At 65.3% G+C, this 112,166-nt stretch carries 104 protein-coding genes, 4 pseudogenes and 1 riboswitch (2 of these 109 running past the window's edge); of the genes and pseudogenes, 35 read left to right on the top strand and 73 right to left on the bottom strand.

What is annotated here, in order from left to right:
- Together hutH and hutI are read right to left on the bottom strand one after the other, a co-directional pair.
- Positions 1-1,064 carry the 5' portion of a histidine ammonia-lyase gene (gene hutH / locus ACVWYP_RS20350; RefSeq protein ID WP_304499564.1) on the bottom strand. It extends 496 nt beyond the left edge of the window, so the window shows 1,064 of its 1,560 coding nt (coding positions 1-1,064); its start codon is at positions 1,062-1,064; its stop codon lies beyond the left edge, outside the window.
- On the bottom strand, positions 1,061-2,275 hold the full coding sequence (gene hutI / locus ACVWYP_RS20345; RefSeq protein WP_304499563.1) for an imidazolonepropionase: 1,215 nt from the start codon (positions 2,273-2,275) through the stop codon (positions 1,061-1,063). The genes hutH and hutI overlap by 4 nt, the downstream gene beginning before the upstream one ends.
- 85 nt (positions 2,276-2,360) lie before the next feature.
- On the opposite strand from hutI, the pseudogene ACVWYP_RS20340 reads away from it, so the two are divergent.
- From ACVWYP_RS20340 to ACVWYP_RS20320, 5 genes and pseudogenes are all read left to right on the top strand, one after another.
- Positions 2,361-3,720, top strand: a pseudogene (locus ACVWYP_RS20340) (formimidoylglutamate deiminase).
- Positions 3,717-4,454 carry a histidine utilization repressor gene (gene hutC, locus ACVWYP_RS20335; RefSeq protein ID WP_304499561.1) on the top strand — a complete coding sequence of 246 codons (738 nt, stop codon included), beginning with the start codon at positions 3,717-3,719 and terminating at the stop codon, positions 4,452-4,454. The pseudogene ACVWYP_RS20340 and the gene hutC overlap by 4 nt, the downstream one beginning before the upstream one ends.
- Before the next feature lie 134 nt (positions 4,455-4,588).
- Positions 4,589-5,533, top strand: a complete 945-nt coding sequence (locus tag ACVWYP_RS20330) for an ABC transporter substrate-binding protein (protein WP_304499560.1) — start codon at positions 4,589-4,591, stop codon at positions 5,531-5,533.
- 78 nt (positions 5,534-5,611) lie between these two features.
- Positions 5,612-6,385, top strand: a complete 774-nt coding sequence (locus ACVWYP_RS20325) for an ABC transporter permease (protein WP_212054984.1) — start codon at positions 5,612-5,614, stop codon at positions 6,383-6,385.
- Positions 6,382-7,167, top strand: a complete 786-nt coding sequence (locus ACVWYP_RS20320; RefSeq protein ID WP_304499559.1) for an ABC transporter ATP-binding protein — start codon at positions 6,382-6,384, stop codon at positions 7,165-7,167. Before ACVWYP_RS20325 ends, ACVWYP_RS20320 begins: the two co-directional genes overlap by 4 nt.
- Positions 7,168-7,285: 118 nt before the next feature.
- Here the strand turns inward: ACVWYP_RS20320 and ACVWYP_RS20315 are convergent, their stop codons facing one another.
- The 7 genes from ACVWYP_RS20315 to urtA all read right to left on the bottom strand — a co-directional run bounded on the left by ACVWYP_RS20315 (position 7,286) and on the right by urtA (position 13,977).
- Positions 7,286-7,636 carry an FmdB family zinc ribbon protein gene (locus tag ACVWYP_RS20315; RefSeq protein ID WP_166203954.1) on the bottom strand — a complete coding sequence of 117 codons (351 nt, stop codon included), beginning with the start codon at positions 7,634-7,636 and terminating at the stop codon, positions 7,286-7,288.
- 101 nt (positions 7,637-7,737) lie between these two features.
- Complete coding sequence (gene fmdA / locus ACVWYP_RS20310) at positions 7,738-8,967, bottom strand: formamidase (protein ID WP_050386953.1); 1,230 nt, start codon at positions 8,965-8,967, stop codon at positions 7,738-7,740.
- A 28-nt stretch (positions 8,968-8,995) separates the two neighbouring features.
- A complete protein-coding gene (gene urtE / locus ACVWYP_RS20305; RefSeq protein ID WP_304499558.1) occupies positions 8,996-9,685 on the bottom strand; it encodes an urea ABC transporter ATP-binding subunit UrtE in 690 nt (229 codons plus the stop codon).
- 12 nt (positions 9,686-9,697) lie between these two features.
- Positions 9,698-10,453, bottom strand: a complete 756-nt coding sequence (gene urtD / locus ACVWYP_RS20300) for an urea ABC transporter ATP-binding protein UrtD (protein ID WP_304499557.1) — start codon at positions 10,451-10,453, stop codon at positions 9,698-9,700.
- 12 nt (positions 10,454-10,465) lie between these two features.
- The gene (gene urtC / locus ACVWYP_RS20295; protein ID WP_304499556.1) at positions 10,466-11,602 is read right to left on the bottom strand and encodes an urea ABC transporter permease subunit UrtC; all 1,137 of its coding nucleotides are present in this window, start codon (positions 11,600-11,602) and stop codon (positions 10,466-10,468) included.
- Positions 11,603-11,619: 17 nt separating this feature from the next.
- Positions 11,620-12,546 (bottom strand): urea ABC transporter permease subunit UrtB, encoded by a 927-nt coding sequence (gene urtB / locus ACVWYP_RS20290; RefSeq protein WP_304499555.1) that lies wholly within the window; start codon positions 12,544-12,546, stop codon positions 11,620-11,622.
- A 168-nt stretch (positions 12,547-12,714) separates the two neighbouring features.
- On the bottom strand, positions 12,715-13,977 hold the full coding sequence (gene urtA / locus ACVWYP_RS20285; RefSeq protein WP_304499554.1) for an urea ABC transporter substrate-binding protein: 1,263 nt from the start codon (positions 13,975-13,977) through the stop codon (positions 12,715-12,717).
- Positions 13,978-14,145: 168 nt separating this feature from the next.
- On the opposite strand from urtA, the gene ACVWYP_RS20280 reads away from it, so the two are divergent.
- Complete coding sequence (locus tag ACVWYP_RS20280) at positions 14,146-17,514, top strand: hybrid sensor histidine kinase/response regulator (protein ID WP_304499553.1); 3,369 nt, start codon at positions 14,146-14,148, stop codon at positions 17,512-17,514.
- Positions 17,504-18,430: a response regulator transcription factor gene (locus tag ACVWYP_RS20275; protein ID WP_212054995.1), complete on the top strand. Its 927-nt coding sequence runs from the start codon at positions 17,504-17,506 to the stop codon at positions 18,428-18,430. The genes ACVWYP_RS20280 and ACVWYP_RS20275 overlap by 11 nt, the downstream gene beginning before the upstream one ends.
- Positions 18,431-18,483: 53 nt before the next feature.
- Here ACVWYP_RS20275 and ACVWYP_RS20270 read toward each other — a convergent pair whose 3' ends face one another.
- Entirely contained in the window at positions 18,484-19,479 is a 996-nt protein-coding gene (locus tag ACVWYP_RS20270) for an AraC family transcriptional regulator (RefSeq protein ID WP_304499552.1), read from the bottom strand.
- Positions 19,480-19,609: 130 nt separating this feature from the next.
- On the opposite strand from ACVWYP_RS20270, the gene ACVWYP_RS20265 reads away from it, so the two are divergent.
- A complete protein-coding gene (locus ACVWYP_RS20265; protein ID WP_304499551.1) occupies positions 19,610-20,146 on the top strand; it encodes a carboxymuconolactone decarboxylase family protein in 537 nt (178 codons plus the stop codon).
- A gap of 36 nt (positions 20,147-20,182) precedes the next feature.
- Positions 20,183-20,689 (top strand): YkgB family protein, encoded by a 507-nt coding sequence (locus ACVWYP_RS20260; RefSeq protein WP_304499550.1) that lies wholly within the window; start codon positions 20,183-20,185, stop codon positions 20,687-20,689.
- A gap of 102 nt (positions 20,690-20,791) precedes the next feature.
- On the opposite strand, the gene ACVWYP_RS20255 is transcribed toward ACVWYP_RS20260, so the two are convergent.
- Positions 20,792-20,965 (bottom strand): hypothetical protein, encoded by a 174-nt coding sequence (locus tag ACVWYP_RS20255; RefSeq protein ID WP_304499549.1) that lies wholly within the window; start codon positions 20,963-20,965, stop codon positions 20,792-20,794.
- A 64-nt stretch (positions 20,966-21,029) separates the two neighbouring features.
- On the opposite strand from ACVWYP_RS20255, the gene ACVWYP_RS20250 reads away from it, so the two are divergent.
- Positions 21,030-21,221: a hypothetical protein gene (locus ACVWYP_RS20250; RefSeq protein WP_038382082.1), complete on the top strand. Its 192-nt coding sequence runs from the start codon at positions 21,030-21,032 to the stop codon at positions 21,219-21,221.
- 36 nt (positions 21,222-21,257) lie between these two features.
- Here the strand turns inward: ACVWYP_RS20250 and cobF are convergent, their stop codons facing one another.
- The 6 genes and pseudogenes from cobF to cbiE all read right to left on the bottom strand — a co-directional run bounded on the left by cobF (position 21,258) and on the right by cbiE (position 26,388).
- A complete protein-coding gene (cobF, locus tag ACVWYP_RS20245; protein ID WP_304499548.1) occupies positions 21,258-22,007 on the bottom strand; it encodes a precorrin-6A synthase (deacetylating) in 750 nt (249 codons plus the stop codon).
- A gap of 7 nt (positions 22,008-22,014) precedes the next feature.
- Positions 22,015-22,744: pseudogene (cobA, locus tag ACVWYP_RS20240) on the bottom strand (uroporphyrinogen-III C-methyltransferase).
- Entirely contained in the window at positions 22,741-24,051 is a 1,311-nt protein-coding gene (locus tag ACVWYP_RS20235) for a cobyrinate a,c-diamide synthase (RefSeq protein WP_304499546.1), read from the bottom strand. Before ACVWYP_RS20235 ends, cobA begins: the two are co-directional and overlap by 4 nt.
- Positions 24,048-24,845 (bottom strand): precorrin-4 C(11)-methyltransferase, encoded by a 798-nt coding sequence (gene cobM, locus ACVWYP_RS20230; RefSeq protein ID WP_304499545.1) that lies wholly within the window; start codon positions 24,843-24,845, stop codon positions 24,048-24,050. Before cobM ends, ACVWYP_RS20235 begins: the two co-directional genes overlap by 4 nt.
- Positions 24,842-25,210, bottom strand: coding sequence for a cobalamin biosynthesis protein (locus ACVWYP_RS20225; protein WP_304499544.1), 369 nt, complete (start codon positions 25,208-25,210; stop codon positions 24,842-24,844). The genes cobM and ACVWYP_RS20225 overlap by 4 nt, the downstream gene beginning before the upstream one ends.
- A complete protein-coding gene (cbiE, locus tag ACVWYP_RS20220) occupies positions 25,207-26,388 on the bottom strand; it encodes a precorrin-6y C5,15-methyltransferase (decarboxylating) subunit CbiE (RefSeq protein WP_304499543.1) in 1,182 nt (393 codons plus the stop codon). The genes ACVWYP_RS20225 and cbiE overlap by 4 nt, the downstream gene beginning before the upstream one ends.
- On the opposite strand from cbiE, the gene ACVWYP_RS20215 reads away from it, so the two are divergent.
- Positions 26,387-27,136 carry a cobalt-precorrin-6A reductase gene (locus ACVWYP_RS20215; protein ID WP_304499542.1) on the top strand — a complete coding sequence of 250 codons (750 nt, stop codon included), beginning with the start codon at positions 26,387-26,389 and terminating at the stop codon, positions 27,134-27,136. The genes cbiE and ACVWYP_RS20215 overlap by 2 nt on opposite strands.
- On the opposite strand, the gene cobJ is transcribed toward ACVWYP_RS20215, so the two are convergent.
- The 7 genes from cobJ to ACVWYP_RS20180 are packed head-to-tail and all read right to left on the bottom strand — an operon-like array spanning position 27,112 to position 35,019.
- On the bottom strand, positions 27,112-27,846 hold the full coding sequence (gene cobJ / locus ACVWYP_RS20210; RefSeq protein ID WP_304499541.1) for a precorrin-3B C(17)-methyltransferase: 735 nt from the start codon (positions 27,844-27,846) through the stop codon (positions 27,112-27,114). The two genes, ACVWYP_RS20215 and cobJ, sit on opposite strands and share 25 nt — an antisense overlap.
- On the bottom strand, positions 27,843-28,574 hold the full coding sequence (locus ACVWYP_RS20205) for a precorrin-2 C(20)-methyltransferase (RefSeq protein WP_304499540.1): 732 nt from the start codon (positions 28,572-28,574) through the stop codon (positions 27,843-27,845). The genes cobJ and ACVWYP_RS20205 overlap by 4 nt, the downstream gene beginning before the upstream one ends.
- Before the next feature lie 2 nt (positions 28,575-28,576).
- Positions 28,577-29,206: a precorrin-8X methylmutase gene (locus tag ACVWYP_RS20200; protein ID WP_304499539.1), complete on the bottom strand. Its 630-nt coding sequence runs from the start codon at positions 29,204-29,206 to the stop codon at positions 28,577-28,579.
- Complete coding sequence (gene cobG / locus ACVWYP_RS20195) at positions 29,206-30,369, bottom strand: precorrin-3B synthase (protein WP_304499538.1); 1,164 nt, start codon at positions 30,367-30,369, stop codon at positions 29,206-29,208. The genes ACVWYP_RS20200 and cobG overlap by 1 nt, the downstream gene beginning before the upstream one ends.
- Positions 30,366-33,614, bottom strand: a complete 3,249-nt coding sequence (cobN, locus tag ACVWYP_RS20190) for a cobaltochelatase subunit CobN (RefSeq protein WP_304499537.1) — start codon at positions 33,612-33,614, stop codon at positions 30,366-30,368. Before cobN ends, cobG begins: the two co-directional genes overlap by 4 nt.
- Positions 33,614-34,648 (bottom strand): cobalamin biosynthesis protein CobW, encoded by a 1,035-nt coding sequence (gene cobW / locus ACVWYP_RS20185; RefSeq protein ID WP_304499536.1) that lies wholly within the window; start codon positions 34,646-34,648, stop codon positions 33,614-33,616. Before cobW ends, cobN begins: the two co-directional genes overlap by 1 nt.
- Complete coding sequence (locus ACVWYP_RS20180) at positions 34,645-35,019, bottom strand: DUF1636 family protein (protein ID WP_028331460.1); 375 nt, start codon at positions 35,017-35,019, stop codon at positions 34,645-34,647. The genes cobW and ACVWYP_RS20180 overlap by 4 nt, the downstream gene beginning before the upstream one ends.
- Before the next feature lie 94 nt (positions 35,020-35,113).
- Positions 35,114-35,328, bottom strand: a riboswitch (cobalamin riboswitch).
- 36 nt (positions 35,329-35,364) lie between these two features.
- On the opposite strand from ACVWYP_RS20180, the gene cobO reads away from it, so the two are divergent.
- Both cobO and ACVWYP_RS20170 read left to right on the top strand, forming a co-directional pair.
- On the top strand, positions 35,365-36,018 hold the full coding sequence (cobO, locus tag ACVWYP_RS20175) for a cob(I)yrinic acid a,c-diamide adenosyltransferase (protein ID WP_304499535.1): 654 nt from the start codon (positions 35,365-35,367) through the stop codon (positions 36,016-36,018).
- A gap of 11 nt (positions 36,019-36,029) precedes the next feature.
- A complete protein-coding gene (locus tag ACVWYP_RS20170; RefSeq protein ID WP_304499534.1) occupies positions 36,030-37,478 on the top strand; it encodes a cobyric acid synthase in 1,449 nt (482 codons plus the stop codon).
- Between the two features lie 181 nt (positions 37,479-37,659).
- On the opposite strand, the gene cobD is transcribed toward ACVWYP_RS20170, so the two are convergent.
- On the bottom strand, positions 37,660-38,625 hold the full coding sequence (gene cobD / locus ACVWYP_RS20165) for a threonine-phosphate decarboxylase CobD (RefSeq protein ID WP_304499533.1): 966 nt from the start codon (positions 38,623-38,625) through the stop codon (positions 37,660-37,662).
- 11 nt (positions 38,626-38,636) lie between these two features.
- Entirely contained in the window at positions 38,637-39,578 is a 942-nt protein-coding gene (cbiB, locus tag ACVWYP_RS20160; protein ID WP_028345176.1) for an adenosylcobinamide-phosphate synthase CbiB, read from the bottom strand.
- 149 nt (positions 39,579-39,727) lie between these two features.
- Here cbiB and cobU point away from each other — a divergent pair, with 149 nt between their 5' ends.
- The 5 genes from cobU (at position 39,728) to ACVWYP_RS20135 (ending at position 42,181) form a co-directional block, all read left to right on the top strand.
- On the top strand, positions 39,728-40,231 hold the full coding sequence (cobU, locus tag ACVWYP_RS20155) for a bifunctional adenosylcobinamide kinase/adenosylcobinamide-phosphate guanylyltransferase (RefSeq protein WP_028345177.1): 504 nt from the start codon (positions 39,728-39,730) through the stop codon (positions 40,229-40,231).
- Between the two features lie 32 nt (positions 40,232-40,263).
- Positions 40,264-40,896 (top strand): 5,6-dimethylbenzimidazole synthase, encoded by a 633-nt coding sequence (gene bluB / locus ACVWYP_RS20150; RefSeq protein ID WP_304500257.1) that lies wholly within the window; start codon positions 40,264-40,266, stop codon positions 40,894-40,896.
- Between the two features lie 76 nt (positions 40,897-40,972).
- Entirely contained in the window at positions 40,973-41,218 is a 246-nt protein-coding gene (locus ACVWYP_RS20145) for a hypothetical protein (protein WP_304499532.1), read from the top strand.
- Positions 41,215-41,424: a CbtB domain-containing protein gene (locus ACVWYP_RS20140; RefSeq protein ID WP_038376083.1), complete on the top strand. Its 210-nt coding sequence runs from the start codon at positions 41,215-41,217 to the stop codon at positions 41,422-41,424. Before ACVWYP_RS20145 ends, ACVWYP_RS20140 begins: the two co-directional genes overlap by 4 nt.
- Positions 41,425-41,434: 10 nt before the next feature.
- Entirely contained in the window at positions 41,435-42,181 is a 747-nt protein-coding gene (locus ACVWYP_RS20135; protein ID WP_304499531.1) for a CbtA family protein, read from the top strand.
- Here ACVWYP_RS20135 and ACVWYP_RS20130 read toward each other — a convergent pair.
- Positions 42,164-42,991, bottom strand: coding sequence for a dienelactone hydrolase family protein (locus ACVWYP_RS20130; RefSeq protein ID WP_304499530.1), 828 nt, complete (start codon positions 42,989-42,991; stop codon positions 42,164-42,166). The two genes, ACVWYP_RS20135 and ACVWYP_RS20130, sit on opposite strands and share 18 nt — an antisense overlap.
- A 104-nt stretch (positions 42,992-43,095) precedes the next feature.
- On the opposite strand from ACVWYP_RS20130, the gene ACVWYP_RS20125 reads away from it, so the two are divergent.
- The gene (locus ACVWYP_RS20125; RefSeq protein WP_304499529.1) at positions 43,096-44,019 is read left to right on the top strand and encodes a GlxA family transcriptional regulator; all 924 of its coding nucleotides are present in this window, start codon (positions 43,096-43,098) and stop codon (positions 44,017-44,019) included.
- A gap of 35 nt (positions 44,020-44,054) precedes the next feature.
- Here the strand turns inward: ACVWYP_RS20125 and ACVWYP_RS20120 are convergent, their stop codons facing one another.
- Entirely contained in the window at positions 44,055-44,750 is a 696-nt protein-coding gene (locus ACVWYP_RS20120) for a DUF4336 domain-containing protein (protein ID WP_028345183.1), read from the bottom strand.
- 211 nt (positions 44,751-44,961) lie between these two features.
- Here ACVWYP_RS20120 and ACVWYP_RS20115 point away from each other — a divergent pair, with 211 nt between their 5' ends.
- Entirely contained in the window at positions 44,962-46,329 is a 1,368-nt protein-coding gene (locus ACVWYP_RS20115; protein WP_304499528.1) for a glycosyltransferase family 87 protein, read from the top strand.
- A 295-nt stretch (positions 46,330-46,624) separates the two neighbouring features.
- Here the strand turns inward: ACVWYP_RS20115 and ACVWYP_RS20110 are convergent, their stop codons facing one another.
- From ACVWYP_RS20110 to chvE, 4 genes are all read right to left on the bottom strand, one after another.
- Entirely contained in the window at positions 46,625-47,458 is an 834-nt protein-coding gene (locus ACVWYP_RS20110; RefSeq protein WP_304499527.1) for an inositol monophosphatase family protein, read from the bottom strand.
- 57 nt (positions 47,459-47,515) lie between these two features.
- Positions 47,516-48,706 carry a multiple monosaccharide ABC transporter permease gene (gene mmsB / locus ACVWYP_RS20105; protein WP_304499526.1) on the bottom strand — a complete coding sequence of 397 codons (1,191 nt, stop codon included), beginning with the start codon at positions 48,704-48,706 and terminating at the stop codon, positions 47,516-47,518.
- Positions 48,703-50,283 (bottom strand): multiple monosaccharide ABC transporter ATP-binding protein, encoded by a 1,581-nt coding sequence (gene mmsA, locus ACVWYP_RS20100; protein ID WP_304499525.1) that lies wholly within the window; start codon positions 50,281-50,283, stop codon positions 48,703-48,705. The genes mmsB and mmsA overlap by 4 nt, the downstream gene beginning before the upstream one ends.
- 168 nt (positions 50,284-50,451) lie before the next feature.
- Entirely contained in the window at positions 50,452-51,525 is a 1,074-nt protein-coding gene (gene chvE, locus ACVWYP_RS20095; RefSeq protein WP_304499524.1) for a multiple monosaccharide ABC transporter substrate-binding protein, read from the bottom strand.
- 139 nt (positions 51,526-51,664) lie between these two features.
- Between chvE and ACVWYP_RS20090 the strand changes: the two genes are divergently transcribed.
- Positions 51,665-52,093 carry a hypothetical protein gene (locus ACVWYP_RS20090; protein WP_304499523.1) on the top strand — a complete coding sequence of 143 codons (429 nt, stop codon included), beginning with the start codon at positions 51,665-51,667 and terminating at the stop codon, positions 52,091-52,093.
- Between the two features lie 46 nt (positions 52,094-52,139).
- Here ACVWYP_RS20090 and ACVWYP_RS20085 read toward each other — a convergent pair whose 3' ends face one another.
- From ACVWYP_RS20085 to ACVWYP_RS20050, 8 genes are all read right to left on the bottom strand, one after another.
- On the bottom strand, positions 52,140-52,856 hold the full coding sequence (locus ACVWYP_RS20085) for an HAD-IA family hydrolase (RefSeq protein WP_304499522.1): 717 nt from the start codon (positions 52,854-52,856) through the stop codon (positions 52,140-52,142).
- The gene (gene cbbX, locus ACVWYP_RS20080) at positions 52,853-53,794 is read right to left on the bottom strand and encodes a CbbX protein (protein ID WP_051448217.1); all 942 of its coding nucleotides are present in this window, start codon (positions 53,792-53,794) and stop codon (positions 52,853-52,855) included. The genes ACVWYP_RS20085 and cbbX overlap by 4 nt, the downstream gene beginning before the upstream one ends.
- Before the next feature lie 109 nt (positions 53,795-53,903).
- Positions 53,904-54,329, bottom strand: coding sequence for a ribulose bisphosphate carboxylase small subunit (locus ACVWYP_RS20075; RefSeq protein ID WP_304499520.1), 426 nt, complete (start codon positions 54,327-54,329; stop codon positions 53,904-53,906).
- A gap of 12 nt (positions 54,330-54,341) precedes the next feature.
- Positions 54,342-55,799 carry a form I ribulose bisphosphate carboxylase large subunit gene (locus ACVWYP_RS20070; protein ID WP_035634399.1) on the bottom strand — a complete coding sequence of 486 codons (1,458 nt, stop codon included), beginning with the start codon at positions 55,797-55,799 and terminating at the stop codon, positions 54,342-54,344.
- Between the two features lie 36 nt (positions 55,800-55,835).
- Positions 55,836-56,918, bottom strand: a complete 1,083-nt coding sequence (gene fba / locus ACVWYP_RS20065) for a class II fructose-bisphosphate aldolase (RefSeq protein WP_016845644.1) — start codon at positions 56,916-56,918, stop codon at positions 55,836-55,838.
- 15 nt (positions 56,919-56,933) lie between these two features.
- On the bottom strand, positions 56,934-58,955 hold the full coding sequence (gene tkt, locus ACVWYP_RS20060) for a transketolase (protein WP_304499519.1): 2,022 nt from the start codon (positions 58,953-58,955) through the stop codon (positions 56,934-56,936).
- Complete coding sequence (locus ACVWYP_RS20055; protein ID WP_028331481.1) at positions 58,952-59,827, bottom strand: phosphoribulokinase; 876 nt, start codon at positions 59,825-59,827, stop codon at positions 58,952-58,954. The genes tkt and ACVWYP_RS20055 overlap by 4 nt, the downstream gene beginning before the upstream one ends.
- A 10-nt stretch (positions 59,828-59,837) precedes the next feature.
- On the bottom strand, positions 59,838-60,857 hold the full coding sequence (locus ACVWYP_RS20050; RefSeq protein WP_304500256.1) for a class 1 fructose-bisphosphatase: 1,020 nt from the start codon (positions 60,855-60,857) through the stop codon (positions 59,838-59,840).
- Positions 60,858-61,023: 166 nt separating this feature from the next.
- Here ACVWYP_RS20050 and ACVWYP_RS20045 point away from each other — a divergent pair, with 166 nt between their 5' ends.
- Positions 61,024-61,950, top strand: coding sequence for a LysR family transcriptional regulator (locus ACVWYP_RS20045; RefSeq protein WP_028345195.1), 927 nt, complete (start codon positions 61,024-61,026; stop codon positions 61,948-61,950).
- A 97-nt stretch (positions 61,951-62,047) separates the two neighbouring features.
- The gene (locus ACVWYP_RS20040; protein ID WP_456684310.1) at positions 62,048-63,805 is read left to right on the top strand and encodes an ATP-binding protein; all 1,758 of its coding nucleotides are present in this window, start codon (positions 62,048-62,050) and stop codon (positions 63,803-63,805) included.
- 9 nt (positions 63,806-63,814) lie between these two features.
- Here ACVWYP_RS20040 and ACVWYP_RS20035 read toward each other — a convergent pair whose 3' ends face one another.
- Positions 63,815-64,519 (bottom strand): TetR/AcrR family transcriptional regulator, encoded by a 705-nt coding sequence (locus tag ACVWYP_RS20035; protein WP_304499517.1) that lies wholly within the window; start codon positions 64,517-64,519, stop codon positions 63,815-63,817.
- A 154-nt stretch (positions 64,520-64,673) separates the two neighbouring features.
- Here ACVWYP_RS20035 and ACVWYP_RS20030 point away from each other — a divergent pair, with 154 nt between their 5' ends.
- Both ACVWYP_RS20030 and ACVWYP_RS20025 read left to right on the top strand, forming a co-directional pair.
- The gene (locus ACVWYP_RS20030; protein WP_304499516.1) at positions 64,674-65,858 is read left to right on the top strand and encodes an HlyD family secretion protein; all 1,185 of its coding nucleotides are present in this window, start codon (positions 64,674-64,676) and stop codon (positions 65,856-65,858) included.
- 8 nt (positions 65,859-65,866) lie between these two features.
- Positions 65,867-67,480 (top strand): DHA2 family efflux MFS transporter permease subunit, encoded by a 1,614-nt coding sequence (locus tag ACVWYP_RS20025; RefSeq protein WP_439711171.1) that lies wholly within the window; start codon positions 65,867-65,869, stop codon positions 67,478-67,480.
- 44 nt (positions 67,481-67,524) lie between these two features.
- Here the strand turns inward: ACVWYP_RS20025 and ACVWYP_RS20020 are convergent, their stop codons facing one another.
- From ACVWYP_RS20020 to ACVWYP_RS20010, 3 genes and pseudogenes are all read right to left on the bottom strand, one after another.
- Entirely contained in the window at positions 67,525-69,168 is a 1,644-nt protein-coding gene (locus ACVWYP_RS20020; RefSeq protein WP_304499515.1) for an AMP-binding protein, read from the bottom strand.
- A 169-nt stretch (positions 69,169-69,337) separates the two neighbouring features.
- Positions 69,338-70,153, bottom strand: a complete 816-nt coding sequence (locus tag ACVWYP_RS20015) for an alpha/beta hydrolase (RefSeq protein ID WP_304499514.1) — start codon at positions 70,151-70,153, stop codon at positions 69,338-69,340.
- A 3-nt stretch (positions 70,154-70,156) separates the two neighbouring features.
- Positions 70,157-70,652: pseudogene (locus tag ACVWYP_RS20010) on the bottom strand (MarR family winged helix-turn-helix transcriptional regulator).
- Between the two features lie 290 nt (positions 70,653-70,942).
- Here ACVWYP_RS20010 and ACVWYP_RS20005 point away from each other — a divergent pair.
- Together ACVWYP_RS20005 and ACVWYP_RS20000 are read left to right on the top strand one after the other, a co-directional pair.
- The gene (locus ACVWYP_RS20005; protein ID WP_028345202.1) at positions 70,943-72,109 is read left to right on the top strand and encodes an ABC transporter substrate-binding protein; all 1,167 of its coding nucleotides are present in this window, start codon (positions 70,943-70,945) and stop codon (positions 72,107-72,109) included.
- A gap of 78 nt (positions 72,110-72,187) precedes the next feature.
- The gene (locus tag ACVWYP_RS20000; protein WP_304499512.1) at positions 72,188-72,646 is read left to right on the top strand and encodes a cupin domain-containing protein; all 459 of its coding nucleotides are present in this window, start codon (positions 72,188-72,190) and stop codon (positions 72,644-72,646) included.
- 195 nt (positions 72,647-72,841) lie between these two features.
- Here the strand turns inward: ACVWYP_RS20000 and ACVWYP_RS19995 are convergent, their stop codons facing one another.
- From ACVWYP_RS19995 to ACVWYP_RS19950, 10 genes are all read right to left on the bottom strand, one after another.
- Complete coding sequence (locus ACVWYP_RS19995) at positions 72,842-74,083, bottom strand: flavin-dependent oxidoreductase (RefSeq protein ID WP_304499511.1); 1,242 nt, start codon at positions 74,081-74,083, stop codon at positions 72,842-72,844.
- Between the two features lie 284 nt (positions 74,084-74,367).
- Positions 74,368-74,763, bottom strand: coding sequence for a RidA family protein (locus tag ACVWYP_RS19990; protein WP_304499510.1), 396 nt, complete (start codon positions 74,761-74,763; stop codon positions 74,368-74,370).
- 1 nt (position 74,764) lies between these two features.
- Positions 74,765-75,604, bottom strand: coding sequence for an enoyl-CoA hydratase family protein (locus ACVWYP_RS19985; protein ID WP_193375388.1), 840 nt, complete (start codon positions 75,602-75,604; stop codon positions 74,765-74,767).
- Positions 75,605-75,615: 11 nt separating this feature from the next.
- The gene (locus tag ACVWYP_RS19980; protein WP_304499509.1) at positions 75,616-76,395 is read right to left on the bottom strand and encodes an SDR family NAD(P)-dependent oxidoreductase; all 780 of its coding nucleotides are present in this window, start codon (positions 76,393-76,395) and stop codon (positions 75,616-75,618) included.
- Complete coding sequence (locus ACVWYP_RS19975; RefSeq protein ID WP_304499508.1) at positions 76,392-78,707, bottom strand: bifunctional salicylyl-CoA 5-hydroxylase/oxidoreductase; 2,316 nt, start codon at positions 78,705-78,707, stop codon at positions 76,392-76,394. Before ACVWYP_RS19975 ends, ACVWYP_RS19980 begins: the two co-directional genes overlap by 4 nt.
- Before the next feature lie 348 nt (positions 78,708-79,055).
- Entirely contained in the window at positions 79,056-80,591 is a 1,536-nt protein-coding gene (locus ACVWYP_RS19970) for a sugar ABC transporter ATP-binding protein (RefSeq protein WP_304500254.1), read from the bottom strand.
- Between the two features lie 11 nt (positions 80,592-80,602).
- Positions 80,603-81,724, bottom strand: coding sequence for an SMP-30/gluconolactonase/LRE family protein (locus tag ACVWYP_RS19965; RefSeq protein ID WP_304499507.1), 1,122 nt, complete (start codon positions 81,722-81,724; stop codon positions 80,603-80,605).
- Positions 81,724-83,862, bottom strand: coding sequence for an ABC transporter permease (locus ACVWYP_RS19960; RefSeq protein WP_304499506.1), 2,139 nt, complete (start codon positions 83,860-83,862; stop codon positions 81,724-81,726). Before ACVWYP_RS19960 ends, ACVWYP_RS19965 begins: the two co-directional genes overlap by 1 nt.
- Positions 83,863-84,204: 342 nt before the next feature.
- The gene (locus ACVWYP_RS19955; RefSeq protein WP_028331499.1) at positions 84,205-85,230 is read right to left on the bottom strand and encodes a sugar ABC transporter substrate-binding protein; all 1,026 of its coding nucleotides are present in this window, start codon (positions 85,228-85,230) and stop codon (positions 84,205-84,207) included.
- A gap of 70 nt (positions 85,231-85,300) precedes the next feature.
- Positions 85,301-86,326, bottom strand: a complete 1,026-nt coding sequence (locus ACVWYP_RS19950; protein ID WP_304499505.1) for an ABC transporter permease — start codon at positions 86,324-86,326, stop codon at positions 85,301-85,303.
- A 91-nt stretch (positions 86,327-86,417) separates the two neighbouring features.
- On the opposite strand from ACVWYP_RS19950, the gene ACVWYP_RS19945 reads away from it, so the two are divergent.
- Positions 86,418-87,413, top strand: a complete 996-nt coding sequence (locus ACVWYP_RS19945) for a LysR family transcriptional regulator (RefSeq protein ID WP_304499504.1) — start codon at positions 86,418-86,420, stop codon at positions 87,411-87,413.
- A 178-nt stretch (positions 87,414-87,591) separates the two neighbouring features.
- On the opposite strand, the gene ACVWYP_RS19940 is transcribed toward ACVWYP_RS19945, so the two are convergent.
- The 5 genes and pseudogenes from ACVWYP_RS19940 to ACVWYP_RS19920 all read right to left on the bottom strand — a co-directional run bounded on the left by ACVWYP_RS19940 (position 87,592) and on the right by ACVWYP_RS19920 (position 91,240).
- On the bottom strand, positions 87,592-88,605 hold the full coding sequence (locus tag ACVWYP_RS19940) for an IS5 family transposase (RefSeq protein ID WP_259244704.1): 1,014 nt from the start codon (positions 88,603-88,605) through the stop codon (positions 87,592-87,594).
- Between the two features lie 483 nt (positions 88,606-89,088).
- Positions 89,089-89,259: pseudogene (locus ACVWYP_RS19935) on the bottom strand (SDR family oxidoreductase); the annotation flags it as partial.
- An 11-nt stretch (positions 89,260-89,270) separates the two neighbouring features.
- Positions 89,271-89,798, bottom strand: a complete 528-nt coding sequence (locus tag ACVWYP_RS19930; RefSeq protein WP_028345213.1) for a VOC family protein — start codon at positions 89,796-89,798, stop codon at positions 89,271-89,273.
- A 16-nt stretch (positions 89,799-89,814) separates the two neighbouring features.
- On the bottom strand, positions 89,815-90,678 hold the full coding sequence (locus ACVWYP_RS19925) for an SDR family NAD(P)-dependent oxidoreductase (RefSeq protein ID WP_304499503.1): 864 nt from the start codon (positions 90,676-90,678) through the stop codon (positions 89,815-89,817).
- Positions 90,679-90,682: 4 nt separating this feature from the next.
- Positions 90,683-91,240: a carboxymuconolactone decarboxylase family protein gene (locus ACVWYP_RS19920; RefSeq protein ID WP_304499502.1), complete on the bottom strand. Its 558-nt coding sequence runs from the start codon at positions 91,238-91,240 to the stop codon at positions 90,683-90,685.
- A gap of 228 nt (positions 91,241-91,468) precedes the next feature.
- Here ACVWYP_RS19920 and ilvD point away from each other — a divergent pair, with 228 nt between their 5' ends.
- Positions 91,469-93,313, top strand: a complete 1,845-nt coding sequence (gene ilvD, locus ACVWYP_RS19915; protein ID WP_304499501.1) for a dihydroxy-acid dehydratase — start codon at positions 91,469-91,471, stop codon at positions 93,311-93,313.
- Between the two features lie 240 nt (positions 93,314-93,553).
- Here the strand turns inward: ilvD and ACVWYP_RS19910 are convergent, their stop codons facing one another.
- From ACVWYP_RS19910 to ACVWYP_RS19895, 4 genes are all read right to left on the bottom strand, one after another.
- Complete coding sequence (locus ACVWYP_RS19910) at positions 93,554-93,766, bottom strand: hypothetical protein (RefSeq protein ID WP_304499500.1); 213 nt, start codon at positions 93,764-93,766, stop codon at positions 93,554-93,556.
- 659 nt (positions 93,767-94,425) lie between these two features.
- Positions 94,426-95,475 carry a hydroxyacid dehydrogenase gene (locus ACVWYP_RS19905; RefSeq protein WP_157345985.1) on the bottom strand — a complete coding sequence of 350 codons (1,050 nt, stop codon included), beginning with the start codon at positions 95,473-95,475 and terminating at the stop codon, positions 94,426-94,428.
- A gap of 15 nt (positions 95,476-95,490) precedes the next feature.
- Positions 95,491-96,387 carry an amidohydrolase family protein gene (locus ACVWYP_RS19900; protein WP_051448219.1) on the bottom strand — a complete coding sequence of 299 codons (897 nt, stop codon included), beginning with the start codon at positions 96,385-96,387 and terminating at the stop codon, positions 95,491-95,493.
- A 3-nt stretch (positions 96,388-96,390) separates the two neighbouring features.
- Positions 96,391-97,356, bottom strand: a complete 966-nt coding sequence (locus ACVWYP_RS19895; protein WP_304499499.1) for a Bug family tripartite tricarboxylate transporter substrate binding protein — start codon at positions 97,354-97,356, stop codon at positions 96,391-96,393.
- Positions 97,357-97,543: 187 nt separating this feature from the next.
- Here ACVWYP_RS19895 and ACVWYP_RS19890 point away from each other — a divergent pair, with 187 nt between their 5' ends.
- Together ACVWYP_RS19890 and ACVWYP_RS19885 are read left to right on the top strand one after the other, a co-directional pair.
- The gene (locus tag ACVWYP_RS19890; protein ID WP_026192548.1) at positions 97,544-98,119 is read left to right on the top strand and encodes a thiamine pyrophosphate-binding protein; all 576 of its coding nucleotides are present in this window, start codon (positions 97,544-97,546) and stop codon (positions 98,117-98,119) included.
- Positions 98,120-98,127: 8 nt separating this feature from the next.
- A complete protein-coding gene (locus ACVWYP_RS19885) occupies positions 98,128-98,730 on the top strand; it encodes a thiamine pyrophosphate-dependent enzyme (protein WP_304499498.1) in 603 nt (200 codons plus the stop codon).
- Positions 98,731-98,854: 124 nt separating this feature from the next.
- On the opposite strand, the gene ACVWYP_RS19880 is transcribed toward ACVWYP_RS19885, so the two are convergent.
- The 4 genes from ACVWYP_RS19880 to ACVWYP_RS19865 all read right to left on the bottom strand — a co-directional run bounded on the left by ACVWYP_RS19880 (position 98,855) and on the right by ACVWYP_RS19865 (position 102,078).
- Complete coding sequence (locus tag ACVWYP_RS19880) at positions 98,855-99,916, bottom strand: ketopantoate reductase family protein (RefSeq protein WP_304499497.1); 1,062 nt, start codon at positions 99,914-99,916, stop codon at positions 98,855-98,857.
- Between the two features lie 217 nt (positions 99,917-100,133).
- Complete coding sequence (locus tag ACVWYP_RS19875; RefSeq protein ID WP_028345223.1) at positions 100,134-100,523, bottom strand: DUF1236 domain-containing protein; 390 nt, start codon at positions 100,521-100,523, stop codon at positions 100,134-100,136.
- 215 nt (positions 100,524-100,738) lie between these two features.
- Positions 100,739-101,518 carry an NYN domain-containing protein gene (locus tag ACVWYP_RS19870; protein WP_304499496.1) on the bottom strand — a complete coding sequence of 260 codons (780 nt, stop codon included), beginning with the start codon at positions 101,516-101,518 and terminating at the stop codon, positions 100,739-100,741.
- 152 nt (positions 101,519-101,670) lie between these two features.
- Positions 101,671-102,078, bottom strand: a complete 408-nt coding sequence (locus tag ACVWYP_RS19865) for a hypothetical protein (protein ID WP_016842371.1) — start codon at positions 102,076-102,078, stop codon at positions 101,671-101,673.
- Between the two features lie 360 nt (positions 102,079-102,438).
- Here ACVWYP_RS19865 and ACVWYP_RS19860 point away from each other — a divergent pair, with 360 nt between their 5' ends.
- Both ACVWYP_RS19860 and ACVWYP_RS19855 read left to right on the top strand, forming a co-directional pair.
- Positions 102,439-103,848, top strand: a complete 1,410-nt coding sequence (locus ACVWYP_RS19860; protein ID WP_304499495.1) for an MFS transporter — start codon at positions 102,439-102,441, stop codon at positions 103,846-103,848.
- Between the two features lie 105 nt (positions 103,849-103,953).
- Entirely contained in the window at positions 103,954-104,712 is a 759-nt protein-coding gene (locus ACVWYP_RS19855) for a GntR family transcriptional regulator (protein WP_304499494.1), read from the top strand.
- Positions 104,713-104,718: 6 nt separating this feature from the next.
- On the opposite strand, the gene ACVWYP_RS19850 is transcribed toward ACVWYP_RS19855, so the two are convergent.
- The 6 genes from ACVWYP_RS19850 to ACVWYP_RS19825 all read right to left on the bottom strand — a co-directional run bounded on the left by ACVWYP_RS19850 (position 104,719) and on the right by ACVWYP_RS19825 (position 109,991).
- Positions 104,719-105,828 (bottom strand): Zn-dependent alcohol dehydrogenase, encoded by a 1,110-nt coding sequence (locus ACVWYP_RS19850; protein WP_453946072.1) that lies wholly within the window; start codon positions 105,826-105,828, stop codon positions 104,719-104,721.
- Positions 105,829-105,864: 36 nt separating this feature from the next.
- Positions 105,865-106,173, bottom strand: a complete 309-nt coding sequence (locus ACVWYP_RS19845; RefSeq protein ID WP_304499493.1) for a DUF6166 domain-containing protein — start codon at positions 106,171-106,173, stop codon at positions 105,865-105,867.
- 40 nt (positions 106,174-106,213) lie between these two features.
- Positions 106,214-106,411, bottom strand: a complete 198-nt coding sequence (locus tag ACVWYP_RS19840; RefSeq protein ID WP_024579640.1) for a hypothetical protein — start codon at positions 106,409-106,411, stop codon at positions 106,214-106,216.
- A 12-nt stretch (positions 106,412-106,423) separates the two neighbouring features.
- Positions 106,424-106,801 carry a hypothetical protein gene (locus ACVWYP_RS19835; RefSeq protein ID WP_304499492.1) on the bottom strand — a complete coding sequence of 126 codons (378 nt, stop codon included), beginning with the start codon at positions 106,799-106,801 and terminating at the stop codon, positions 106,424-106,426.
- Complete coding sequence (locus tag ACVWYP_RS19830; protein WP_283071841.1) at positions 106,788-107,585, bottom strand: sterol desaturase family protein; 798 nt, start codon at positions 107,583-107,585, stop codon at positions 106,788-106,790. Before ACVWYP_RS19830 ends, ACVWYP_RS19835 begins: the two co-directional genes overlap by 14 nt.
- A 276-nt stretch (positions 107,586-107,861) precedes the next feature.
- Positions 107,862-109,991: an acetate--CoA ligase family protein gene (locus ACVWYP_RS19825; protein WP_028345231.1), complete on the bottom strand. Its 2,130-nt coding sequence runs from the start codon at positions 109,989-109,991 to the stop codon at positions 107,862-107,864.
- 217 nt (positions 109,992-110,208) lie between these two features.
- Here ACVWYP_RS19825 and ACVWYP_RS19820 point away from each other — a divergent pair, with 217 nt between their 5' ends.
- Together ACVWYP_RS19820 and oxc are read left to right on the top strand one after the other, a co-directional pair.
- Positions 110,209-110,904 (top strand): GntR family transcriptional regulator, encoded by a 696-nt coding sequence (locus ACVWYP_RS19820; protein ID WP_050387017.1) that lies wholly within the window; start codon positions 110,209-110,211, stop codon positions 110,902-110,904.
- Between the two features lie 89 nt (positions 110,905-110,993).
- Positions 110,994-112,166: the 5' portion of an oxalyl-CoA decarboxylase gene (oxc, locus tag ACVWYP_RS19815; RefSeq protein ID WP_304499491.1), read on the top strand. The gene runs 561 nt beyond the window's last position; the window shows 1,173 of its 1,734 coding nt (coding positions 1-1,173); the start codon lies at positions 110,994-110,996; its stop codon lies off the right edge, out of view.

The raw sequence follows: 112,166 nt of genomic DNA, 5'->3' as shown, positions 1-112,166 counted from the left end.
GTCGCGCCGATCTCCGCGAGCGCCAGCGCGATCTGGTCGGCGGCGAACGCCACCGGCTCAGCGTGGAAATTGCCGCCTGACACGATCTCGCCGGTCTCCACCAGCACCAGCGGGTTGTCCGTCACGGCATTGGCCTCAATCGTCAGCCCGCGCGCAGCCTGCGCGAGCAGGTCGAGCACAGCGCCCGCGACCTGCGGCTGGCAGCGCAGGCAATACGGATCCTGCACGCGCTCGTCGCCTTCGAGATGCGATTGCCTGATGTCGCTGCCGTCGAGCAGTGCGGTCAAGGCAGCGGCCGCGGCGATCTGCCCATCATGGCCGCGCAAGGATTGAATCTCTGGGCGAAACGGCACCGTCGACGCCATCGCCGCATCGACCGACAACGCACCGGTCACCAGCGCGGCACACGCCAGGCGATGCGCACGCAGCAGGCCGGAGATGGCATAGGCGGTGGAAAACTGCGTGCCGTTGATCAGCGCCAGTCCCTCCTTGGGACCGAGCGTCAGCGGCGCGAGGCCGGCAGCCGCAAGCGCTTCGCGGCCCGGCACGATCTTGCCATCAAGGAATGCCTGCCCCTCCCCGATCATGACCGCGGTCATATGAGCGAGCGGCGCGAGATCGCCGGAGGCACCGACCGAGCCCTGCTGCGGCACCAGCGGAGTGACGCCGTGCGCCAGCATGCCCTGCAACTGCTCGATCACCTCGCGGCGCACGCCGGACGCGCCGCGACCGAGCGAAATCACTTTCAACGCCATCATCAGGCGCACGATCGGCTCGGTCGTAGCAGGACCAACTCCGCAGCAATGCGACAGGATGAGGTTGCGCTGAAGCAGCGCGGTTTGATCAGGCGCGATGCGCGTCGATGCCAACTTCCCGAAGCCGGTATTGATGCCGTACACGGGAATGTCGATGCGCGCGGCCTTCGCCACGATCTCCGCGGCCGCCTCGACGCGCGGCCAGCACGATGGATCGAGCACGATGGGCGCGCCGTCGAGCACGCGCGCCAGGACGTCGAGGCCGACGGTTCCGGGCGTCACGACGACAGGCGCATCCCGATCGTTCATTGCCCCCTCCACACCCGGCTGTGCAGCGGGTTGAAGCCGATGCGGTAGACCAGTTCGGCCGGACGCTCGATGTCCCAGATCGCCAGATCGCACCACTTGCCGGCCTCTAACGTGCCGGTCTCGGCGAGCATGCCGAGCGCACGCGCGCCTTCCCGCGTCACCCCTGTGAGGCATTCGGCGACCGTCATCCGGAACAGCGTTGCACCCATGTTCATCGCCAGCAGCAGCGAGGTGAGCGGCGAGCTGCCCGGATTGCAATCGGTCGCCAGCGCCATGTTCACTCCGTGGCTACGAAACAGCTCGACCGGCGGCTTGTGCGTCTCACGAATGAAATAGAACGCGCCGGGCAGCAGGACCGCGACGGTGCCGGCCTTCGCCATCGCCACGGCGCCAGCTTCGTCGGTGTGCTCGAGATGATCGGCTGAGAGTGCCGAAAATTTTGCGGCCAGCGCCGCGCCGCCGAGATTGGACAGCTGATCCGCATGCAGCTTGACGGGCAGTCCCAAAGCGCGCGCCGCCTCGAACACCCGTGCCGTCTGCTCTCCGGAAAACGCGATCCCCTCCATAAAGCCGTCGACGGCATCGGCAAGGCCGGCCTTGGCCACGGCCGGCAGCATCTCGTTGCAGACCAGATCGATGTAACCGTCCTTGTCGCCATTGGACTCCAGCGGCAGCGCATGCGCTCCGAGGAACGACGTGCGGATCGCAACCTGCCGCAGGCGGGCGAGGCTGCGTGCCGCCGCAAGCTGCCGCATCTCGGTCTCGGCATTGAGGCCATAGCCGGACTTGATCTCGACCGTTGTTGCGCCCTCGCCGATCAGCGCGTCGAGCCGCGGCAGCGCGCCGGCGACGAGCTCCGCCTCGGTCGCGCTGCGCGTCGCCGCGACGGTCGAGACGATGCCGCCGCCTGCGCGCGCGATCTCCTCATAGCTTGCGCCCTTCAGGCGCAGCTCGAACTCGTGCGCGCGGTTGCCGCCGAAGACGAGATGGGTGTGGCAATCGACAAGTCCGGGCGTGATCCAGCGGCCGGCGCAATCGATCCGTTCAACGGCGTCCGCATCCACGGGAAAATCCGACTGCACGCCGGCATAGACGATGCGGCCGTCGCGCGCCGCGATCAGCCCCCGCTCGATCTCGCCGAGATCGGTGCGGTCGCTGCGCATCGTGGCGAGCCGGGCGTTGTGCCAGATACGGTCGAAGCGCTCTGCCATGCGATCGTCCCCTCGATGTGGGATGCTTGACTTATATGTCTAGACATATAATCGTGTCCGGGTTCTGTCCAGCCGGCGTGGAAAAATGACACGACTGCATTTCGCATTCGCGCTGCTGCCTTCGGGCTGGGCCAATGACGTGCAGGTCGTCGTTGCCGATGGCGCGATCGCCACGGTGACGGCGGGCGTCGCGCCTGCCGCCGGCGACGAACGTCACCAACTGGCGGTTCCGGGATTGGCGAGCCTGCACAGCCACGCCTTTCAACGCGGCATGGCCGGCCTCGCCGAACTGCGCGGCGACACGACCGATACGTTCTGGACCTGGCGCGAGACGATGTATCGCTTCGCGCTGACCATGACACCGGACGACGTCGCCGCCGTTGCCACCCTGCTTTATGTCGAGATGCTCGAACGCGGCTTTACCCGCGTCGGCGAGTTCCACTATCTGCACCATGATCGCGACGGCGCGCCCTACGCCAATCCCGCCGAGATGGCCGTGCGCATCGCAGAGGCCGCCGGCGCCTCCGGCATCGGGCTCACGCTGCTGCCGAGCTTCTATGCCCACAGCACATTCGGCGGCGCCGCACCGCATGCCGGGCAGCGCCGCTTCATTTGCTCGGTCGATCAGTTCGCCGCGCTGATCACTGCCTCGCACGAGGCAATCCGAGATCTACCTGGCGCCAACATCGGCATCGCTCCGCATAGCCTGCGGGCAACAGCGCCCGACGAGCTCGAAGCGATCATTCCGCTTGCCAAGGCGGACCCGATCCACATCCATGCCGCCGAACAGGTGCGCGAGGTGGAAGATTGCCTCGCCTGGTCGGGACAGCGGCCGGTGCAATGGCTGCTCGAACATGCCCCCGTCGATCAGCGGTGGTGCCTGATTCACGCGACCCACATGACGGAGCAGGAAGTCACGGCGCTCGCGCGCAGCGGCGCGGTTGCCGGCCTCTGCCCCATCACCGAAGCAAGTCTCGGCGACGGCATCTTTTCCCGCGCGCGAATTCCTCGCGGCGGGCGGCCGGTTCGGCATCGGAACCGATTCCAACGTGCTGGTCGGGGTCGCCGACGAACTGCGTCAGCTCGAATACGGCCAGCGGCTGAAGCACCGCGAGCGCAACGTGCTCTCGGGGCGTCCCGGCGCATCCACCGGCCGCGCCCTGTTCGATCAGGCGCTCGCGGGCGGCGCGCAGGCTCTGGCACAGACCAAGGCTAGGCTCGCGCCCGGCGCGCGCGCCGACATCGTCAGCCTCGACACCGCGCATCCGTCGCTGGCGGGACGGTCGGGCGATGCGGTTCTCGATGGCTGGCTGTTTGCAACTGGCAGCGACGCGATCGACTGCGTCTGGGCCGGCGGTGACAAGGTGGTCGCGGGCGGACGGCACCGGCTGCGCGACAAGGCGCGCGAGCGGTTCAATGCAAGCGTGCGGAGGCTCGTCGCATGAGTCTCGAGCAGGCCAAGCCGAATGCAGCCGGCAAGCCGACGCTCTACAAGCGGATCCGGCTCGACATCGAGACCCGGATCCTGACCGGCGAATGGCCGCCCGGGCATCGCATCCCGTTCGAGCACCAATTGATGGCACGCTATCGCTGCTCGCGCATGACGGTGAACAAGGCGTTGTCGGAACTGGCGCAGGCCGATTTGATCGAGCGGCGGCGCCGTGCCGGCAGCTTCGTGCGCCGTCCACAGCATCTGTCCGCGGTGCTCAAGATCGCCGACATCCGCGCCGAGATCACCGCGCTCGGCCGCAGCTATGGCTATCAGCTGATCGATTGCCGGCGCCGTACCGCGACATCAGCCGATCGCGCCCGGCTCGGCATGGACAAGGCCGGCAAGGTGGTCGCGATCGCCTGCCGGCACAGCGCCGACAATGTGCCGTTCGCCGTCGAGGACAGGCTGATCGATCTCTGCACGGTTCCGGAGGCTGCCACCGCGGACTTCGCCCGCGAGCCGCCGGGGTCGTGGCTGCTGCATCACGTGCCGTGGACCGAAGCCGAGCATACGATCAGCGCCGTCGTCGCCGACGATCGCACGGCCGCGGCGCTCGACATCGCGGTCGGCGCGCCCTGTCTCGTGATCGACCGCTACACCTGGCGCAGCGCGCGCACGGTGACGGCGGTGCGGCTGCATTATCCGGGCGAGACGCATCGCCTGGTGGCCCGCTTCAAGGGAGGCTGAGGGCAGCTTGCGCGGCATATTTCATGCAATGCATCATGGGCCATCGTCCGCCGACATGCTTCATGCGGCAATCCGCCGCGACTGACGTGAAGAGATCAACTGGGTTCAATCCATCGTTCAAGGGGTCGATAATCATGCGTTCCTTCAAGCTATTGCCCGCAATCGCAGTGTTGCTCGCGTCCACCGCCGCGTCAGCGGATGACGTCAAGGTCGGCGTCGGCATCTCCGGATGGACCGGCTTCGCGCCGCTGACGCTCGCCAAGGAGGCCGGCATCTTCAAGAAGAACGGCCTCGACGTGACCTTGAAGAAGATCCCGCAGAAGGACCGCCATCTCGCGATCGCCTCGGGCGACATCCAGTGCGCGGCGACGACGGTCGAGACCTGGATCTCCTGGAACGCCAACGGCGTCGCGACCAAGCAGATCTTCCAGCTCGACAAGAGCTATGGCGCCGACGGCATGGCCGTGCGCAACGACGTCGCCGCGATCAAGGACCTCAAGGGCAAGACCGTCGCCGCATCGGCGCCGGGCACCTCGCCCTATTTCGCGCTGGCCTGGATGCTGAAGAAGAACGGCCTCACGGTGAAAGACGTCACCGTGGTGAATCTGGAGCCTGCCGCCGCGGCGCAGGCTTTCGTCTCCGGCCAGAACGATGCCGCGATGACCTACGAGCCCTATCTGTCGACGGTGCGCGCCGCTCCCGACAAGGGCAAGATCATCGCGACCACGCTCGACTATCCGATCGTGATGGACACCTTCGGCTGCACGCCGAAATTCCTCAGCGACAATCCGAAGGCGGCGCAGGCGCTGGCCGACAGCTATTTCGAGGCGCTCGACATGATCGCCAAGGACCAGGCCAAGTCCTACGAGATCATGGGCGCTGACGTGAAGCAGAGCGGCGAGCAGTTCGGCAACTCGGCAAGGTACCTGCGCTGGCAGGACAAGGCCGCCAACCAGAAATTCTTCGCCGGCGACTTCCTCACCTTCAACAAGGACGCTGCTGAGTTGCTGCTCGAGGTCGGCATCATCAAGGCCGCGCCGAAGGTCGAGGACATCTACGACGCAAGCTTCATCAAGTAACGCAGCAACCATTTCGGCCGGTCCGGTCTCGCGACACAGCGGGCGGGACCGGCGCATAAGATACGCCCGGATCAATTGATGCGTCCTCTCGAGCCCACGACATCGAAGCAGCGCGTGGCCTATGGCCTCGCCTTCTTCGTGCTGTTCGTCGCCCTCTGGTCCTGGGCCACGTTCGGCGGCCATGTGTCGAAGACTTTCCTCGCCAACCCGCTGACGATGGTGCAGGAAGGCTATGAGCTGCTCGCCAAGCAAGGCTTTCTGTTCGACATCGGGATGACGATCTGGCGCGTGATCGGCGGGTTTGTGCTTGCTGCCATCATCGCGGTGCCGCTCGGCGTGCTGATGGGAGCCTACAAGCCAATCGAGGCCTTTCTCGAGCCGTTTGTGTCCTTTGCGCGCTATCTGCCGGCATCCGCCTTCATCCCGCTGCTGATCCTGTGGGCGGGCATCGGCGAGTTGCAGAAGCTGCTTGTGATCTTCATCGGCGCGGTGTTTCAGATCATCCTGATGGTGGCGGTCACCGTCGGTGCCACCAGGCGCGACCTGGTGGAGGCCGCCTATACGCTGGGCGCCCGCGACCGCGGCATCATCCGCCGCGTATTGCTGCCGTCTGCCGCGCCCGAGATCGCTGAAATCCTCAGGCTGGTGCTGGGCTGGGCCTGGACCTACGTCATCGTGGCCGAATTGATCGGCTCGTCGTCGGGCATCGGGCACATGATCACCGACAGCCAGGCGCTGCTCAATACCGGCCAGATCATCTTCGGCATCATCGTGATCGGGCTGATCGGCCTGATTTCCGATTTCCTGTTCAAGGCGTTCAACGCCTGGCTGTTCCCGTGGAAGCTCGCATGACCGCGCTCAGGATCGATCAGGTCTCGCGAACCTTCCCCGCCCGTGCCGGTAACGCGCCGACGAGAGCGCTCGAGCCGACCACGCTCGATGTCGGCGACAACGACTTCGTCACCATTCTCGGCCCCTCCGGCTGCGGGAAGTCCACCCTGCTCCGGATCATCGCCGGGCTCGATCGGCCGACCAGCGGGCGCGTCACGCTCGACGGGCGCGAGGTCACCGGCCCCGGCGCCGACCGCGGTATGGTGTTTCAGTCCTACACCCTGTTTCCTTGGCTGACGGTGCGCGAGAACATCGCCTTCGGCCTGCGCGAGCGCGGCGTGTCGCAAGCGGAGCGCCATAAGATCGCCGATGCGTTCATCCGCCGGGTCGGGCTATCGGGCTTCGAAAATCACTCGCCCAAGCAGCTGTCGGGCGGCATGCAGCAGCGCACCGCGATCGCCCGCGCGCTAGCCAACGATCCAAAGATCCTGCTGCTCGACGAGCCGTTCGGCGCGCTCGACAACCAGACCCGCGCGCTGATGCAGGAGATGCTGCTCGGGATCTGGGAGCGCGACCAGAAGACGGTGCTGTTCGTCACCCACGACATCGAGGAAGCGATCTTCCTCGGCAGCCGCGTCATCGTCATGAGCGCGCGGCCCGGCCGCATCAAGGCCGAGATCGCGGTCGACCTGCCGCATCCGCGCTCCTACAAGATCAAGACCACGCCTGAATTCGTCGCCCTGAAGGAGCGGCTGGTCGAGGAGATCCGCACCGAGGCCCTGAAGGTCGCTGAGCAAGCTTGACGACCAGCCACACTTTCTAGAGCCTTTCCCGTTCCGATTGAATCGGGATCGGGCTCCAGACTTTTGTTTGACGCGTTTTCTTAACGCGAACCGGTATCCACTTCGCTCGAAAACGCTTCTAGTGGCTGATCATCCAGGGCCGCGCGGTCGGAAAGCCCTTGGCGCCGCTCTTGGTCTTGGTCATCAGCCGCGCCGGCTTCTTCTTTCCCGTTGTCGAGCAGCAGCCGCAGCCCGGGCCATGCGCGGCCTTGTACTGGTCGAGCGTCTTCGGCGCGTGCCGGCTCTGCTCGTTGGTGGCATGCGCCTTGCGCTTGTCCGAGGGCATGCAGAAGAACGCCGGTGCGGTCAGGATCACGCGCGGCGACGTCGTCTCGCATTGCGGGCAGTCCTGCGGCAGGTCGCATTCCGCCATCGGCCGCATGTCGGTGAAAGGACCACAATCGTTGCAGAGATATTCGTAGATCGGCATTTCCTTAATCCTTGCGCAGTCGTATGTGACGTCTGGCGGCGGGTGCGGGGCGGCCAATACGCAGCCGTCCCGCACCCTTCGCGCAGGGATCGCCTAAAGGATCACTTGTCGGGCGAGATCGGCATCTGCACGTCGCCCTTGATGTGCTTGATCGGTCCCGCCGACGACGGCATCACGTCGAAGTCGAAGATCTCCGTCGGCAGCCACAGCGTGGCGCAGGCATTGGGCACGTCGACCACGCCGGAGATGTGGCCCTGGCACGGCGCGGTGCCGAGGATCGAATAGGCCTGGGCGCCGGAATAGCCGAACTTCTTCAGATACTCGATCGCGTTCAGGCAGGCCTGGCGATAGGCGATGTGGACGTCGAGATAATGCTGCTTGCCGGCCTCGTCGACCGAGATACCCTCGAAGATCAGATAGTCCTTGTAGTTCGGCGTGATCGGGGACGGCTTGAACACGGGGTTCTTGATACCGTATTTCGAGACGCCGTCCTTGATGACATCGACCTTGATGTGCAGCCAGCCGGCCATTTCGATGGCGCCGCAGAAGGTGATCTCGCCGTCGCCCTGGCTGAAATGCAGATCGCCCATCGAGAGCCCGCCGCCCGGCACATAGACCGGGAAATAGATCTTCGAGCCGCGCGACAGATCCTTGATGTCGCAATTGCCGCCATGCTCGCGCGGCGGCACGGTGCGCGCGCCCTCGAGGCCGATCTTCGCCTTGACGTCGCCCTTGGCCTGGCCGGCATGGGCGGTCGGCGCGAACGGCGGATTGGCGAGGCCCGGCACCCGGGTCGGGTTGGTCGCGATCAGCTCGGCCTCGCGCTTGTTCCAGGCCGCCAGCATCTTGGCATCGGGCAGACAGCCGATCAGGCCGGGATGGATCAGGCCGGCGAAGTTGACGCCGGGGACGTGGCGCGACGAGGTGTAGAGGCCCTTGATGTCCCAGATCGACTTCTGCGCCAGCGGGAAATGGTCGGTAAGGAAGCCGCCGCCATTCTGCTTGGAGAAGAAGCCGTTGAAGCCCCACAGGCTCTCCTTCAACGGACCAACGTCAAGCAGGTCGACGACGAGGAGGTCGCCGGGCTCAGCGCCCTTGACGCCGATCGGCCCGGACAGGAAGTGCACGATCGACAGATCGATGTCGCGCACGTCGTCGGCGGAATCGTTGTTCTTGATGAAGCCGCCGGTCCAGTCGACGGTCTCGATGATGAAATCGTCGCCGGGGCTGACCCACTCGACGATCGGAACCTCCGGATGCCAGCGGTTATGGATCTTGTCGTTTTCATAGGCCGACTTGCTGAGATCGACCTTGATCAGTGTATCTGGCATCGCATTGCTCCCCTTCGGTTACTGGTGGTTACACAGACAGATATTTCGAGATCTGCGCGGCATCGACGCTGGCGCGCGGATCGTCGCGGACGATCTCGCCGTTCTCGATGACGAGCACGCGGTCGGCGATGTCGAGCGCGAAGCTCAAGACCTGCTCGGAGACGACGATCGACAATCCCCGCTGATCGCGGATCCGCTTCAGGGTGCGCGCCATGTCCTTGATGATCGACGGCTGGATGCCTTCGGTCGGCTCGTCGAGCAGCAGCACCTTGGGCTTGGTCGCCAGCGCGCGGGCGATCGCGAGCTGCTGCTGTTGTCCGCCCGAGAGATTGCCGCCGCGGCGGCCCTTCATCTCGAGCAGCACCGGAAACAGTTCGTAGATATCGCCGGGCACCTCGGAGCCACCTGACACCACGAGGCCGGTCTCGATGTTCTCCTTGACAGTCATGGTGGAGAAGATCATGCGGCCCTGTGGGACGTAGGCGAGGCCCTTCGCCACCCGCTCGTAGCTCTTCATCGCGCCGAGCTCGGTGCCGTCCATGGTCACCTTGCCGCTCTTGGCCGGCAGGATGCCCATCAGCGACTTCATCAGCGTGGTCTTGCCCATGCCGTTGCGGCCCATGATCGCGACGATCTCGTTGGGCGCGACCGAGACGTTGAGGCCGTGCAGCACCTCGCTCTGGCCATAGGCAACGTGAAGATCATTGATTGCCAGCATCGTCCCAGTTCCTCAGTGGCCCAAATACACTTCGATGACTTTCGGATCGTTCTTGACGTGCTCCATCGTCCCCTCGGACAGGATCTGTCCCTGGTGCAGCACGATGACCTTGTGCGCGATGTCCTCGACGAACTTCATGTCGTGCTCGATCACCAGCACCGAACGGTCCTTGATGATGCGGTTGAGCAGCTCGGCGGTCTTGGCGCGCTCGGACACGCTCATGCCGGCGACCGGCTCGTCGAGCATCAAGAGGTCCGGATCCTGGATCAGCAGCATGCCGATCTCGAGCCACTGCTTCTGGCCGTGGCTGAGCTGGTCGGCAAAGGTATTGAGCTTGTCCTTCAGGAAGATCATCTCGGCGACCTCCTCGACCCGCTGCTTGACGGTGTCGTCGCGCTGGAAGGTCAGCGAGCCAAACACGGTGCGGCCGCGCGGAAAGGAAATCTCGAGGTTCTCGAACACGGTGAGATCCTCGAACACCGACGGCGTCTGGAACTTGCGCCCTACCCCAGCCTGCACGATCTCGTTCTCGCGCAACCTGGTCAGCTCCTGGCCGCGGAACTGGATCGAGCCTGACGTCGCCCTTGTCTTGCCGCAGATCAGGTCGAGCACCGTGGTCTTGCCGGCGCCGTTCGGGCCGATGATGACGCGGATCTCGTTCTCCTCGACATAGAAGGAGAGATCGTTCACGGCCTTGAAGCCGTCAAAGGAGACGGTGAGACCGGAGACCGCGAGCAGGAAGTCCTTGGGCTGATGGCCGACGAGCATGATGATCCCTCCTCACTCGGCCGGTGCGCCGTCGGCGATCAGGCCGGCCGCCGATTTCGATTTGCGTGATGCCAACAGGCGATCGATGCGCGGCTGGACGTGGTCAACCCAGATGCCGGAGAGCCCGTTCGGGAAAGCGAGCACGACCGCGATGAACAGCGCGCCGAGACCGAACAGCCAGAGCTGGGGAAAGGACTCCGAGAGGCTGGTCTTGGCGAAATTGACCAGCAGCGCACCCCAGACTGCGCCGAAGATCGACATCCGGCCGCCGACCGCGGTGTAGATCACCATTTCGATCGACGGCACGATGCCGACGAAGGACGGCGACATGAAGCCGACCTCGAGCGTGAACATGGCGCCGCCGATCGCAGCGAACACCGCCGCGGCGCAGAACGCGAAGATCTTGAAGTTGGCGACGCTGTAACCGGAGAAACGCACGCGATCCTCCTGCTCTCTCATCGCCACCAGGATGCGCCCGAGTTTTGTCAGGCGGATGAACTGCGCGGCGCAGATGCAGCCGAACAACAATACCACCTCCACGAAATAGAGGATGTACTTGGCGTGATCGGTCCGGATATCCCAGCCGTGCAGCGTTCGCAGATCGGTGATCCCGTTGATGCCGCCTGTGTAGCCCTGCTGGCCCACGATCAGGATGGTCATGATCGCGGCGATCGCCTGCGTGATGATCGCGAAGTAGACGCCACCGACCCGACGCTTGAACATCGCAGCGCCGATGATGAAGGAGAAGATCGCCGGCACCAGAATGATCGCGATCAGCGCCACCGGGAAACTGTGAAATGGCTTCCAGAAGAAGGGCAGCGAGGTGAGCTGGTTCCAGTCCATGAAATCGGGGATACCCGGCGTCGACTGGATCTTGGTGTTCGCAACTGAAGACGCCTCGAGCTTGAGGTACATCGCCATGCAGTAGCCGCCGAGGCCGAAGAACACGCCCTGCCCGAGGCTCAGGATGCCGCCATAGCCCCAGCACAGCACGAGGCCGATCCCGACGAAGGCATAGGTCAAATATTTGGCGACCAGGTTGAGGCGGAAGATATCGAGCGATAGCGGCAGGATGAGAAACAGCAGTACCGCGAGCGCAAGGAAGCCGAGCAGTTCGGAGCGATTGAAAAAGCGCGAGTTGATGATCATGACCAGCCTGCTTGTTCTTATTTGCGGACCTTGAGCGCGAAGAGCCCCTGCGGACGCACCATCAGGATCGCGACGATCGTCAGCAGCGTGATCACCTTGGCCATCGATCCCGACAGGAAGAATTCCAGCGTCGATTGGGTCTGCGAGATCGAGAAGGCGGAGGCGATGGTGCCGAACAGCGAAGCGGCGCCGCCGAACACGACGACCAGGAAGGTGTCGACGATGTAGAGCTGGCCGGCAGTCGGTCCGGTCGAGCCGATCATGGTGAAGGCAGAGCCGGCGATCCCGGCGATGCCGCAACCCAGGCCAAAAGTGTAACGATCGACCTTCTCGGTATTGATGCCGACGGCGCCCGCCATCACGCGGTTCTGCACCACGGCGCGTACCTGCTTGCCCCAGCTCGACCAGAACAGCACGTAGGCGACCGCGATCGTGATCAGGATGGTCAGCGCCATCACGAACATGCCGTTGATCGGGATCTGAATGGAGTCGGTCGCCTGCCAGGAGCCCATCATCCATTCCGGCAGTTCGACGCCGACCTCGCGCGCGCCGAAGATCGAGCGATAGGCCTGTTGCAAGATCAGGCTGAGGCCCCAGGTCGCCAGCAGCGTGTCGAGCGGACGCTTGTAGAGATGGCGTATCAGCGCCCATTCGACCAGCATGCCGAGCGCGCCGGAGGCGATGAAAGCCAGGATCATCGCGATGAAGAAGTAACCGGGGAACAGCCAGGGCGCGGCATGCTGCACGGCGTTCGACGTCATCCAGGTGACGTAGGCGCCGAGGATCATGAACTCGCCATGGGCCATGTTGATGACGCCCATCTGGCCGAAGATGATGGCAAGCCCCAGCGCCATCAGAACATAGACGGAGAACAGGATGAGCCCGGCAAATCCCTGCATCGCAAGGATGGCGCCGAGATCGCTGATCGAATAGTCGCCGAACATGATGTCCTCCAGTCCAAGGGGCACGCGCCGCCGGTCAAGCGACGCTCGTTCCGCGGCGCGGACGACGACGTCCACGCCGCGATGCGTTGTGGAGCTTCGTAGCCCGGGTGAGCGGTAGCGATACCTGGGACGGTCCCGCACATCGCTCCGCTCATGCGGGCTACTGGCTCACTGGTAACCCTTGGGGAACGGATTCGGCTCGACGAGATCGGCGGTCTCGTAGATCAGCTCATACTGTCCATCGGCCTTGGCGCGCCCGACCCGGGTCTTCGACCACAGGTGATGGTTCTCGTGGATCCGGACGTAACCTTCCGGCGCGCCCTTGAACTCGACGCCGGGCGACGCCGCCGCGATCTTGTCGATGTCGAAGGAGCCGGCCTTCTCCACCGTCAACTTCCACAGCCACGGACCGAGATAGGCAGCCTGGGTGACGTCTCCGATCACGGTCTTCTCGCCCCACATCTTCTTGAAGGCGGGCACGAAGGCCTTGTTGTTCGGATTGTCGAGCGACTGGAAGTACTTCATGCAGGCATAGGCGCCGGCGATGTTCTCGCCGCCGATACCGTCGATCTCGTCCTCGGTGACCGAGATCGTGAGCAGCGTCTGCTTGGACAGGTCGATGCCGGCCGCCTTGAGCTGCTTGTAGAATGCGACGTTGGAGCCGCCGACGATGATCGCGTAGATCACGTCCGGCTTGGTCAGCTTGATCTTGTTGATGACCGAATTGAACTGGGTCGAGCCGAGCGGGAAGTATTCCTCGCCGACCACCTTGCAGCCTTGCAGATGGTTCTCGATGTGCTTGCGCGCGATCTTGTTCGAGGTGCGCGGCCAGATGTAGTCCGAGCCGAGCAGGTAGAAGCTCTTGGCGCCCTTGGTCTTGTTGACCCAGTCGAGACCGGCAATGATCTGCTGGGTCGCCTCCTGGCCGGTGTAGATGACATTCTTGGACTGCTCGAGGCCTTCATAGAAGGTCGGGTAATACAGCATGCCGTTGTACTGCTCGAACACCGGCAGCACCGCCTTGCGCGAGGCCGAGGTCCAGCAGCCCATCACCGCCGCGCATTTGTCGTTGACCAGCAGCTTCTTGGCCTTTTCCGCGAAGGTCGGCCAGTCGCTGGCGCCGTCTTCCTGGATGAACTTGATCTTGCGGCCGAGCACGCCGCCGGCGGCGTTGATCTGCTCGATCGCGAGCTTCTCGGCCTCGACCGACCCGGTCTCGGAGATCGCCATGGTACCGGTCACCGAATGCAGGATGCCGACCGTGACCTCGCTATCGGTGACTGCAAGACCCGTGGTGTTGACCGCAGAGGTTGCGGGAACGTCGGCAAATGCGGGACGGCCCAGCATCGACATGGCCGGCAAAGCGGCCATTCCCATCAAGAGCTTGCGGCGGAGCGGAGACGGCAGTCCTGGTTTTGTATCGTCTGACATGAGCACCCCATTGGTTCGAGAACGCTTATTGATGAGGCTAGGATTGCTCACTTTTGTGCAGCGCACTGATACGTGAGATCGCGTATACTGCACCGCAAAATAGCGACGTAGGTTTTTGGTACGGGATTTGCCCGCGATCAGCGCATCGTGGACCAGGAGTTGAAACGAGTGGCAGGGCGGCAGCGGATAGACCGCGTCAGGCGCCAATACAATCAATGGGTCGCCAACCAGACGCTGGAAGACTACGCGCTGCGCTTCACCGCCAAGAGCGCGCGGCGCTGGTCCGCCGCCCGGGTCGCCAACACCGCGCTCGGCGCAATCTCGTTCCTTGCGCTGGAGGCGATCGGCGGCACCATCACGCTGAACTACGGCGCAATGAACGCCTCCGCTGCGATCCTGGTGGTCAGCGTCATCATCTTCCTTTGCGGACTTCCGATCGCCTACCATGCCGCGAAAAGCGGCATCGACATCGACCTGCTGACCCGCGGCGCCGGTTTCGGCTATATCGGCTCGACCATCACCTCGCTGATCTACGCCTCCTTCACCTTCATCTTCTTCGCGATCGAGGCGGTGATCCTGGCCAGCGCGCTCGACATGTGCTTCGGCATCCCGCGGCCGATCGGCTATCTGATCAGCGCGGTCGTGATCATTCCGCTGGTGATCTACGGCATCACGCTGATCAGCCGCTTCCAGCTCTGGACCCAGCCGCTGTGGGTCATCCTCCACATCATGCCGTTCGCGGCGATCGCCTGGGCCAATCCGCATTCGTTCACCGAGTGGCGCAAATTCGCCGGCGATCACGGCGATCCCGCAGGAAATCTCGATCTGCTGCTGTTCGGCACCGCGGCCTCCGTGGTATTCGCGCTGGTGGCGCAGATCGGCGAGCAGGTCGACTTCCTGCGCTTTCTGCCGCGCGACCGCCGCACCTCGCGCAAGGCCTGGTGGATCGCGCTGCTCAGCGCCGGTCCCGGCTGGATCGTGCTCGGCGCGCTCAAGCTGCTGGCCGGCTCGTTCCTCGCCTTCTTTGCGCTCAGCCACGGCGTCTCGGCCGAGCACGCGGCCGAGCCCGCCAACATGTACCTCGAGGCGTTCCGCTACGTGCTGTCCCAGCCGGATCTGGCGATGGCGCTGACCGGCACGTTCGTGATCCTGTCGCAGGTCAAGATCAACGTCACCAACGCCTATGCCGGCTCGATCGCCTGGTCGAACTTCTTCTCCCGCCTCACCCACTCGCATCCCGGCCGCGTGGTGTGGCTGGTCTTCAACGTCGTCGTCGCGCTGCTGCTGATGGAGATCGGCGTCTATAAGGCGCTGGAGCAGACGCTCGCGCTCTACTCCAACGTCGCGATCGCCTGGGTCGGCGCGCTGGTGGCCGATCTCGTCATCAACAAGCCGCTCGGCTTGCGGCCGCAGCACATCGAGTTCAAGCGCGCCCATCTCTGCGATATCAACCCGGTCGGCGTCGGCGCGATGACGATCGCCACCGTGGTCTCGATCAGCGCGTTCTACGGCCTGTTCGGCCCGACCGCGAAGGCGCTGTCGGCCTTCGTTGCGCTTGCGGTCGCCTTCGTCACGGCTCCCCTCATTGCCTGGGCCACCGACGGCAAGTACTACATCGCCCGCAAGCCGAAGCGGAGCTGGCAGAACATCGAATCGATCCAGTGCTGTATCTGCGAGCATGCGTTCGAGCCCGAGGACATGGCTTCCTGCCCCGCTTATGCCGGCCCGATCTGCTCACTGTGCTGCTCGCTCGACGCACGCTGCCATGACCTCTGCAAGCCGCATGGCCGGATCGGCGCGCAGGTGTCGGATGCGCTGGGCAAGGTGATGCCGCAACCGATCTATGCCCGCATCAATTCGCAGCTCGGGCATTATCTCGGCGTGTTCGCCGTCTCGGCCGGGCTCGTGGCGATCGTGCTCGGCCTGATCTACCTGCAGACCACGGCGGCGGTGCATGCCAACGAATTGCTGGCCGACGTGCTCTGGAAGGTGTTCTTCGCGCTGACCCTGATCATTGGCGTCGTCGCCTGGCTGTTCGTGCTGGCGCAACAAAGCCGGCGCGCCGCGGAAGCGGAAACACGCCGGCAGACCACGCTGCTGATCCAGGAGATCGACGCCCACAAGCGCACCGACGCCGAACTGCAGCGCGCCAAGGAGGTCGCGGAGTCCGCCAATCTCGCCAAGAGCCGGTACGTCGTGGGCCTCAGCCACGAGCTTCGCTCGCCGCTGAATGCGATCTCCGGCTACGCGCAATTGCTGGAACAGGACGACAGCCTGCAGGTGCGGCCGCGTGAGCAGGTGCGCGTGGTCCGCCGCAGCGCCGATCATCTGTCGGGGCTGATCGACGGCATCCTCGATATCTCCAAGATCGAGGCCGGCCGACTCTACCTGTCGCGCGATGAAGTGCGGTTGAATGACTTCCTCGAGCAGCTGGTCGGCATGTTCCGCCTGCAAGCCGCAGCAAAAGGCATCGACTTCGTGTTCAAACGGCCGGCCGTGCTGCCGGTCGTGGTCTATGCCGACGAGAAGCGGCTGCGGCAGATCCTGATCAACCTGCTGTCGAATGCGATCAAGTTCACGCAATCCGGCCAGGTGCTATTCGTGGTGCATTACCGCAGCCCGGTCGCAGAGTTCGAGGTGATCGATACCGGACCCGGCATCCAGCCCGACGATCTCGAGCGGATCTTCGCCCCGTTCGAGCGCGGCGCGCTTGGCGTCACCCAGCCGCAGACCGGCACCGGGCTCGGGCTCACCATCAGCCGCCTGCTCGCGGGTGTGATGGGCGGCGACATCAAGGTCCTGAGTACGGTCGGCAGCGGCAGCACGTTCCGCGTCAAGCTGCTGCTGTCGGAGGTCACCAATCCGCGGCGCGATGCGCCGGTCGATGCTCCCGTGTACGGCTATCACGGTCCGCGCAAGACCATCCTGATCACCGACGACGACCCGACCCACCGCGACCTGTTGCGCGAGATCCTGACGCCGCTCGGCTTCATCCTGCTCAGCGCGCCGGACGGGCCAGGCTGTCTTGCCCTCGCGCAGCATTGCCGGCCGGACCTGTTCCTGCTCGATATCTCGATGGCGGGCATGGACGGCTGGACGGTCGCCGAAACCTTGCGCGCCGAAGGACATCACCAGGCACGCATCCTGATGATTTCGGCCAGCGCGCTGGAGGCCCATGGCGCGCCGCTGGCGCAGCCATTCCATGACGGATACCTGATGAAGCCGATCGACATTCCGCGGCTGCTCGAGACCATCCGCCAGTTGCTCAAGATCGAGTGGCAGTATGAGGCCGAGCCGGCCTCGCCTCCGCAATGGAAGCCCGAGAGCGGTTCGCGGCCGCCGGTGAAATATGTCGAAGAGCTGATCAGCCTCGGCCAGCTCGGCTATGTCAGGGCGATCCAGCTCAAGCTCGACGAGATCGGCAATGAGTGTCCCGAACATGCCGATTTCGTCGGCCAGATGCGCACGCTGATCGACCGGTTTGATCTCGATCAATATATGGCGACGTTGAAGACATTGCACAGCTATGACCATTGAACAGAAGAAGCGCGACGTCGCGCTCGTCGTCGACGACTCGCCCGAGACGTTGCGCCTGCTGACCGACGCACTCGACGGCGCCGGCATGACCGTGATGGTCGCGCTCGACGGCGCCTCGGCGATGCGCATCGTCGACCAGATCACGCCCGATATCGTGTTGCTCGATGCCGTGATGCCCGGCATGGACGGTTTCGAGACCTGCCGGCGGCTGAAGCGCGACGCTGGGCTCGACGGCGTGCCGATCATCTTCATGACGGGCCTCGCCGAAACCGAGCACATCGTGCGCGGGCTGGAGGCCGGCGGCGTCGACTATGTGACGAAGCCGATCGTGGTCGAGGAGATGCTGGCGCGCATCCGGGTCCATCTCGCCAATGCGCGGATGACGCAAAGCGCCCGCGCGGCGCTCGACGTCTCCGGCCGCTATCTGCTCGCCGTGAACAGCGCCGGCGCGCTGCTGTGGGCGACGCCGCAGGCACAGCGACTGCTGTCGGATACGCTCGCCGACGCCGCCGACAATTTCGCGCTGCCAGACCCGATGCCGCAATGGCTCGAGCAGGCGCAGAAGGGCGGCACAGGAAAGAAGACAGCGACCGTGGCGTCATTCCCCGGCAACGAGCAGCTGCGGCTGCAATATATGGGCAAGCTCGGGCCCAACGAATTCCTGCTGCGGCTCGCCAAGGACACCAGCGGCGACATGCCGGCCGAGTTCTCCAGCGAGCTCGGCCTGACCACCCGCGAGGGCGAGGTGCTGTCCTGGCTCTCCAAGGGCAAGACCAACCGCGACATCGCGCAGATCCTCGGCCTCAGCCCGCGCACCGTCGACAAGCACCTCGAGCAGATCTACGCCAAGCTCGGCGTCGAGAACCGCACCGCCGCCGCCGCGATCGCGGTCAACGCAAGGCATCGCAAGTCTTGATCGAGCGCACTCTGCGCCTCCCGCACCGAAACGTAAGCGAGGCACGGGGGACGCTACGCATCCATAGTCGGCGAACTGCCTTTCCGATCAGCCGGTGCAGCAGGTCCCAGCGACACCTCCTGTTCCGGCGGCTGCGATTTGCGCCACTGCGCCGGCGTCACGCCCATGTGGCTCTTGAAGGCGCGCTGAAAGGCGGCCTCCGATTGATACCCGACCATCTCTGCGACAGCGCCGGTCGAAAGCGATGATCCCTTCAACTCGTTCGCGGCAAGCGTCATCCTGATATCGGTGAGCAGATCGCTGGCCGATCGCCCGAGCTTGTCCTCGAACTGGCGCGCCAGCGTGGCGCGCGACATGTTGCAAAGCCGCGCGAGCTCCGGCAGCGACCACGCACGCGCGGGCTCCTTGAACATGGCGGCCACGGCCGGCGCGAGCCTGGGATCACCGACCAGGGCGAGAAGTCCCCGTGACGTTGCATCGGTCTCGCTCGCAAGCCGCAGCACAAGCGCGAACATTGCCGTGGACAGCGCATTCAGCATGGCGTGGCCGCCGAGATGATCGTCGGCCGTTTCGCTGCGCATCAGCGACACGAGCCCGGCGAGCTGCGCAGCCGTTCCCTTTCCCGCACGCGTGCCGGCATGCACGACAAGACGCGGCGGAAGATAATCGCGCAACAGGCGGTCGTGCGGGGCTGCAATCGCGAAGTGCCCGCACAACAGGTCAAGCCGTTCGTCCGATCCGAGGTTTTCGCTGATCGTGAAATTCTCCGCCGCCCGGTTGCGCGGCGGCAGCGGTGTCGCGCCGCTTCCGTCGTGCATCACGTGGCGCGGGTTACCGGGAAGCAGGAGGATGTCGCCGGGCTTCAGCAGCAACGGCCGTCCGCCCGCGGCGTCGTCCAGAATCGCCGAGCCGGCCAGCACCGCATGATAGGGGATCTCGTTGGTCAGGCCCGGTCCCTGCTCGATACGCCAGGGCACGCTGTAGCTGCAGCGCAAGTCGAGCCGCCCGCGCACCGGCATCATCTCGAACAGCCGGCTGAGCCAATCCATGGCCAATCCCCCTGAAGCAGATCGTGAGACGATTGAGCATATAAACGAGCAATATGAACATTCAATGTCTCAAATCCCAATCCTATTGTCACTCCGCAATCGTTCACCACCCCGAACAAGGAGTGCCACCATGTCTCGTCTCTCAGTTCCGAACCTCGAAACCGATACTGGCCCGTCGGGCCAGATCTACGCCCAGATCAAGAAGGCGATCGGCGGCGTCCCGAACACCTACGCGGCGATTGCGGCCCACGGTCCGGCCGCGCTCAAGTCGATCCTTGCGGCCGATGCCGTGCTGACTGGCGGCAGCCTGCCCCGGCGCGACCTGGAGGTCGTCAAGCTCGTCATTAGCGCCGCCGGCGGCTGCGATTATTGTGTCGCCGCGCACTCGCATCTCGCCAGGCTCGCCGGCGTAAATGCGGATGTGCTCAAGCAGATCCGCGAGGGCGAGCCGACCGGTGACGCCAGGCGGGATGCGCTCGTCAATTTCGTCCGCAAGCTCGCGCAGTCCAGCGGCACCGTCAGCGATGAGGATTTCGCCGCGATCAAGTCCGCCGGCTACAGCGACGCGCAGCTGGTCGAGATCAGCCTGGCGTTTGCGACCACGGTCTTCACCAACGTGTTCAACCGCATCAACGACACCGACATCGACTTCCCGGCAGTCGCGTGAAGCGACCGAGCGATGTCACGCGAAAGGATCACGACCATGACCACGCTTGCCAACACCACACACAATCCGCTTCTCCGCGCGCTCGACAGGTCCGGCCTGCTGGCGGAGGATCTCGACTATCACGTCGTCCGGGCCGCGATGGTGATCATGTTCCTGTTCTTCGGTTACCAGAAGTGGTTTCCGTATGAATTCGAACGGCTGGTCCCGTTCATCAGCAACGGGCCGCTGATCTGGTGGCTCTATCCAGCGTTCGGCCATGCCGGCGCCAGCTATTTCCTTGGCGCCTCAGAGTGGACCTTCGGTTCGCTGCTGCTCGCGGGCTTCTGGGACAAGCGGCTCGGCGTGCTCGGCGCCCTCGGCTCGACCGGAACCTTCATCGCGACGGTCACCATCATTCCGTTCATGCCTGATGGCTGGGACGTTGCCGCCGGTGGCTTCCCCGCGATGACCGGCAACGTGCCCTTCCTGATGAAGGACGTCGTGCTGTTCGCCGTCTCGCTCTACCTGCTCCGACAGGATTTGGTTCGTCTGATCAGGCAATAGCTGATCGCGATTGTTCGCCGGTGGGCCTCGGGCGTGCCGGCGATCGCGCATGGGACTGAGCAGACGCAGCATCTCTCGAACACAGCGACATGGCAGTCATTATTATTGCGGGTCCGGCAGCCATTGCTCTTTAAAGCCGAGCCATAACCCCTTGCCGAACTTGCACAATGCGTTGAAAATCGACCGCCCGCTCCGCGCAATCGGCTGCGCTGCCACCCGCTCGACGACGACGCACCGCCGCTTCCATGCACGAATGATCCCTAGCTCTCCGGCCATGAACATAGTTCCGCCGCGCGGTCTGCGCTAAAAAGCAGCGCCGGTGTTGTTCTGGGGTGAGTTGATGAAGAAGGACGACGTCACATGCCCGCGCTGCGGGGCCGGATTCCGACGCCTTGAGCTGGCGTCCGGATCTGGAAGCAAGGGCGAGTATCGCTGCCCGGTCTGCGAGACGACCCTCGAGCAGTTCGATGGCGACAGGCTCGTCGCCTACCGCCTGACCATCCAACCTTCGATTCGCGGATTGAAGACCTAGCAGCCGTCTGCATGGAATGCCGGAGCAAAATCTGGATCACGATTTCCGCTTCAGGACATAGCTGTCCATGATCCAGCCGTGCCGCTCACGTGCCTCTCGTCGCGCGGCGACGATGCGAGGGCCGACCTCTGCCAGTTCCCCCGCCATGATGATCTGATCGGGCATGCCGAGATAGGCGCCCCACCAGATTTGCAGCCCGGCAGGATCCAGCGTCTGGAAGGCGGCGCCGCCGTCGAGCATCACGACCACGGTGTCGACGCCGGGCGGCCAGCCACCCTCGCGCAGCCGTCGGCCGGTCGTCACGAGGAACGACTCGCCGATCTCATTGAGCGGCAGCGCATGCGCCGCGCACAGCGCCTGGATCGACGTGATGCCGGGGATCACCTCGATCGATGGCAACGGATCGAGCCGGCGCGCAATCCGCAGGCTCGAATCGTAGAGCGAGGGATCGCCCCAGATCAGCAGGGCGACGCGTCCCTCCCCGCCAAGATGGCGCGCGATTTCCTGCGACCACGTCGCAGCGATCGCATCATGCCAATCGTCCACACCCTTGCGATAATCCTCTTCGCCGGCGTCACGCACCGGCAGGTCGAACTCGGCAATGCGTGCGCGGTCATTGCTCAACGCGTCCGCGCAGATCGTTCGACGCAACTCGGCGAGATCCGACTTCGCCGTCCCCTTGCGCGGGATCAGGATCAGGTCGGCGGCATTGATCGCGGCGGTCGCAGCGAAAGTGAGCTGCCGGGGATCACCACAACCGATGCCGATTAGGGACAGCGTCAACATGGCCGCGTCAACCTCGTTCCGGCGCCAGCGCACCGAACAGGATAACGGCAGCCGCCGTGGCCGCGCCGGCATGCGTGAGCTGTTCGGCCAGCGCTGCGATCGTGGTGCGAAGCAGCCGCTCGTCGGCGTGGCCGAGCGATTCCGCCAGCAGCGCGGGCGTGTCGGGCGCGAGGCCGTGCGCGATCAGCCTTGCGGCCAATGCCGGGAAGGTCCGCCGCCCCATATAGACGACGGTGGTCGCTTCCGGATCGGCCAGCGCCGCCCCAGTTCAGGTCCGCGGGCAATTCGCCCGTCACATCGGCGCCGGTCACGAACTGGACCCGGCGCGAGGTCAGCCGTCGCGTCAGCGGAATGCCGGCCTGCGCGGCGGCAACCGAGGCCGAGGTCACGCCGGGAATGATCTCGTAGCCGATGCCCGCCGCGCGCAGCGCTTCGATCTCCTCCTCGAGCCGACCAAAAATGCCGGCGTCGCCCGATTTCAGCCGCACCACCCGCACGCCGGCGGCGGCATAATCGACCAGCAGCCGGCTGACGTGGTGCTGCTTCGCCGACAGGCGGCCGGCACGCTTGCCGACCGCGACGAGATTGGCGCCAGAGCGCGCGAGATCGAGGATCGCGCCCGAGGCAAGATCGTCATAAAGCACCACATCGGCCTCGCGCAGCCGCGCGGCGCCTTTCACTGTCAGGAGCTCGGGATCGCCGGGACCTGCCGAGACGAAGGAAACGAATCCGCTCACCGGTCCTCCGCAATCAGATGGAAGAATGTACCCGTCGCACAGCCGCGCCGCGATCCGGTCTCCGCAACGATCGTACCGGTCGCATCGCGCACCACCGCGAGCGGCGTGTCGGGCTGCGCGATGATTGTCGAATAATGAAACTCGTGGCCGCGCAAGCGTGCGCCCGGGCCGTGGCCGGGCATCGGTGCGGCAAGCTCGGCGAGCCGGTAGCCCAGATGCATGCGGCGCTTGGCATAGCTCGTCTCAAGGCCGAGCAATCCCGCCATCTCATGGCGCACGCCGTCGGCATCGGTCAACGCGGCGCCCAGCACCATGTAGCCCCCGCATTCACCGTGCACCGGCCGCATCTCGGCGAAGGTGCGGAGCCGCCCGAGAAATTGCCCGTTGGCTGCAAGCCGGCCGGCATGCAGTTCGGGATAGCCGCCGGGCAGCCAGCACACATCGGCGTCCGGATCGGGGCCTTCGTCGGCAAGCGGCGAGAACGTCACGATCTCTGCGCCGGCCGCGCGCCAGGCTTCCAGCATGTGAGGATAGACAAAGGAGAACGCCGCGTCGCGTGCGAGCGCGATGCGCTGACCGGGCGGTGTGATATCCAGCCCACGCACGGCTGGTTGTGGCGGCGAGGCGCGCGCCGATCGCAGCACGGCGTCGAGATCGACATGTTCGGCGACGAAGCGTGCGGCTTCGTCAATCAGACCGTCGATTTGAGCCTGCTCTTCGGCCTGTACCAGGCCGAGGTGACGCTTCGGCAAGGCGATCTCGGCGTGGCGCGGCAGCGATCCCAATACCGGAATGCCCGCGCCGGCCATGGCATTGCGCACCAGGGCTTCATGCCGCGCGCTCGCGACGCGATTGAGGACGACGCCGGCAAGCCGTACGCCGGCGCGAAAATCACGCAATCCCGCCGCGACCGCCGCCGCGGTCTGCGCCTGACCGGAGGGATCGATTACCAGCAGCACCGGCCACCCCATCATTTCGGCGATGTCGGCGGTGGCGCCGGTCCCCGAGACGCCACGCGCGGCGACGCCGTCGAACAGTCCCATCGAGCCTTCCGCCAGCACGAGATCGGCATCCGCGCCGCGGCCTGCCAGATGCACGATCGCTTCGCGCGCCATCGCCCAGCTATCGATGTTGACCGACGCGCGTCCCGTGGCGACCGCGTGAAAGGCGGGATCGATGTAATCAGGCCCGCTCTTGAGGCATTGCACCTTGAGACCACGATTGCGATAGGCGCGCGCCAACGCCAGGGTCAGCGTCGTCTTGCCGACACCGGATGCCGGCGCAGAGATGACGAGCCCCGCGGTCATTGCGATGATTCCGGCGACGATTCCGGAAAGCGCGGCGCCGCCCCGACCGGACGGTAGCGGCGGTCGTAGTCGGCTGCATAGAGACGGCTCTCGGCGAATTCGTCCGCGCCGAGCGTCTTGCCGACCAGAATGAGCGCAGTGCGTTCGAGCTCGGGGCCCACGGCACTATCGAGCGTCGCGAGCGTGGCGCGCATGATGCGCTGGTCCGGCCAGCTCGCGCGCCAGACGATCGCAACCGGGCAATCCGCGCCATAGTGCGGCGTGAGCTCGGCCATGACCTTGTCGAGCAGATGGATCGAAAGATGGATCGCCAGCACCGCGCCGGTCGCAGCAAACGCTGCGAGTGTCTCACCATCAGGCATCGCGCTCGCCCGGCCCGGCGTGCGTGTCAGCACCACCGATTGCGCAAGGCCCGGCAGCGTGAGCTCGGCCTCCAGCGCCGCCGCGGCCGCCGAGAAGGCCGGCACCCCGGGCGTGACCGAATAGGGAATCTGCAACGCGCGCAGCCGGCGCAGCTGCTCGCCCATCGCCGACCAGATCGAGAGATCGCCGGAATGCAGCCGCGCGACATCCTTGCCCTCCGCATGCGCGGCAGCGATCTCGGCGATGATTTCGTCGAGCGAGAGCGGCGCGGTGTTGACGATGCGCGCATCCGGCGGGCAATGCGCCAGAACACCTGACGGCACCAGCGATCCGGCATAGAGACAAACCGGGCACGAGGCGATGAGATCGCGCCCGCGCAGGGTCAGCAAATCGGCAGCGCCGGGTCCTGCGCCGATGAAATGCACCGTCATTCGCCGTCTCCTTCCGCGATCGCCGCAACGGCCATCCGATCCTGTGACGCAGCCCTGACCGAGATCAGGCGCGCACCGCGCCCTGCCGCAGCGATCGCCGCAGCCTGGGCGACCGAACCTGTTCCGAATCTCGCCTTGATGATTTCGGACTGTGTCGCGGTTTGTATCTCGGCCAATATCCCGGCAGAAATGCCGCGGACTGGCAGTCCCAGTTCCTGGGCCAGCGCCTTCAATGCCGCCGCATCGGCCTTGTCACTCACCGTTGCAATTGCCGCAAGGCCGTCGGACCCGCCGGCCGCGTCGAGTGCGTCGCGCAAGGACGCGACGCTTGCATCGCGTCTGAATCCGAGACCAGCGACCTTCATCGGAGCGCGCTCCATTGCACGATCGGCCGCGCGGCTTTCCAGGCGCGATAGCGGCCCAATGGCTCGGCCTGCGCGATCTCGAGGCGCATCAACTCCCCGCCATGACGCTGGTGCAGATCGGAGAGCAGCGCCTCGGTCTCCAGGGTCACCGCATGCGCGACCAGTCGCGTTCCCGGCGCGATCCGTGACCAGATCGCATCGAACATCGTGGCGTCGAGGCCGCCACCGATGAACACGGCATCAGGCCTCGCGAGGTCCGATAAAGCGCCGGGCGCCTCGCCTTCGATGATGGTGATCCGATGCGCCAGGCCGAAGCTCGCCGCATTGCTGCGGATGTTGGCGGCGCGTTCGCTGCGGGCTTCGACGGCGATCGCCGTCCCTCCACACAGCGCCCATTCGATCGAGATCGAGCCCGAGCCCGCGCCGACATCCCACAGCCGCTCACCGGGCCGCGGCGCAAGCGCCGACAGCGCAAGCGCGCGGACCGGCCGCTTTGTCAGTTGCCCGTCATGCACAAAGAGCGCATCGGCAAGACCCGAGCTGCGTGCGATTCCTTGTCCTCCCTTCGCCTCCAGCGCAACCGTGACGAGGCTGTCGCCCGAATCCTCCACATAATTGTCGGCGCGATGCTGCGTGATGGATTCACGCAGTCCGCCAAGCGCCGCAAGCGTCCATATTGCCGACGCCCCCCAACCACGCTCCGTCAGCCAACGCGCGAGATCGGACCCCGCCTTGCCGTCGCGCAGCAGGCAGATGATCCGTGCGTCGCACGCCAGATGCGGCAACAGCCGTTCGAACGGTGCGGCATGAAGACCGAGACAGACAGCGTTCTCGATACGCCAGCCCAAACGAGCCGCCGCCAGTGAGAACGTCGACGGCGCGGAGTGCGCGACCCATTCGCCGGGCTGCAGCTTCTCGACAAGGCTTCCGCCGGCGCCATGCCAGAACGGATCGCCCGACGCGAGCACCACCGTCGGACGACCGCGACAGCTCAGCACGATGTTCGCATCGAACGGCACCGGCCAGGCACGGCCGCGGTCGGCGATGCCGGCGAGCGCGAGGTGCCGTTCGCCACCGAAAACCGTTTCGGCTTCGGAAAGCGCGTTTCGGCTTGCGTCGGAGAGGCCGGCAAGGCCATCTTCGCCGATGCCGATGATGGTCAACCACGGATTACCCATGATGCGCGCCCTGATCCTGGGCGGAACGGCCGACGCCAATTCGCTTGCCGTTGCGATCGCTCGCGCGGGCATCGACGCGGTCTATTCCTATGGCGGACGTACCCGTGCACCAGCCGACCAGCCATTGCCGGTCCGCAGCGGCGGCTTCGGCGGCGTCAGCGGTCTTGCCGATTACCTGCGTCGCGAAGCCATCACGCATGTGATCGATGCGACGCATCCTTTCGCGGCCGAGATGAGCCGCAACGCGATCGCCGCCTGCGCGCAAACCACAACGCCCCTGATCGCGCTTGAGCGCGCGCCCTGGGACAAAACCTCCGGCGATCGCTGGATCGAGGTCGCGGACGTCGTCTCCGCGGCCGCGGCCTTGCCGGACAGCCGCGCCAGCGTGTTCCTCGCGATCGGCCGCCAGCATATCGCGCCGTTCGGCAACCGGCCGCAACATGCCTATACGTTGCGTTTCGTCGACCCGCCCGAGCAAGCGCTGCCATTGCCCGATGCCGACGTCATCGTGTCGCGCGGCCCCTTCACGCTCGAGGGCGAGCTCGAGATGATGCGCGCGCGTCGCATCGAATGGATCGTCGCCCGCAACTCCGGCGGAACCGGCGCGCGCGCCAAGATCGACGCCGCCCGCTTGCTCGGCCTTCCCGTCATCATGATCACGCGGCCGTCTCTGCCCGACAGACCGCGGGTGGGGAGCGTGCGCGAAGTGATGCAATGGCTCGGTCATCGGACCTGCCTCGGCGCATAGACCCAGCGGCCGACCCGCCGGGTCGCCGAATTGCCGACGATCACGAGCGTCCGCATGTCGGCCATCTCTGGCCTTGCGTCGCGCAGCTCGACCGTCTCGATCCGCTGCTCGGGCGTGCTGACGGCGCGCGCGAACACCACGATCCGCTCGTCACAGCCCGCCTCGCGCAAGATCTCGAGCGTCCGTGCAAAGCCTTCCGGCCGGCTGGCCGAGCGCGGATTGTACATCGCGATCGCGAAATCCGCTTCGGCCGCAAGCCGCAGGCGCTTCTCGATCAGCGGCCATGGCTTGAGATTGTCGGAGAGGTTGATCGCGCAGAAATCATGACCGAGCGGCGCGCCGGCGCTTGCCGCCGCCGCCAGCATCGCCGTCACGCCGGGCAGAACCCGGATCGGCAAGTCGTGCCATTGCGGCGCATCCTCCAGCGCTTCGAACACGGCGGATGCCATCGCGAACACACCGGGATCGCCAGAGGACACCACGACGACGTGGCCGCCTTCCGATGCAAGCCGCAGCGCGTCAGCGGCACGCTGCAACTCCACGCGATTGTCCGAGGGATGCAGCGTGAGCCCAGCGCGCGGCGGCACGCGCGTCACATAGGGCGCATAGCCGACGATGTCGGTCGCAGCCGCGAGCGCAGCAGAGACCTCCGGCGTGATCAGCGCCTCATCGCCCGGTCCGAGCCCCGCGATGGTCAGCGTGCCGGTCATTGCGCCGCCTCCCGCCGCCGCCCCTGCCCGTGCACCAGCACGATCGCAAAATACGGACACTCGGCCTCGCCGATGTCAGCGAGCCGGGCGACGCGCTGGTCCGGCATGGTGCCGCGTTCGACGAGCCACGCATCATCGAGGCGCCCCGCGGACGCGAGCGCGCGGCGAATCTTCGGAAGATTGCGGCCGGTCTTCATCACGACCAGCGCGTCGGAGCCGCGCATCCGCTCGGCGAGCTCCGGCTCCGGCAGCGTCCCCATCAGAACGGTCGTCACATCGTCGGCTAGCGCAATCGGCTGCCCCACCGAATTCCAGCAACCGACCATGCCGGGAATGCCGGCGATCACCTCGATCTCGACACGCCCCTGCAGCCGCGCATGCAGATGCATGAACGAGCCATAGAAATAGGGATCACCCTCGCACAGCACGACGATGTCGATCGCGCGCGCAAATCGCGCCAGGCGCTCGGCCCATTCGTCATAGAAGTCGGCCAGCAGCCGCGCGTAGTCCGGACTGTCGAACGCGATTTCGGTTGTGACCGGATACTCCATCGGATATTCGCTGACGTCAGCGGCGAGCAAGCCTTCGACAATGCGGCGCGCCTGCCCCGGCTGGCCCTTCTTGCGGAAATAGGCGACATGCTTCGCGGCACGCACCATGCGGTCGGCGCGCACGCTCATCAGGTCCGGATCGCCTGGGCCGAGGCCGCAGCAGATGATGCGTCCCATCGCTATTCGCTCCGGCTCGCCAGCGCATTGACGGCGGCAACCGTGATCGCCGAACCACCGAGCCGTCCCTCGACCGTCAGCGCTGGCACCGGGGGCTCAGCCATCAATGCCGCCTTGGATTCCGCCGCGCCGACAAAGCCGACCGGACAGCCGATGATCGCCGCCGGCCGTGGGCAATCGGGATCTTCCAGCATGTTGAGCAGATGGAACAGCGCCGTCGGCGCGTTGCCGATCGCAACGATGGCGCCGCCCAGATGCGGCCGCCACAGCTCGAGCGCCGCCGCGGAGCGCGTGTTGCGCATCGATTGCGCAAGCGCGGGAACCTTGACATCGCCCAGCGTGCAGATGACCGCATTGCCGGCCGGCAGCCGCGCGCGCGTAATTCCTTCCGACACCATGCGCGCGTCGCAGAGGATCGGCGCGCCCTCCTGCAAGGCGGCTCGCGCGCACGCAGCCATGCCTGATGTGAAGCGCACATGCGCTTCCAGACCCACCATGCCGGCGGCATGGATCATGCGCACGACCACCGGCTCTTCGTCTGGTGTGAAGCGGGCAAGGTCGGCCTCGGAGCGGATGGTGGCAAAGGACTGGCGATAGATCGTCGCGCCGTCGGTTTCGTAGACGTGCGGCATCAATGGCCTCCCGTCAGCACGGAGGGATTTGCGACGAGGTACGAACTGGTCAGCCCCCGGATGACCGGCGCATCCCGCGTCGTGCCGCGGCGGATCAGGTCAAAGCCGTCGTTTGTCGCAACAAGGGTGACATCCGCAGAACCGGAATGGGCACAGCCCTTGGCGCAGCCGGAGACGTGAAGCCGCGCATCGGGTGGGATATGCCGCGCGAGCGCCGACGCCAGCACGCGCGTATCGGCATGCGCCTCGCCGCAGCGCGGTGCGCCACTGCAGGCGACCACGCGCAGCCTGGGATCACCGGCATCAGTCACGAGGTCCGCCCCACGGGGCATCTCGCGCATCCCCTCCACCAGCACCATCCGCCACGGCGTCATGCGAAGTGCTGGTGCACTCCCGGCAAGATCGCTGAGCGTCTGGTGCGGCATCTGCCCGAAGGCGACGCCAACCATCGCGCCCACCGGAAAGAGACCAGGCGCAGGGGCCGCCGATCGGGCCACGGGCTCGGCATCGCCGCGAAGTGTCTCGGGAACGCTCGCACCGCCGGCCAGATGAGCCGCCATCCGCCGTTTCTCACCCCTGGTTCCGCCGGAGGCGACGAACCATTCGGCCAGCGCCAGCGCCACCTGCACAGCCTCGCTCTGCGCGACCGAAAGCCCGCGCTGTGCGCCGTCGGCACGTACCAGCAGTCCACCGTTGCGATCGCGCTCGATCCTGATATCCGCGGACGCACCGGCCAGCACCCGCGCGTTGCCATCATCGATTGCGAAGCCGAACTTGGTCGGAAGATCGAGCGGGGCACTGGCAAGCACCTGCTCAAGCTCGGTCGCAAGCGAGCGCGTCTCGTCGGCGGCGGTCCAGAACGGCGTCACCAGAATGTTGCGCTGCGCCTCGGTATTCGAGTCGGTGTCCAGCAACCCGAGCTCAGCGAACCCATCGACCAGGGACGGATAATCTTCATCGCCGACGCCGCGAATCTGGAGATTGGCGCGACTGGTCAGGTCGATCAGACCGTTGCCGTATCGCGCCGCCAGCTCGGCGATTCCCGCTGCCTGCGCCGCGTCCAGCCGTCCGCCGCGCGGGCGAATGCGCACCACGAGGCCATCGCCCGATAGCATCGGCCGCAGCGCGCCGGGACACCAACCCTTGACCGCAACCGCGCTCATGAGGCCTCCTGCAGCGCAGCCGCAATCGAATTGCGCCGCGTTTGCCACAGCGACGCCTCATGCAATCGCGTGAAGCAGGTTTCGATCGCCGCCAGCGCCGCCGGATTCTCGCGCGCCATGAAGCCGCGAACCTGGTCATTGCCGAGCGTTGCATCGTAGTAGAGATCGAACAGATGCGCCGGCACCGCGCCGGCGAGATGGGCGAACGCAGCCATGTGCTCCAGCGTCGCTGATATCTCGGCGGCACCACGGAAGCCATGGCGCATCATGCCCGCGATCCAGGCAGGGTTGGCCGCGCGCGCCCGCACCACCCGCGAGATTTCCTCGGTCAACGCGCGGGCATGCGGCCGATCCGGCCGCGTTGCATCGAGGTGATAGAGCGACGGAACTTTTGTGCCAAGGCGCCGGGCCGCCGCCGCGATGCCCGCCTCGTGCGCGGCATAGTCCGCCGCCAGCAGCAGATCGGTCTCCGGCAGATCCTGGGTGTGAACAAAACTGTCCGCAGCCGCGAGCCGCGCCTCGATGCCGGCGCGATCGGGCCGCATCTCGCCGTCGGATGCGAGAGCCCACGACGATGCCGACAGCCAGGCTTCGCCGGCCGCCTCGCGTGCCTCCTCGGTGAAGACATCCGGCATCGACGCAATGCCAACGCCATAATATCCGGGGCGAGGACCGAACACGCGCGAGATGCGCTGCCGGTAAGGATTCTCGTCCGCCTCATCGCCGCGTTCGGACAACGCCTCCGCCGCGGCTTCGAACAACTGGGCCAGCCCCGAGAAGACGTCGCGGAACAACCCCGACACGCGCAACGTGACGTCGATGCGCGGCCGGCCGAGCTCCGCCGGCGCGATGATGTCGTAGCCCGACACCCGCCCCGATCCATGATCCCAGCGCGGCGCGATGCCCGCGAGGTGCAGGGCCATCGCAAAATCCTCGCCGGCGGTGCGCATCGTCGAGGAGCCCCAGAGGTCGACCACGAGTCCTTTCGGCCAGTCGCCGTGATCCTGCAAATGACGGCGCAGCAGCTCTTCGGCGAGCTTCACGCCCTGCGCATGCGCCGACGGCGTTGGCACCGCGCGTGGATCGACCGCAAACAGATTGCGTCCGGTCGGCAGCACGTCGCGGCGTCCGCGATAGGGCGAGCCCGACGGCCCCGGCGCCACGCGCCGTCCCGCGAGCGCAGCGCGCAGCGCCGCCCTCTCCGCTTCACCGCACGCGCCCTGCCCGAATATATGCAGGCCGTCGCCAAACTGGCTTTCCTTGAGGTCGCAGACGAAACGATCGATCTGCGGAATGGCCTCGGCCGCGGAGACCGACGCGGCGAGACCGAGATCGTCTTCCAGCCCGGCGATGCGCGCTTCGTCGCGGATCGCGGCGATCAGGCGCTGCCGCCGCGCCGGATCGAGACCATCGGCGGTCGAATACTCATCGAGCAAGCGCTCGAGACTGCGCAGGCCTTCCGGCACCTCGGCCTTCGCGAGCGGCGGCGGCAGATGGCCGATCGTCACGGCACCGATCCGGCGCTTCGCCTGCGCGGCCTCGCCGGGATCGTTGACGATGAAGGGATAGACAACAGGCAGATCGCCGATCAGCGCCTCCGGCCAGCACACGGACGACAGCGCAACGGATTTGCCCGGCAGCCATTCCAGCGTTCCATGCGCGCCGATGTGGACGACGGCATCGATGGCCTGCTGCCTGAGCCACAGATAGAACGCGACATAGGCATGGCGCGGCGTGCGCGCCAGATCGTGATAGTCGGCGTCGCGCTTACCCACCTCACCGCGCTCCGGCTGAAGGGCGACGATCGACTTGCCGCACTCGATGGCCGCGAAATGAAATGCGCCGTCGCGGCAATCGGGATCATCCTCCGGCGCGCCCCATGCGCGGATGAGATCGTCCTCCAGTTGCTGCGGAAGTCCGGAAAGCGCCGCGCGATAGTCGGCGACGTTCCACGTCAAATTCCTGCGCAAAAGAATGTCGACCAGCGACTCCACCGGCTCAAGGTCAAATCCCGCGGCCGCGAGATCAGCCAGCAACGCCTCGACCGAGGCCAGCGCATCGAGGCCGACGGCATGCGCGATCTGATGCGGACGGCCCGGATAGTTCGAGAGCACCAGCGCAAGCCGCTTCTCTTGTGCCGGCTTGCCGGCAAGCCGATGCCAGGCGGCCACGCGCGCGGCAATTGCAGCGACGCGCTCGGCATCCGGCCGATGCGCAAGATGCGCGAATTGCAGCTCGGGATCGCGCTCACCAGGCGATTTGAAGCTCACGACGCCTGTGAACAGGCGGCCGTCGACCTCCGGCAGCACCACATGCATCGCGAGATCGCCAGGCGACAGACCGCGCAGCGATCCGGCCCAATCCTCGCGCCGCGCGGTCGACAAAGCGACCTGGAACACCGGGCACGATGCAGCGTCGAACGGCGTCGTGCCGTCGTCGCCGGCCGCGGAGAACGCGGTCGCATTGACGATGGCCGCTGGAGCGCATTGCGCAAACTGAACGCGCAGCCAATCGGACACGCCCGCCGCTTTCAGCGAAGTGACGAACACGCCATGAGCATCAAAGCCCCTCTCACGCAATGCATCGATCAGTGCATCGACCGGCGCCGTGTCACCGGCCGCGAGATAAGAACGATAAAACGTCACCAGCACGCGCGCCCGGCCGTCCGGTGCCGGCAACGCCGCGATGGCACCGCGCCGGGGATCGTAGACGCCGATCTCGGGAAGATCGATCTCGCCGACCACAGGCCCGGCATAGAGTCCGGACGCCAGCGCCAGTTGCGCGATCACGGCCTGCGCGGCAACCGGGCCGCCCTTGTCGCACAGCACCTTGAGACGGCGCAGCGTCGAGACCGGCAAGGTCGAGAATTCATCCAGCCGCAGATCGTCGCGGCCATCGGCCGGCAGCACCACCAGGGCGATGCCGCGCTCCTTCGCCAGCCGATGCACCGCGGCCAGCCCGTACGACCAATAGGGCTCGCCGCCGATCAGCCGCACCAGAATGCCGCGGGCGTGCGAGAGCGTCCGCTCGATATAGGTATCCACCGACAGCGGATGGCGCAGCTCCGCGAGATTGCCGAGCCGCAGCGACGGCAACGCAGCGCGGCCGCGCCGCCAGCCGGCCGCGAAGGCAGCAAGATCGCTGTCGGAAAACGACAACACCACGAGATCGGCCGGATCCTGGCCGAGGTCCCTTGGCGTCGCGGTCTCCTCAAGGCCGCGGCTCTCGCGGAAGACGACGTGCATCAGACACCAAGCCGTGCCCTGATCGCGGCTTCGTCGATGTCGGCATGTTCGCCGATCACGACGAGCTTCGACTGCCGCACCCGTGCGCCCCAGGGCATGTCGAACTGATGCCGCACCCGCTCGCCGACCGATTGCACCAGCAGCCGCATCGGCTTGCCTTCGACCGCGATGTAGCCCTTGGCGCGCAGCACGTTCTGCTCGCGCGCCAGTCCCTTGATCGAGGCGATCAGCGCGTCGACATCCGAAACCTCCGGAAGATCGATCACGACGGAATTGAAATCGTCGTGCTCGTGTTCCTCCTCGCCATCGTGATGCGACGGCCGCGACGCGAGATCGTTTTCCGCCGCCGCCTCGAGCCCGAGGATCACGCGCACGTCGATCGTGCCGTCGACGACGGGCAGCATCGGCACCTCGCGCGGCATCTCGGCCGCGATCACCTCTTTTGCTGCCTTGATCCCCTCCGCCCCGGCGAGATCCGCCTTGGTCAGCAGCACGAGATCGGCACAGGCGATCTGGTCCTCGAACACTTCCGACAGCGGCGTCTCGTGGTCGAGATTCTCATCGGCCGCGCGCTGCGCATCCACCGCGGCCGGATCAGGCGCGAAACGGCCGGCGGCGACAGCCTCGGCGTCGGCGAGCGCGATCACGCCGTCGACCGTGATCCGCGAGCGAATCTCCGGCCAGTCGAACGCTTTCAGCAGCGGCTTCGGCAGCGCGAGCCCGGAGGTTTCGATCACGATGTGATCGGGCTTCACGTTCCGCGCCAGCAACTGCTCCATCGCCGGGATGAAATCGTCGGCGACCGTGCAGCAGATGCAGCCATTGGCGAGCTCGACGATGTTCTCGGCCGGACAATTGGCGTCGGCGCACGACTTCAGGATGTCGCCGTCGACGCCTTCGCTGCCGAATTCGTTGACCAGCACCGCGAGCTTCTTGCCGTTGGCATTGCGGATCAGATGCTGGATCAGCGTCGTCTTGCCGGAGCCGAGAAAGCCGGTCACGACGGTGACCGGAATTTTGGCGAGCGTGGTCATTCTGCGGCCTCCGGCACGACGGGAAGAGGTGGAATGCGGGCGAGCGATTGCTTGCGGAAGATTTCCGGACGGCTGCGCCACGGCACGATGCCGTCAGGCGCCGCCGCATAGGCCGACGCACCGGCGATCACATCCGCGGCATTGTCAGCGGACAGTCGGCCGTAGACATAGGACCATCGCCCCGGCGCGCTGAGCGCGACCGAGCAACCCTGGCTGCAGGCCGACAGGCATGCAACGGGAACCAGATTGACGTCATCGGGCACGCCGGCCTCGACGAGCGCGGCATGCAGGCGCGCACCGGGCGCGAGCTCACCTTCCGCCGGCGTCTGGCCGGCGCGGCAAGTGATGCAGACATGAAGTGTAACGCTCATCGCCCTTCCTGGATTGACAGCGGGAAGCGATGAGGCACACGAACCGATTTTGGACAGGTTCGTTCCCCGTCGCGGAACACCCCGTCCGCCGGTTTCACAACATGCTGCGTTGGCAGGTCTCCCGGCTTGCGGAGCAGGTTTTACCCTTCGATGCCCACCTTCCCGACTCCGTATGGAATCAGTGGCTTGGGCATCTCTCCGGTCACGGTCGCGGGGGCGGCTGCGCTTCGGGCGAACCTTGCGGTCATCGCCCTATCGCATTCCCTCTTCGCCTGTCGTAGGACAGGAACCAACGCGGGCCCACCATTCGTCCAAGCCTCGCACTTGTCAAGCCGAAGGAACGTGATGACTTCAGATGGAAACGACGCTGCGGACGGCGCCGTCGGCACCGATTCTTCGCTAGATGCGCGCCATGCGGACAAGATGGCGAAAAAGAAGGCCGCCCGCGACCGCATCATGGCGACCAAGAGCGGCAAAAAGGGCCTGATCATCGTTCATACCGGCGCCGGCAAAGGAAAATCGTCCTCCGCGTTCGGCATGATCGTGCGCTGTGTGGCGCACGGCTTTCCCTGCGCCGTGGTGCAGTTCATCAAGGGCGCCTGGGATACCGGCGAGCGCCGCCTGCTCACCGGGCATTTCGGCGATCTCTGTCAATTCCACGCCATGGGCGAAGGCTTTACCTGGGAGACGCAGGATCGCGCCCGCGACATCGCGGCAGCGCAAGCCGGCTGGGAAAAGGCCAAGCAGCTGATCGCAGACCCGAGCCTGCGCATGGTCGTGCTCGACGAGATCAACATCGCGCTACGCTACGATTACCTCGCGATCGCCGACGTCGTCGACTTCCTGACCACGTCGAAGCCGCCGATGACCCATGTCGTGCTCACCGGGCGCAATGCCAAGGAGGAATTGATCGAGATTGCCGACCTCGTCACCGAGATGACGCTGGTGAAGCATCCGTTCCGCTCCGGCATCAAGGCCCAGCCGGGCGTCGAGTTCTGACAGACAGCACCATGGCGCGCGCATTGATGATCCAGGGAGCCGGCTCGGACGTGGGCAAATCGCTCATCGTCGCTGGCCTCGCACGCGCGGCCAGACGGCGCGGCCTGCGCGTGCTGCCGTTCAAGCCGCAGAACATGTCGAACAACGCCGCCGTGACCGTCGACGGCGGCGAGATCGGACGTGCGCAGGCGTTGCAGGCGCTCGCCGCCGGCGTCGAGCCGCACACCGACATGAACCCCGTGCTGCTCAAGCCCGAGACCGATGTCGGCGCCCAGATCATCGTGCACGGCAAACGGATCGCCACCGCACGCGCGCGCGAATATGCCGGCATGAAGCCGTCGCTGATGGGCGCGGTGCTGGAGAGTTTTGCACGCCTGAAGGCGCGCGCCGATCTGGTGCTGGTCGAGGGCGCCGGCAGCCCCGCCGAGGTCAACTTACGCAAGGCCGACATCGCCAATATGGGCTTTGCGCGCCGGGCTGACATACCGGTGGTGCTGGTCGGCGACATCGACCGCGGCGGCGTGATCGCGCAGCTTGTCGGCATCAAGACGGTGATCGACCCTGACGATGCCGCGATGATCCGGGGCTTTGTCATCAACAAATTCCGCGGCGATCCGACATTGTTCGACGACGGCTACCGGCTGATCGAAGAGCGCACGGCGTGGCGCGGCTTTGGCGTGCTGCCCTGGTTCGTCCGCGCCGGCGAGCTTCCGGCGGAAGATGCGCTCGGGCTCGGCGAGGCGCGCAAGCCCGGTCAGTGCAAGATCGCGTTCCTTGCGTTGTCGCGGATCGCCAATTTCGACGACCTCGATCCCCTGAAGCTCGAGCCCGGCGTCGATCTCGTGATGGTACGTCCGGGCGAAGCCATCCCGGGTGATGCAAAGCTCGTCATCCTGCCCGGCTCGAAATCGACCCGCGGCGACCTCGCCTTCCTGCGCGCGCAGGGCTGGGACATCGATCTCCTGGCGCATCATCGCCGCGGCGGCCATGTCCTCGGCCTGTGCGGCGGCTACCAGATGCTCGGACACACCGTCGCCGATCCCGACGGGATCGAGGGGCCTGCCGGTGAAACGCGCGGGCTCGGGCTGCTCGATGTCACGACCACGATGACCGAACAGAAGACGCTGACGCGCGTCAGCGCAGTGCATGCGGCGACCCATCAACCGATCACCGCCTACGAAATCCACATAGGACGAACCGACGGCCCGGATCGCAGCCGGCCCTTCGCATCGCTCGACGGCGCCGCCGAAGGTGCCGTTTCCAGCGATGGGCGCGTTCACGGCAGCTATCTGCACGGCCTGTTCGCCTCGGACGAATTTCGCAGGGCTTTCCTCGCCCAACTCGACATCGCGGCGGCGGATCAGCCCTACGGCGCCAGGGTCGAGAGCGCGCTCGATGCGCTTGCCGAGCACATCGAGACCCATCTCGATGTCGAAGGCCTGCTCGCGCTGGCGCGTTAGCGCGTGATGATTCCTTTTCACCTCGCCCCGCGTGCGGGGAGAGGTCGGAACGCATCGCTAGATGCGTTCCGGGTGAGGGGGAGTCTCCGCAACCGCAGCTGTCGCCGAATATGCGGATGCGGCCCCTCACCCCAGCCCTCTCCCCGTAAGAACGGGGAGAGGGAGCGCAGCGCCGTCGCAATCAGCGCGACAACACAGCGGAAAGGCGCGACCATTCGGCCTCGCTGCCCGGCAAGCCGAGCCGCAACCATCCCGGCTTTTGCCGGAAGACCCGCGACCAGATCTGTGCACGCGCAAGCTTCTCCTGCGCGGCCAGCGCATCGCCGACCTCATAAAGCCGGAACAGCGGCGTACCACCGCGCAGCGTCCAGCTCTGCGATCGCGCCGCCGCGTCGAGCCTGACGCAGTCGTCCGCGAGCCGCGCGGCTGTCGCCTCTGCCCAGTCGCGATCGAGCAACGCGCGCCGTCCGATCGCAATCGCGGCGCCCGAAACCGGCCATGGGCCCGCCATCGCGGCAAGCGCGGCGATATCAGCCTCGCTGCCGACAGCGAAGCCGAGCCGCAAGCCGGCAAGTCCGTAAAACTTTCCGAAGGAGCGCAGGATCAGGAGCCCGGCGCGTCCTGCTTCCGGTGCAAGGGACAGGTCAGGAACGGCGTCCGCAAAACTCTCGTCGATGACGAGCCGGCCAACGCGCGGCAGCAGTGCCAGCAATTCCTGCCGATCATGGCGCCGTCCATCGGGATTGTTCGGATTGACGACGATCGCAATGTCCGCTCCCGCGAGCGCGGTGAGATCGGACACCTCGGCGACGTCCCAGCCGGCGGCCGACAACACCGCGGCATACTCATTGTAGGTCGGCGCCAGGATCCGCGCCCGCCCCTTGAGCGCCAGATGCGGCAGCAACTGAATGGCGGCCTGCGCACCACCCATCGCCACCATCGGCGCGTCGGTGGCATAGGCTTGCCGCGCGGCGTCGTGGAGCGATTCAAGATCGGATCGCGACGGCAACGCGCTCCAGTGCCGCGGCTCGACATCGACCAGGGGATACGGCGCCCGATTGATCCCGGTCGACAGGTCGATCCAGTCGTCCGCGGCGCCGCCGAAGCGCTGCTGGGCGACATCAAGATTCCCGCCGTGCTCACGCATGCGCCGCTCCTTCACGCCAGCGCCAGGGCGACGAACGCCGCAGCCAACAGCACCATGGCGTAGCGATAGAGCTTCAGCCCGGTGAGGACGTCAGCGGCAGCCGGATCGCGCGCGCCCTCGTTCAGCCACGGCTCATCGGCGATGTGACCGTGATAGATGCGGGGACCGCTGAGCCGGACGCCGAGCGCGCCGGCCATCGCGGCTTCCGGCCAGCCGGCATTCGGCGAGCGATGGCGATGCGCATCGCGCAACATGCATGACCACGCCTGCGAACGGTTCGGCGCGAGCAGCACGAACAGAAGCCCGGTCAGCCGTGCAGGAACGAGATTGGCGAGATCGTCGATCCGGGCGGCTGCCCAGCCAAAGGCTTCGTGCCGCTCGGTGCGGTGGCCGATCATCGAGTCCAGCGTGTTGATCGCCTTATAGCCAAGGATCCCCGGCAGGCCGAACAGCGCGCCCCACAACACTGGCGCCACGATGCCGTCGGATGCATTCTCGGCAAGGCTCTCGATGGTGGCGCGCGCGATGCCGGAATCGTCGAGCGTAGCCGGATCACGCCCGACAATCTGCGCGACCGCCAAACGTGCGGCCGTGATGTCGCCGGATGCCAAAGGATTTGCCACCGCGGCGACATGGTCATGCAGCGAGCGCACGGCAACCAGCGGCCATGCCAGGACACCAACAAGGACAACGCGAACCCATCCGGATGCGAGCACGAACTGAACGGCCCAACCGAGCGCCACCACCAGCGCGATCACCGAGATCGCGGCCGCGACGCCAGCCAAACGCCGAAACGCCGGCGGATCGGAGGCGCGGTTCCAGGCGCTATCGACAAGATGGATCAGCCGGCCGAGCCATGTCACGGGATGGCCGATGCGGGCAAACAGCCACTCCGGCCAGCCGATCAGGGCATCCACCGCCATCGCCACCGCCATCGCTCCCGCAAAACCCACGATAACCCTCTCCTCGCCGCGGTCCCCCTGATGCGCAAGACATCGGCCGAGCGCAAGCCCTCCGTGACGGATTTCGGCTTTGTCTTTCTCCGCGATTGGTGGTTAGAGCGTTTGTGAACGACGTGCGTACCGGTCGCACAGGAGATGATATGGCCGTTATTCTGATCACGGGGGGAGCCCGGTCCGGCAAAAGCCGGCGCGCCGAACTTCGTGCGCGCAACTTTGCGGGGCAACCGGTCTATATCGCGACCGCCGAAGCGCTCGACGCGGAAATGGATGAGCGGATCGCCAAGCATCGCGCGCGGCGCGGCAACGACTGGATCGAGCGCGAGGTGCCGCTCGATCTCGTTGAAGTGCTGTCCGAGACCGATGGTGGCGGCGCGAGGCTGGTCGATTGCCTGACGCTCTGGTTATCCAATCTGCTGCATGCCGGGCGCGACTGGTCGCAGGAAGTGACGCGTCTGGCGGATGCGCTGTCGCGCCAGCACGGCCCGGTCATCCTGGTCACCAACGAGGTCGGTCTCGGCATCGTGCCGGACAACGCATTGGCGCGGACTTTCCGCGACGCCGCAGGAATCATGAACCAGACTATCGCCGGCATCGCGGACGAGGTCGAGTTCGTCGTTGCGGGCCTACCGATGAAGCTTAAATGAAGTCCGTGATCGATCCTGCCAAAGGCCCCACGATGGTCTCATTCGACGATACGTTTCGCCGCCAACTGCACGAGCTGTTCGTGTGGCGGCGGGACGTGCGGCGGTTCCGGGCCGATCCGCTGCCGGATAACACGATCGAGCGGCTGATCGAGATCGCCTGCCTGTCGCCTTCGGTCGGCCTGAGCCAGCCCTGGCGGTTCGTCATTGTCGACGACGAGGCACGACGCCGCGCTGTCATCGACGACTTCAAGGCCTGCAACGCCGATGCGTTGCGGTCCTATTCGGGCGAGCGCGCCGCAAAATATGCAGCGTTGAAATTATCAGGCCTGGAGGAAGCGCCGGGCCATCTCGCCGTGTTCGCCGAGAAGGCCGACCGGATCGGCGCCGGTCTCGGCCGCGCGACGATGCCGGAGACGTCGGAATATTCCGTGGTGGCCGCGATCTGCTCGATGTGGCTTGCCGCGCGCGCCGAAGGCATCGGCATCGGCTGGGTGTCGATCCTCAATCCGGAACGCATTCATGGCGTTCTGGAAATCCCGGACTCCTGGAAATTTATCGGCTATCTCTGCATCGGTTACCCCCAGACCGAATGCGACCGTCCGGAGCTCGAACAGGCCAAGTGGGAATCGCGGCGAGGTCCGGATGAATTCACCATCCGACGCTGACCGAGCCCCTGCCGGCGATGGCACCTCGAGCTATGACGCGCACTGGCGCGCCGACATCGCCTCGCTGGTCTTTCCCGTGCCGGAGCACAACGCGATCTGCGCGGTGCATCGGGGCGCCTTTCGCACGCTGCTCGGCGCCGATCCGACGGCGGACGCATGTCTCGCCCTTTTCAGGCGGTTTGAACAAGCCTTCAAGGCAGCCGCGCGCGCCAAGATCGAGCGCAAGCGCATCCCCCTTGGAACAAATTTGCATCTTACCAGTCGCGACATCACCCGAAAGCTGCTAGAAGCCGATCAAATCGAATGTGGAGAACGACCATGAGCCAGTCCCAGACCGCGCAAACCCAGGTTACTCAAGCTCAGGTCACGCTGCCGATCGCTACCCGACAGGTCGGACGGCTTGCGCAATCGTTGATGGCCATGACGCTCGGCCTGTTCATCGTCGGCGTCGTCGGCTTCTCGCACATCGACGTGATCCACAACGCCGCGCATGACGTGCGCCATTCCAACGCCTTCCCCTGCCACTGACCGCCTTTGCATGAGCACGTTTCGCTCGATCGTCTTCTCGTCGGTCATTGCCGGATTCATCGTCGGCCTGATCGTCACCGCGGTCCAGCAGTTCGGCACCGTTCCCCTGATCCTCAGGGCCGAGGTCTATGAGAAGGCGGCCGCGCACAAGCACGAGGCCTCGGCGCCACCGCAGGCGATCCTCGTCCATGATCATGCGGATCATGATCATGGCGCGGAGGCCTGGGAGCCGCGCGACGGTTTGGAACGCAACGTCTATACGGCGGGGGCAAACATCCTGACCGCGATCGGCTTTGCGCTTCTGCTCTGCGGCTTTCTCGCGGTTCGCAGCGGCGCAACCGGCGAGCAGATCTCGTGGCATGAAGGCTTGATGTGGGGCCTTGCCGGTTTCGCCGTCTTCACCATTGCTCCGGGCCTCGGACTGCCGCCTGAATTGCCGGGGGTCCCCGCCGCTCCATTGCTGTCGCGCCAGATCTGGTGGGTGACGGCGGTGCTGGCGACCGCAGCCGGCCTCGGGCTGATCGTGTTCCGGCGCTCGATGCCGGCCGCCATCGCCGGTGTGGTCCTGATCATGCTGCCGCATCTGATCGGCGCGCCCGAACTGGAGCATGTCGAGACCAACGTGCCTTCGTCCCTGTCGCATCAGTTCGTGGTCGCCGTCACGCTGACCAGTCTGGTGTTCTGGTCCCTGCTCGGCAGCCTGACGAGCGCCGCATTCGCCTATTTCGATCGGCCGGGCTCATCCGCTCACGGGTGACAGCCGCTGCCTGAAAAACGCCAGGATCTCATCGCGGGCCGCGATGGTCGGCTGGCCGGCCTCATCGATCAGATGCACAGTCACGACGCTATGCGGTGTCGTGACGAAATTCCGGAAGAACGGCGGCACATCGCGGTTCGCCGCGCTGTCGGGAAGCACTCGCCCGATGAATCGGTCGCCGAGCGCCTCGCGATAGGCCGCAAAGCGCTGCGCCATGCAGAACTTGTCACCCTCAAAGCGATAGGCCAGCACGGTCAGGTCTTCGCGCTCCAGCCGCTCGCGCACCGCCTTGACTTGCTCCGGTGCGATCTCGATGCCCGCCGGATCATTCAATGGCAATGACGGCTGCGAAAGCACCGGCGCCAGCATCGACGGCTCCAGCATCATGGTGAGCGCGAAATTGCCGGTAAAGCACATCCCGATGGCCCCGACACCGGGACCACCGCATTCGCCATGGGCAAACCGCGCCAGCGCGCGCAGCCATTGCGTCACGGGACTGGACTGGTTTGCGGCCATCGCGCGAAACTCCGCGCTGACGCAGGCGCGCTGAAACACCGCGGCGCCCTCCTCCGCGCTCGCGACGGCGCCGTCGCTGCCGAACAGCGACGGCATATAGACGGTGAATCCGGCATCGCGAACCCAGCGGGCGAAGCGCGCCACATGCGGACTGATGCCCGGCATCTCCGCCATCACGATCACCGCAGGACCTTCGCCGCCAACATGGACGGTCTTGCCGGCCCCATCGAGGGTAATCTGGCGGCGCTCGAAATCCTCGAGCGGGTCGTCCTGGGTCATCGGCCGGTTCGGCATCGGCGGTCCTCCTGATCGAGATCGGCAGCGTCTTGGCGTCAGAGTTGCGATTCTCCGGCCGGGCGGCTAGTGTCAAAAATGACATTGATCGCGGATTTTATGACATGACAAAGATCGCGGTTGTCGAGATCGACGGCTGCCTCGCGTCGGCGGCCGCCATCACCCACGACGTGCTGGCCATTGCCAACCGGATCAGCACGACGAAGCGCGCGCGCTTCGAGGTGACGACGCTGCGTTATGGGCCGAGGCGGAACGCCGGCCGATTGCGCGGCGCTGACCTCGTCATCGTTCCCGGGCTCGGCTCGGCATCGGCCGGCGAACTGGAGCGGAAGCTGGCGACACCGGCATGTCGGCACGCCCGCGACATGCTGGTCACGGCGTTCGCGAACGGCGCGATGCTCGCCGCGTCCTGCGCCAGCAGTTTCCTGCTGGCGGAGACCGGCCTGCTCGACGGCAAGCGCGCGACGACGACATGGTGGTTCGCGCCGCTGTTTCGGCAACGCTATCCGAATGTCGAGCTGATGACCGAGCGGATGGTGGTCGCCGACTGGCCGATCGCAACCGCCGGCGCGGCGATGGCGCAGATGGACCTGATGCTTGCGGTGGTCACGCGTTTCGGCAGCCCGGCGCTCGCCAAGGCCTGCGCCAATTACCTGCTGCTTGGCGAGCGGCATTCGCAGGCGCCCTTCATGGCGATCAATTATCTTGCCAGCCAGGACCCCAAGATCGCCAGGGCCGAGAAATGGGTGCGCAGCAACATCGCGCGCGACTTCACGATCGGGGACGTCGCCGCCGCGGTGGCGCTGGCGCCGCGGACATTTGCCAGACGGCTCGAGTCGATCTGCGGCGTGTCGCCCATTCAATTCGTGCAACGCATCAGGATCGAGACGGCGCGGTCGCTGCTCGAGACCACGCGTCTGTCGGTCGAAGAGATCGCGGGCAAGGTTGGATATTCCGAGCCATCGACCCTCCGCCGGCTGATCCGGCGCGAAACGCAGCATTCGCCGCGGCATTTCCGCTCAGGCTGACGATCCGCAACGACGCCGCATCCGCGATGAAATCATCACGCCGAGAGCCACGCGAAGGCGCGGCGCAGAAATGCCGGCGCATCCTTTTCGACTGGCGTGCCATGGGCCATCAGCACCTTTTCGGCGGGCCACGCCAGAATCCTTTGCAAACCCGCACGCGCGGCGCGGCGGCCCGTGAAGGCAACGCGGAACTTGCGCGGCACCGACGGCTCCGGCCCGACCATCAGGTCGAGTTTCGCGATCGTCGCCCGCCAGCCGGAGACCAGTTCGGGAGGGATCTGCTGCAGCAAGTCGGTGAACAGCACGGTGCCGCTTTCAACATGGAAGAACACCACCTCCGAGGTGATCAGGTTGCCGCGCATCACCACCTGATCGATCTGGCCGGCCCAGTCGAGGCTCGGCGCGTCCGCGAGATCGGCATCGAAGCCGAGGTCACGGCGCCGCTTGCGCAGACCCGGCGGGGCGTGGAGCACAGCGGCCGGACAGGCCTGCTTCCACTCGGCGAGGAACAGATGGTGCAGCGAGTTGGGGGCCACGATGTGCCTGACCTGACCGAGCGCCGCCACGCCGGCCTGCAATTCCTCCGTCCACCGGACCGGCGACCAGATGAAAAGGCCGCCGTCCGATAATCTGACGACGGCCATCCGGGTCGGATAGTGAAACCCGGCGACCGCAAGGTTCGGTCCCCCGGCAATCCAGATGTCGTGGCCGAACTGCTGCAATACCGCCATTCGCGATGAACCTTGACCGTCAAGCGCCGCACGCTCCGCCGGCGTTGCGGGTTCATTTACCATGCCCGGCGTGACAGGCCGCGGACAAGGGGCAATGTCGATCATCGGTTCCGATTGCGCCGCGGCCAATTGCAGCGATCGGGTTTACGCAACCTTAGACGATTTGATCCAAATGTTGCGCGTGCACGACGCGATTGGGATGAAGCGGCCGATGTCGCAGAAGTCGGACCTCGAGGGACACAGGCTGGCCTTCGCTGATGACGCCGCGCGCCACCTCGCGGCGAATGACGCGGATCGTGGCACTGTGATGCCGCGCGCAACCGCAGACCGAACCTCGAGTGCGCCCGTAGGCCAGCCGCAGGCGACAATTGCGCATTCACCGCGGTTCGGCGCCGGCGCGCTGGTCTCCGCGCTGCGTGAGGCCGACTGGCTCACGGCTGACCGTGTCACCGCCTTCACCCGCGTATTTCTCGTCTTGTTCATCGGCTGCATCGCGATCATCCCATGGGCTGCACCGACGATGGATGTCGGCCATGACTTCGCGGCGTTCTGGACGGCGGCAAAGCTCGCGCTCGAAGGCCGCGCCGGCGACGCCTATGGCGACGCGGGCCGCGCCGCTGTAGCGGCCGTGCTCGGTCAGAACACCTACGCACCGTTCTTCTACCCGCCGACGTCGCTGCTGTTCTGGCTGCCCTTCGCACTGGTTCCCTTTGCAACGGCGGCCGTCATCTGGATCGTCGCGACCGGCGCCGCCTATGCGGCCGCGGTGAGAGCTATGCTCGAGCGTGGCTCCGTCGTTCCCGCGCTCGCCTTTCCCGCCGTGTGGGTGTGCGCGCTGTTCGGACAGAATTCGCTGTTCTCGGCGGCCCTGCTCGGCGGATCGGCCGTCACGCTGGACCGCTACCCGGTGATCGCCGGCGCGCTGCTCGGCTGCTTCAGCTACAAGCCGCAGATCGCCCTGCTTGCGCCGCTGGTGCTGATCCTGACGCGGCGCTGGCGCGCGCTCGCCGCGGCGGCCGCAACGACGCTCGTGCTTGTGCTGGCGGCCACCGCCATCTTCGGGATCAACCCGTGGATCAAATTTGTTGCCGTTTTGCCGGAGGCAAGCGCCTGGAGCCTCGGCGGCGGACCCGGTTTCGAGAAGTTCGCCAGTCCCTATGCCGCGGTCAGGCTGGCCGGCGGATCCAGCAGCACGGCCTGGCTCGTCCAGGTGACCGCGGCCGCGATCGCGATCGCCGTCCTGATCCTGGTGCTGCGAAGACGGCCCGGCGGCGCCGCCGAGATCGCGCTGATGGTGGCGATGACCGGCCTGTGCGTACCGTCGCTCGGCAACTATGAGGTCGTGATCCTGGCGATCCCGGGCGCGTGGCTGATCGCGCAGGCGCTTGCGCAGGGCTGGCTGTCCTATGAACGCATCGCCCTCGCTGCGCTTTATTTGACGCCCTTCGCCATGGTGCCTGCGGGCGCCAACGGCCTGCAACTGGCACCGATCGCCGCTGCGGCAATTGCCATCCTTGTCGTGCGCCGCATCAGGCATCTGGCACTCGTGAACTCTCCGGCCGAAAGCGCCAATCACTGATTTGCCCGACGGCGCAAGCTCCTTTGCGAAGACGCGAGGCGGACGGCGAAATCGTGCAGGCCTGAAGCCCTGAGCGAAGGTATGACCCACAAGCGACGACCCATATTGGGTGTCGTCCCGGCGAAAGCCGGGACCCATAACCACAAATGCTGATTGTTGAACGATGTTGGGACGACGAGTCCCGTTCACAACACCTGCCGCGGGGTATGGGTCCCTGCTTTCGCAGGGACGACACCGAACAAGCTGTTTGACAGTTGAATCCGAAAGCGAAGCAACGAACCGCACGTCCTGCTTCTTATCCCGCTGGCACCATGATCGCCTGCCGCGCCGCGTGCCAGCTCGCCTCGTCGGGCGCGTAGAGCAAGCCGCCGGTCAGATTGACCGGCCGGTAGGGTGATCCGTCGAAATGCGCGCTGTAGCCGCCGGCCTCGCGATGCAACAGCCAGCCCGCGGCATGATCCCACGGCATCAGCTTGTTGTAGAACAGCACGTGGCAATGTCCGGACGCCGCCATGCGATACTCGTGCGCGGCGCATCTGAGCCAGGCGCTGCCGCCGAGCCTGGAAAGATTGCCGGCGACAATCGTGCGCAGCGGCTCGGGCAGGAAGTTGACGCCGACGATCGCATCCATCTGCTTGACCGGCACGGCGGGAGCCACTTTCAGATCATGCCGCCGGCCATCCGGCATCGCGAGCCACGCGCCCTCGCCGCGCAGCGCGAATGCCGTGTCGTTGCTGACCGGATCATGGATCGCGCCGAACACGATCTCGCCGCGCATGGTGGCGGCCACCATGGTGCCGAACAGCGGCAGGCTCGAGGTGAAGTTCCGGGTGCCGTCGATCGGATCGATGATGAAGGCGAGCTCCGCGGTTCCGATTTGACCGACCGCGGCCGGATCCCACGCCGTGGCCTCCTCGCCGATGATCACGGCATTCGGAAACGCCCGGAGCAGCGCCGCCGAGATCGCCTGCTCGGCAAGCTCATCGGCTTCGGTGACGACGTCGAATGCCGATGTCTTGGTGCGGACCGCGATCTCCCGCACGCGGCGGAACCGCGGCATGATCTCGCTGCGGCCGACTTCGGCAAGGATGGCTCCGATATCAAGCGCGTCGGCATGGGAGAGTTTCACGCGGCATTCTCCTGCGTTGCACCGGCATCCTACCGTGGGATTGTGACTGCGTGGCGGTCAGCGGCGCTGGTTGTAGACATCGATGCAGACGGCGCCAAGCAGGACGAGGCCCTTGATCACTTGCTGATAATCGATGCCGATGCCGAGGATCGACATGCCGTTGTTCATCACGCCCATGATCATGGCACCGACCACCGCGCCGCCGACCCGGCCGACCCCGCCATAGGCCGACGCACCGCCGATGAAGCAGGCGGCGATCACATCGAGCTCGAAGCCGAGACCGGCCTTCGGCGTCGCGGTGTTGAGCCGGGCTGCGAACACCAGCCCGGCGAGCGCGGCCAGCACGCCCATGTTGACGAAGGTGAAGAAGGTGAGCCGTTCGGTCTTGACGCCCGACAGTTTCGCCGCCTTGGCATTGCCGCCCACCGCGTAGATCTGCCGACCGATCACCGTCCGCCGCGTGACGAAGCCATAGAGCGCGATCAGGACGGTCATAATCACGAGCACGTTGGGCAGGCCGCGATGCGAGGCGATCAGGTAGGTGAAGTAGAGCACCGCGCCCGCCAGCGCGATGCTCTTGACGATGAAAAACGCATAGGGCTCGACGGCGATGCCGTGCGCCTGCTCGCGCGCCCGGCTCCTGGCGGTCGCCAGGACCAGGACAAACGCCAGGACGATGCCGATCGCGAGCGACGTCGGATAGAGCGTGCCGGCGCTCGGGAACAGCTCGGGGATGAAGCCCGACGACAGCTTCTGGAAGGTCGGCGGGAACGGCCCGACCGACTGGCCCTGCAGCACCGCAAGCGCGAGGCCCTTGAACACCAGCATGCCCGCCAGCGTCACGATGAAGGACGGAATGCCGAAATAGGCCACCCAATAGCCCTGGGCCGCGCCGATCGCGGCGCCGACCAGAAGGCAGGCGACGAAGGCGATCGGGTAGCTGACATGGTAGCGCACCATCAGCACCGCCGCGATGGCGCCGACGAAGCCCGCGACCGAGCCGACCGAAAGATCGATATGCCCGGTGACGATCACCAGCAGCATGCCGAGCGCCATGATGACGATGTAGCTGTTCTGCAGCACGAGATTGGTGAGGTTGAGCGGCTGCAACAGCGTGCCGTCGGTCACGATCTCGAAGAACAGCATGATCGCGAGCAGCGACAGCAGCATGCCGTAGTTGCGCAGATTGTTCTTGATGAAGCCGGAATGCCTCGGGGTCTCGGGAAGTGATACCGTCTTGTCGGTCATGGTGCCCCTCCTCCGGCGCGTGCCGCCCTTTCGTCGGCGCCGCGTCCGGACATTCTGACATTGCGCATGATGGCGCGCATGATCTTCTCCTGCGTCGCGTCGTGACTTGCGAACTCACCGACGAAGGCGCCGTCATTCATCACGCAGATCCGGTCGCAGATGCCAAGCAGCTCGGGCATCTCCGAGGAGATCACTACAACGCCCCTGCCGGCCTCGGCCAGCTCGTTGATGATGGAGTAGATCTCGTATTTCGCGCCGACGTCGATCCCGCGCGTCGGCTCGTCCAGCAACAGCACCCTCGGATCGGTCATCAGCCATTTCGACAGCACGACCTTCTGCTGGTTGCCGCCCGAGAGGTCGCCGGTCGCCTGGTAGACGTCGGAACAGCGGATCCGCATCCGGGTGCGGTAGTCGCTCGCGGCTTTCAGCTCGGCGACATCGTCGATCACGCCGCGCTCCGACACCTGGCGCAGGCTCGCCACCGTCACGTTCTTGCGGACGTCGGCGGCAAGGATCAGCCCAAGCTGCTTGCGGTCTTCCGTGACATAGGCGATGCCGGCATCGATCGCGGCCGGCACGCTGGACAGATCGGCCTCATGTCCATCGAGGCGGACCCTGCCGGAGACGTTGGTGCCCCAGGCGCGGCCGAACAGGCTCATCGCGAACTCGGTGCGGCCGGCGCCCATCAGGCCGGCGATGCCGACCACCTCGCCGCGCCGCAGCGTGAAGTCGACGTTCTTGATCACCTGCCGCTCGGGATGCAGCGGGTGATACACCGACCAGTTCTCCACCGTCATCACGGGTTCGCCGATCTCCGCCTTCCGCTCGGGGAAACGATGCGCGAGGTCGCGGTCGACCATGCTGCGGATGATGCGGTCCTCCTCGATGCGCTCGGTCCGGCAGTCGATGCTGTCGACGGTGCGGCCGTCGCGCAGCACCGTGATGCGGTCGGCGACGCGCGCAACCTCGTTGAGCTTGTGCGAGATCAGGATCGAGGCGATGCCCTGCTCGCGGAAGGCCAGGAGACGCTCGAGCAAGGCGGCGCTGTCGGCTTCGTTGAGACTTGCGGTCGGCTCGTCGAGGATCAGGAGGCGCACGCGCTTGGACAGTGCCTTGGCGATCTCGACGAGCTGCTGCTTGCCGACGCCGAGGTCGGTGATCAGCGTGTCCGGCGGCTCCCGCAGGCCGACCTGCGCCAACAGTTCGGCGGTCCGCCGATGCACCGCGTTGCGGTCGATGACGCCGAACCGCGATGGCGGATGCGACAGAAAGATGTTCTCGGCAATCGACATCAGCGGGATCAGCGCCAGCTCCTGATGGATGATGATGATCCCGAGCGCCTCGCTGTCGTTGATGTCGCGGAAGCGCCGCTCCTCGCCGTCGAACACGATCGACCCATCGTAGCTGCCGGCCGGATAGACTCCGCTCAAGACCTTCATCAAGGTCGACTTGCCGGCGCCGTTTTCGCCGACCAGCGCATGGATCTGTCCGGCCTCGACCGTGAAGCTGACGTCTCGCAACGCCTGCACGCCGGCAAAGCTCTTGCTGACGCCGCGCATCTCAAGCATTGCCGTCATCGGATCAGGTCCCGCAGCGTCGATCGTCCCCGGCGCGGCTCGCCGCCGCTTGCCCGGCGATCCGCCCTAGAGCCTATTCCGTTCCGATTAAATCGGAACGGGGCTCTGGATTCTAGTTTTGACGCGTTTTCCTCACGCGAACCGGTAGCCACTTCGCTCGAAAACGCTCTAGTCGAATTGCGAGCGCTTGTAATAGCCGCTGTCAATCAGGACTTTCTCCCAATTGGTCTTATCCACCACGACCGGCTTGAGGAGATAGGCCGGAACCACCTTGACCCCGTTGTTGTAGGTCTTGTTATCGTTGACGCTGACCTCCTTCTTGCTCAGCACGGCGTCGACCATGTCGGCCGTCACCTTGGCGAGGTCGCGGGTGTCCTTGAAGATGGTCGAATATTGCTCGCCGCGCAGCATCGCCTTGATCGAAGGGACCTCGGCATCCTGCCCGCTGATGTACGGCATCGGCTGGTCCTTGCTGCCGTAGCCGACGCTTTTCAGCGAGGAGATGATGCCGATCGAAAGGCCGTCATAGGGCGACAGCACCGCGTCGACGCGCTTCTTGCCGTAGAACGCACTGAGCAGGTTGTCCATCCGCGCCTGCGCGGTCGCACCGTCCCAGCGCAGCGTCGCAACCTTGTTCATGCCCGTCTGGCCGCTGCCGACCACGAGCTTGCCGCTGTCGATATAGGGCTTCAACACCGACATCGCGCCGTCGTAGAAGAAATACGCATTGTTGTCGTCGGGCGAGCCGCCGAACAGCTCGATGTTGAAGGGGCCCTTGCCCTCCTTGAGCCCGAGCGCGTTCTCGATCGACTGGGCCTGCAGCACACCGACCTGGAAATTGTCGAAGGTCGCGTAATAGTCGACATTGGGGGTGCCGCGGATCAGGCGGTCATAGGCGATCACCGTGATGCCCTGGGCCTTGGCCTGCTTCAGGACATCGGACAAGGTGGTGCCGTCGATGGCGGCAATGACCAGCACCTTGGCACCCTTGGTCACCATGTTCTCGACCTGGGAGAGCTGGTTCGGAATGTCGTCTTCGGCGTATTGCAGGTCGGTGCCGTAGCCGCGCTCCTTCAGCACCTTGACCATGTTGTTGCCGTCGTCGATCCAGCGTGCCGAGGATTTTGTCGGCATCGCGATGCCGATGGTCGGCTTGCTCTGGGCCATGGCGTCGCGATCCGACACCGCCGCGGCAAGGCCGGCCAGCACGAGCGCAAACAAGCTGGTCTTCAATTTGGACATGCTTCACTCCCTCGTTTTTTTTGAGTTGGGATACCCTTGCCGTGCACAGCGTCCATCGACGGCTATCGTTCGTGGGCGGACCGCAGATCTACGACGGTGTCGGATCGGCGCCGGGACCGTCACGAACCGAAGTTGCGGAATGTCGATCGAACCCGTCAACAGCGCCAATGCTCGCTCCGCACGATCGGCCATGTCGATCCTGCAAGGCCGGGTTCAGTCGCGAGTCATGTCGTGGGACGAACGCGGCGCAGGAATGACGTGGAGGATCATGGGGCGCCAGTCTCCCGGAATTGTTGGCGAGCGCCAGCATGCGCCAGAACTTCTGGCGGTGTGGCACGGCTTTCTGCGCCCTTTGATTGATGTTGCTCCCACCGTACGGATGCAAGCACCGACTGGCCATTTATTTAATTATCCGAATAAATTGATCGGAGGCGGGGAGGATTGTGAGGCGCTATCCGGAAATGTTGACAAGTCCCATTGCCCTCCAGGTGGCGCGGCATCACTTTTGGCAACCTTCGGTGGGATTGTGCCCCATACCCGGCTATGGACGCAAGCGCCATTTATTTAACAGGCAGAATAAAATTGCCGGAACTGCCGGCCAGCGGCCTCAATCTTCAGGCGTCGATGTCAGAGAGATCGTCGACGACCAGCAGCGCCTCGGCAAAATCGTCGTCGCTGAAATAGGTGCTGCGGGTGATGACGACGGGAATGCCGGCGCCTGCCGCGGCGGCAAGGCCGTTGCCGGAATCCTCAACGGCGACGCAATCTCCCGGCCCGAGCCCGAGCCGCGCCAGAACCTCGACATAGACGTCCGGCGCCGGCTTCTTCCGCGGCACGTCGTCACCGGCAACGATCGCCTCGAACTGATCGGCCCAGTCCAGCCCGAGCGAAACCGAAAGCAGCGCATCGATATTGCCGTGCGAGGTGGTCGTTGCGATCGCCAGGCGCTGGCCGCGGCTGCGCGCGCCGGCGAGCCAGGCCCTGACGCCCGGCCGCAACGGACAACCGCCCGCGGCAATCAGCGCGGCGTAGCGCGCGGTCTTGATCCTGTGCAGGTCGGCGATCTCGGCGAATGTCAGCATTGGGACCGCGTTGCGCTGGTCGAAGGCGCGGATGCGCTCCTTGCCGCCGGCCACCCGAAGCAGCCGCGCGTAAGTGACATGGTCCCAGAACCAATCGAGGCCGGCTTCGGCAAAGGCTTCATTGAAGGCGCGGCGGTGCACCTCCTCGGTTTCGGCGAGCGTGCCGTCGACATCGAAGATCAAGGCGCGGGCGCTCGCGATGATGTCGCGCATCCCGGCGGACCGGATCACGGCGAGCGCCTCGTTCATCGTGCCTCGCCCGGCGCACCGGCGCCTTTGACGAACACCCGGCTGGCGAGCACGTCGCCGGCCTCGATCGACATCACGTCGTCGGCGGTGAGCGTGCGGTCGAGCTTCGCCACGATCCGGTTGGCCTGGCGCAACCGGATGCGATCGAGCGCATTGCGGATCGAGCGTGCATTGGAGAACAGCGGTTGTTCCTTGCGAATGCCGATGTATCGGGTGAAGGCATCGCGTGCTTCCGGGGAGAAACGATAATTCTGCTGTTGCAACATCAGCTCGGCGATCCAGAGCAACTCGCCGTCCGAATAGTCCGGGAAGTCGATGTGATGCGCGATGCGGGAGCGGAATCCCGGATTGCTCTGGAAGAATTTCTCCATGCGGTCGCCATAGCCGGCCAGGATCACGACCAGATCCTCGCGCTGCTGTTCCATGATCTGCAACAGGATCTCGATCGCCTCCTGTCCGTAGTCGCGCTCGTTCTCGGGGCGGTACAGGTAATAAGCCTCGTCGATGAACAGCACGCCGCCCATCGCCTTCTTCAAGATCTCCTTGGTCTTCGGCGCGGTGTGGCCGATATATTGCCCGACAAGGTCATCACGCGTGACGCTGATGACGTGGCCGCGGCGGACGAAGCCGAGCTTGTGCAGGATGCCGGCCATCCGCAGCGCGACCGTGGTCTTGCCGGTGCCGGGATTGCCGGTGAACGACATGTGCAGGGTCGGGAACGTCGTCGCCAGCGCCATCTTCTGCCTGATGCGTTCGACCAGCAGCAGCGAGGCGATCTCGCGGATGCGGGTCTTCACCGGCTTCAGGCCGATCAATTCGGAATCGAGCTGGTCGAGCACGTCGCCGATGCCGAGGTCGGCGAATTCATGGCGAAGGTCGATGGTCTCGAGCGGGGTCTCGCGGATTTGTTCGCTGATCTGTTCTTGCGCCTGGGTCATGATCCTCTCGCCTGGAAAAGCTCCGTCGCCGCGGCGGCGACGACGGAGAAGTGCATCCGGACCAGGACGGTCGAGGGAGCAACCCGCCTGGTTTGCAAGCCGGACGCGGTCAATGATCGGTGTAGCGTTCGCCTTCGGGGCGGCTCGCTGCATAAGAATGGGTCGCGTAACGCAAATTGCGTCCGGCGGCCTCCTGGCGGTCGAGCCGGAAGCCTGGCTCCTCCTGCGGTCGGTTGACGATGAAGGAGATGCGAACCGACTCCCAGCCCGGGCTGGAATCAAAGCCGGAGACCCGGATGTAGCGGTCGCCATAGACCCGCCGGCAGTCGGCGAGCTCCTTCATGATGCCGGCCGCATCGCGCAGGTCGAACATCGGCAGGCCCCACATATCCCAATAGGTGTTGCGGGGATGCGGGTCGTCGGTGAACTCGATGTTCACCGCCCAGCCCTTGTCGAGACAATATTGCACCTGTGCGGCGATCTGCTCGTCGGTCAGATCGGGCAGGAACGAGAAGCAGCCTTGGGTAACGCGCATGAGAACCTCCTCTCAGACCGCCATGCTCGGCGTGGGAACGAAATCGGGGGCGTCCGTCGACTCGTAGTTGAAGGTGACGTCCTTCCAGACGTCGAGCGCCTCGCGCAGCGGCGTGCAGGTCTGCGCCGCCTTGGCCAGGATCTCCGGCCCTTCGTGGACGTAGTCGCGTCCCTCGTTGCGGGCGAGGATCATGGCCTCCAGCGCGACGCGGTTGGCGGTGGCGCCGGCCTGGATGCCGCGGGGATGGCCGATGGTGCCGCCGCCGAACTGCAGCACGACGTCCTCGCCGAGCAAGTCGAGCAGCTGGTGCATCTGGCCGGCATGAATGCCGCCGGAGGCCACCGGCATCAGCTTGTTGAGGCTCGCCCAGTTCTGGTCGAAGAACACGCCGTGCTCCAGGTGCAGCGGATTGAAGTCCTCGCGGCAGATGTCGTAGTAGCCGCGGGTGGTGTTCGGATCGCCCTCGAGCTTGCCGACCACCGTGCCGGCATGGATGTGATCGACGCCGGCGAGCCGCATCCATTTCGCGATCACGCGGAACGAGACGCCGTGGCTGCGCTGCCGCGTGTAGGTCGAGTGGCCGGCGCGATGCAGATGCAGGATCATGTTGTTCTTGCGCGCCCACTTCGCCATCGACTGGATCGCGGTGTAGCCGATCACAAGGTCGATCATGACGATGTTGGAGCCGAGCTCATGGGCGAACTCGGCGCGCTCGTACATGTCCTCCATGGTCGCCGCGGTGACGTTGAGATAAGTCCCCTTGATCTCGCCGGTCGCGGCCTGCGCGCGGTTGACCGCCTCCATGCAGTAGAGGAAGCGCTCACGCCAGTGCATGAAGGGCTGCGAGTTGATGTTCTCGTCGTCCTTGGTGAAGTCGAGCCCCCCTTTCAGGGCTTCATAAACAACGCGGCCATAGTTGCGGCCGGACAGGCCGAGCTTCGGCTTCACAGTCGCGCCGAGCAACGGACGGCCGAACTTGTCGAGCCGCTCGCGCTCCACCACGATGCCGGTCGCCGGGCCCTGGAATGTCTTCACATAGGCGGTCGGCAGCCGCATGTCCTCGAGCCGCAACGCCTTCAGCGGCTTGAAGCCGAACACATTGCCGATGATCGAGGCCGTCAGGTTCGAGATCGAGCCCGGCTCGAACAGGTCGAGGTCGTAGGCGATATAGGCGAAGTAGCTGCCCGGCGAATTCGGCACCGGATCGACGCGATAGCATTTCGCCCGGTATTTCTCCGCGGCCGTCAGCCGGTCGGTCCACACCACGGTCCAGGTCGCGGTCGAGGATTCGCCCGCCACCGCCGCGCAGGCTTCGGTCGGATCGACGCCGTCCTGCGGCGTGACGCGGAACAGGGCGATGACGTCGGTGTCCTTGGGCTCGTAGTTCGGCTCCCAATAGCCCATCCGCTTGTATTCCATCACGCCGGACTTGTAGCGATCCTTGCCGCGCACCGTCATCGACTGCTGCATGTTCATCGAAATCTCCTATGGTTCGTCGCCATTTGCTCAGGCGGCCTGGGTCATCTTTCCAATTTGCGGATCGAGCGCGCCGGCGCGATAGCGACGGGCCATCTCCGGCAGTGCAACCACCTTGATCCTGGCGGCATTGCCGGCCGTGCCGAACTGCTCGAAGCGGTCACGGCAGAGTTCGCGCAGCGCATCCATCGCCGGCTTCAGGAATTTGCGCGGATCGAACTCACTCTTCGACTGGACGGCGACCTTGCGGAAGGCCGCCGCCATCGCCAGGCGGCAATCGGTGTCGATATTGACCTTGCGCACCCCGTGCTTGATGCCGCGGACGATCTCCTCGACCGGGACGCCCCAGGTCTGCGGCATCTCGCCGCCGAACTGGTTGAACATGTCCTGCAGCGGCTGCGGCACCGAGGACGAGCCGTGCATCACCAGATGCGTGTTCGGCAGGCGACTGTGGATCTCCTCGACCACACGCATCGCCAGGATCTCGCCGTCGGGCCGCCGCGTGAACTTGTAGGCGCCATGCGAGGTACCCATCGCGATCGCGAGCGCATCGACCTTGGTGGCGCGAACGAAATCGACCGCCTGGTCCGGATCGGTGAGCAGTTGGTCGTGGCTCAGCTTGCCTTCGACGCCGTGACCGTCCTCCTGCTCGCCGCCGCCATGCTCGAGCGAGCCGAGCACGCCGAGTTCGCCTTCGACCGACGCGCCGACCCAGTGCGCCATGTCGACGACCCGGCGGGTGATATCGACGTTGTAGTCGTAGTCGGCTGCCGTCTTGGCGTCGGCCTTGAGCGAGCCGTCCATCATGACGGAGGTGAAGCCGTAGCGGATCGCGGTGGCGCAGGTCGCCTCCTCGTTGCCGTGGTCGAGATGCAGGCAGAGCGGAATCTGCGGATGCATCTCCTCGAGCGCGTCGATCATCTTCGCCAGCATGATGTCGTTGGCATAGGACCGCGCGCCGCGCGAGGCCTGGATGATGACAGGCGCATCGCAGGCCGCGGCCGCCTCCATGATGGCGAGGCCCTGCTCCATATTGTTGATGTTGAAGGCCGGCACGCCGTAGCCGCGTTCGGCGGCGTGATCCAGCAACTGTCTCAGGGTTATCCGCGCCATGGTGGCGTCCTCCTTTCAATTCGCTCGTTGAATGAGCTGTTTTGCTGCAGCAGCGATTGCTGCGGGCGTGATGCCGAATTCGCGGTAGAGCACGTCGGCAGGCGCGGAAGCGCCGAAGCCGGTCATGCCGACGAAGGCACCGTCCTCGCCGACCCAGCGCGCCCAGTCGCCCTCGACCGCAGCCTCCACGCCGACGCGCGGGGCGCTGCCCAGCACCTGGGCGCGATAGTCGCTCGGCTGCTGGCGGAACAGGTCGAAGCACGGGGCCGAGACGACCGCCGCCTGTACCCCGTCTTCCGCCAGCAGCTTTGCGGCTTCGAGCGCGATCGCCACCTCCGAACCCGTTGCAATCAGGGTGACGTCACGCGCGAAGGCCGGCTCGACGAGAACGTAGGCGCCGAGCGCGACCTGGTTGTCCTTGCTGCCGTCGCGAACCGTCGGCAGCGCCTGCCGCGACAGGCAGAGGATCGACGGCGAGGTCTCCGCCTTCAGCGCGCAGTCCCACGCTTCCGCGGTTTCGACGGCATCGGCCGGGCGGAACACCAGGACGTTCGGGATCGCGCGCAGCGCCGCCAGATGCTCGACCGGCTGATGCGTCGGCCCGTCCTCGCCGAGCCCAATGGAATCGTGGGTCATCACATGGATGACGCGGATCGCCATCAGCGCCGCGAGGCGGATCGCCGGCCGGCTGTAATCGGCGAAGCTGAGGAAGGTGCCGCCATAGGGAATGAACCCGCCGTGCAGGGCGATACCGTTCATCGCCGCGGCCATGCCATGCTCGCGGATGCCGTAATGGATATAGCTGCCGTCGAGCGTTTCCGGCCGCACCGAAACCTGCGACTTCGCCAGCGTCAGATTGGAATGCGTGAGGTCGGCCGAGCCGCCCAGCAGGTTGGGCAACGCCTCCGCGATCACGTCGATGACCTGCTGCGAGGCCTGCCGCGTGGCGAGCTTCGGCCGCTCGGTCGCGAACCGCTCCACCAACTTCGCCATCGCCTCGGCATAGGCGCAGGGCAATTTCCGGTTCAGCGCGTCATGGAACGGAGACCGCTCGGCCTTGTCGCCCTTGCAGGCGCCGCGCGAACGCTCGATCCAGGCCCGCCGCGCGTCGCGGCCGCGGCCGCCGAGCTCGCGCCACTCCGCCAGCACCGCATCGGGAATTTCGAATGCCGGATACGGCCAGCGCAGCGCGGCACGGGTCTTCGCCACCTCATCGGCACCGAGCGGCGCGCCATGCACCTTCTCGCTGCCCTGCCGGTTCGGCGCACCGAACCCGATCACCGTCCGGCAGGCGATCAACGACGGACGATCGCTCGATCGCGCCTGCCTGATCGCCGCGGTGATCGCCTGCGGATCGTGGCCGTCGATGCGGTTGACGTTCCAGCCGCTGGCCTTGAACCGCGCCGTCTGGTCGTCCGAGCAGGACAGCGAGGTGGCGCCGTCGATCGAGATATGATTGTCGTCGAACAGCACGATCAATCGGTTCAGCCGCAAATGGCCGGCGAGCGAGATCGCCTCATGGCTGAGGCCTTCCATCAGGCAGCCATCGCCGGCGATCACATAGGTGTAGTGGTCGACGAGGTCGTCGCCGAAGCGCGCGTTCATCAGCCGCTCGGCAAGCGCCATGCCGACCGCGGTCGCAATCCCCTGCCCGAGCGGCCCGGTCGTGGTCTCGACACCCGGGGTGTGGCCATACTCGGGATGTCCCGGGGTTTTCGATCCCCACTGCCGGAACGCCTTGAGCTGATCGAGCGTCATGCTCTCGTAGCCGGTCAGATAAAGCAGTGCGTAGAGCAGCATCGAGCCGTGACCGGCCGAGAGCACGAAGCGATCGCGGTCGGGCCAGGCCGGATCGGCCGGGTCGAACTTCAGGAAGTCCGTGAACAGCACGGTCGCGACATCGGCCATGCCCATCGGCATGCCGGGATGACCGGATTTCGACTGCTCCACCGCGTCGATGGCGAGAAAGCGGATGGCGTTCGCCATCTCGTCGTGGCTGATTTCGGGGCGCCTCGCAACGGACGCAAGTGCGGTCATATCGTTCGCCTCTTTCGTTCGATCAGTTGCAGGATCAGCGGGGTCAGGATGAGCTGCATCGCGAGGTCGAGCTTGGCGCCGTGCACCACGATCGAATTGGCGCGCGACATGAAGCTGTTCGGGATCATCGAGAGCAGATAGGGAAAATCGATGCCGCGCGGGTTCTTCAGCCGGATCACGACCATCGATTCATCCGGCGTCGGGATCCAGCGCGCGATGAACGGGTTCGACGTATCGACCGTCGGCACGCGCTGGAAGTTGATGTCGGTCTCGGTGAACTGCGGGCAGATGTAATTCACATAGTCCGGCATGCGGCGCAGGATGGTGTCGGTCACCGCCTCGGTGGAGTAGCCGCGATGGCTGCGGTCGCGATGCAGCTTCTGGATCCATTCGAGATTGATGACCGGCACGACGCCGATCTTGAGGTCGGCATGCTGCGCGACATTCACCTTGTCGGTGACCACGGCACCATGCAGGCCCTCGTAGAACAACAGGTCGGAATTCTCCGGCAGCGCCTCCCAAGCGGTGAAGGTGCCGGGCTTGGCGCCGTAGAGCCGCGCCTCCTCCTCATCGTGCACATAGTGTCGCGTGGTTCCGGTGCCGGTCTCGGCGTAGTCGCTGAACAGCTTCTCCAGCTCCTCGAACAAATTGGTCTCGGGGCTGAAATGGCTGAAGTGCTTGTTGCCGCGCTCGGCTCTCTCCGCCATCAGGCTGCGCATCTCGGCGCGGTCGTAGCGGTGGAACGCGTCGCCCTCGATATAGGCGGCGACCACGTTCTCGCGGCGGAAGATGTTTTCGAACGTCTTCTTCACCGAAGTGGTGCCGGCCCCGGAGGAGCCGGTGATCGAGATGATGGGATGCCGACGTGACATGCGGTCCTCCTCAGCGGAACAGGCCGCGCCGCGCGAACAGCGGGGCATCGCTGCTTTCGAACAACGGCTCGACGGTCAGGTGGATCGCATCGACGTCGCGCACGGCGCGCGTCGATCCCATGATCAGCGGCACGCGCTGATGCGGCGTACGTGCCGACAGTTCGAGAATGCGCGACCGGCCGTTCGACGCGGCGCCGCCCGCCCATTCCATGATCAGTGCGATGGGATGCGCCTCGTACAGCAAACGCAACCGGCCTTCGCGGTAGCCCTGGCGCGCATCCGCCGGATACAGGAACACGCCGCCGCGCATCAGGATGCGGTAGGCCTCCGCCACCAGCGAGCCGATCCAGCGCATGTTGAAGTCCTGCCCGCGCTCGCCGTTCACCCCGGCGAGGCAGTCGTCGATGTAGCTGCGCACCGGGCCGCTCCAGTGCCGCCGGTTCGAGGCGTTGATGGCGAATTCCGACGCATCCTGCTGCACGCGCAGGTCACGCGCGGTCAGGACGAACTCGCCGGTTCGCGGGTCCAGCGTAAAGCAGTCGACGCGCTGGTCGAGCGCCAGCACCAGCACGGTCTGCGGACCGTAGATGAAGCAGCCGGCGGCACATTGTGCCGTGCCGGGCTCGAAGAAAGTCGAGATGACGTCGTTTCCTTTCGGTCGGATCGAGAAGATCGTGCCGATCGAGATGTTGTTTTCGAGATTGGCGGATCCATCGAGCGGATCGATCGCGACGCAGAGCGGCGCGTCGGGATCGAGCGTCTCGGGCAGTTCGACCTCCTCCGACAGCACTGCGGCGACCGGCGCGGTGCGCAGAGCGTTCCGCATCAGATCGTCGGCGACGATGTCGATGGTCTTCTGCCGGTCGCCGTCGGGATTGACCCCGCCGCTCTCGCCGCCGATGCCGGCGAGCGGCCCGGCGGCAATGATGCGCGAGAGCTCGATCGCGGCGCCCGCAAGGGCTTCGATCACCACGACGGTCGCGGCGCGCAACGGGTTGTGCTGCGTCGGCCACTCCAGATGGGCATGCAATGCAGGACGAATCTCCACCGGCCTCTCCCTATGATCGCGCCCTCTGTCCCGAGGCTTCGAGAGGCGACCTCAGGGAGTCGCCTTCGCCCTATCAACGCGCGAATTGCCCAATTAGGGAAATTTTATTATCTTTGGTCCGGGCAAAGTATTTCTTATGGAGCTTGTCATGGCCGGCAACTTCTCGCGGGATCTCACCATCCGCCAGCTGCGCGCACTGTCGACCTTGCACGAGGCAGGTTCGATCACGTCCGCCGCCAACCGGTTGAACCTGACCCAGCCCGCGGTGACGCTGCAGCTCCGCAACCTGCAGGCGCTCGCGGGGTTGCCGCTGATCCAGCGCACCGGCGACGGCATGGCGCTGACGGATGCCGGCGCGCACGTGCTGACGCTGGTCGAGCGGATCGAGGCGGCGCTGAAGGACTGCGAGCAGTCGCTCGACATGATCGCCGGCCGCAGCGGCGGCCGCGTCGCGATGGGCGCGGTCTCTACCGCGAAATACTTCGTGCCGTTTGCGATCGCGGCGTTCTCGCGCCGCTTTCCCAAGATCGAGGTCACGCTCAGGATCGGCAACCGCGAGGAGATTCGCGACGCGCTGCGCGGCTATGATCTCGACATCGCGGTGATGGGCCGGCCGCCGGCCGATGTCGAGGTGGAGATGAAGCCGCTCGGCCGGCATCCGCACTTCATCATCGCCGCGCCCGATCATCGGCTGGCGCGGCGGCGGCACGTCGCCCCATCGGAGCTCGCCAACGAAACCTTCATCACCCGCGAGCAAGGATCAGGCACGCGGATGCTGATGCAGCAATATTTCGAGCGGGTCGGGCTGGAGCCGAAGCTCGGCATGGCGATGGACAGCAACGAGACCATCAAGCAGGCTGTCATGGCCGGGCTCGGTATCGCCTTCATCTCCCAGCACACGGTGTTCCATGAGCTGGAGGACGGCCGGCTGGTGGTGCTCAAGGTGAAGGGCCTGCCGATCGTCCGGCAGTGGCACGCGATCAGGCGCACCGACAAGATCCTGCTGCCGCCCGCGCAGGCCATGCTGGATTTCCTCGGCAAGGAGGGCTGGCGCTATCTGCCGAATTCGCACTAGCGGCCCGGAGCCGCCACGACGCCCGATCGGTCGAGAAAATCGAGCCAGTGCCGTATGTTAGGCATTGAAGTTCCGCGAAACGCATGTCACATCTTGACTGCGGTCACCCGGCGGACCGCACCCTGCGAGGGAGGTTGAACTGCAGAACCAGTCCCCGCCGACGCCCGACTTCAAGGCGTTATTCGAGGCGGCGCCCGGCCTCTATCTGGTGCTGACTCAGCCCGACTTTCGCATCGCGGCAGTGAGCGACGCCTATCTGCGCGCCACCAAGACCGAGCGCGCCGCGATCCTCGGGCATGGGCTGTTCGAGGTGTTTCCCGACAATCCGGACGATCCGGCCGCCGACGGCGTGCGGAACCTGCGCGCCTCGCTCGAGCGCGTGGTCCAGTTCCGCCGCCCCGACACCATGACGGTGCAGAAATACGATATCCGCAAGCCCGAGTCGGAGGGCGGCGGCTTCGAGGAACGCTACTGGAGCCCGCGCAATTCGCCGGTGTTGGGGCCGAACGGGCAGTTCACCTACATCATCCATCGGGTCGAAGACGTCACCAGCTTCATCCAGCTGAAGCAGCGCGGTGCCGAGCAGGACCAGCTGACCGACCGGTTGCGCGAGCGCACCGAGCAGATGGAAGCGGAAATCTTCATGCGCGCCCGCGAAGTCGAGGCCGCCCGCGAACAGCTCGAAGCCGAGCAAAAGCTCCGCCAGGTGCAGAAAATGGAGGCCGTCGGGCACCTCTCCGGCGGCATCGCGCATGATTTCAACAACATCCTGACCGTCATCACCGGCCTGATCGACATCCTCGCGGAAGCCGTTGAACATGATCCCGCGCTGTCGTCTGTCGCCAAGATGATCACCGACGCCGCATTTCGCGGTGCAGAAGTGACCAAGCACCTGCTGGCCTTCTCGCGGCTGCAGCCGCTGCAACCGCGTGAAGCCAATCTCAACACCCTGGTGCAGGACACCGCGCGGCTGCTGCGCCCCTCGCTCGGCGAGCAGATCGAAATCGATACCGCGCTCGAACCCGACGCCTGGACGGCCTTCATCGATCCGAACCACATGGCGACCGCGCTGCTCAATCTCGCCGTCAATGCCCGCGATGCGATGCCCGATGGCGGCAAGCTGATGCTGGAGACCAGCAACGTCATCCTCGACGAGGTTTATGCCGTCGCCAACCCCGACGTGCGCGCGGGTGAATATGTGATGGTCGCGGTCAGCGACACCGGCGGGGGCATCCCGGCGGGGATCCGCGACAAGGTGTTCGAGCCGTTCTTCACGACCAAGGACACCGGCAAGGGCACCGGCCTCGGGCTCAGCATGGTGTACGGCTTCATCAAGCAGTCCAACGGACACCTCAAGATCTATTCCGAAGAGGGCCACGGCACCTCGATCAAGCTCTATCTGCCGCGCAGCAGCGGCGACATGATCGACGTCGAGCCGCCTCCTCCGGTCGACACGCGCGGCGGCAATGAATCCATCCTGGTCGTCGAGGACGATCCGCTGGTGCGCAATTACGTCAGCGCCCAGCTCGAGCAGCTCGGCTATCGCACCATGGTCACCGCCAACGGCCCGGAAGCATTGGCTGCGGTCGACAACGGGTTCGTCTGCGACGTGCTGTTCACCGACGTCATCATGTCCGGCGGCATGAACGGCCGGCAGGTCGCCGACGCCGTGATCGCCAAACTGCCCTCGGTGCGCGTGCTCTTCACCTCCGGCTACACCGAGGACGCGATCATCCACCACGGCCGCCTCGACCCCGATGTGACGCTGCTGCCGAAGCCCTACCGCAAATCCGATCTCGCGCGGATGATCCGGCAGGTGCTGGCCCAGCCGCCGGCGGCGGCAATGGGCAAGTGACGCGGGGCGTCACGCGTCTCCGTTCTGCTTCTTGATCTGGTCGGACGGCGCGGCGCATCCGGACAGGAACAGTGCCGCACAGGCCTTGGCGCGGGCCTCGATCTGCGCCCGCGACGGCGGCGGCCTGTGGCCGTACATCACGTCGCGTTGCGGCTGGAACACGAGCATGCCGAGCAGCATGCCCGCAGCGGCCTGCGCGTCGTCCACCGCGATCCGTCCCCGCCGCTGCTGCACACCGAGCCACGCAGCCAGCGCGCCAAGGGTCCGCTGCATCGCCTTCTCGTAGAACATCTCGGCAATGTCGGGGAATTTGTCGCTGTCGGCCAGGATGATGCGCTGGAGCGCGATGACCTCGGCATCGAGGATCAGCTCGCCACAGCTCGAGAGCGCCGCCTCCAATGCCGCCGCGATATCGCGGCCGTCGCAGGCGCCGAGATTCACGGCGGATATGAATCGGTCCATCCGGTCCGTCACCGTGCCCTCGAACAGCGCCAGCTTGGTCGGGATCAGCCGATAGAGTGTCTTGGTGGAGACGCCGGCGCGGCAGGCCACGTCGGCGATGTTGGCCGCAGCGAAGCCGCGCTCGGAGAACTCGCGCCGCGCGGCGTCATAGATCAGCGCGCGCGTCTCGTCGTCGGATCGTAGCTGCGGCCGCCCGCGGCCGCGCCGCGCCGGTGCGCCTTGCTCCGTCTGATCCTTGTCATTCCGGTTCATCCGCGAGCCATGCTTTTAAATGATGCCTGTCATTCTATTGACACTCCCAATATGGGCTCTATTTTGGAAAACATCAAGTTTCCTAATTAATTCCATGGCATCGGCCGAAATTGGCACGATTTTCCAGCGGGATAGACGGATCAGGAGCGCCTCCATGAGCCAGCATGAGACATCATTCAAGGCCGAGAGCCAGGTTCCGGCCGAGACCGCCAGGCAATTGATCGCAAATCCGGAGGCCTCCAAGCCGCAAGCCGCCAAGGGCAGGCTTCGCCGCCTGCTGCTGGCCGGCGCGGCGCTCGCCGTGCTCGCGGGCGGAGCCTGGTACGGCTGGGATTACTGGACGGTCGGCCGCTTTCAGGTCTCGACCGACGACGCCTATGTGAAGGCCGACAACACGACGATCGCGCCAAAAGTCTCCGGCTATCTCAGCGCGGTGCTGGTCGGCGACAATGAGCATGTGCGCGCCGGCCAGATGCTGGCGCGGATCGACGATCGCGATTTCAGGGTCGCGCTGGATCAGGCCAAGGCCGACGTCGCCGCCGCCGAGGCCGCGATCGCCAGCAAGCATGCGCAGCTCGATGTGCAGCAGTCCGTGATCGAAGCGGCACGCGCGACCCTCGCCGTCGACACCGCGACGCAGACCTTCGCCGAGCAGGAGAACAAGCGCTACACCGACCTCGCCGGCACCGGCTTCGGCAGCGTGCAGAACGCGCAGCAGGCGCAGTCGCGCTACGCCAGCGCACAGGCCGCCGTCGCCCGCGATACCGCGAACCTCGCCTCCGCGCTCCGCCAAGTGGAGCTGCTCAAAGCCGACATTGCCCAGGCGGTCGCGGCGCAGGCGCGCGCAACCGCGCTCCAGCATCAGGCCGAGCTGAACCTCGGCTACACCACCATATCAGCCCCGATCGACGGCGTGGTCGGCAACCGCACCCTGCGCACCGGCCAGTTCGTCCAGGCCGGCACGCAGCTGATGTCGCTGGTGCCCGCCACCGGCGCCTATGTGATCGCGAACTACAAGGAGACGCAGCTCACCAATGTCCGCAAGGGTCAGCCGGTCGAGATCGCGGTCGACATGTTCCCGGGACAGGTGGTGCGCGGCCATGTCGACAGTCTCGCGCCCGCCAGCGGCCAGGAATTCGCGCTGCTGCCGCCCGACAATGCGACCGGCAACTTCACCAAGGTGGTGCAGCGCATCCCGGTGAAGATTGCGCTCGACGCGACGGCGGTCGAACTGCGGCCCGGCATGTCGGTCATCCCGACCATCGCAACCTTGTCGCAACCTGGCGAGGCGCCGCGCTCCAGCGCCTCTCCCAAGCTCGCTGTCGCCTCCTTCAAATAGGTGATGTCATGTCCGACCTCGCGCTCTCCTCCCCGGCTGCTGCGCCCCGCGCGGCAGCGGCAGCGGTCGATCCCAACCGCGCCAGCATGGCCGTCTGGATCTCCATCGTCGCCGCCATGATCGGCGCCTTCATGGCGATCCTCAACATCCAGATCACCAACGCCTCGCTGCTCAACATCGAGGGCGGCATCGGAACCGGCGTCGACAACGGCTCCTGGATCTCGACCTCCTATCTGATCGGCGAGATCGTGGTGATCCCGCTGACCGACTATCTCAGCCGGGTGTTTTCCTTCCGCAAGATCATCATCGGCTTCGCCACCCTGTTTGCGATCTTCTCGGTGGCCTGTGCCTTCACCCACGACCTGCCCTCGATGATCGCGATGCGCGGCTTGCAGGGCTTCTTTGGCGGCGTGCTGATCCCGATGGCCTTCACGCTGGTTTTCACCAAGCTGCCGAAGGCCCAGCAGCCGGTCGGCCTTGCCATGTTCGCGCTCGCCGTGACCTTTGCCCCCGCGATCGGACCGACCATCGGCGGCTACCTCACCGAGAATTACGGCTGGCAGACCATCTTCTTCGTCAATGTGATCCCGACCGCGGTGATGGTCATCACCCTCTATTTCACGCTGGAGCGCCAGCCGATGCAGCTGCATCTGCTGCGTGAGGGCGACTGGCTCGGCATCGTCACGATGGCGATCGGTCTGTCGTCGCTGCAGGCCGTGCTCGAGGAAGGCAACAAGAACGACTGGTTCGGCTCGCCCTTCATCGTCAAGCTCGCGGTGATCGCCGCCGTCAGCCTCACTCTGTTCGTCTGGATCGAACTCGTCGTCGAAAAGCCGCTGATCCGGCTGCGCCTCCTGACCCAGCGCAGCTTCGGTTTCGGCACCATCTCGGCGGTGTTCGTCGGCTTCGCGCTGTTCGGCTCGGTCTACCTGCTGCCGGCCTATCTCGGCCAGGTGCAGCGCTACAACGCCGAGCAGATCGGCCAGGTGCTGGCCTGGACCGGCCTGCCGCAGCTGATCCTGATCCCGCTGGTGCCGAAGCTGATGCAACGCTTCGATCCGCGCTTCATCGCCTTCACCGGCATGATCCTGTTCGCGGTCTCCTCCTTCATGAACATCGCGATGTCGCTCGATTACTCCGGTGACCAGTTCTTCGTCCCGAACATCGTCCGCGCGATCGGCCAGGCAATCATGCTGGCCCCGCTGTCCGCCGTCAGCCTCGGCAGCGTCGCGCCGCAGGACGCGGCGGCGGCCTCCGGCATCTCCAACATGATGCGCAACCTCGGCGGCGCGATCGGCACGGCCTTGCTCGCCACCATCGTCACCAAGCGCGAGCAGTTCCACTCCAACATCATCGGCCAGTCGGTCGACCTCGGCCGCGAGGAAGTGCGCACCCGGATCGCCGAGGTGACCAATTACTTCCTCAGCCATGGCGTCTCCGATCCGGCGACCGCGCATCACCAGGCGATCGTGGCGCTCGGCAATATCGTGAAGCGCCAGGCCCTGGTGCTTGGTTTCAGCGACACCTTTGCCGTGATCGGCATCGTGCTGGTGTTCGCCGCGATCGCGATCCTGCTGACCGGCAAGCCGAAGAATGCGGCCGGCGGCGGCGCGGCACATTGATTTGTCGGGCGGCGGCCGCGGGCCGTCGCCCTCCCCTTTGCTTGTCAGCTTGCTTCGCGCAGCTTGAAGCGCTGGATCTTCCCGGTCTGGGTCTTCGGCAGCGCCTCGACGAAGGCGATCGCGCGCGGATATTTATACGGCGCGATCGTCGCCTTGACGTGATCCTGCAGCAGCTTGATCTCGACATCGTCGCAGCGCGCGCCCTGCTTCAGCACGATGAACGCCGAGACGATCTGCCCGCGCTCCTCGTCGGGTGCGCCGATCACGGCGCACTCCGCGACATCGGGATGGCCGAGCAGCGCGGCCTCGACCTCGGGGCCGGCGATGTTGTAGCCCGCTGAGATAATCATGTCGTCGGCACGCGCCACGAACGACAGCCGGCCGTTCTCGTCGCTGACGAAGGCATCGCCGGTGATGTTCCAGCCGTCGCGGACATATTTGCTCTGCCTGGAGTCCGCGAGATAGCGGCAGCCGGTCGGGCCGCGAACCGCCAGCTTGCCGACCTGCCCCGCCGGCAGCTCGTTCATGTCTTCGTCGACGATTTTGGCCTCGTATCCCGAGACTGGCGTGCCCGTGGTGCCGCCGACGGCGCTGCCGGTGCGGTTGGTGATGAAGATGTGCAGCAGCTCGGTGCTGCCGATGCCGTCGAGGATCGGCTTGCCGGTCCTCTTCGTCCAGCTCTCGAACACCGGCGCCGGCAACGTCTCGCCGGCCGAGACCGCGAGGCGCAATGACGACAAATCGGCGCCCTTGTCCATCGCGGCCATCATCGCCCGATAGGCGGTCGGCGCGGTGAAACAGATCGTCGCCTTGTAGGTCTCGATGATCCGGACCATCTCGCTCGGCGCCGCGTTCTCCAGCAGCGTCGCGGTGGCACCGAAGCGCAGCGGGAAGATCGCGAGCCCGCCAAGGCCAAACGTAAACGCGAGCGGCGGCGAACCGACGAACACGTCGTCCGGCGTCACCTTGAGCACTTCTTTGGCATAGCCGTCCGCCACAATCAGAAGGTCGCGGTGGAAGTGCATGGTCGCCTTGGGTTCGCCCGTGGTGCCCGACGTGAAGCCAAGCAGTGCGACGTCGTCGCGGCCGGTCTTCACCACATCGAACTTGACCGGCTTGTTCAGCGCGATCCGGTCGAGCTCGGCGTCGTGGTTCTGCGTGCCGTCGAAATTGACGACCTGCTTGAGGAATTTGCTGGTCTTGGCGCAGGCCACCAATTCATCCGCGATGCGGCTGTCGGTCAGCGCCAGCGAGATCTCGGCCTTGTCGACGATCTTGGCCAGTTCGCCGGCGCGCAGCATCGGCATGGTGTTGACGACGACGGCACCGGCCTTCGTCGCCGCGAGCCAGGCCGCGACCAGCGCAGGGTTGTTGCCCGAGCGGATCAGGACGCGATTGCCGGGCTTGACGCCGTAGTTCTCCACGAGGGCGTGCGCCAGGCGGTTCGACCAATCGGTCAGTTCCTTGTAGGTGCGCTGGCGGCCATTGCCGATCAGCGCGATGCGATCGCCCATCCCCTGCTCGACGATGTGGTCGGTCAGTTCGACCGCGGCGTTGAGATAATCGGGGTAGCTGAATTCGGGTCGGTCGAGCAGCAGCTGCGGCCATTGCGCTGATGGCGGCAGGTTGCGCCGTGCAAAATCGTCGACATGCCCGGATGGGCCGAGCCCGGGAAATTCACCTGACATTCGATCGCCCCTCGCTTTCCATCCAGAAAGGCCAAGACCAATATCGAGAAGACCAACATCAATATCGAGGACGCCCGGCAGCGTTCCAATCGCCAATCATTTTATACTTAAAATAATTTGACGCAAGGGCGGAAATCGCGTGGAAATCGCTGGCCGATCCTTCAGCACCTCAGATTTGCGTAAGCTGCTTCAGCCGCGCCACCATCGCCGAGCCCGGATCGGCGAGCGGCGCGATCGCGGTGAAATGATTGGCTTCGGGCACAACGCCGAACCGCGTTGCAACGCCCGCTTTGCCCCAGACATCGACGACGGTCCGGCTCTGCCGGTGATATTCCGCGCTCTCGGCGCCGCCGACGACGGCATCGAGCGTTGCGCCCGCAGGTGGTATCCAGAACAGCGGGCTCGCCGCCCGGGCGGCGGCGCGGTCGAGGCCAAGCGCCTTGTTGATGGAGGTACCGACCAATGGCTCAAGCTCGAACAGGCCGGAGATCGCGTAAGCAGCCCTGACCAGGTCCTTCGGCAGCGACGCATCATAGGCCGGCCAATCGGTCGCGAGCATGCACGCGGCAAGATGTCCGCCTGCGGAGTGTCCCGACACGACCAGTGGCCGGCCGAGCCTGGCCAGTTCGCGGCACGCCGCACGCATCTCGCCGATGATGTCGCCGACCGTGACACTGGGGCAGAGATCGTAGCTCGGCACCGCGACGCAGATGCCGTGGCCATTGAGCCCTCGCGCGCAGTGGCTCGATGACGAGCCGTCGAGCGCCTGCCAGTAGCCGCCATGGATAAAAACCGCGAGCGGCCCGTCACGATCGCCTTCGAACAGGTCGATGACGTTGCGGCTGCCCGGACCATAGGTCAGCCGCCGCGGCGGATGCTGCTCGCGATACGCCGCGGAGTCCCTCGCCCAGCCGGCCATCAGCGCCGGATTTTCCGGCACCCGCGCCCGATTGTTGTATTCGACCTCGTAATCGACCTCGGTCACGGCTTAAACGCTCCTCGCCTTGGCGGAGCGCTGCGCCGAGCCCTTGGCCTTGGCGAGCAGCCGCATCAGTTCGCGGATATCCTTCGGCGAGAGATCGCCGAAGATATCGGCGATCCACCTTCTCGTGCTCGGCGGCCATCTTGCGGAATTCGGCGCGGCCGAGTTTTGTGAGCCGGATGAACTGCACGCGGCGGTCCGTCTCCGAGGTGCGGCGATCGAGATGGCCTGATTCAACCAGGCGCTCGACCAGCCCGGTGACGTTGCCGTTCGACACCATCATCCGCTTCGACAGGTCCGACAGCGTCATGCCGTCGGACACCTTGTCGAGTTGGGCCATCAGGTCGAAGCGCGGCAGCGTGACGTCGAACTTCTCGCGCAGCCGGCTGCGCACCTCGCCTTCGATCAGCGTGGTGCAGGTCAAGAGGCGCAGCCACAGCCGCAGCTCGGTGCCGTGATCGTCGGGCAGTTCGACGGCTTTGGTTTCGGAATCGAGGATCATGCGGCGATCGTGCCTCCGCGGCGGGTTCCGGTCGGACTAATTGTTTTGAGCTTCAAGCAATTCGCGGCGTCCCGCAAGGACAATTGCGAATCGCGCCTGATACGCCTGGGCAATCCTGCAATTTCTTTAAACTTCAAGCAATTGGCGCGGCGCTTGCATGTGCGACGCCCGCATGGTCCGCGGCGATCATCCTGACGCAATGCCACATCGCTTGCAGCGGTCGCGCGCGTCAGACTAAGCTGAAGCCAAATCGGCCGCCGAAGCATCAGGCCAATGGTTGGGGGAGTGAGATGAAGCAATTGACGAAGCTCGCGGGATTGGCGGCGCTGCTCGGTGTCGCGGTCACCCCGGCGACCGCGCAGGAGAAGATCAAGATCGGCGTGCTGGTCACGACCTCCGGCCCGGCCGCGGCGCTCGGCCAGCAGGTCCGCGACGGCTTTGCGCTCGCGATCAAGGACCTCGGCGGCAAGATGGCCGGCCGCGATGTCGAGATCGTCAACGCCGACGACGAACTGAAGCCCGACGGCGCGGTGGTCAAGGTGCGCGGCCTGCTCGAGCGCGACAAGGTCGATTTCGTGGTCGGCCCGATCTTCTCCAACATCCTGCAGGCGATCCACCGCCCGGTCACCGACAGCAAGACCTTCCTGATCAGCCCGAACGCAGGTCCCTCCAGCTATGCCGGCAAGGAGTGCAACCCGTTCTTCTATGTGACGTCGTACCAGAACGACCAGGTGCACGAGATCCTCGGCAAGGTGGCGCAGGACCGCGGCTACAAGCGCGTCTACCTGCTGGTGCCGAACTATCAGGCCGGCCGCGACTCCGTCGCCGGATTCAAGCTCGACTACAAGGGCGAGATCGTCGAGGAATCCTACACGCCGCTGAACACGCTGGATTTCCAGCCCGAGCTGTCCAAGATCGCTGCGCTGAAGCCGGACGCGCTGTTCACCTTCATGCCGGGCGGCATGGGCGTGAACCTCGTGAAGCAATACAAGCAGGCCGGCACCACCGTGCCGGTGCTCTCCGCCTTCACCGTCGACGAATCCACCCTGCCCGCGCAGCAGGACGCAGCGGTCGGCATGTTCGGCGGGGCGAACTGGGCGCCCAACCTCGACAATCCCCAAAGCAAGAAGTTCGTCGCCGCCTATGAGGCGGCCTACAACGGCGTGCCCGGCACCTACGCCATGCAGGCCTATGACGCCGCGCTGTTGATCGACAGCGCGGTCAAGGCCGTGAAGGGCGACCTCTCCAACAAGGACGCGGTCGCCGCCGCGCTGAAGAAGGCCGACTTCACCTCGCTGCGCGGTAACTTCAAGTTCAGCAACAACGGCTATCCGATCCAGGATTTCTACCTCACCAAGGTCGCGAAGCGACCGGACGGCAAATTCCAGACCGAGATCGTCGAAAAGGTGTTTTCGAATTATGGCGACCGCTACGCCAAGGACTGCGCGGCAAAGTAAGGCGTTCAAAGCGTTTTCCAGTGAAGTGGATACCGGTTCGCGTGAAGAAAACGCGTCAAATGGAAGCATGGAGCAAGCATGAGCATAAAAGACGAGATCGCCGGCATCACCCGCGCCAATGAAGGCATCCAGGGCATTTCCTGGAGCATCCTCGGCCAGACCTACGTGCCGAAGAGCCGCACCGAGCATTCATTCTCCTGGCACGCCACCTTCCCGCCGGGCACCTTTGTTCCTCCGCATATCCACCCCGACCAGGACGAGTACCTCTACATCCTCGAGGGCAAGCTCGACTTCATGCTCGACGGTGCCGATGAATCCGCAACTCCAGGCGATCTGGTGCGCCTGCCGATGGGCAAGCCGCACGGCATCTTCAACAAGTCGCAGCAGCCGGCCAAGACGCTGTTCTGGGTGTCGCCGACGCGGAGGCTCTACGACCTGTTCTGGGCGATCCACAACATGAAGGAGCAGAACCCGGATGACGTGGTGCGGCTCGCCGCCGAGCACAACATCCACTTCCTGCCGCCGCCTCCGGCGTAAGTTACGCGGAGACCCATTTCCGTCATCCTGAGGAGCGCGTAGCGCGTCTCGAAGGATGCACGGCCCCGCTGGTGGCCGTCGACCCTTCGAGACGCGCGCAAGTGCGCGCTCCTCAGGGTGACGGATCGGGTGTTGCCTTCTCAGCACGAAGGTCAGCAGTCTGGGCTCCGATGCGCTCTCCTCCCGGAGTCTTACCTACTGCCGCGCCACCACGCGCGCGGCAAAGCCGGCCTTGGCGGCATAGCCGCGTACGATCGCCTCCCGCGCCTCGTAATTGAGAATGGTGTCGACGTCGGTAAAGCCCTGCGGCGCGAGCTGCTCGACGGCGTCGATCACGCCTTCCGGCCCGCCGCGGCGGTTGGAGGCGACGATGTCGGCGGTCATCGGCAGCCGCTGCCGCTCATAGGCCGCCAGCGCCTGGCGCGGATGCTCCGATCGCGCCAGCATGTCGGCCAGGCAGCGCGCATCGAGAATGGCTTGAGAAGCGCCGTTCGAGCCGACCGGATACATCGGATGCGCGGCGTCGCCGAGCAGCGTGACGCGGCCGCTCGACCAATACGGCAGGGGATCGCGGTCGCAGCAGGGATACTCCCAGAACTCCGGCGTCGCGTTGATCAGGCCGGTAAAGTCGACCTGCGGGATCGTGAAGCTCGTGACATAGGGCATCATCTCGTCGCGCCGGCCGAGATTGGACCAGCCCTCACGGCGCGGCGGCGGCGAGGTGCCGTCGCCGATCCGCACCAGCACCGCCCAGTTGGTGAGGCGGCTTGCCGGGCTCGAGCCCGGCGCGATGGGATAGATCACGGCCTTGGCGTTCAGGCCGCCGGCGATGATCATCGAGCGCCCGGTCAGGAAGGCCGGCCAATCGGTGGCGCCGCGCCACAGCATCAGGCCGTTCCAGCACGGCCCGCCCTCATCCGGAAACAGCGTCTGTCGCACTTTCGAGTGGATGCCGTCGGCGCCGATCAGGATGTCGCCGCGCGCGGTGTGCACATGGGCGCCACTGCGATCGAAGAAATAGGCCGAGACGCCGCCCTCGTCCTGGGTGAAGGAGCCGAGCCGGCAGCCGGTGTGGATCGCATCCGCGCCAAGCCGGTCGATCACGGCCTGATGGATCACGCTTTGCAGGCGGCCGCGATGGATCGAGAATTGCGGCACGTCGTGGCCGGCATCGAGCCCGCGCTTCTCGTGCCAGACCTGCTGGCCATGCCGCGTCAGATAGAACAGCTCATAGGTGCGGATCGCCACCTCGTCGAGCTTGTCGAGCAGGCCAAGCCCCGCCAGCTCGCGGATCGCATGCGGCAGCGTGTTGATGCCGACTCCGAGCTCGCGGATCGTGTCGGACTGCTCGTACAGCTCGCAACTGATGCCGCGCGAGCGCAACATCAGCGCAGTGGTGAGGCCTCCGATTCCGCCTCCGACGATAATCGCCTTCATCGTCCTCACCTCCACTCACAACAGGACGCTTTTACGCTTTCGCCTAGGGTCGCATGCCCGCTCGCCCGGCCGCAAGCGGGTTTGTCGTCGCCAATCTCGGCCGATCCGCGCTGTTTTGCCTTAGGATTAATATTGCTTCAGCGGCTTCCCCTCTTTCACCGTCACCCTGAGGAGCCGCGAAGCGGCGTCTCGAAGGGTCGACGGCCACCAGCGGGGCCGTACATCCTTCGAGACGCCGCTTCGCGGCTCCTCAGGATGACGGGTATGACAATCCGGCATCGCCGTTAGTCCGGCACCACCGCAATCGCCTGGATTTCCACCTTGGCGCGGTCCTCGATCAGGCCGGCAACCTGAATCGCGGTCATCGCCGGAAAGCGCCGGCCGATGATGTCGCGATAGACCGTGCCGATCTCCTTCAGCCGCACGGAATATTCCTTGCGGTCGAGCAAGTACCAGGTCATCGACACGATGTGCTCGGGGCCGGCGCCGCCGGCGGCGGCGACTGCGACGATGTTGCGCAAGGTCTGGCCGATCTGCGCCACGAGATCGTCGGTCTCGAACACACATTGTCCGTTCCAGCCGATCTGGCCGGCGATGAAGAGCTGTTTGCCGCGCGCGGCCATGCCGTTGGCGTAGCCGATCGGCTTGGCCCATCCTTCCGGTTGCAGGATTTCGATCATCTCAATTGCCCTCGAAGGCCGGTTTCTGCTTGGCGGCGAACGCCTCGAAGGCGCGGCGGAAATCGCCGGTGACCATGCAGATCGCCTGCGCCTGTGCTTCGGACTCGATCATCTCGTCGACGCCCATCGCCCATTCCTGGTTGAACATCGTTTTCGTCACGCCATGCGCGAACCACGGTCCATCGGCGAGCGAGCGCGCCAGCTCCTGCGCGGCACCGGCGAGCTCCGCCGGCGGAACCAGGCGGTTGTGGAAGCCCCACGCAAAGCCTTCCTCGGCGCTCATCGCGCGCCCGGTGTAGAGCAGATCGGCCGCATGGCCCTGCCCGATCACGCGCGGCAGCAATCCGCACGCGCCCATGTCGGCGCCGGCGAGGCCGACGCGGGTGAACAGGAACGCGGTCTTGGCCTGCGGCGTCGCCAGCCGCAGGTCGGACGCCAGCGCCAGCATCGCGCCGGCCCCGGCGCAAATGCCATCGATCGCTGCGACGATGATCTGCGGGCATTTGCGCATCGCCCGCACGACCTCGCCGGTCATCCGCGTGAAGGCGAGCAGGTCCGGCATCGCCATCCGCGTCAACGGCTCGATGATCTCGAACACGTCGCCGCCGGAACAAAAATTGCCCTCGGCGCCGGTCAGCACGATCGCGCGGACATCGGAGGCGTATTTGAGATTGGTGAAGAGATCGCGCAGCTCCTCATAGGACTCGAAAGTCAGCGGGTTCTTCTTGTCCGGCCGGTTCAGCGTGATGGTCGCGACACGGCCGCTCGCATCGACCTGCCAGCGGAAGTGCTTTGCGGGATAATCCTTGAACGGCCGGAGCTTTGCTTTCATCTCGGACATGACGTGTTCCTTCACCCGGTAAAGACTTCGCCGCCGGCGACCGCGACGGCTTGTCCGTTGATTGACGATGCAGTCTCGGAGGCAAGCCAGAGGACGGCGTCGGCGACCTCCTCGGGCGTGACCAGCCGCTGCATCGGATTGACTTTTGCCAACGCGGCGCGCGCTTCCTGTTCGCTGCGGCCGGTCTTGGCGACGATGTTCGCGGCGGCATCCGCCACCAGCGGCGTATCGGTGTAGCCGGGGCAGACCGCATTCACGGTGACGCCGCGCCGTGCATATTCCAGCGCCAGCGAGCGCGTGAGGCCGATGACGCCGTGCTTGGCCGCGACATAGGCCGAGACATAGGCATAGCCGGTGAGACCCGCGGTCGAGGCCACATTGATCACGCGCCCGCGGCCGCGCTGCGCCATGCCGGGCAACACGGCATGCGTCACCAGGAATACGCTGGAGAGGTTGCTCGCCAGCATGTCCGCCCAGAGCGCCGCGCCGGTCTTGTCGAACGGCGCGCTCGCGGCCTTGCCGGCATTGTTGACGAGAATATCGATCGGGCCCGCCTCAGCCTCGATCTGCGCGACACCCTTGTTCACCGCAGCTTGATCGGTCACGTCCATCGAAACAGCGATGCCTGCGTGCTTGTCGAGCGATGCCGCCGTCGCTTTCAGCGCGTCGATCCGCCGCCCGGCGATGCTGACGCGCACGCCAGCTTTTGCCAGTGCGATCGCCGTCGCGGCGCCGATGCCGGATCCGGCACCGGTCACCAGCGCATGTGCGTTGGCCCAGAACCTCATCATGCCTTCACTCCCGCAGCCGCGCGTTCGAGATTGGCCTCGTATTGCGACTTGCCCGACAGATATTGCTTCGGCCACGCGATCTGCTTGACGCCGATCTTCGCGGCTTCATGCAGCGTCCAGGCCGGATCGGCGAGATGCGGCCGCGCGATGGCGCAGAGATCGGCGCGGCCGGCGGCGATGATCGAGTTGGCGTGATCGGCCTCCGAGATCGCGCCGACCGCGATGGTGGCGATGCCGACCTCGTTGCGGATCTTGTCGGCGAACGGCGTCTGGTAGAGCCGGCCATAGACCGGATGGTCGTCGGCCCAGACCTGCCCCGAGGAGCAGTCGATCAGGTCGGCTCCCGCCTGCTTGAACAGCTTTGCGAAGGCCAGCGCATCCTCGGGCGTGTTGCCGCCCTCGGCCCAGTCGTGACACGACAGGCGGACCGACATCGGCTTGTCCTCCGGCCACACCGCGCGGATGGCGCGGAACACCTCCAGCGGATAACGCGCGCGGTTCTCGATCGATCCGCCATACGCGTCGGTGCGGCGGTTGGTCAGCGGCGAGAGGAAGCTCGACAGCAGATAGCCGTGCGCGCAATGCAGCTCCAGGATATCGAAGCCCGCGGCCGCACCGCGCCTGGCCGCGGCGACGAACTGCTTACGCACCTCGTCCATCTCGGCGCGGCTCATCGGCTCCGGGATCTGGCCGTCGGGCAGATAAGGCACTGACGAAGCCGACACCAGCGGCCAGTTATGGTCCGGCAGCGCTTCGTCCATGCCTTCCCAGGCGACCCGCGTCGAGCCCTTGCGGCCGGCATGGCCGAGCTGGATGCCGATCCTGGCTTGCGAATTCTGATGCACGAAGTCGACGATGCGCTTGTAGGCCGCCGCCTGCGCGTCATTCCACAGGCCGCAGCAGCCGGGCGTGATCCGCGCCTCCGGCGAGACGCAGGTCATCTCGGTAAACAGAAGGCCGGCGCCGCCGAGCGCGCGGGAGCCGAAATGCACCAAATGGAAGTCGGTCGGCACGCCCTCCTCCGCCGAATACATCGCCATCGGCGAGACGATGATCCGGTTATGCAGCGACAGGCCGCGGATCTGGAACGGCGTCAGCATCGGCGGCGTGACGCGGTCGTTGGTCGCGGCCACGCCGCTGCGCTCCGCGAACCAGCGCTCATAGCCCTCGAGCCAGGTCTTGTCGCGCAGCCGCAGGTTCTCGTGGCTGATGCGCTGCGAACGGGTCAGCAGCGAATACATGAACTGCTCCGGCTCGAGCGTATCGGCATAGCGCGAGCCGACCACCTCGAACCATTCCATCGCGTTGCGCGCGGCGTTCTGGATCCGTGCCACGTCGACCCGGCGCAGCTCCTCGTAAGCCTTCAGCACCTTTGGGACGCTGTCGCCCGTCGCGCCGTGGATCTTGAACTGGTTGGTGAGCTCGATCGCATCTTCCAGCGCGAGCTTGGTTCCCGAGCCGATCGCGAAATGCGCGGTGTGGGCGGCATCGCCCATCAGCACGACATGGCTGTTGCCGTTGAACGTGGTCCATTTGCCGCAGATCAGCCTGGGGAACGACAGCCAGGCCGAGCCGCGCAGATGCCGCGCGTTCGAGACCAGATGATGCCCCTCGAGGATTTCCGCGAACACGTTCTCGCAGAATGCGATGGAGTCGCCCTGCTCCATCTTGTCGAGGCCGTGGGCGAGATAGGCCTCCTCGGTGGTCTCGACGATGAAGGTCGCCGCGCCCTCCTCGAACTTGTAGATGTGCGCCTGGAACCAGCCGTGCTCGGTCTTGCGGAAGTCGAAGGTGAAGGCGTCGAACGGACGGTTGGTGCCGAGCCAGATATAGCGGTTCGGCCGCATCAGCATGTCGGGCTGGAAGGCCTCGGTGTATTTGGTGCGGATCTTCGAGTTGACGCCGTCGCATGCCACGATCAGGTCGGCATCGGGAAACTCGAGATCGGAATTCACCTCGCGCTCGAAGATTAATTCGACGCCGAGCTCCTCGGCGCGCGCCTGCAGGATGTTGAGCAGCCGCTTGCGGCCGATGCCAACGAAGCCGTGGCCGGTGGTGCGCATGCGGCGGCCCTTGATCAGGACCTCGATGTCGTCCCAATGGTTGAAGGCCTGCTCGATCGTGTCAGCGGTGACCGGATCCCATTTGCGCATGTTGTCCATGGTCGCATCCGAGAACACCACGCCGAAGCCGAAGGTGTCGTAGGGCCGGTTGCGCTCGACCACGGAAATCACGTGCGTGGGATCCAGCATCTTCATCAGGATGCCGAAATAAAGCCCGGCCGGCCCGCCTCCAATGCAAACGATACGCATGGCGTTCTCCCGTTGGCTTCGGCGGATCGGGGGTGCGGACGAGGCGCGCTCCCCTGGAGCCGACAAGGGATAATATTTTATACTTAAAATAATTGTCAAGGGCGGCTCGGCCCCACCCGCAGCGTCGTCCCGGCGCAGGCCGGGACCCATACGCCGCAGCAGAAATTGTCGACGGGACTCGTCGTTCCAACGATGTGCAACAATGACAATCTGTGGTTATGGGTCCCGGCCTGCGCCGGGACGACACTGAACTTGTTGCTGCTGATTTGCCCGTCGAAGGCGTGGCAAGACGGCGGATTGCGCTCCGCTGATCCGCCCTACGCCGATGACAGGCCGCGCTACGCGACCTCAATGCACCGCGGCGTACAGGATCTTGTCCTGCGTCGCGTCCGCCGCGTCGAACTCGGCGACGATGCGCCCGGTGCGGGCGACCAGGATGCGGTCGGACACCGCGAGGATCTCCGGCAGGTAGGACGAGATCACCACCACCGCCTTGCCCTCGTCGGCGAGACGGCGGATTTCGCCGTGGATGTGCGGGATGGTGCCGACGTCGACGCCGCGCGTCGGCTCGTCGAAGATGATGATCGAGGGGTCCTGCACCAGAGTCTTGGCCAGCACCACCTTCTGCTGATTGCCGCCGGACAGCTCGATGATCCTGGCCTTGCGCTGCAATGCGCTGATCTTGAGCCGATCGACCCAGTAGCTGGCGAGCTTGCTGCGCCGCGCGCGCGACAGCAGGAAGCTCCAGCCCTTTCCGGTGGCGAGGCTGCCGATATAGACGTTGTCGTCGACCACCATGGTCTCGAAGAAGCCGTTGGCCTTGCGGTCCTCGGTGATGTAGGCGATTCCGTCATTGATCGCCTGCCGCGGCACGCGGTAGCGGATCGGCTTGCCGCGCAGGCGGATGGTGCCGCCATTGACCAGATTGCGCTTCAGCGCGCCGTAGATGATCTTGGCGATCTCGGTGCGGCCGGAGCCGATCAGGCCGGCGATGCCGACCACCTCGCCGGCATAGACCGAGAACGACATGTTCTTGACCGCCATGCCCATGGTGACGTTCTCGACCGTCAGCACCTTCTCGCGGCGCTGATGGGTCTTCTCTCTTCCGCCATAGACCGCCTGCGCCACCTCGCGGCCGACCATGTGCTGCACCAGCGCATCGCGGGTCAGCTGCCTGGCGGGCGCCGTGATCACCAGCTTGCCGTCGCGCAGCACGGTGATGCGGTCGGCGATCTGCAGCGATTCCTCCAGCGCATGCGAGATGTAGATGATCGAGACGCCGCGGGCGCGCAGGTCGCGCACCAGATGGAAGAAGTGGACGATCTCCTCCGGCGTCAGCGATGCGGTCGGTTCGTCGAAGATGATGATGCGCGCCTTGTTGTAGATCGCGCGCGCGATCTCCACCATCTGCTTCTTGGCGGTGCCGAGCAGCGCCACCGGCGTAGCTGGATCGACGTGGAAGTTGAGCGACTGCAGCAGCTGCTGGGCCTGGATGTTCAGGGTGCGGAACCGCGTCAGCAGCTTTTCGTTGCCGAGCTCGATGTTCTGCGCAGCGGTCATGGTCGGCACCAGGCTGGTCTCCTGATAGACCATGCAGATGCCGGCATTGAGCGCGTCGCGCGGCTGCTCGAAACCGGTCGGCTTGCCGTCGAGCAGATAGTCGCCGGAGGTGAGCTGGATCGCGCCCGCGATCGCCTTGCACAGCGTCGACTTGCCGGCGCCGTTCTCGCCGACCAGCGCATGCACCTCGCCGGGATAGAGGTCGAAATTGACGCCCTCGATGGCGTGGACGCCGCCATAGATTTTCGAACCATTGGTGATCCGCAGCACCGGCTCGCGGGCTGCGGAGGTCTCGGCCGTCTTGGCGCCGGGGGCCGCCTGCATCACACCGTCATTCATCGCAGCTCTCCCGTAGTGCGCAGCAGGCATCCGGCGCCGCGCGCCGCGATCACGACGCCCGATGGCGTGGCGCAGGCGGCGGTGATGCCGTGGAAGCGGCCGCCGGCGCGGCTGTGCAGGCTGTCGGTCGCATCGCCCTCGGCATCGAGATGCACCAGCAGACCGTAGGAGCGCGGCGGCGCCCATGGCTTCTGGATGCCGAGCGCCTTGACGCTGCCGATCTGCATCGGCTCCAGGCAATCGCTGCCGCCGGCGAGCGCCGGCGCGACCCAGTAATCGGGCGGCATCGTCGCCATCATCTCCTCGCGGAAATCATCTTCCTTGAGCACGAACTCGATCAGATGGGTGCGGCGGGCGAAGATGCCGAGCAGCATGCCGCCGTCGCCGTCCGGATGCAGCCGCGCCGGATAGCCCGGCATGTTGGCGGCGACGATCTCGCGCGGACCAAGCCCGTTGCCGCCGAGCGCGAACCGGCTGAGGCGATGGGCCCAGCTTTCGGTGAGCCACAGGCTGTTGCCGTCGGTCGAGACGCTCACGCCATAGGGATAGGGCAGATCGCGCAGCAGCACCTGCGGATCATCGAGGCCGGGGCCGCAGCTGATGAGCCGGCCACTGGCGCGCTTCTCCATCAGGTCGTGCCGCCATTCGCCTGGACGGCGGCCGACGCTGCCTTCAACGGCATAGATGCGGCCATCGGGCGCCGCCGTCACCGACAACAGCCCGGTGAGCGCGCTGCCGCCGACGGACTCCAGCCAGCGCAGATCGCGTTTTGCGGGATCGATCGCGGCAAGGCCCCTGCCCGCGACGCAGACCAGGAGGCGGCCGTCCGGATGCAGCGCGAGCCCGCCGGCATCATCCTCGAACTCGGCGACGACTGTACGCGTCGACAAGTCATTGCCGCCGAGCTTCAGCACCCGGCGTGCTGCGGAAACATAGACCGTGCCGTCGCCGGCGGCGATCACGTCGTCGACGCCGGGCAGCGGCTCGCCGATCGGCACAGCAGCGTCGAGCCGGTCGTTCGGGCTCAGCGCGCCGTCAAGCGGCGGGATCGCGTTCTGGCCGCCGTCGCGGTCGATGACGCTGCGGATGTCGCGCAGCAGATGATCGAAAAATCCCATTACGTCGTCACCCTGCTCTTTGCGCCCCAATAGGCATCGTAGCCGGTCCAGCTGTCGTCGACGCCGTCAAGCTTGATGCGGCCGATCCGGTTGTTCTCGAGCCCACCGAGATAGAGATATCCCTGGTGCTCGCGCATCGAGGTCAACGTCGAATGCGAGATGCCGGTCGGGTCCCACCAGGATTCCAGCGCCTCGCCCTGCTCGTTGAATTTCAGCACGCAGCCATGGTTGAGCGCCGGCGCCAGCCACTCGTCGGTCGGCACCTGCTTCACCATGCGCAGGCGGAAGCCGGGTTTTCGCGCGGCAAGGTCGAATGTCGGCGTGCGGATGCCGACCAGCGCCAGCCAGTAGGTGCCGTCGGAAGCGCGGTTGATGTTGTCGGGGTTGCCCGGCAGCTCGTCCATCAGCACTTCGGTCTTGCCCTTGTTCGGCCCGTCGATCCAGTGGCGGAACACCTTGCAGAGCGAGGTCGACGCGATCAGGATCGACTTGCCGTCATGCGAGACGCAGATGCCGTTCGGGAAATAGAAGTGGTTGATCACCGTGCGCGTGGTCCTGGTCGCCGGATCGTAGCAGACCACGCGGCCGTTCGGCCGGCCCTCGAGGATGTCGAGGGTGTTGGTGGTCATCTCGTAGCGCGTGGTGCAGTCGCTGAAATAGATCTTGCCGTCGGGTGCGATGTCGAGGTCGTCGGCCATGCGCAGGCGGCTGTCGTCGTTCAGCTTGTACCAGGTGCGGTTGGTCTCGTCGGTGACCTTGAAGATGCCGCCATCGGGCGCGACGCCGTAGACGCCCATGCCGGCGACCGCGACGATCAGATTCTCGTCGCGATCGAACTGCATGCCGAGCGGCCGGCCGCCGATATGGGCGAACACCTCGCGGGTCTTGAAGTCAGGCCCGGAGAAGCGGATCACGTTGCCGTCGCGGGTCGAGCCGTAGAGCCGGCCCTGGCGGTCGAGGATCACGTCCTCGGGCCCCTCGACCTGATCGACGCCGATCGCCTGCGCGTTGATCAGCCGGTCGTTCTGCGCGTAGGGCGACGTCGCGCCGGGCTGCACCGCCGGCGCCGAGGCGAGCGGCACGAAGGCCGGATTGACATAGATCTTCTGGATCGCCTTGCCGCGGTTCTTCGACCATTTGACGTCGATGCCGACGGCGGCGAGCAGGATCATGCCGGTCACCGCCGAGGTGACGTAGCCCGGGATGCCCATCCGCACGAGGCCGTTGATCAGGAGGAAGATGATCAGCGCGCCGATCATCGCCCGCCATACCGTACCCTTGCCGCCGGCGAGCGACACGCCGCCGAGCACGACGGCGGTCAGCGCCTGGAATTCCCAACCCACGCCGGTGGTGGAATCCGTCGAGGCCTGCCGCGCGGCGTAGAAGATGCCGCTCGCCGCGCACAGCGTTCCTGACAGCACATAGGTCATGAACAGCATCACGCGGACGCGGATGCCGGCGTGGCGCGCCGCCTTGCGGCTGGCGCCGATCGCGGTGAGATGCCAGCCGTAGCGCGAGCGCGACAGGAAGATGTGGCAGATCAACAGCACCACGAACAGCGTCGCCGCATTGACGGGAATGCCGAGCACGCTGCCGCCGCCGATGAAATCCCAGGCGTCGCTCTCGACCGAGTTGGTCGCGAACACCTGGGCGTAGCTGGTGTTGAGCAGGTTGACCGAGGCACGCAGGATGATCAGCGTCACCAGCGTGGTCAGGAACGGCCGCGTCTTCAGGAAGCCGATCAGGAAGCCGTTGATGCTGCCGAGCAGCGCGCCGACCAGAAGCGTCGCCGGCACCGCGAGGCCGACCGGCCATTCGCGCACCAAGAGGAAATACAGCGCCGCGAAATTGCACAGCGCGAAGATCGCGCCGACCGAGAGGTCGATGCCGCCGGTGACCAGGCAGAAGCCCATCGCGAGCGCGACGAAACCGAATTCGGCGAACAGCCGCAGCAGCGACACCGAGTTCTGCACCGAGGCGTAGTCGGGAATGGTGAGCGCGAAATAAGTCCACAGCCCGATCATCACGGTGAAGGGAACCACCGGCTCGAACCACTGTTTCAGCAACAGCTCCGACAGCAGGAGCCGGGGTGAAAATCGCCGCACCGATGCGGCAAAGGAATCAACGGCCATCGACATCGCCAAGCACCCTTTTGATTGAGCACGATCTTGCGGAAAACCGGCTTCCACTTTTCCGGATCGTGCTCGTGATTGAGCACGACCTTGCGGAAAACCGGCTTCCACTTTTCCGGATCGTGCTCGTGATCGAACACGATCTTGCGGAGAGCCGGCTTGCACGTCCCGGATCATGCTCCTGGTCATGATGCGATCGGCCATCGCATCGCGACCTCGTCCCTCGATGAACACGCTCTCCGTGAACGCTGCGCGTCGGTCGGAGAAAAACCGGCTCCACCTTGCCGGATCGTGCTCTTTGATACAGCCGGCGCGGGAATGCCCCCCGCGCCGGCTGTCCGCGCCTTGTTAATTTTTCTTGGGTAGCGCGAAGCAGTTGGCGCCCGAGGCGTTGGACTTATCGAGCCAGATCGGCCGCGTGTAATAGACGAGATTGCGGCTGCCCGGCTTCTCGCCGGATACCAGCAGGGTTTCGGCGGCGAACATCAGATCGTGGCCCTGCTCGGTCGCCTTGTAGCTCAGGAACTTGTAGAAATTGCCCGAATTGACCTGGTCGCAATCGAGCTGCGAGCCTTCACCCGAGGCGAACACCTTCACATCGTCGATCTTGCCGGCATTGCGGATCGCCTGCGCCGCGCCCGACTCCATGATGCCCCAGAAGCCGATCGAGGCGCAGAGGTCGGGATGCTGCTGGATCACCGTCGCGGTGACGTTGAGCGCGGTGTTGGCGTCCCAGTTCGCGGCCTGGTTCGAGACCACCTTGATGTTCGGATCCTTGTTCAAGACCTCCATGATGCCGCCGACCTGGTCGACGCTGGCGGCCGCGGTCAGTTCGCCCTGTACGATCTGGACCTTGCCCGACTTGCCGGAGCCGGTGCCGCAGGCCTTGACGGCCTCGTTCGCCAGCATCCTGCCGATCTCGCGCCAGTCGGCGCCGACAAAGGCGCCGGACTTGTAGTTCGAGGACATGTTGATCTGGATCACATGCGTGCCCTGGCTTTCGGCGCGCTTCAGATCCTTCATCAGCAGCGTGACGCTCGGATTCTGCACGATCAGCACGTCGGGCTTCTGGTCGACCAGCGCGGTCAGGGCCTGCTGCATCGCCGAGGGGTTGTTGTTGGGATCGCGCACGACATATTTCATGCCGCGCCACTCGGCTTCCTCCTGCACCACCCGGCCCCATTCGTCGGACAGCGGCACGCCGAGCGCGATCGGCAGATAGGCGATCGTCTTGCCCTGCAGCGCCTTGTCGTAGACGGCACGCAGCTCGCGCGCGGTCTTGGTGCCTTCCTCCTGCGCCGATGCCGCAAATGGCATCGCGGCCAGCGTCACGCCGGCCAGCAGGATCGTCCAGAATTTCGTCGTCGTCTTCATCGTCTCCCTCCACAAAGCAATTTCTTTTGATTGATTTATTTGGCGCAGCGACCGGCTTAGTCGCCTCGTCTCAGTCCCCTTGCCGCGCGGTCTCCTCGTCGCGGGGGTGCAGCCAGTTGTCGAGCACGATGGCGGCCAGCAGCACCACGCCCTTGATGATGTTCTGCACCTCGCTGTTGACGTCCATGATGGTGAAGGCGTTGAGCAGCGTGCCGATCAGGATGCAGCCGACCACGACGCTGAACACGCTGCCGCGGCCGCCGATCAGGCTGATGCCGCCGATCACGACGACGAGCACGACGTCGAAGATCATGGTGCCCTGGGTGATCGCCATCTGCATGCTGCCCGTGGTGCCGACCCAGACCAGGCCCGCAATCCAGGCGAGCAGTGCAACCAGCACGTGCTCGAGCACGATCAGCGGCCGCAGTGCGACGCCGGTCAGCCGCGCGGCCTCCGGACTGTCGCCCTGCGAATAGATGAAGCGGCCGATCGAGGTGCGCGACAGGAACAAATGCATCGCGATTGCACAGGCCGCGAACACCAGGATCGGAACCGGAATGCCGAACAGCCGTCCGGCGCCGAGATACATCAGGCCCGGCGCATCCTTCGGCGCATAGACCACCCAGGCCGGCGCGATCCAGAAGGCGAGGCCATAGATCACGAAGCCGGCAGCCAGCGTCACGAACAGCGCCGGCGCCTCGACGAAGGCGACCATCACGCCGTTGACGACGCCGATCAGCACCGCAACTGCCAGCGCCAGCAGCACTGCCGTGAAAACGGGCATGCCGTTCTGCATGTAGATCAGCGCGATCGCCCAGGAACCCGCCATGATCGCGACCTCGGAGAGGTCGATGCCGCGGCTGATCACGATCAGCCCCATGCCGAGGCCGAGCACGCCGAGGATGGAAATACTCCGCAACAGATTCAGGAGATTGGAGACGGTGGCAAAGCCGTTCAGCGTCAGGCCGAACACGATCAGGAGCGCGATGGTGATCAGGAGCACGATCTGCTCCTGGCTCGGCTTTGCAAACATTGCGCCCAGGCGAGATGATGCCGCAGGGACAGCAACGCCGCGCGATGGCGATTGCACGCTCATCGTTTCCTCCAGGTATTATTTTGCTTGAGACTTTAAGAGTGCCGATTAGTATTCGTCAAATGCATTCGGCGGATACGGATTGATCATTTCCATGCATGTACGTGACGTCGATCTGAACCTGTTCGTCGTGTTCGACGCGATCTATTCCGAGGGCGGCGTCAGCCGCGCCTGCTTCCGCCTCAACCTGACCCAGCCCGCGGTCAGCCATGCGCTGAGCCGGCTGCGCGCGATGTTCAACGATCCGCTGTTCGTGCGCCGCAACCACGTGATGACGCCGACCCCGCTGGCCCGCCAGATCATCACTACGGTGCGCCAGGCGCTCAACGGCCTCGAGACGACGCTGACCCACACCCACCGGTTCGATCCGGCGAAGACGCCGAAGCGGTTCGTGATCGGGCTGCGCAACAATCTGGAGGCGCCGATGCTGAGCGCGCTGGTCAATAGGATCAGCACGGTGGCGCCGCTGGTCGAGATCGCCACCGTGCGCAGCGAGCGCAACAATCTCGAGCGCGAGCTTGCCGCCGGCACCCTCGACGTCGCGATCGATACGCTGTTGCCGCTCTCGGCGGAGGTGCGGCGCGAGCAGATTCTGACCGAGCATATCGCGGTGTTCGCGCGGCGCGGCCATCCCGAGCTCGGCAGCCGGCTCGACAAGAAGGCTTATTTGCGCATGGAGCATGTCTGCGTGACGTCGCGGCGCAGCGGCCTGTCGTTCGAGGATTTTCAGCTCCAGCGCCTCGGCCTGACCCGCACTGTTCGCCTGACCTGCCAGAATTTCGCAACCGCCTGCCACGTCGTGAGCCGCAGCAACATGCTGCTGACCGCGTCGGAGAGCGCCGCCTCCGTGCTCGAAGATCCCGGGCTTCTGCAATGCTTCCCCTGCCCGTTTCCGATCAGCCCGCACGTCAATTATCTCTACTGGCACGCCACAGCCGAGGACGACACCACCAATCAATGGCTGCGCGAGCAGCTGCGCGCGGCCGCGACGCTGCTGGCCGGCAGCCAGTTCGGCAAGAAGAATCGGCGCGCGGCCAAAGCGCGCCCCAAGGTCGGCATCCCGCTTCCGACCAGCCTCGCCGCGGAATAGCGGCGCGCTATCGAGCCGCAAAGGCGGTGGGCTCCCTCTCCCGCTTGCGAGGGCTTTGCGCAATCGGGCGTGCGCGGGTGCAGGCCAGTGTCAGGCATTTTTTTGCGTGGCTTCTGGGGGCGCGCGGGAGTGGACAGCTTCGTTTGGGCGGCCGATTGACGGCATTGCGGAGCGGCGGTCACAGCGCAACACCCGTTGGACGCAGCATTGCCCATCGTTTGAGGTTCATGGCGAGGCAGAGAAGATGCAGATGGGTCTGATTGCGTGCCAAGCCCAGATAGCGAGCGCGCGCCCAGCCATAGACGCCCTTGAGGCGCGCGAAGACCTGCTCGACCGGGGCGCGGCGCCGTCCCACGGCGTCGTTGAAGCGCTTCTGACGCGCGGTCAGGGGATGATGCTTGTTGGGCCGGAACATCAGCCGCGGCTTGATGCCCCGGGCCGCGAGGAGGGCGCGGCGCTCGTGCTTGTCATAGGCCTGGTCGGCGTAGACCGCCTTCTCGTCGCCGCAGATCAACTCGTCGGCCGGCACCGTGTCGTTGACCGCGGCGTCGGTCAGCTTGCTGCGACGGATGATCGCCGAGCCCTGGTCGACGCCGACATGCGCCTTGTAGCCGAAGTACCGCTTGCCACCCTTCTTGGTCCATCGCGCATCCGCATCCCGCTCGCTGTTGACCAGCTTGCTCGGCGCACGCCCGTCCGGGCCGAGCGGCAGCGGGTCTTTCGGCGGCTTCGGCGGCTTCACCGCCGCCGGGATCAGGCTCGCATCGATCAATGTGCCCCGGCGCAGCACCAGCCCGCGCGCGTCGATCTGGCGCAGGATCTCGCCGAACAGCCTCTCCTCCAGATCGGCCTGCTGCAAAGCTTCGCGGAAGCGCCAGATCGTCGTGTGGTCGGGCGTCTCGTCACCGAGCACAAAGCCGCAGAATTCGCGGAACGAGGCCCGATCATCGAGCGCCTCCTCCAGCTCCGGATCAGACAACCCATACCATTGCTGCAACAGCAACGCCTTGAACATCACCAGCCGTGGATAGGGCGGCGCTCCACGCTCCGGTTCAGCAAGGCTGCGCAGCACGCACTCCACAGCCGCCCAATCGACCAGCTCGCAAATCCGCCTCAGCACCGAACTCCCTTTCCCCCGCCGCGACACCAGCGCATCTGCGAAGCTCGCTTGACCAACCTGCCGATACGCCATCCCCGCCTCCCCCTTCAGATCGGTCTTAGAGAATCGCAGATTCCCCTTTGCGCAAAGCCCTCGCTTGCGGGGGAGGGCTGGGGTGGGGGCTCTCTCCGCGAGTCATATCGTGGAGAGAGCCCCACCCGCCGCGCTACGGACGACGCTTCGCGTCGCTCTTCGCGCGTCGGCCTAAGAGCGAGCTTCGCTCGTCTCGACCCCGCAAGCGCAGGGCTATCGCATTTGGAAAGAAATCTGTCGGGCAGCGTCCTCGCGGCCGTCCTTCGAGACGCCCACCTTCGGCGGGCTCCTCAGGATGAGGTCTTATTTTTGCGGCACAATAGTAGACCCTCATGGTGAGGAGCGCCGCTTGCGGCGCGTCTCGAACCACGAGGCCAAGCATTTGCGCGGTCGCCAAGGAGCATCTGCGATAACCCTGCCCGCAAGCGTGAGAGGCAAAGCGAATCTGCGGACACACCGATGGAACCAAGCTTCAGCACACCGCTAAAGCCCGCTCAGCCCACTATCCACCGCGAGCGTCTGCGCGGTGACATAGACGCTTTCATCCGACATGAAGAACAGCGCGGCATAGGCGATCTCCCACGCTGTCGCCTGACGGCCGAACGGGATATGCCCCTTGCCGCGCGACGGACGGCCCGCGCCGGCCTCGCCGCCGAATAGCCGCGTCAGCCCACCACGCGGATCGGGTCCGAGCCGTCCCAAGTCGCGGCCACGGTCCTGATCTTCTCGAAGAACCGCCCCTTCGATCCCGAGATGTCTGAGATCTCGATCACGGTGCCGGCATGGCCGGCGGTGTCGAAATAGGCGAAGCGTCCCTTGGGGCCGCCGATCTGGCCTTCATGACCGACCGTGAAGCCTGCCGCGATGGCGCGGTCGTAGAGCGACTGGTAGTCCGTGCTCCAGTACGACATGTGCTGCAGGCCCTCGCCGTGGCGCGCCAGAAAATCCAGATACATCGACGGCGCGTCGTTGCGCTGTTGGATCAGCTCGATCTGCAGATCGCCGGAATTGGCCAGCGCGATCGACATCTCGACCGCGGAGTCCACGCCGCGATAGCGGAACCAATCGACCTTGACCGAGGGGATCAGGAAGAATGGCCCGACCCGCAATGTCTCGGTCCAGAACTTCAACGCCGCATCGATGTCGCGAACGACGTAGCCGTTCTGACAGACCTTGCCGAACAATGCACTCATGCGCCCTCCCCGCCGCTCACAAACCGCTGAGCCCGCTGTCCACCGCGAGCGTCTGCGCGGTGACATAGACGCTTTCATCCGACATGAAGAACAGCACGGCATAGGCGATCTCCCACGCCGTCGCCTGACGACCGAACGGGATATGCCCCTTGCCGCGCGACGGCCGGCCCGCGCCGGCCTCGCGGCCGTTCGGGGTGTCGACCAGCCCGGGATAGACCAGATTGGCGCGGATGCCGCGCCGCGCGCCGGTGTGTGCGATGTTGCGCATCAGGCCGCCGAGCGCGGCCTTGGAGGAATCATAGACCGCCATCTGCGATCCCGCCTTCAGCGCCGCGATCGAGGAGATGAACACGATCGAGCCGCCGCCTTCGAATTTCGGCAAGGCGGCGCGGCAGCACAGCATCGGGCCGCGGACATTGACGTCGTAGATCCTGTTCCACTCCTCCGCGCTGACATTGTCGAGCCCGGTCTTGCCGAAGGTGCCGATGTTCAGCACCATGCCGTCGAGCCCGCCCATCGTGCGATGCGCTTCATCAACCATCCTGATGACGTCGGCTTCCCTGGTGACATCGGCGGCGATCGCGAAAGCGCGGCCGCCGTCAGCTGCAATACGAGCAAGCGTGTCCTCGGCCGAGGCGCGGTTGAGGTCGGCGACCGCGACATGCGCGCCCTCGCGCGCGAACAGCAGGCTCATGGCGCGGCCGTTGCCGATCGGATCGGTGGCGGCATCGAACACCCGCTGGCCGCCGCCGACCACGAGGATGCGGCGGCCGTTGAGGCGTCCCCTGCCCGGCGCGGTACCCGAGGATTCCGCGCTCAACGGACGGACATAGCGCTCCGGCTTCGTGTCTTGCCTGGCCTCTTGCGAAGTCTCCGACATCCCGTCAGCTCCGATTCCTGCCGCCCTCGTAGACCGCCATGCCGGCGGCCGGATCGAGATCGGTCTCGGTTGCCTCCGTCAGGCGCGCCATCATCATGTAGAAGCCGAGCGCGACGATCGCCTCGACGATCTCCTGATCGCTGAAATGCTCGCGCATGCCGGCGAAGGCGGCGTCGCCGACGCGCACCTTCTCGACCACCTCGCGGCCAAAGCCGAGCAGCGCGCGCTCGGTTGCGTTCAGCGCCGCATCGTCGTAGTTGCCGCGCTCGACGGCATCGATCTGCGCCTGGGTGACGCCGACGCCGAGCGCAATCGGCACGTGCTGGCGCCATTCATAGGCGCCGCCCTCGAGCTGCGCGGCCTGCAGGATCAGGAGCTCGCGGTTGACCGCCGACAGCTTCTGCTTGTGCAGGATCGAATTGCCGAGCCGCATCAGCGGAATGGCATTGGCCTCGGCATGGGCCATCATGCGGAAGATGTTGAGCTTGACCGGCATGCGGTCGAACGCGGCGCGGATCTCTCCGCTCGTCGTGTCCGGATCAATCAGGGGCAGCCTTGCCACGCGTCTCTCCCTTTTGCGTCTGTTCGTTGTTCTTGCCGTCGTTCTTGCCGTCGGTGCGACCAGCTAATGCACCGGGCCGGCCGAGATCAAGCCGGCCGCGCGACATTGCCCGAATTGCGGGGTTCAGCCATGCGGTTCCGCGCTTGAATCCGCATCCACGGGCAGGCATAAGGAGCGCCAACTCCCCTAAAAAATGCCCTTAGCCCAAGGATTTGAGAAGGATTTACGATGCCCGCCTATCGCTCCCGCACCACCACCCACGGCCGCAACATGGCGGGTGCACGCGGCCTCTGGCGCGCCACCGGCATGAAGAACGAGGATTTCGGCAAGCCGATCATCGCGGTGGTCAATTCCTTCACCCAGTTCGTGCCCGGCCACGTCCATCTGCAGAATCTCGGCCAGCTCGTGGCTCGCGAGATCGAGAAGGCGGGCGGCGTCGCCAAGGAGTTCAACACCATTGCGGTCGATGACGGCATCGCGATGGGTCATGACGGCATGCTGTACAGCCTGCCCTCGCGCGAGCTGATCGCCGACAGCGTCGAATACATGGTCAACGCGCATTGCGCGGACGCGATGGTCTGCATCTCCAACTGCGACAAGATCACGCCCGGCATGCTGATGGCGACGCTGCGGCTCAACATCCCAACCGTGTTCGTCTCGGGCGGACCGATGGAGTCGGGCAAGATCCTGCTCAAGGGCAAGAAGCGCGCGGTCGACCTGATCGACGCGATGGTCGCGGCCGCCGATTCCAACGTGTCGGACGAAGAGGTCGAGGTGATCGAGCGCTCGGCCTGCCCGACCTGCGGCTCCTGCTCCGGCATGTTCACCGCGAACTCGATGAACTGCCTGACCGAGGCGCTCGGCCTCGCGCTGCCCGGCAACGGCTCGGTGCTGGCGACCCACGCCGACCGCAAGAGCCTGTTCGTCGAGGCCGGCCATCTGATCGTCGACCTCGCCCGCCGCTACTACGAGCAGGACGACGCCAAGGTGCTGCCGCGCAACATCGCGAACTTCAAGTCGTTCGAGAACGCGATGACGCTCGACATCGCGATGGGCGGCTCGACCAACACCGTGCTGCATCTGCTCGCCGCCGCGCGTGAAGGCGAAGTGCCGTTCACGATGACCGACATCGACCGCCTGTCGCGCAAGGTGCCGGTGCTCTGCAAGGTCGCGCCCTCGGTGCAGGACGTTCACATGGAGGACGTGCATCACGCCGGCGGCATCATGGCAATTCTCGGCGAGCTCGACCGCGCCAAGCTGCTCACGACCGACGGGCCGACCGTGCATGCCGCGACGCTGGACGATGCGCTGAACCGCTGGGACGTGGTGCGGACATCAAGCGACAAGGTACGCAACTTCTACCGCGCCGCGCCGGGCGGCGTGCCGACCCAGGAGGCGTTCAGCCAGGACCGCCGCTTCGACGAGGTCGATCTCGATCGCGAAAAGGGCGTCATCCGCAACGCCGAGCACGCCTATTCCAAGGACGGCGGTCTCGCCGTGCTGTTCGGCAACCTCGCCGAGGACGGCTGCATCGTGAAGACCGCCGGCGTCGACCAGAGCATTTTGAAGTTCTCCGGGCCCGCCCGGATCTTCGAGAGCCAGGACGCATCGGTCGACGCCATCCTCACCAACAAGGTGAAGGCCGGCGACGTCGTGCTGATCCGCTATGAAGGTCCGCGCGGCGGCCCGGGCATGCAGGAGATGCTGTACCCGACCAGCTATTTGAAGTCGAAAGGTCTCGGAAAGGCCTGCGCGCTGATCACCGACGGCCGCTTCTCCGGCGGATCGTCGGGCCTGTCGATCGGCCACGTCTCGCCGGAAGCCGCCGAAGGCGGCCTGATCGGCCTCGTCGAGGAAGGCGACGTCATCGAGTTCGATATTCCGAACCGCAAGGTCAACCTCAAGGTCGACGATGTCGAGCTGAAGCGCCGTCGCGCAGCGATGGAAGCCAAGGGCAACGCGGCATGGAAGCCGGCAGCGCCACGCAAGCGCGCAGTCTCGACCGCGCTGAAGGCCTATGCGGCGTTCGCCAGCAGCGCGGCCAAGGGCGCGGTTCGCATCCTGCCGGAGTGATCGGGGCGAGCTGAACTCGGCCGTCCACTTCGCAAGAGCGAGTTAGCTTCTCTTGTGTCATTGCGAGCGCAGCGAAGCAATCCATCTGTCCGCACATGCGGAACCATGGATTGCTTCGTCGCTTCAGCGCAAAATTGCTCTGCAATTTTGTCGCGAGCTCCTCGCAATGACGGCACCATTGGGTCGCGCCCCAAACTCCCACAGGGGGAGGTCGGATGGCGCCATCGCGGTCCATCTGGTTCAGGCGTGCAAGTCGGCCGCCTCGATCCGGATGCGGTCGGCATGCAGTGACCAATCGCACAGCGATTGTTCCTGGCAAAACTTGACCTTGGCCATCTCGGTGGCCTGGCCCTCGCTCGAGGCGTCGACCTCAAGCGCGCCCTGGCAAACCTCGCGCTCGCGGCCATTGCCGCCGAGCACGTCCTTCATGAAATGAACGACGAAGCGTGACATGGAACCCTCCCTGCTGCACCGGCAGAGCCCGGGGGTACCACGCTAGCACTAACACGAAAGGGTAGTGAGTTAATTCGGCTGATACGTGTGCGACTGTTCGCAGCGGGGAAAACTAGGCGCCGGCCTGCGGCAGGCTGGCGGCAGCGATCGCGACGATCTGCGCAAGACGGCGGCCGATCCTGGCGGGCGCGTTGCGGAGCAATGACTGGACCTGTCGCATGAACTTCTTCCTTCCGTGCCCGGAATGGTCGGGCACGCAGGGAAAATGGCGATTTTCGGCTAAGCCGTCGATATCTCAGGGAAAATAACAACGGACACGCTGCGAGGCGGTCGTTTGGCAATGGGTTTATTGCCTCGATCGAGGCTACGACGAAGGAGATTTTCTCCGGTGTTTTGGCGCGCGCAACAACACTCGCACGGCTGGCCATTTGCTCGGGCGACGCACCGGCGGAAGGGTTCCCCCTGCCCTTGCGGTAATATCTCCCCGCAAGGCCTGGCGCTCGCACGATTTCTGAATATTGGAAATGTACCCCTGAGTTGCCCGACGCGTCAAGTTGCCCTGCTCGAACGCCGGCAGCCGCCAGAGCTCCTTTGCATGGGGTTGTTTTCGATATTTTTGGCCGCACGCAGCCGCGGCCCCCGCAGGGGCAGGGCTGACCCTACCCCGGCATGAACCCGAACGCCTTCTCGAACCGTCTTGCGTAGACCGGCCACACCTCGGGATTGATGATGCGCGGCGGGCGCTTGCCGTCGAGCGCGTCGAGGATCTGCTCGGCGGCGATCCGGCCCATGTTGATGCGCGCCTCGCGGGTGACGCCGGCGGTGTGCGGGCTTGCCAGCACATTGTCGAACTGCAAGAGCGGGTGATCCGGCGGCGGCGGCTCCTTGTCCCAGACGTCGAGCCCGGCCCCGGCGATACGTTTGTCACGCAGCGCTTCCTCCAGCGCCTTCTCGTCGTGGATGAAGCCGCGCGCGGTAGTGACGAAATAGGCGTGCGGCTGCATCAGCGCGAACTGGCGCGCGCCGATCATCCCGCGGCTGTTCTTGTCCAGCGGACAGGAGATCGAAACAAAGTCCGCGCGGCGCAAGAGATCGTCGAGCTCGACCTTCTCCCCGCCCCGCTTCGCCATCTCATCCGCCGTGAGATAGGGATCGTAGGCGATCACCTTCATGTGCAAGAGGCCCTTGCACAGTTCGGCGATGCGGCGGCCGACATTGCCGAGACCGACGATGCCGACGGTCTTCTCCTTCAGCTCATTGCCGATCAGATCGTTGCGGTTGACATTGGCCTCACGCCGCAGCCTGCGGTCGGACTGGATGATCCGCTTCGACAGCGTCAGCATCATGCCGAGCGCGTGTTCGGCGACCGAATTGGCGTTGCCGCCGGACTGGTTGACGACAAGCACGCCCGCCGCGGTGCAGGCATCGACATCGACGGGATCGAAGCCGGCACCATTCGACGACACGATCAGAAGATTAGGCGCACGCTTCAACAGCTCGGCATGGGCATGGAAATGCGGCGCCAGCTCATCGCGCGCCGCGCCGATCTGATAGGCATGCGCGTCGGCGAGAACCGGCGCGAATGTCGCCTCCGGCGTCTCGTTCTCCAAACGATCGAGCCGGACGTCCGGCCGCTTCTTCAGGATATCGACGTAGATCTCGTGGGCGAGGTATTTGACGTAGAACACGCGCTTGTTGTTGACGGTCATGTCTTCGAGCAGCTTTCAGTTTGGGAAGCCATAGAGTCGTGCGGGATTGTCGACGAGGATGCGGTGCCGTGTCGCCGAATCCGGCGTCCATTCGTGAAACAGGTCGAGCAGATGGCCGGCATCGGGCATTTCACCATCGACCCGCGGATGCGGCCAGTCGCCGCCCCACACCAGCCGTTCAGGATTGGCTGCGACCAGCGCCTCGTGGAACGGCCGCGCATCGGGATAATCAGGAGCCCGCTGACTCAGGCGATGCGCACCTGACAGTTTGGCCCAGCACCAGCCTTCGTCCACCGCACGCAGCAAGCTCTGAAAGCCCGCGGTGTTGATGCCGGCGGCAGCATCGGTGCGGCCCATGTGATCGACCACGACCGGCAACCCGAGCGCCTTCAGCGTCGGGATCGTGTCGGGCAGATCCTTCACGTCGATCCAGAGCTGCAGATGCCAGCCGAGCTCGGCCATCACGCCCGCGTGCGTTTCGGCAACATTCAAGGGAATGCCGCCGCGATAGTGCAGCTGCCCGCCGCGGAAGAAATGGTTGAAGCGCAGGCCGCGGACGCCGAGCACATGCCATTGCCGCAGCGTGCCCGCCGCCACATCGGCATCGGCCACCGCGACGCCGCGCAGACGCGCGGGCTCGCGCTGCAGCGCATCCAGCATCGCCGAATTGTCGTGGCCGTGCGCGCTGCCCTGCACCAGCACGCCGCGGGCGAAACCGAGCGCATCGAGCATGCCGAGATAGGTCGCGAGCGGCGCGTCGGGCGGCGTGTAGCTGCGATCGCCGGCATAGGGAAAGCGGTCAGCCGGGCCGAACACATGCGCATGCGTATCGCAGGCCTTCGGCGGCAGCTTGTCCTTTGGCGGCGTCACCGGACGCGGCGGCAGGCAGGCGGGAATTTCCGACGCAGCCATGTTCTACTCCGCCTTCATGCCGGCGGCCTTGATGATCGGCCCCCATTTGTCGTAGTCGGCCTTGATCTTGGCGGCGAACTTGTCCGGCGTGGAGCCGATCGGGATCGCACCGAGCTTGCCGAGCCGCTCCTTCACGGCATCGGTGTTCACCGCCGCGACGAAATCATGCGAGATCTTCGCGACGAGGTCGGCCGGCATACCGCCGGGTCCAAGCAAGCCCCACCACACCTCGGTGTCATAGCCCGGCACGGTTTCCGACATGCTGGGCACGTCAGGCAGGAACGGCGCACGCGAGCCCGTCGTCACCGCCAGCGCGCGAACCGTGCCGGCCTGCAATTGCCCGACCGATTCCGGCCCGTTGTTGAACGACATCGGAATTTGGCCGCCGAGCAGATCGTTGATCGCGGGCGCACCGCCCTTGTAGGGGATCGCGTCGAGATCAATCTTGGCGAGGCTCTTGAGCAGCTCACCGGCCAGATGGGTCGAGGTGCCGTTGCCGGCATGGGCGAAGGACAGGCTGCCCGGCTTCGCCTTCGCCGCGGCGATGACGTCGCCGACCGATTTGAACAGCGAATCCGCGCGCACCAGCAGCACGTTCGGCGACGACGCCAAGAGCGAGATCGGCGAAAAATCCCTGCACGTGTCGTAGGGCAGCTTTGGATAAAGGAACGGATTGGTGGCGTGGCCGCTCGCCACCATGATCAGATTGTAACCGTCGGGCGCGGAGGTCGCGATCGCCTGCGAGGCGATCACACCGCCGGCGCCCGGCCGGTTCTCGACCACGATCGATTGCGTCCAGGTCTTGGACACCGCTTCGGCGAGCGTCCGCGTCAGCACATCGACGCCGCCGCCGGGCGGATATGGAACGAGAATGTGAACGGCCTTGGCCGGGAACGGCTGCGCGGACGCAAGGCCGGCCACAAAAATGGCCGCTGCCGCAATGGCGGTCCGCCAGACCCATCCGGCCATCGACGCCTCCCGTCCCTTGATCGCTGCCGTCCCTTTTTCGTTACGCCTGTATCGCACGTCGGTTCGGCGCTGCGATGGCCGAATTCCGCAGATCGCGTTGCGGCCGCGACATGTTGACAATCGCAGGCACCGCGTCAAGTTTCGTGCGGCAAGCGGCCATCAGCGTCGCGCGAGCAGGGAGAACAGGATGGCGGCCGCGGAACAAGCCTCGTCCAAAGATAAAGCCAAGGACAAGTCCCAGGATGCGGCGACGACCTGGCACGGCATCGTGCTGCAGACGCTGAAGCGGAACGAGATCAAGCTGGTGCCCTATGTGCCCGACCGGGTGCTGACCACGCTGATCAAGGACCTGCACGCCGATCCCTATTTCACGACGTTTCCGACCGCGCGCGAGGAAGAAGCGGTCGGCATCGTCTCCGGCGCCTGGATGGCGGGAACGCGCGGCGCGGTGCTGATGCAAACTTCGGGCTTTGCCACGCTCGCCAACGTGCTGGCCTCGCTCGCGGTGCCCTACCAGATCCCGCTGATCATGTTCGTCTCCGAGCGCGGCACGCTAGGCGAGTTCAATTACGGCCAGGCGCTGGTCTGCCGCACCATGCGCCCGGTGCTGGATTCGCTGGCGATGGAGCATCACACCATCACGCGGCTCGACGAGCTCGAATTCATCGCCGACCGCTCGATCAAGCAGGCCGTCACCACCCAGGCGCCGGTGGCGCTGATCCTCTCGCCGCTCTTGACCGGCGGCAAGACCTTCGACAAGTGAGATCAGCCATGACCAGCACCCACGCGCGCAACACCAAGGTGATGAACCGCTTCGATCTCACCCAGCGCCTCGTCGCCGGGCTCAAGGACGAAGCCGTGATCGGCGGCATCGGCAACACCAATTTCGACCTCTGGGCCGCCGGCCATCGCCCGCAGAATTTTTACATGCTGGGCAGCATGGGCCTTGCGTTTCCGATCGCGCTCGGCGTCGCGCTGGCGCAGCCGAACCGGCGCGTGTTCGCACTCGAAGGCGACGGCTCGCTGCTGATGCAGCTCGGCTGCCTCTCGACCATCGCGACGCTGGCGCCGAAGAATCTCACCATGGTGGTGATGGACAACGGCATCTACCAGATCACGGGCGCCCAGCCGACGCCGGCCGCTGGCCATACCGATATCGTCCAGGTCGCAATCGCCAGCGGGATCGCGAACAGCTCCTGGGCCGCCGACGAGGACGATTTCGAGCGGCTGATCGAGCAGTCGAAACAGGCCTCCGCCCCGACCCTGATCGGCGTCCGCATCGACGACAAGCCCGGCACCGGCACCACCCGCCGCGACCCCGTGCAAATCCGCGAGCGGTTCATGAGCGGGATGGGGGTAAGGCAGTTGCTGTAGGCAATCGGCCCACAATCTCCACGTCATTGCGAGCGAAGCGAAGCAATCCATCCAACCGCCCACGTTGATGCATGGATTGCTTCGTCGCTTCGCTCCTCGCAATGACGGCGGATAGTCCCACCGCTCAATTCATCCGCAACTCCGTGATGTGCCGCGGATCCGGCGCGAGCTCGCCGCGCTCGACGCGCTTGACGATGTCGGTCAGCGCGGCATTCGCCGCGCAGGTGATGCCGCGCTTCTCGCCTTCGCGGACCACGAGGCCGTTGAGGAATTCGATCTCGGTGCGGCGGCCCTTCTGCATGTCCTGGCCCATCGAGGGACGCTGCGCAGACGAGGTGCGCTTGGCATCCTTAAAGCGCTGCTCGTCGCACACGCGCGTTGCGGCCTCGTCGCCCTCGCCGGCCCGCGCGATGGTCTCGGGCGGCAGATGCAGGATCTCCTCCAGCTGATAGCCCTGCGCCTGGCCGACGCGGATCGCCTCGCTGCCGAGCCGCGTCGAGAAGCGGCGCAGCGGCTCGCTTTGCAGCACCTCGCCGCCCGCCAGACCGGTGCAGGCCGAGAGCCCGTTGCCCATCACGTTGGCAACCAGCTTGGACCAGCGCTCGCCCCAGAGATTGGAGGTCACCTTGGCGCTGTCGGAATAGCCGACCAGGCGGCACACCTCTTCGGCCCGCGCGGTGATCCGGCCATGCACCTCGCCGGCGCGAAACACGGTGTGCGCGGCGCCACCCTTGCCGGCGCCGCGGTGGATATGACCCGGCTCCGGCAGATTGACGGTGATGCTGCTCGCGATGCAGCCGAGCGTCTTGCCCCAGCCGACGACGCCGGCGATGGTCTCCTCGTTCATGCAGTTTTGCAGCGAGACGACGTAGCCATCCGCCGCCAGATATTGCCGGATCAGCATGGTGACCCAGGCGGTGTCGTAGGACTTCATGCAGACGAAGGCGATGTCGACGGGTTTCTCTTTCGCCAATTGCTGCGCCTCGGTGACATCAAGCGCCCGCACCGGCACCGAGAATTCCGCAACGTCCATCGCGTGCGTGACGCGCAGTCCGTGCTTGCGCATGTGCTCGACATGCGCGGGCCAGGGATCGATGAAGGTGACATCCTCCCCTGCCTGCACCATGTGCGCACCGGCGTAGCCGCCGACCGCACCCGCGCCGACGATCGCGATCTTCCGAGTCATGCTTCCATCCCCTGCTTCTTGACCAAGGCAGACGCTTGCTGCGTCCGTCCGTTGCAACCCAGTCTAGGGGATCGGGCCGCCAGGCCAACCGGCCGCTTCATGAAAAAACGGGCCTGTGCCATGCCGGTATTCATGGGGCCCAAGAAAATGGGCCCAAGAAAAATCCCCGCGGGCGATGCGCCCGCGAGGATCTTCGTAATCAGAAGTCTCGATGCGATCAGTCGATGATTTTGACGATCCGGCGGGTGCGCGGCTCCACGATCACGCGGCGATCGTTGACGACCGCGTAGCGATACTCGGTGTAGCGCGGCACCGGGCGCAGCACGACGGTGTCGGGCAGCGGCTCGCCGACCACGACGCGTTCACGCACCACCACCGACGGCTCGTTGCGCGGGATCGACGTGATCACCGCATTCGGAATCTCGAGGCCGGCGCCGACCGCGGCACCCACCGTGCCGCCGACGATCTCGCCGACCGGCCCCGCGATTTCGCCGCCGGTTCGCGCGCCGTTCGCGGCGCCCGCCGCAGTCGTGGACTGCGCGAAGGCCGAACCGGACGCGAGCAGCGACGCAGCAGCGACAAGGGAAACAGCAAAAAGCTTGTTCATGATTGTCCTCCTCCGAATTGATCGATGCCCCCTCAACATCGCAAGCAACGAGAACGTTCCAGTTCCAATGCTGCAACCCGCGCAACTCCAGTTCCGCGCGCAATTCGCTTGATTCCAGCACGAATGAAAATGCTGCTCCGGACAATGTCCGAAGCGGCATTCATCCTGCGTTCAGATTCAGGGATAGTTCAGAACAGGAGCGCGCTGCGCGCCGTTCATTCCGGCGGTTTTTGATCGGCTCGCCGTCTTGGAGCTCGCCGTCTTGGCGGCCGTGCAGCTGATGGCTTGATGCGGATTCGCATCGTCCCGCCCTTCGACTCGATCTCGAAAGCGTTGGTCCTGCGAACCAGTTCGCCGAGGGTGCGGAAGCCGTAGGTCCGCTGATCGAAATCCGACGCGAAATTGGCGAGCTGCCGTCCGACCTCGCCAAGCGTCACCCAGCCGTCCTCGCTTGCCATCTGGCCGATCATCTTCTTGAGGATGGGCGTGGCGGCCTCCGGCGGCTGTAACGGCTGGGCCCGCACGGCGGCATCCTGATTGCTCGGCGCGCCGCCGCGCAGATTCTCGGTATAGACGAACCGGCGGCAGGCCTGCCGAAAACTCTCCGGCGTCTTCTGCTCGCCGAACCCGAACACGTCGATTCCGTGTTCACGGATGCGGGCGGCAAGCCTGGTGAAATCGCTGTCCGACGACACCAGGCAGAAGCCGTCGAAACGGCCGCTGTGCAGCAGGTCCATGGCGTCGATCACCAAGGTGATATCGGATGCATTCTTCCCGGTCGTATAGGCAAATTGCTGCTGGGGAATAATGGCGTGCTTCGACAGAATGTCGGCCCAGCCCTTGGACCTGGGATTGGAGAAGTCGCCGTAGATGCGGCGCACGCTGGCCTCGCCGATCTTGGCGATCTCCTCGAACAGCCCATCGGCGATCTTTGCAGATGCATTGTCGGCGTCGATCAGGACGGCCAGACGAGGCGAACGGAGTTCGGAAGGCATGGCATTTCTCGGCTGGGACACGATGGATCAAGGCTCCACGAGACGGCTCCGGAACCGGCGCACCGTCGTATCGGAGCACATCGCGCGTCCCAAGCATAGGCTCAGTGCATCGCCGGACTTCTGCGGCGTTGGCCAGCCTTGAGGCGGCGAGATCAGATCACCTCGCCCAGGTCGATCGCCCGCCTCGCGAACTCGATCGCCTTCTCGGCGGTGATCGCGTCCGCTGTGGTCGTCGCCTCGTCGCGCACGGACGGCGGCGAAGCGATCCGTATCTTCTTGCCGTTCGAACGGCGGATGGTCGCGCGCCAGCGATCGACATCGCGCCGGTAGGCATCGATCACAAAATCCCGATAGGTGACGCCGCTCATGAGCGGCTGAATCGATGCCGCTTCGACAGTGGGCGGCCGGCTTGCGATGTCGCGCACCATCTCGACAATCGTCTCGACGGCATGCTCACGCGTGACGCCGGTCGCGTCCCTGAGCAGATAGCTCACCGCCGCGCCGATCTGCGCCCTCGCGCGATCGTCGCTCGCAAAATCCAAATCGGCCTGAACTGACATATGGGGAAAACGCCTCCGCCCGACGCAACATCGGATACCTCCAGGCATCCGGTACTTTGCAACCACGTGACGTTTAGTCGGCTTCCCATTAAAGCCGGATTATCCGTTAGCCCCCGATTTCCCGGATGCCGTTAACCGGCTCTTGATGCCGCTTCGCAGGATGCCCGAAGCGGCAAGCATGGTCGACCGGATCACGGGAGGACCGCGCCACGCGTCGATTTGTTTGTAGCCCCATCCGGCGCCGCAGCCCGGGCCGCCGTCAATTCACGCGTGATCTTCAATTGACATATCACTGCTATTCGTGTGACATTTTATGAAAAGGCCGAAAAGAGCCGTCAGCATCCACTTGGGGAGGCAGCAATGACCATTTCCGACGTCACCGCAGCAGCCGGAAGCCGGGCTCCGGCCGTTGCGCGAACCGCGCAGGCGCAGCAGGTCGCCGACATCGCGGCACGGCTCGAACGCCTGCCGCTGACCTCCTATCAGCGCTGGATCTTTGGAATCATCGCGACCGCGTGGTTCTTCGACAGCATGGACCTTGCCGCGCTCACCTTCGTGCTCGGCTCGATCCGCCAGACCTTCGGCCTGTCGACGGCTGAAGCCGGGCTGCTGTCCAGCATGAGCTTCCTCGGCATGTTCGTGGGCGCCGCGTCCGCCGGCCTGCTCGCCGACCGTTTCGGCCGCGCCCGCGTCTTCCAGGTCAGCATGATCTTCTGGGGATTGGGCAGCCTGTGCTGCGGTCTGTCCACCACTGCGACCGCGCTCGGCGCATCCCGCCTGCTGCTCGGCTTTGGAATGGGCATGGAGTTTCCGGTCGCGCAGTCGATGGTCTCGGAGATCATGCCGGCACGCAACCGCGGCCGCTACATCGCGTTCCTCGAAGGATTCTGGCCGCTCGGCTTCATCGCGTCGGGCCTACTGACCTACTTCGTGCTGCAGGTCGCCGACTGGCGCTGGGTCTTCATCCTGCAGGCGATCCCAGCCGTCTTCGTGCTGGTGGTGCGCCGCTTCGTTCCGGAATCGCCGCGCTGGCTCGCCTCGCACGGCTATTCGGAGCGGGCCGAGGCCACGGTGCGCGACATCGAATCCAGGGTCCGCGATCGTCTCGGCGGCAAGGACCTGCCGCCGGTGGTGCGCCAGGCCGCCACTCCCGCGTCCGAAGTGACCGGCCTGAGAACGCTGTTTTCGGGGATCTACGCCAAGCGGACCACGATGTTGTGGACCCTGTGGTTCTTCGCGCTGCTCGGCTTCTACGGCCTGACCACGTGGCTCGGCGCGCTGCTGCAGGCCAAGGGCTTCCCGATCACCAAATCGGTGTTCTACACCATCCTGATCTCGCTCGCGGGTATCCCCGGCTTCCTGGTCTCGGCGTGGCTCGTCGAATCCTGGGGCCGAAAGGCCACGCTGGTGATGAACCTGCTCTGCGGCGCGATCGCCTGCCATTTCTACGGCTCGGCGGCGGACCAGACCCAGCTCATCATCGCCGGCCTCTGCATGCAGTTCTTCCTGTTCGGCATGTGGTCGGCGCTCTACGCCTATACGCCCGAACTGTACCCGACCCATGTTCGCGCCACCGGAACGGGCTTTGCCTCCGCGGTCGGCCGAATCGGTTCGCTGATCGGCCCCTATGTGATCGGCGTGATCCTGCCGGCCGCCGGACAAGGCGGCGTGTTTGCGCTCGGCGCCGGCGCGTTCGTGGTGGCGGCGCTCGCGGTGCTGTTGCTCGGCGAGGAAACCCGCGGCCGGACGCTGGAAAGCATTTCGCACTGATGGGCGCGCTGCGCGCCGTCCGATTTGGCTTAGGCCGATCGACCGGCCTTGTCATTGCCATCGGGCGTGTGAGATATCTGCTGTACAGCAGCACTCACGATCCTGATGGCACATTCGAACAAACGATCCAGCACGGTGCGCGCGCGCGCAGCAGGGAGCCGCCGGCCGGCACGGCAATCGTCCGCCGCCGGCGACAAGCCGCGCGGTTCCGCGCCGGCCCCTCTCCCGCAAAGCGACGTCACGCTCACCGATCGCGCCTATGCCGAGCTGGAAGAGCTGATCGTAACGCTGCAACTGCCGCCGGGCACCGCGCTCTCCGAGCTCGTACTCGCCAAGCGGCTCGACATCGGCCGAACCCCGATCCGCGAAGCCTTGCAGCGCCTGTCGCGCGACGGCCTCGTCAATATCCTGGCCCGCCGCGGCGTGCTGGTGTCCGAGATCGACCTCAGGGCCCAGCTGCGCCTGCTCGAAGTCCGGCGCGAGCTGGAACGGCTGATGGCGCGCGGCGCCGCCGAGCGCGCCACCACCGAACAGCGCGCGCAGTTCACCCAGATCGCCGCCGGCATGCGGCGCGCAGCGGAGAAATCCGACGACCTGCTGTTCATGCGGCTGGATCACCAGTTCAACACACTGATCTCCACGGCGTCGCGCAACGAGTTCGCCTCCCGCGCGATGGGCCTGATGCATGGCCTGTCGCGCCGGTTCTGGTACCAGCATTACAAGGAAGCGGCCGATCTGCCGCTTGCGGCGCGGCTGCATGCCGACGTCGCCGAAGCCATCGCCGAGCGCCGTGTCGACGCCGCGGGCGCGGCCTCCGACAGCCTGATCGACTACATCGAGAGTTTTGCGCGTTCGACGCTGTAACAGCTCTTAGAGCTCGACGACCGTTCGGATCGACCGCCCGCGCCGCAATGCCTCGAAGCCGTCATTGATGCCGTCGAGGCTGCAGCGGCCGGTGATCAGTTCGTCGAGCTTGAGCCGGCCGTCGAGATAGGCCTGCGCCAGCAAGGGGAAGTCGCGCCGTGGCCGCGCGCCGCCGTAGCTCGAGCGGCGAAATCGTTTCTCGCCCATCAACGCGCCCCAGCGGAAACTCACGTCTTGCGTGACGTCGATCTTGCCGAGCCAGATCACCTCGCCGCCCGGCCGCACCGCCTCCGCGGTCTGCCGAAACGCCTGCGGATGGCCCGCGGCTTCGAGGATGATGTCAGCGCCCCGCCCGCGCGTCGCCTCCTTTGCGAACTGCACCGGGTCCTCGCGCGCCGCGTTGACGACGTGCGTGGCGCCGAGCTGCCGCGCCAGCGCCAGCTTTGCATCATCGAGGTCGACCGCGATAACAGCACCGGCGCCGGCAAGCCGGGCGCCCTGCACCGCCGCCAGCCCGACCGCGCCGCAGCCGGTGACCATCACGGTATCGCCGTGCCCGATGGCGGCGACGTTCAGCGCGGCGCCGACCCCGGTCATGACGCCGCAGCCGATCAGGCACGCGCGGTCGAACGGAATGTCGTTCGGCACGACGATCGCCTGCTGCGCCGGCAGCACGACATATTCCGAGAACGCGCCGAGGAACATCAGGTGCGCCAGGTTGCGGCCGTCCGCGAGCTGAGCCTTCGACGCGCCGTCGAAATGCACACCTTCCGCGCCCCGCGCGAGATAGGTCTCGCACAGGATCGGCTGCGCACGGTCACAGTGCAAGCAGTGCCCGCAATGCGGATTCCAGGACAGGATGACGCGATCGCCGACGCTGATGTCGCGCACCGCGCTGCCGATTTCCTCGACCACGCCGGCGGCCTCGTGCCCGAGGATCATCGGCAAGGGATAGCGCAACGATCCGTCGATGACTTCGAGGTCGGTGTGGCAGAGCCCCGCGGCGCGCACCCTCACCACGACATCGGTCGGCATCGGCTGCGCAAGCGACACGCGCTCGACGGAGAGCGGCGTTCCGCTTTGATGCAGCACCGCCGCGCGGCAGGTCAGGGTCATTTCGAAAAATTCTCTGCCGGGGACATCAGCACGGGCTCAGGCCGTCTGTCCGGACCGCAGCGCTGCGACCGCCTCGTCGAGATCGACCGAGGAGAGCTCCCATTCATTGTCGAAATTGGCGACGACGCGCCGCATGAACGGCTCGTGCAGCGCTTTCGCGGCAGCGGCATCGTGCAGATGATCATAGAGCAGCGCGAAGGCCAGTTGTGCCGGCTCGGGCCCCTCGTAGCTCCATTCAAAACCGTGCTCGGTGAGACGAAGCTGGTCGTAATGCGGTGACAGCGGCTTGCCGTCGACCAGCACCGAAATGCCGTCGATGGTGCGGTCCCCGGTATAGCTCGCCATCGGATCCTCCCTGTGCTGCAGCATCATATCAGGAGCTCGGTCAGGATCCTGGCGGACGCATCTTGAGGTCCTTCTTGACGACCTCGGGGAAGATCCACATCGCGACCGTGGCGAACACGCCGAGGAAGGCGACCGCATAGCTCGGTCCCTGCTGGCCCAGATAGACCATGAAAAAGTAACCGCAGGCCGCCGTGGCGAGGCACGCCAGCGACAGCATGAGCTTGATGTGGCTTGGCATCGAGACCTCCCTTCAGATCAACCACGTGGGAAAGGACGGCGCCGCCACGCGGAGCAGCAGCGCGAGCGCAGCGATCATGGCACAGCAGGACAGCCGCAATCCCGCGCGTCCGTCGCGCCACCATTCCGGCAGCGCCTGAAACAGCCCGGGCAAAAACAGGAACAGCACGCCGCCGACGACAACGACGGTAGTCCAGCGCAATTCGGCCGCCGCGAATGCCAGCGTGCCGGCGAGCAACATCACCCACACGATGGTCGTCATCGTCACCGGCAGAACGGCGCGCCCGCGCAGCGGATACATGCCGGCCAGCTGCAGGAAGCCGATGCAGCACACGCTCCACAGCAGGCCAAACCAGGCGAGACCTGCGAGATTGGGTTCAAGCTGCGGCATGCGGCACCGATTGCTCTTTCGCCACGACCCGCGGCGTCCGCGCCGTCCGGCGCATGTCGGTCTTCACGTAGCGCGTGCTGTAGCCGTTGAAGATGTGGCCAAGCAGGCCGCGATTGAGATCGGAGGTGCCGAACACATAGTCCATCACCGGGAAGGTCAGGTTCATGTTCCGCTCCATCATGATCGACTGGTTGTGATGGGCGGTATGATGCCGGCGGATGGTGTTGACGAAGGGCATATTGCGCACGAAGGCATTTTCCTCGACGTGGCAGCAGAAGTGCATGAATTCATAGATCAGGTACATCGAGGTCGTCGTGGTGATCAGCAGCCAACCGGTGTTGGCCGAGATCACAAGGCCCGCGACGATCGCCGGCAGGATCGACATCAGGGTAAACACCACCAGCGCATAGGGCGGAAAGAAAGTGACGCGCCAGTCGTGATGATCGGCAAAGCGCATCTCCTCCTCGGTGAAGAATTGATGGTGCATCAGCGTGTGGCGGCTGTAGACCGCGCGCAGCAAGGGCACATTCGAGGGCCGATGCATGACGAAGCGGTGCACCGCCCATTCGAAGAAGTTTGCGATCAGGAAGACCACGGGAATGGTGAGGTATTCCCACCATTTCACGTCGTGCACATTGGCCAGATAGACGTACAGCGCCGTGAATCCGATCGTGTAGATCAGCACGACATGCAGCCAGCCATTGTACCAGCCCACCACGCGCTCGCGGTAGGTCGCGCGATATTTGCGCTGGCGGTCGGTCATCCCTGTTGCAGCCAACTCCATCGTGGGTCCTCCATCGCGCGTTAACTGACATATCAGTAGCACATCAGATGCGGAAGGCAAGCCGCCTTCGACTGTCGCGGGTGGTTCCGGAAAAAGAAGATGGTGCACGGAACCCGCGCAGGAGAGGATCAGGAAAGCCTGGCTCGGTTTCGCGCGATCGGGCTGATCGCGCCCTTCCCGCCCATCTCGGCGGCACGTTGCAGATGGGGGCAGCCCAAGAAAAGGCCGCCCCGGACGGTGTCCGAGGCGGCCTGTGGCGTTCGACAGATCAGAAGATCAGAGCAGGCCGGCGCCGCGGGCCCACTTGTACTTGGCGCCGAGCACCTCGACCGGGAGTTCGGTCGAATAGGCGTAGGCCGGGATGCCGTTCTGGTAGAGATATTCGGCGGCTTCCTCGACCTCGACGTCGCCGGCGAGCGAGGCGACGATCGGCTTGACGAAGCCCTTGGCCTCCATCTCCTTCTTCACCTCGACCATGTTGCGCGCGAACACCATCGGCGGCGTCACGATGGTGTGCCAGTAGCCGAGGATCAGCGCGTGGATGCGCTCGTCCGACAGGCCGAGCTTCACGGTGTTGACGTAGGTGATCGGCGGCTCGCCACCGGTGATATCCACAGGATTTCCGGCCGCGCCGAACGGCGGGATGAACTTGCGGAACGCCGCATCGAGATCCGGCGGCATCTGCATCAGCGACAGGCCGTTGTCGACCACGGAGTCGGAGAGCAGCACGCCGGAGCCGCCGGCGCCGGTGATGATCAGCACGTTCTCGCCCTTCGGCGTCGGCAGCACCGGCACGCCGCGGGCGAATTCGAGCAGCTGCCGCAGGCTGCGGGCGCGGATCACGCCCGATTGCTTGAACACGTCCTCGTAGATCTTGTCGTTGCCGGCGAGCGCGCCGGTGTGCGACGAGGCCGCCTTCGCACCGGCCGAGGTGCGGCCGGCCTTCAGCACAACCACCGGCTTCTTCTTGGAGACCCGCTTGGCGGCTTCCGCGAAGGCGCGGCCGTCCTTGAGGTCCTCGCAGTGCTGCGCGATCAGGTTGGTGTTGGGATCCTGCTCGAAGAAGGCGAGCAGATCGTCCTCGTCGATGTCGGACTTGTTGCCGAGGCCGACGATCGCCGACACGCCCATCTTGGCCGAGCGCGAGAAGCCGATGATCGCCATGCCGATGCCGCCCGACTGCGACGACAGCGCAGCGTGGCCCTTGACGTCATAGGCGGTGCAGAACGTCGCGCAGAGATTGGCCGGCGTGTAATAGAAGCCGTAGATGTTCGGCCCCATCAGGCGGATATTGTACTTCTTGCCGACCTCGACGATCTCGGCCTGCAATTCCGGCGCGCCGGCCTCGGCAAAGCCCGAGGGAATCAGCACCGCGCCGGGGATTTTCTTCTCGCCGCATTCGGCGAGCGCGCCGGCGACGAACTTTGCCGGGATCGCGAACACTGCCGTGTCGATCACGCCGGGCACGTCCTTGACGCTCTTGTAGGCCTTGTAGCCGAGGATTTCGTCGGCCTTGGGGTGGATCGGATAGATCTCGCCCTTGTAGCCGCCGTTGATGAGGTTCTTCATCACGGAGTTGCCGATCTTGCCGTCCTCGGCGGAGGCGCCGATCACCGCCACGCCCTTCGGCTGCATGATGCGGTTCATCGCGGCGACGATCTCTTCGGTCGGACGCGGCGCCGGGCGCGGCTTGTAGTTGAAGTCGACGACGATGCGGACGTCGGCGGCGATCGCATTCTTGCTGGTGGCGAACACCGGATTGAGGTCGAGCTCGACGATCTCGGGAAAATCGCTGACCAGCTGCGACACCTTGACGATGACGTCGGCGAGCGCCTCGCGGTTGACCGGATCGCCGCCGCGCACGCCCTTCAGCATCTCATGCGCCTGGATGCCGTCGAGCATCGACAGCGCATCGTCCTTGGTCGCGGGCGCGAGGCGGAAAGTGATATCCTTGAGGATCTCGACCAGCACGCCGCCGAGGCCGAAGGCGACCAGCTTGCCGAACGAGCCGTCGGTGATCGAACCGACGATCACCTCGGTGCCGCCGCCTAGCATCTGCTGGACCTGGATGCCCTCGATCTTGGCGTCGGCCTTGTACTTCCTGGCGTTGGCGAGAATGGTCTCGTAGCTCTTCTCGGCCTCGGCGGCGCTCTTGACGCCGACCACCACGCCGCCGGCCTCGGTCTTGTGGAGGATGTCGGGCGAGACGATCTTCATCACGACCGGGAAGCCCATGTCGGAGGCGATGCGGGCAGCCTCGGCCGCCGACTTGGCGACGCCCTCTTTCGGCACCGGAATGCCGTAGGCGTCGCACACCACCTTGCCTTCGGGCGCGGTGAGGCTCGTGCGCTTGTCGGCCCTGACCGCATCGAGAATTTTGCGGACCGCATCCTTCGAATTTGACATTGGCTTCCTCCTGGGACAGATTTCGTGGCATTTGGTATGCCAAAAACGCAATTGTCAAGGTCGGTCGAGGTCCAAAAAGATCGAAAAATATAGGTAGCTTGACATTCTGGTATTTGGCATGCCAAAAATCTAAGGTAATTTCTTCTGCTAAGAAGACGTCTCCAAGAGGAGGAGACGAGTCGTGCCAGAACCGAAACAGACCAAGGCGTCGCCCACCATGGCTGACACAGATATCGCCATCGTCCGGATCGCGCCGGAGACGAGCTTCAAGAACAAGGCCTATGAAGCCTTGAAGGAAGCGATCCTGAAGATGGACATCTACGCGACGCCGGAGCCCGTGATGCTCGACGAGCGCGCACTGTCCGAGCGTCTCGGCGTCAGCCGCACGCCGATCCGCGAAGCGATCGCGATGCTCGAGCAGGACGGATTCGTGAAGACCGTGCCGCGCCGCGGCATCGTCGTGGTCCGCCGCACCAAGGCGGAGATCGTCGACATGATCCGCGCCTGGGCGGCGCTGGAGAGCATGGCGGCGCGCCTGATCACGACCACCGCGCGCAAGAAGGACATCTCGGCGCTGCGCGACTTCTTCAAGGACTTCAGCGACGATCGCCTGCCGCAGGATCACGTCGAGGAATATTCCAAGGCCAACATCGCCTTCCACCAGGCGCTGATCTCGCTGTCGGAATCGCCCGTTCTGGTCGACCTCACCAACGACCTGCTGCTGCATGTGCGCGGCTATCGCCAGCTCACGATCGGCCGCAAGGACCGCACCGCGACCTCGCTGCCCGAGCATCTCGGGATCATCGAGGCGCTGGAAGCGCGCGACACCGAGCTTGCCGAGAAGCGCGCGCGCGACCACACGCTTGGGCTTGCCGCCTATGTCGAGGCGCACGGCCAAGAATTATTCACGTAGAGAACCGTTCACTTAAGTTTGAGAGTCCACACCCGCTTCAGACGACAATCAGATCGTCCGAACAAAGAACGACCAGGGAGACGATGCCGATGCTGAATACCGCTACGAAGTCCGAGGCACCGGGCACCGAGCAAGAACTGACCGATGGCTTCCATCTCGTCATCGATGCGCTCAAGCTCAACGGCATCGACACCGTCTATGGTGTGCCGGGTATCCCGATCACGGACCTGGGCCGCATGGCCCAGGCGGCGGGCATTCGCGTGCTCTCGTTCCGCCACGAGCAGAATGCCGGCTATGCGGCCTCGATCGCCGGCTTCCTGACCAAGCGGCCCGGCGTCTGCCTCACGGTGTCGGCGCCCGGCTTCCTCAATGGCCTCACCGCGCTCGCCCACGCCACCACCAACTGCTTCCCGATGATCCTGGTTTCGGGCTCGTCCGAGCGCGAGATCGTCGACCTGCAGCAGGGCGACTATGAAGAGATGGATCAGCTCGCGATCGCCAAGCCGCTGTGCAAGGCCGCGTTCCGCGTGCTGCACGCCCAGGATATCGGCATCGGCCTCGCGCGCGCGATCCGCGCCGCGGTGTCGGGCCGCCCGGGCGGCGTCTATCTCGACCTGCCCGCAAAGCTGTTCTCGCAGGTGATGAACGCCGACGCCGGTCAGAAGTCGCTGGTCAAGGTGATCGACGCCGCGCCCGAGCAGATCCCCTCCCCGTCTTCGGTCAAGCGCGCGCTGGACGTGCTGAAGAACGCAAAACGTCCGCTCATCATCCTCGGCAAGGGCGCGGCCTACGCGCAGGCCGACGAGGCGATCAAGAATTTCGTCGAGAAGAGCGGCGTGCCGTTCCTGCCGATGAGCATGGCCAAGGGCCTGCTGCCCGACCTGCATCCGCAATGCGCGGGTGCGGCGCGCTCGACCGTGCTGAAGGAAGCCGACGTCGTGATGCTGATCGGCGCCCGCCTCAACTGGCTGCTCTCGCATGGCAAGGGCAAGACCTGGGGTGAAGCTCCGAAGAAGTTCATCCAGGTCGACATCGAGCCGAAGGAAATGGATTCCAACGTCGAGATCGTCGCCCCCGTGGTCGGCGATATCGGCTCCTGCGTGTCGGCGTTCCTCGACGCCATGGGCGCGAACTGGACCGCGGCGCCCTCCGACTGGCTCTCGACCATCGCCAAGAAGCGCGACGACAACGTCGCCAAGATGGCGCCGAAGCTGATGAGCAACGCTTCGCCGATGGACTACCACGGCGCGCTCGGCGCGCTG

It is taken from the genome of Bradyrhizobium sp. USDA 3262, assembly GCF_054060035.1.
The sequence above is the reverse complement of the archived record's forward strand: the minus strand, read 5'-3'. Positions and strand labels throughout refer to the sequence as shown.

What these genes read in the sequence shown, in the direction of transcription:
- hutI (WP_304499563.1), bottom strand. Translation starts at nt 2,275, where the DNA reads ATGGCAGAGCGCTTCGACCGTATCTGGCACAACGCCCGGCTCGCCACG.
- hutC (WP_304499561.1), top strand. Translation starts at nt 3,717, where the DNA reads ATGAGTCTCGAGCAGGCCAAGCCGAATGCAGCCGGCAAGCCGACGCTC.
- ACVWYP_RS20330 (WP_304499560.1), top strand. Translation starts at nt 4,589, where the DNA reads ATGCGTTCCTTCAAGCTATTGCCCGCAATCGCAGTGTTGCTCGCGTCC.
- ACVWYP_RS20325 (WP_212054984.1), top strand. Translation starts at nt 5,612, where the DNA reads ATGCGTCCTCTCGAGCCCACGACATCGAAGCAGCGCGTGGCCTATGGC.
- ACVWYP_RS20320 (WP_304499559.1), top strand. Translation starts at nt 6,382, where the DNA reads ATGACCGCGCTCAGGATCGATCAGGTCTCGCGAACCTTCCCCGCCCGT.
- ACVWYP_RS20315 (WP_166203954.1), bottom strand. Translation starts at nt 7,636, where the DNA reads ATGCCGATCTACGAATATCTCTGCAACGATTGTGGTCCTTTCACCGAC.
- fmdA (WP_050386953.1), bottom strand. Translation starts at nt 8,967, where the DNA reads ATGCCAGATACACTGATCAAGGTCGATCTCAGCAAGTCGGCCTATGAA.
- urtE (WP_304499558.1), bottom strand. Translation starts at nt 9,685, where the DNA reads ATGCTGGCAATCAATGATCTTCACGTTGCCTATGGCCAGAGCGAGGTG.
- urtD (WP_304499557.1), bottom strand. Translation starts at nt 10,453, where the DNA reads ATGCTCGTCGGCCATCAGCCCAAGGACTTCCTGCTCGCGGTCTCCGGT.
- urtC (WP_304499556.1), bottom strand. Translation starts at nt 11,602, where the DNA reads ATGATCATCAACTCGCGCTTTTTCAATCGCTCCGAACTGCTCGGCTTC.
- urtB (WP_304499555.1), bottom strand. Translation starts at nt 12,546, where the DNA reads ATGTTCGGCGACTATTCGATCAGCGATCTCGGCGCCATCCTTGCGATG.
- urtA (WP_304499554.1), bottom strand. Translation starts at nt 13,977, where the DNA reads ATGTCAGACGATACAAAACCAGGACTGCCGTCTCCGCTCCGCCGCAAG.
- ACVWYP_RS20275 (WP_212054995.1), top strand. Translation starts at nt 17,504, where the DNA reads ATGACCATTGAACAGAAGAAGCGCGACGTCGCGCTCGTCGTCGACGAC.
- ACVWYP_RS20270 (WP_304499552.1), bottom strand. Translation starts at nt 19,479, where the DNA reads ATGGATTGGCTCAGCCGGCTGTTCGAGATGATGCCGGTGCGCGGGCGG.
- ACVWYP_RS20265 (WP_304499551.1), top strand. Translation starts at nt 19,610, where the DNA reads ATGTCTCGTCTCTCAGTTCCGAACCTCGAAACCGATACTGGCCCGTCG.
- ACVWYP_RS20260 (WP_304499550.1), top strand. Translation starts at nt 20,183, where the DNA reads ATGACCACGCTTGCCAACACCACACACAATCCGCTTCTCCGCGCGCTC.
- ACVWYP_RS20255 (WP_304499549.1), bottom strand. Translation starts at nt 20,965, where the DNA reads ATGGCCGGAGAGCTAGGGATCATTCGTGCATGGAAGCGGCGGTGCGTC.
- ACVWYP_RS20250 (WP_038382082.1), top strand. Translation starts at nt 21,030, where the DNA reads ATGAAGAAGGACGACGTCACATGCCCGCGCTGCGGGGCCGGATTCCGA.
- cobF (WP_304499548.1), bottom strand. Translation starts at nt 22,007, where the DNA reads ATGTTGACGCTGTCCCTAATCGGCATCGGTTGTGGTGATCCCCGGCAG.
- ACVWYP_RS20235 (WP_304499546.1), bottom strand. Translation starts at nt 24,051, where the DNA reads ATGACCGCGGGGCTCGTCATCTCTGCGCCGGCATCCGGTGTCGGCAAG.
- cobM (WP_304499545.1), bottom strand. Translation starts at nt 24,845, where the DNA reads ATGACGGTGCATTTCATCGGCGCAGGACCCGGCGCTGCCGATTTGCTG.
- ACVWYP_RS20225 (WP_304499544.1), bottom strand. Translation starts at nt 25,210, where the DNA reads ATGAAGGTCGCTGGTCTCGGATTCAGACGCGATGCAAGCGTCGCGTCC.
- ACVWYP_RS20215 (WP_304499542.1), top strand. Translation starts at nt 26,387, where the DNA reads ATGATGCGCGCCCTGATCCTGGGCGGAACGGCCGACGCCAATTCGCTT.
- cbiE (WP_304499543.1), bottom strand. Translation starts at nt 26,388, where the DNA reads ATGGGTAATCCGTGGTTGACCATCATCGGCATCGGCGAAGATGGCCTT.
- cobJ (WP_304499541.1), bottom strand. Translation starts at nt 27,846, where the DNA reads ATGACCGGCACGCTGACCATCGCGGGGCTCGGACCGGGCGATGAGGCG.
- ACVWYP_RS20205 (WP_304499540.1), bottom strand. Translation starts at nt 28,574, where the DNA reads ATGGGACGCATCATCTGCTGCGGCCTCGGCCCAGGCGATCCGGACCTG.
- ACVWYP_RS20200 (WP_304499539.1), bottom strand. Translation starts at nt 29,206, where the DNA reads ATGCCGCACGTCTACGAAACCGACGGCGCGACGATCTATCGCCAGTCC.
- cobG (WP_304499538.1), bottom strand. Translation starts at nt 30,369, where the DNA reads ATGAGCGCGGTTGCGGTCAAGGGTTGGTGTCCCGGCGCGCTGCGGCCG.
- cobN (WP_304499537.1), bottom strand. Translation starts at nt 33,614, where the DNA reads ATGCACGTCGTCTTCCGCGAGAGCCGCGGCCTTGAGGAGACCGCGACG.
- cobW (WP_304499536.1), bottom strand. Translation starts at nt 34,648, where the DNA reads ATGACCACGCTCGCCAAAATTCCGGTCACCGTCGTGACCGGCTTTCTC.
- ACVWYP_RS20180 (WP_028331460.1), bottom strand. Translation starts at nt 35,019, where the DNA reads ATGAGCGTTACACTTCATGTCTGCATCACTTGCCGCGCCGGCCAGACG.
- cobO (WP_304499535.1), top strand. Translation starts at nt 35,365, where the DNA reads ATGACTTCAGATGGAAACGACGCTGCGGACGGCGCCGTCGGCACCGAT.
- ACVWYP_RS20170 (WP_304499534.1), top strand. Translation starts at nt 36,030, where the DNA reads ATGGCGCGCGCATTGATGATCCAGGGAGCCGGCTCGGACGTGGGCAAA.
- cobD (WP_304499533.1), bottom strand. Translation starts at nt 38,625, where the DNA reads ATGCGTGAGCACGGCGGGAATCTTGATGTCGCCCAGCAGCGCTTCGGC.
- cobU (WP_028345177.1), top strand. Translation starts at nt 39,728, where the DNA reads ATGGCCGTTATTCTGATCACGGGGGGAGCCCGGTCCGGCAAAAGCCGG.
- bluB (WP_304500257.1), top strand. Translation starts at nt 40,264, where the DNA reads ATGGTCTCATTCGACGATACGTTTCGCCGCCAACTGCACGAGCTGTTC.
- ACVWYP_RS20140 (WP_038376083.1), top strand. Translation starts at nt 41,215, where the DNA reads ATGAGCCAGTCCCAGACCGCGCAAACCCAGGTTACTCAAGCTCAGGTC.
- ACVWYP_RS20135 (WP_304499531.1), top strand. Translation starts at nt 41,435, where the DNA reads ATGAGCACGTTTCGCTCGATCGTCTTCTCGTCGGTCATTGCCGGATTC.
- ACVWYP_RS20130 (WP_304499530.1), bottom strand. Translation starts at nt 42,991, where the DNA reads ATGCCGAACCGGCCGATGACCCAGGACGACCCGCTCGAGGATTTCGAG.
- ACVWYP_RS20125 (WP_304499529.1), top strand. Translation starts at nt 43,096, where the DNA reads ATGACAAAGATCGCGGTTGTCGAGATCGACGGCTGCCTCGCGTCGGCG.
- ACVWYP_RS20120 (WP_028345183.1), bottom strand. Translation starts at nt 44,750, where the DNA reads ATGGCGGTATTGCAGCAGTTCGGCCACGACATCTGGATTGCCGGGGGA.
- ACVWYP_RS20115 (WP_304499528.1), top strand. Translation starts at nt 44,962, where the DNA reads ATGTCGCAGAAGTCGGACCTCGAGGGACACAGGCTGGCCTTCGCTGAT.
- mmsB (WP_304499526.1), bottom strand. Translation starts at nt 48,706, where the DNA reads ATGACCGACAAGACGGTATCACTTCCCGAGACCCCGAGGCATTCCGGC.
- mmsA (WP_304499525.1), bottom strand. Translation starts at nt 50,283, where the DNA reads ATGACGGCAATGCTTGAGATGCGCGGCGTCAGCAAGAGCTTTGCCGGC.
- chvE (WP_304499524.1), bottom strand. Translation starts at nt 51,525, where the DNA reads ATGTCCAAATTGAAGACCAGCTTGTTTGCGCTCGTGCTGGCCGGCCTT.
- ACVWYP_RS20090 (WP_304499523.1), top strand. Translation starts at nt 51,665, where the DNA reads ATGTCGATCGAACCCGTCAACAGCGCCAATGCTCGCTCCGCACGATCG.
- ACVWYP_RS20085 (WP_304499522.1), bottom strand. Translation starts at nt 52,856, where the DNA reads ATGAACGAGGCGCTCGCCGTGATCCGGTCCGCCGGGATGCGCGACATC.
- cbbX (WP_051448217.1), bottom strand. Translation starts at nt 53,794, where the DNA reads ATGACCCAGGCGCAAGAACAGATCAGCGAACAAATCCGCGAGACCCCG.
- ACVWYP_RS20075 (WP_304499520.1), bottom strand. Translation starts at nt 54,329, where the DNA reads ATGCGCGTTACCCAAGGCTGCTTCTCGTTCCTGCCCGATCTGACCGAC.
- ACVWYP_RS20070 (WP_035634399.1), bottom strand. Translation starts at nt 55,799, where the DNA reads ATGCAGCAGTCGATGACGGTGCGCGGCAAGGATCGCTACAAGTCCGGC.
- fba (WP_016845644.1), bottom strand. Translation starts at nt 56,918, where the DNA reads ATGGCGCGGATAACCCTGAGACAGTTGCTGGATCACGCCGCCGAACGC.
- tkt (WP_304499519.1), bottom strand. Translation starts at nt 58,955, where the DNA reads ATGACCGCACTTGCGTCCGTTGCGAGGCGCCCCGAAATCAGCCACGAC.
- ACVWYP_RS20055 (WP_028331481.1), bottom strand. Translation starts at nt 59,827, where the DNA reads ATGTCACGTCGGCATCCCATCATCTCGATCACCGGCTCCTCCGGGGCC.
- ACVWYP_RS20045 (WP_028345195.1), top strand. Translation starts at nt 61,024, where the DNA reads ATGGCCGGCAACTTCTCGCGGGATCTCACCATCCGCCAGCTGCGCGCA.
- ACVWYP_RS20035 (WP_304499517.1), bottom strand. Translation starts at nt 64,519, where the DNA reads ATGAACCGGAATGACAAGGATCAGACGGAGCAAGGCGCACCGGCGCGG.
- ACVWYP_RS20030 (WP_304499516.1), top strand. Translation starts at nt 64,674, where the DNA reads ATGAGCCAGCATGAGACATCATTCAAGGCCGAGAGCCAGGTTCCGGCC.
- ACVWYP_RS20025 (WP_439711171.1), top strand. Translation starts at nt 65,867, where the DNA reads ATGTCCGACCTCGCGCTCTCCTCCCCGGCTGCTGCGCCCCGCGCGGCA.
- ACVWYP_RS20020 (WP_304499515.1), bottom strand. Translation starts at nt 69,168, where the DNA reads ATGTCAGGTGAATTTCCCGGGCTCGGCCCATCCGGGCATGTCGACGAT.
- ACVWYP_RS20005 (WP_028345202.1), top strand. Translation starts at nt 70,943, where the DNA reads ATGAAGCAATTGACGAAGCTCGCGGGATTGGCGGCGCTGCTCGGTGTC.
- ACVWYP_RS20000 (WP_304499512.1), top strand. Translation starts at nt 72,188, where the DNA reads ATGAGCATAAAAGACGAGATCGCCGGCATCACCCGCGCCAATGAAGGC.
- ACVWYP_RS19995 (WP_304499511.1), bottom strand. Translation starts at nt 74,083, where the DNA reads ATGAAGGCGATTATCGTCGGAGGCGGAATCGGAGGCCTCACCACTGCG.
- ACVWYP_RS19990 (WP_304499510.1), bottom strand. Translation starts at nt 74,763, where the DNA reads ATGATCGAAATCCTGCAACCGGAAGGATGGGCCAAGCCGATCGGCTAC.
- ACVWYP_RS19985 (WP_193375388.1), bottom strand. Translation starts at nt 75,604, where the DNA reads ATGTCCGAGATGAAAGCAAAGCTCCGGCCGTTCAAGGATTATCCCGCA.
- ACVWYP_RS19980 (WP_304499509.1), bottom strand. Translation starts at nt 76,395, where the DNA reads ATGATGAGGTTCTGGGCCAACGCACATGCGCTGGTGACCGGTGCCGGA.
- ACVWYP_RS19975 (WP_304499508.1), bottom strand. Translation starts at nt 78,707, where the DNA reads ATGCGTATCGTTTGCATTGGAGGCGGGCCGGCCGGGCTTTATTTCGGC.
- ACVWYP_RS19970 (WP_304500254.1), bottom strand. Translation starts at nt 80,591, where the DNA reads ATGCAGGCGGCCCCCGGCGCCAAGACGGCCGAGACCTCCGCAGCCCGC.
- ACVWYP_RS19965 (WP_304499507.1), bottom strand. Translation starts at nt 81,724, where the DNA reads ATGGGATTTTTCGATCATCTGCTGCGCGACATCCGCAGCGTCATCGAC.
- ACVWYP_RS19960 (WP_304499506.1), bottom strand. Translation starts at nt 83,862, where the DNA reads ATGTCGATGGCCGTTGATTCCTTTGCCGCATCGGTGCGGCGATTTTCA.
- ACVWYP_RS19955 (WP_028331499.1), bottom strand. Translation starts at nt 85,230, where the DNA reads ATGAAGACGACGACGAAATTCTGGACGATCCTGCTGGCCGGCGTGACG.
- ACVWYP_RS19950 (WP_304499505.1), bottom strand. Translation starts at nt 86,326, where the DNA reads ATGAGCGTGCAATCGCCATCGCGCGGCGTTGCTGTCCCTGCGGCATCA.
- ACVWYP_RS19945 (WP_304499504.1), top strand. Translation starts at nt 86,418, where the DNA reads ATGCATGTACGTGACGTCGATCTGAACCTGTTCGTCGTGTTCGACGCG.
- ACVWYP_RS19940 (WP_259244704.1), bottom strand. Translation starts at nt 88,605, where the DNA reads ATGGCGTATCGGCAGGTTGGTCAAGCGAGCTTCGCAGATGCGCTGGTG.
- ACVWYP_RS19930 (WP_028345213.1), bottom strand. Translation starts at nt 89,798, where the DNA reads ATGAGTGCATTGTTCGGCAAGGTCTGTCAGAACGGCTACGTCGTTCGC.
- ACVWYP_RS19925 (WP_304499503.1), bottom strand. Translation starts at nt 90,678, where the DNA reads ATGTCGGAGACTTCGCAAGAGGCCAGGCAAGACACGAAGCCGGAGCGC.
- ilvD (WP_304499501.1), top strand. Translation starts at nt 91,469, where the DNA reads ATGCCCGCCTATCGCTCCCGCACCACCACCCACGGCCGCAACATGGCG.
- ACVWYP_RS19910 (WP_304499500.1), bottom strand. Translation starts at nt 93,766, where the DNA reads ATGTCACGCTTCGTCGTTCATTTCATGAAGGACGTGCTCGGCGGCAAT.
- ACVWYP_RS19905 (WP_157345985.1), bottom strand. Translation starts at nt 95,475, where the DNA reads ATGACCGTCAACAACAAGCGCGTGTTCTACGTCAAATACCTCGCCCAC.
- ACVWYP_RS19900 (WP_051448219.1), bottom strand. Translation starts at nt 96,387, where the DNA reads ATGGCTGCGTCGGAAATTCCCGCCTGCCTGCCGCCGCGTCCGGTGACG.
- ACVWYP_RS19895 (WP_304499499.1), bottom strand. Translation starts at nt 97,356, where the DNA reads ATGGCCGGATGGGTCTGGCGGACCGCCATTGCGGCAGCGGCCATTTTT.
- ACVWYP_RS19890 (WP_026192548.1), top strand. Translation starts at nt 97,544, where the DNA reads ATGGCGGCCGCGGAACAAGCCTCGTCCAAAGATAAAGCCAAGGACAAG.
- ACVWYP_RS19885 (WP_304499498.1), top strand. Translation starts at nt 98,128, where the DNA reads ATGACCAGCACCCACGCGCGCAACACCAAGGTGATGAACCGCTTCGAT.
- ACVWYP_RS19880 (WP_304499497.1), bottom strand. Translation starts at nt 99,916, where the DNA reads ATGACTCGGAAGATCGCGATCGTCGGCGCGGGTGCGGTCGGCGGCTAC.
- ACVWYP_RS19875 (WP_028345223.1), bottom strand. Translation starts at nt 100,523, where the DNA reads ATGAACAAGCTTTTTGCTGTTTCCCTTGTCGCTGCTGCGTCGCTGCTC.
- ACVWYP_RS19870 (WP_304499496.1), bottom strand. Translation starts at nt 101,518, where the DNA reads ATGCCTTCCGAACTCCGTTCGCCTCGTCTGGCCGTCCTGATCGACGCC.
- ACVWYP_RS19865 (WP_016842371.1), bottom strand. Translation starts at nt 102,078, where the DNA reads ATGTCAGTTCAGGCCGATTTGGATTTTGCGAGCGACGATCGCGCGAGG.
- ACVWYP_RS19860 (WP_304499495.1), top strand. Translation starts at nt 102,439, where the DNA reads ATGACCATTTCCGACGTCACCGCAGCAGCCGGAAGCCGGGCTCCGGCC.
- ACVWYP_RS19855 (WP_304499494.1), top strand. Translation starts at nt 103,954, where the DNA reads ATGGCACATTCGAACAAACGATCCAGCACGGTGCGCGCGCGCGCAGCA.
- ACVWYP_RS19850 (WP_453946072.1), bottom strand. Translation starts at nt 105,828, where the DNA reads ATGACCCTGACCTGCCGCGCGGCGGTGCTGCATCAAAGCGGAACGCCG.
- ACVWYP_RS19845 (WP_304499493.1), bottom strand. Translation starts at nt 106,173, where the DNA reads ATGGCGAGCTATACCGGGGACCGCACCATCGACGGCATTTCGGTGCTG.
- ACVWYP_RS19840 (WP_024579640.1), bottom strand. Translation starts at nt 106,411, where the DNA reads ATGCCAAGCCACATCAAGCTCATGCTGTCGCTGGCGTGCCTCGCCACG.
- ACVWYP_RS19835 (WP_304499492.1), bottom strand. Translation starts at nt 106,801, where the DNA reads ATGCCGCAGCTTGAACCCAATCTCGCAGGTCTCGCCTGGTTTGGCCTG.
- ACVWYP_RS19830 (WP_283071841.1), bottom strand. Translation starts at nt 107,585, where the DNA reads ATGGAGTTGGCTGCAACAGGGATGACCGACCGCCAGCGCAAATATCGC.
- ACVWYP_RS19825 (WP_028345231.1), bottom strand. Translation starts at nt 109,991, where the DNA reads ATGTCAAATTCGAAGGATGCGGTCCGCAAAATTCTCGATGCGGTCAGG.
- ACVWYP_RS19820 (WP_050387017.1), top strand. Translation starts at nt 110,209, where the DNA reads ATGGCTGACACAGATATCGCCATCGTCCGGATCGCGCCGGAGACGAGC.